This is a genomic window from Curtobacterium sp. ABR8 (genome assembly GCF_057812125.1).
Map to the genome: position 1 here is coordinate 2,951,307 of NZ_CM173818.1, position 111,926 is coordinate 3,063,232.

Annotated in this window: 110 protein-coding genes and 1 pseudogene (2 of these 111 cut by a window edge); 56 read left to right on the top strand and 55 right to left on the bottom strand. The window is 72.1% G+C overall.

The genetic code is table 11. The features are described 5' to 3' along the window. Positions 1-903 carry the 3' portion of a methionine ABC transporter ATP-binding protein gene (locus ACXKZB_RS14000; protein WP_488823512.1) on the top strand. Its footprint begins 162 nt before the window's first position, so only the last 903 of its 1,065 coding nucleotides appear in the window; its start codon lies beyond the left edge, outside the window; it ends in the stop codon at positions 901-903. Between the two features lie 50 nt (positions 904-953). Continuing rightward, positions 954-1,571 (top strand): methionine ABC transporter permease, encoded by a 618-nt coding sequence (locus ACXKZB_RS14005; RefSeq protein WP_123314086.1) that lies wholly within the window; start codon positions 954-956, stop codon positions 1,569-1,571. A gap of 510 nt (positions 1,572-2,081) precedes the next feature. On the opposite strand, the gene ACXKZB_RS14010 is transcribed toward ACXKZB_RS14005, so the two are convergent. Beyond that, positions 2,082-2,858: an endonuclease/exonuclease/phosphatase family protein gene (locus tag ACXKZB_RS14010; protein ID WP_123313909.1), complete on the bottom strand. Its 777-nt coding sequence runs from the start codon at positions 2,856-2,858 to the stop codon at positions 2,082-2,084. Between the two features lie 185 nt (positions 2,859-3,043). Then, positions 3,044-4,453 (bottom strand): MFS transporter, encoded by a 1,410-nt coding sequence (locus ACXKZB_RS14015; protein ID WP_488823513.1) that lies wholly within the window; start codon positions 4,451-4,453, stop codon positions 3,044-3,046. Positions 4,454-4,613: 160 nt separating this feature from the next. On the opposite strand from ACXKZB_RS14015, the gene ACXKZB_RS14020 reads away from it, so the two are divergent. The 5 genes from ACXKZB_RS14020 to ACXKZB_RS14040 are packed head-to-tail and all read left to right on the top strand — an operon-like array spanning position 4,614 to position 10,005. Continuing rightward, on the top strand, positions 4,614-5,855 hold the full coding sequence (locus ACXKZB_RS14020) for an alanine racemase (RefSeq protein WP_488823514.1): 1,242 nt from the start codon (positions 4,614-4,616) through the stop codon (positions 5,853-5,855). Then, on the top strand, positions 5,855-6,700 hold the full coding sequence (locus tag ACXKZB_RS14025) for an IclR family transcriptional regulator (RefSeq protein WP_488825907.1): 846 nt from the start codon (positions 5,855-5,857) through the stop codon (positions 6,698-6,700). Before ACXKZB_RS14020 ends, ACXKZB_RS14025 begins: the two co-directional genes overlap by 1 nt. Next, positions 6,697-7,674 carry a sugar kinase gene (locus ACXKZB_RS14030; protein WP_488823515.1) on the top strand — a complete coding sequence of 326 codons (978 nt, stop codon included), beginning with the start codon at positions 6,697-6,699 and terminating at the stop codon, positions 7,672-7,674. The genes ACXKZB_RS14025 and ACXKZB_RS14030 overlap by 4 nt, the downstream gene beginning before the upstream one ends. Before the next feature lie 40 nt (positions 7,675-7,714). Continuing rightward, on the top strand, positions 7,715-8,374 hold the full coding sequence (locus tag ACXKZB_RS14035) for a bifunctional 4-hydroxy-2-oxoglutarate aldolase/2-dehydro-3-deoxy-phosphogluconate aldolase (RefSeq protein WP_123313914.1): 660 nt from the start codon (positions 7,715-7,717) through the stop codon (positions 8,372-8,374). Then, entirely contained in the window at positions 8,371-10,005 is a 1,635-nt protein-coding gene (locus ACXKZB_RS14040; protein ID WP_488823516.1) for an N-acyl-D-amino-acid deacylase family protein, read from the top strand. Before ACXKZB_RS14035 ends, ACXKZB_RS14040 begins: the two co-directional genes overlap by 4 nt. 24 nt (positions 10,006-10,029) lie before the next feature. On the opposite strand, the gene ACXKZB_RS14045 is transcribed toward ACXKZB_RS14040, so the two are convergent. Continuing rightward, the gene (locus tag ACXKZB_RS14045; protein WP_123313916.1) at positions 10,030-10,431 is read right to left on the bottom strand and encodes a RidA family protein; all 402 of its coding nucleotides are present in this window, start codon (positions 10,429-10,431) and stop codon (positions 10,030-10,032) included. A 206-nt stretch (positions 10,432-10,637) separates the two neighbouring features. On the opposite strand from ACXKZB_RS14045, the gene ACXKZB_RS14050 reads away from it, so the two are divergent. Continuing rightward, positions 10,638-11,879, top strand: coding sequence for a hypothetical protein (locus tag ACXKZB_RS14050; RefSeq protein WP_488823517.1), 1,242 nt, complete (start codon positions 10,638-10,640; stop codon positions 11,877-11,879). 97 nt (positions 11,880-11,976) lie between these two features. On the opposite strand, the gene ACXKZB_RS14055 is transcribed toward ACXKZB_RS14050, so the two are convergent. The 3 genes from ACXKZB_RS14055 to ACXKZB_RS14065 all read right to left on the bottom strand — a co-directional run bounded on the left by ACXKZB_RS14055 (position 11,977) and on the right by ACXKZB_RS14065 (position 14,726). Then, positions 11,977-12,468, bottom strand: a complete 492-nt coding sequence (locus ACXKZB_RS14055; RefSeq protein ID WP_123313918.1) for a pyridoxamine 5'-phosphate oxidase family protein — start codon at positions 12,466-12,468, stop codon at positions 11,977-11,979. Positions 12,469-12,827: 359 nt separating this feature from the next. Next, entirely contained in the window at positions 12,828-13,457 is a 630-nt protein-coding gene (locus ACXKZB_RS14060) for a hypothetical protein (RefSeq protein WP_488823518.1), read from the bottom strand. A 159-nt stretch (positions 13,458-13,616) separates the two neighbouring features. Beyond that, entirely contained in the window at positions 13,617-14,726 is a 1,110-nt protein-coding gene (locus tag ACXKZB_RS14065) for an LLM class flavin-dependent oxidoreductase (protein WP_488823519.1), read from the bottom strand. A gap of 124 nt (positions 14,727-14,850) precedes the next feature. On the opposite strand from ACXKZB_RS14065, the gene ACXKZB_RS14070 reads away from it, so the two are divergent. Continuing rightward, on the top strand, positions 14,851-15,759 hold the full coding sequence (locus tag ACXKZB_RS14070) for an SDR family oxidoreductase (protein WP_123313921.1): 909 nt from the start codon (positions 14,851-14,853) through the stop codon (positions 15,757-15,759). 153 nt (positions 15,760-15,912) lie between these two features. On the opposite strand, the gene ACXKZB_RS14075 is transcribed toward ACXKZB_RS14070, so the two are convergent. After that, on the bottom strand, positions 15,913-16,704 hold the full coding sequence (locus ACXKZB_RS14075) for an NRDE family protein (protein ID WP_488823520.1): 792 nt from the start codon (positions 16,702-16,704) through the stop codon (positions 15,913-15,915). Between the two features lie 64 nt (positions 16,705-16,768). Here ACXKZB_RS14075 and ACXKZB_RS14080 point away from each other — a divergent pair, with 64 nt between their 5' ends. From ACXKZB_RS14080 to ACXKZB_RS14115, 8 genes are all read left to right on the top strand, one after another. After that, positions 16,769-18,037, top strand: a complete 1,269-nt coding sequence (locus tag ACXKZB_RS14080) for a bifunctional phosphopantothenoylcysteine decarboxylase/phosphopantothenate synthase (protein WP_488825908.1) — start codon at positions 16,769-16,771, stop codon at positions 18,035-18,037. A gap of 29 nt (positions 18,038-18,066) precedes the next feature. After that, positions 18,067-18,465: a DoxX family protein gene (locus ACXKZB_RS14085; protein ID WP_488823521.1), complete on the top strand. Its 399-nt coding sequence runs from the start codon at positions 18,067-18,069 to the stop codon at positions 18,463-18,465. Then, positions 18,462-19,253, top strand: coding sequence for a YqjF family protein (locus tag ACXKZB_RS14090; protein WP_222658223.1), 792 nt, complete (start codon positions 18,462-18,464; stop codon positions 19,251-19,253). The genes ACXKZB_RS14085 and ACXKZB_RS14090 overlap by 4 nt, the downstream gene beginning before the upstream one ends. Then, the gene (locus ACXKZB_RS14095) at positions 19,250-19,723 is read left to right on the top strand and encodes a DUF1810 domain-containing protein (RefSeq protein ID WP_488823522.1); all 474 of its coding nucleotides are present in this window, start codon (positions 19,250-19,252) and stop codon (positions 19,721-19,723) included. The genes ACXKZB_RS14090 and ACXKZB_RS14095 overlap by 4 nt, the downstream gene beginning before the upstream one ends. A gap of 80 nt (positions 19,724-19,803) precedes the next feature. Beyond that, a complete protein-coding gene (locus ACXKZB_RS14100; protein ID WP_123313926.1) occupies positions 19,804-20,454 on the top strand; it encodes a GntR family transcriptional regulator in 651 nt (216 codons plus the stop codon). Positions 20,455-20,640: 186 nt separating this feature from the next. Further along, positions 20,641-21,096 (top strand): MarR family winged helix-turn-helix transcriptional regulator, encoded by a 456-nt coding sequence (locus ACXKZB_RS14105; RefSeq protein WP_488823523.1) that lies wholly within the window; start codon positions 20,641-20,643, stop codon positions 21,094-21,096. Positions 21,097-21,387: 291 nt separating this feature from the next. After that, positions 21,388-22,281, top strand: coding sequence for an aggregation-promoting factor C-terminal-like domain-containing protein (locus ACXKZB_RS14110; RefSeq protein ID WP_488823524.1), 894 nt, complete (start codon positions 21,388-21,390; stop codon positions 22,279-22,281). Positions 22,282-22,355: 74 nt separating this feature from the next. Continuing rightward, positions 22,356-23,522, top strand: coding sequence for a low temperature requirement protein A (locus ACXKZB_RS14115; RefSeq protein ID WP_488823525.1), 1,167 nt, complete (start codon positions 22,356-22,358; stop codon positions 23,520-23,522). Here ACXKZB_RS14115 and ACXKZB_RS14120 read toward each other — a convergent pair. Next, positions 23,433-24,371: a helix-turn-helix domain-containing protein gene (locus ACXKZB_RS14120; RefSeq protein WP_488823526.1), complete on the bottom strand. Its 939-nt coding sequence runs from the start codon at positions 24,369-24,371 to the stop codon at positions 23,433-23,435. The genes ACXKZB_RS14115 and ACXKZB_RS14120 overlap by 90 nt on opposite strands. A gap of 310 nt (positions 24,372-24,681) precedes the next feature. On the opposite strand from ACXKZB_RS14120, the gene ACXKZB_RS14125 reads away from it, so the two are divergent. From ACXKZB_RS14125 to ACXKZB_RS14135, 3 genes are all read left to right on the top strand, one after another. After that, on the top strand, positions 24,682-25,833 hold the full coding sequence (locus tag ACXKZB_RS14125) for an FAD binding domain-containing protein (protein ID WP_488823527.1): 1,152 nt from the start codon (positions 24,682-24,684) through the stop codon (positions 25,831-25,833). Positions 25,834-25,848: 15 nt separating this feature from the next. After that, positions 25,849-26,568, top strand: coding sequence for a DUF1275 family protein (locus ACXKZB_RS14130; protein ID WP_488823528.1), 720 nt, complete (start codon positions 25,849-25,851; stop codon positions 26,566-26,568). A gap of 193 nt (positions 26,569-26,761) precedes the next feature. Continuing rightward, on the top strand, positions 26,762-27,148 hold the full coding sequence (locus tag ACXKZB_RS14135; RefSeq protein ID WP_488823529.1) for a nuclear transport factor 2 family protein: 387 nt from the start codon (positions 26,762-26,764) through the stop codon (positions 27,146-27,148). Between the two features lie 4 nt (positions 27,149-27,152). On the opposite strand, the gene ACXKZB_RS14140 is transcribed toward ACXKZB_RS14135, so the two are convergent. From ACXKZB_RS14140 to ACXKZB_RS14150, 3 genes are read right to left on the bottom strand one after another with little or no spacing between them, the layout of a single operon-like run. Further along, positions 27,153-27,959, bottom strand: a complete 807-nt coding sequence (locus ACXKZB_RS14140) for a family 1 encapsulin nanocompartment shell protein (protein WP_488823530.1) — start codon at positions 27,957-27,959, stop codon at positions 27,153-27,155. After that, on the bottom strand, positions 27,956-29,086 hold the full coding sequence (locus ACXKZB_RS14145; protein ID WP_488823531.1) for a Dyp-type peroxidase: 1,131 nt from the start codon (positions 29,084-29,086) through the stop codon (positions 27,956-27,958). Before ACXKZB_RS14145 ends, ACXKZB_RS14140 begins: the two co-directional genes overlap by 4 nt. Beyond that, positions 29,083-29,871, bottom strand: a complete 789-nt coding sequence (locus ACXKZB_RS14150) for an aquaporin (RefSeq protein ID WP_488823532.1) — start codon at positions 29,869-29,871, stop codon at positions 29,083-29,085. Before ACXKZB_RS14150 ends, ACXKZB_RS14145 begins: the two co-directional genes overlap by 4 nt. A gap of 214 nt (positions 29,872-30,085) precedes the next feature. On the opposite strand from ACXKZB_RS14150, the gene ACXKZB_RS14155 reads away from it, so the two are divergent. Beyond that, complete coding sequence (locus ACXKZB_RS14155) at positions 30,086-32,725, top strand: helix-turn-helix transcriptional regulator (protein WP_488823533.1); 2,640 nt, start codon at positions 30,086-30,088, stop codon at positions 32,723-32,725. A gap of 9 nt (positions 32,726-32,734) precedes the next feature. Here the strand turns inward: ACXKZB_RS14155 and ACXKZB_RS14160 are convergent, their stop codons facing one another. Beyond that, positions 32,735-33,958 (bottom strand): MFS transporter, encoded by a 1,224-nt coding sequence (locus tag ACXKZB_RS14160; protein WP_488823534.1) that lies wholly within the window; start codon positions 33,956-33,958, stop codon positions 32,735-32,737. Between the two features lie 256 nt (positions 33,959-34,214). On the opposite strand from ACXKZB_RS14160, the gene ACXKZB_RS14165 reads away from it, so the two are divergent. Then, complete coding sequence (locus ACXKZB_RS14165) at positions 34,215-37,112, top strand: helix-turn-helix transcriptional regulator (protein ID WP_488823535.1); 2,898 nt, start codon at positions 34,215-34,217, stop codon at positions 37,110-37,112. Here ACXKZB_RS14165 and ACXKZB_RS14170 read toward each other — a convergent pair. Next, a complete protein-coding gene (locus tag ACXKZB_RS14170; protein WP_488823536.1) occupies positions 37,090-37,869 on the bottom strand; it encodes an acetolactate decarboxylase in 780 nt (259 codons plus the stop codon). The two genes, ACXKZB_RS14165 and ACXKZB_RS14170, sit on opposite strands and share 23 nt — an antisense overlap. A 159-nt stretch (positions 37,870-38,028) precedes the next feature. Between ACXKZB_RS14170 and ACXKZB_RS14175 the strand changes: the two genes are divergently transcribed. Next, on the top strand, positions 38,029-38,388 hold the full coding sequence (locus ACXKZB_RS14175; protein WP_488823537.1) for a UBP-type zinc finger domain-containing protein: 360 nt from the start codon (positions 38,029-38,031) through the stop codon (positions 38,386-38,388). A gap of 80 nt (positions 38,389-38,468) precedes the next feature. Here the strand turns inward: ACXKZB_RS14175 and ACXKZB_RS14180 are convergent, their stop codons facing one another. Next, positions 38,469-39,161: a hypothetical protein gene (locus tag ACXKZB_RS14180; protein ID WP_488823538.1), complete on the bottom strand. Its 693-nt coding sequence runs from the start codon at positions 39,159-39,161 to the stop codon at positions 38,469-38,471. A gap of 19 nt (positions 39,162-39,180) precedes the next feature. Next, a complete protein-coding gene (locus ACXKZB_RS14185; RefSeq protein WP_488823539.1) occupies positions 39,181-40,458 on the bottom strand; it encodes an NAD(P)/FAD-dependent oxidoreductase in 1,278 nt (425 codons plus the stop codon). A gap of 257 nt (positions 40,459-40,715) precedes the next feature. On the opposite strand from ACXKZB_RS14185, the gene ACXKZB_RS14190 reads away from it, so the two are divergent. Then, the gene (locus tag ACXKZB_RS14190) at positions 40,716-41,258 is read left to right on the top strand and encodes an MmyB family transcriptional regulator (RefSeq protein WP_488823540.1); all 543 of its coding nucleotides are present in this window, start codon (positions 40,716-40,718) and stop codon (positions 41,256-41,258) included. A 20-nt stretch (positions 41,259-41,278) separates the two neighbouring features. On the opposite strand, the gene ACXKZB_RS14195 is transcribed toward ACXKZB_RS14190, so the two are convergent. The 5 genes from ACXKZB_RS14195 to ACXKZB_RS14215 form a co-directional block, all read right to left on the bottom strand. Further along, positions 41,279-42,181, bottom strand: coding sequence for a helix-turn-helix transcriptional regulator (locus tag ACXKZB_RS14195; protein ID WP_488823541.1), 903 nt, complete (start codon positions 42,179-42,181; stop codon positions 41,279-41,281). 23 nt (positions 42,182-42,204) lie between these two features. Then, a complete protein-coding gene (locus ACXKZB_RS14200) occupies positions 42,205-43,185 on the bottom strand; it encodes a helix-turn-helix transcriptional regulator (protein ID WP_488823542.1) in 981 nt (326 codons plus the stop codon). A gap of 122 nt (positions 43,186-43,307) precedes the next feature. Further along, a complete protein-coding gene (locus ACXKZB_RS14205; RefSeq protein WP_488823543.1) occupies positions 43,308-43,616 on the bottom strand; it encodes a hypothetical protein in 309 nt (102 codons plus the stop codon). Beyond that, positions 43,613-44,230 (bottom strand): Asp23/Gls24 family envelope stress response protein, encoded by a 618-nt coding sequence (locus ACXKZB_RS14210; RefSeq protein ID WP_148061799.1) that lies wholly within the window; start codon positions 44,228-44,230, stop codon positions 43,613-43,615. Before ACXKZB_RS14210 ends, ACXKZB_RS14205 begins: the two co-directional genes overlap by 4 nt. After that, positions 44,227-44,781 (bottom strand): RNA polymerase sigma factor, encoded by a 555-nt coding sequence (locus ACXKZB_RS14215; protein ID WP_488823544.1) that lies wholly within the window; start codon positions 44,779-44,781, stop codon positions 44,227-44,229. The genes ACXKZB_RS14210 and ACXKZB_RS14215 overlap by 4 nt, the downstream gene beginning before the upstream one ends. Positions 44,782-44,936: 155 nt before the next feature. Between ACXKZB_RS14215 and ACXKZB_RS14220 the strand changes: the two genes are divergently transcribed. After that, positions 44,937-45,566: an MOSC domain-containing protein gene (locus tag ACXKZB_RS14220; protein ID WP_488823545.1), complete on the top strand. Its 630-nt coding sequence runs from the start codon at positions 44,937-44,939 to the stop codon at positions 45,564-45,566. Between the two features lie 16 nt (positions 45,567-45,582). Here the strand turns inward: ACXKZB_RS14220 and ACXKZB_RS14225 are convergent, their stop codons facing one another. Further along, the gene (locus tag ACXKZB_RS14225; RefSeq protein WP_488823546.1) at positions 45,583-45,957 is read right to left on the bottom strand and encodes an MmcQ/YjbR family DNA-binding protein; all 375 of its coding nucleotides are present in this window, start codon (positions 45,955-45,957) and stop codon (positions 45,583-45,585) included. 155 nt (positions 45,958-46,112) lie between these two features. On the opposite strand from ACXKZB_RS14225, the gene ACXKZB_RS14230 reads away from it, so the two are divergent. Then, positions 46,113-46,412 carry an excalibur calcium-binding domain-containing protein gene (locus ACXKZB_RS14230; RefSeq protein ID WP_488823547.1) on the top strand — a complete coding sequence of 100 codons (300 nt, stop codon included), beginning with the start codon at positions 46,113-46,115 and terminating at the stop codon, positions 46,410-46,412. Positions 46,413-46,468: 56 nt separating this feature from the next. Here the strand turns inward: ACXKZB_RS14230 and epsC are convergent, their stop codons facing one another. The 3 genes from epsC to ACXKZB_RS14245 all read right to left on the bottom strand — a co-directional run bounded on the left by epsC (position 46,469) and on the right by ACXKZB_RS14245 (position 49,258). After that, the gene (gene epsC / locus ACXKZB_RS14235; protein WP_261783916.1) at positions 46,469-47,053 is read right to left on the bottom strand and encodes a serine O-acetyltransferase EpsC; all 585 of its coding nucleotides are present in this window, start codon (positions 47,051-47,053) and stop codon (positions 46,469-46,471) included. After that, on the bottom strand, positions 47,050-47,988 hold the full coding sequence (gene cysK, locus ACXKZB_RS14240; protein ID WP_488823548.1) for a cysteine synthase A: 939 nt from the start codon (positions 47,986-47,988) through the stop codon (positions 47,050-47,052). The genes epsC and cysK overlap by 4 nt, the downstream gene beginning before the upstream one ends. Before the next feature lie 232 nt (positions 47,989-48,220). Continuing rightward, positions 48,221-49,258 carry a dipeptidase gene (locus ACXKZB_RS14245; protein WP_488823549.1) on the bottom strand — a complete coding sequence of 346 codons (1,038 nt, stop codon included), beginning with the start codon at positions 49,256-49,258 and terminating at the stop codon, positions 48,221-48,223. 44 nt (positions 49,259-49,302) lie between these two features. Here ACXKZB_RS14245 and ACXKZB_RS14250 point away from each other — a divergent pair, with 44 nt between their 5' ends. Then, positions 49,303-49,878 (top strand): GNAT family N-acetyltransferase, encoded by a 576-nt coding sequence (locus tag ACXKZB_RS14250; protein WP_488823550.1) that lies wholly within the window; start codon positions 49,303-49,305, stop codon positions 49,876-49,878. Further along, entirely contained in the window at positions 49,875-50,372 is a 498-nt protein-coding gene (locus ACXKZB_RS14255) for an SRPBCC family protein (protein WP_488823551.1), read from the top strand. Before ACXKZB_RS14250 ends, ACXKZB_RS14255 begins: the two co-directional genes overlap by 4 nt. Here ACXKZB_RS14255 and ACXKZB_RS14260 read toward each other — a convergent pair. The 6 genes from ACXKZB_RS14260 to ACXKZB_RS14285 are packed head-to-tail and all read right to left on the bottom strand — an operon-like array spanning position 50,339 to position 57,528. Continuing rightward, positions 50,339-51,172 carry a MurR/RpiR family transcriptional regulator gene (locus ACXKZB_RS14260; protein ID WP_488823552.1) on the bottom strand — a complete coding sequence of 278 codons (834 nt, stop codon included), beginning with the start codon at positions 51,170-51,172 and terminating at the stop codon, positions 50,339-50,341. The genes ACXKZB_RS14255 and ACXKZB_RS14260 overlap by 34 nt on opposite strands. Next, positions 51,169-52,410, bottom strand: a complete 1,242-nt coding sequence (locus ACXKZB_RS14265) for an allantoate amidohydrolase (protein WP_488823553.1) — start codon at positions 52,408-52,410, stop codon at positions 51,169-51,171. Before ACXKZB_RS14265 ends, ACXKZB_RS14260 begins: the two co-directional genes overlap by 4 nt. 14 nt (positions 52,411-52,424) lie before the next feature. Next, positions 52,425-53,672 carry a pyridoxal-phosphate-dependent aminotransferase family protein gene (locus tag ACXKZB_RS14270; RefSeq protein WP_488823554.1) on the bottom strand — a complete coding sequence of 416 codons (1,248 nt, stop codon included), beginning with the start codon at positions 53,670-53,672 and terminating at the stop codon, positions 52,425-52,427. A 43-nt stretch (positions 53,673-53,715) separates the two neighbouring features. Beyond that, the gene (gene allB / locus ACXKZB_RS14275; protein WP_488823555.1) at positions 53,716-55,152 is read right to left on the bottom strand and encodes an allantoinase AllB; all 1,437 of its coding nucleotides are present in this window, start codon (positions 55,150-55,152) and stop codon (positions 53,716-53,718) included. Continuing rightward, positions 55,149-55,913 carry an aspartate/glutamate racemase family protein gene (locus tag ACXKZB_RS14280; RefSeq protein ID WP_488823556.1) on the bottom strand — a complete coding sequence of 255 codons (765 nt, stop codon included), beginning with the start codon at positions 55,911-55,913 and terminating at the stop codon, positions 55,149-55,151. The genes allB and ACXKZB_RS14280 overlap by 4 nt, the downstream gene beginning before the upstream one ends. A gap of 55 nt (positions 55,914-55,968) precedes the next feature. After that, entirely contained in the window at positions 55,969-57,528 is a 1,560-nt protein-coding gene (locus ACXKZB_RS14285) for an NCS1 family nucleobase:cation symporter-1 (RefSeq protein WP_488823557.1), read from the bottom strand. 173 nt (positions 57,529-57,701) lie between these two features. On the opposite strand from ACXKZB_RS14285, the gene ACXKZB_RS14290 reads away from it, so the two are divergent. Next, positions 57,702-58,457, top strand: a complete 756-nt coding sequence (locus ACXKZB_RS14290; RefSeq protein ID WP_488823558.1) for an SGNH/GDSL hydrolase family protein — start codon at positions 57,702-57,704, stop codon at positions 58,455-58,457. A gap of 116 nt (positions 58,458-58,573) precedes the next feature. Then, positions 58,574-59,161, top strand: a complete 588-nt coding sequence (locus ACXKZB_RS14295) for a VOC family protein (RefSeq protein ID WP_123313958.1) — start codon at positions 58,574-58,576, stop codon at positions 59,159-59,161. 3 nt (positions 59,162-59,164) lie between these two features. On the opposite strand, the gene ACXKZB_RS14300 is transcribed toward ACXKZB_RS14295, so the two are convergent. Together ACXKZB_RS14300 and ACXKZB_RS14305 are read right to left on the bottom strand one after the other, a co-directional pair. After that, positions 59,165-59,668, bottom strand: coding sequence for a GNAT family N-acetyltransferase (locus ACXKZB_RS14300; protein ID WP_488823559.1), 504 nt, complete (start codon positions 59,666-59,668; stop codon positions 59,165-59,167). 4 nt (positions 59,669-59,672) lie between these two features. Next, positions 59,673-61,028 (bottom strand): LLM class flavin-dependent oxidoreductase, encoded by a 1,356-nt coding sequence (locus tag ACXKZB_RS14305; RefSeq protein ID WP_488823560.1) that lies wholly within the window; start codon positions 61,026-61,028, stop codon positions 59,673-59,675. On the opposite strand from ACXKZB_RS14305, the gene ACXKZB_RS14310 reads away from it, so the two are divergent. The 3 genes from ACXKZB_RS14310 to ACXKZB_RS14320 are packed head-to-tail and all read left to right on the top strand — an operon-like array spanning position 61,011 to position 62,309. Further along, positions 61,011-61,385, top strand: coding sequence for a MarR family winged helix-turn-helix transcriptional regulator (locus tag ACXKZB_RS14310; protein WP_488823561.1), 375 nt, complete (start codon positions 61,011-61,013; stop codon positions 61,383-61,385). The genes ACXKZB_RS14305 and ACXKZB_RS14310 overlap by 18 nt on opposite strands. Positions 61,386-61,437: 52 nt before the next feature. Next, positions 61,438-61,680 carry a hypothetical protein gene (locus tag ACXKZB_RS14315; RefSeq protein ID WP_488823562.1) on the top strand — a complete coding sequence of 81 codons (243 nt, stop codon included), beginning with the start codon at positions 61,438-61,440 and terminating at the stop codon, positions 61,678-61,680. A 53-nt stretch (positions 61,681-61,733) separates the two neighbouring features. Then, entirely contained in the window at positions 61,734-62,309 is a 576-nt protein-coding gene (locus ACXKZB_RS14320) for an HdeD family acid-resistance protein (protein ID WP_488823563.1), read from the top strand. Positions 62,310-62,332: 23 nt separating this feature from the next. On the opposite strand, the gene ACXKZB_RS14325 is transcribed toward ACXKZB_RS14320, so the two are convergent. Next, on the bottom strand, positions 62,333-62,902 hold the full coding sequence (locus ACXKZB_RS14325; protein ID WP_488823564.1) for a uridine kinase family protein: 570 nt from the start codon (positions 62,900-62,902) through the stop codon (positions 62,333-62,335). Between the two features lie 62 nt (positions 62,903-62,964). Here ACXKZB_RS14325 and ACXKZB_RS14330 point away from each other — a divergent pair, with 62 nt between their 5' ends. Then, positions 62,965-63,420 carry a GNAT family N-acetyltransferase gene (locus tag ACXKZB_RS14330; protein ID WP_404560730.1) on the top strand — a complete coding sequence of 152 codons (456 nt, stop codon included), beginning with the start codon at positions 62,965-62,967 and terminating at the stop codon, positions 63,418-63,420. Here ACXKZB_RS14330 and ACXKZB_RS14335 read toward each other — a convergent pair. Continuing rightward, entirely contained in the window at positions 63,374-63,949 is a 576-nt protein-coding gene (locus ACXKZB_RS14335) for a TetR/AcrR family transcriptional regulator (RefSeq protein WP_488823565.1), read from the bottom strand. The two genes, ACXKZB_RS14330 and ACXKZB_RS14335, sit on opposite strands and share 47 nt — an antisense overlap. 95 nt (positions 63,950-64,044) lie before the next feature. On the opposite strand from ACXKZB_RS14335, the gene ACXKZB_RS14340 reads away from it, so the two are divergent. Then, positions 64,045-65,097, top strand: coding sequence for a zinc-binding alcohol dehydrogenase family protein (locus ACXKZB_RS14340; RefSeq protein WP_488823566.1), 1,053 nt, complete (start codon positions 64,045-64,047; stop codon positions 65,095-65,097). 18 nt (positions 65,098-65,115) lie between these two features. Continuing rightward, positions 65,116-65,934, top strand: coding sequence for a hypothetical protein (locus tag ACXKZB_RS14345; RefSeq protein WP_488823567.1), 819 nt, complete (start codon positions 65,116-65,118; stop codon positions 65,932-65,934). On the opposite strand, the pseudogene ACXKZB_RS14350 reads toward ACXKZB_RS14345, so the two are convergent. The 6 genes and pseudogenes from ACXKZB_RS14350 to ACXKZB_RS14375 all read right to left on the bottom strand — a co-directional run. Then, a pseudogene (locus tag ACXKZB_RS14350) lies at positions 65,927-66,418 on the bottom strand (GNAT family N-acetyltransferase); the annotation flags it as partial. The gene ACXKZB_RS14345 and the pseudogene ACXKZB_RS14350 sit on opposite strands and share 8 nt — an antisense overlap. A gap of 114 nt (positions 66,419-66,532) precedes the next feature. Continuing rightward, a complete protein-coding gene (gene sufU, locus ACXKZB_RS14355; RefSeq protein WP_123313968.1) occupies positions 66,533-66,982 on the bottom strand; it encodes a Fe-S cluster assembly sulfur transfer protein SufU in 450 nt (149 codons plus the stop codon). Then, on the bottom strand, positions 66,979-68,271 hold the full coding sequence (locus tag ACXKZB_RS14360) for an aminotransferase class V-fold PLP-dependent enzyme (RefSeq protein ID WP_488825910.1): 1,293 nt from the start codon (positions 68,269-68,271) through the stop codon (positions 66,979-66,981). Before ACXKZB_RS14360 ends, sufU begins: the two co-directional genes overlap by 4 nt. Positions 68,272-68,406: 135 nt before the next feature. Then, the gene (locus ACXKZB_RS14365) at positions 68,407-68,661 is read right to left on the bottom strand and encodes an antitoxin (protein ID WP_311316890.1); all 255 of its coding nucleotides are present in this window, start codon (positions 68,659-68,661) and stop codon (positions 68,407-68,409) included. A 54-nt stretch (positions 68,662-68,715) separates the two neighbouring features. After that, positions 68,716-69,999 carry a chloride channel protein gene (locus tag ACXKZB_RS14370; protein WP_488823568.1) on the bottom strand — a complete coding sequence of 428 codons (1,284 nt, stop codon included), beginning with the start codon at positions 69,997-69,999 and terminating at the stop codon, positions 68,716-68,718. A gap of 60 nt (positions 70,000-70,059) precedes the next feature. After that, on the bottom strand, positions 70,060-71,043 hold the full coding sequence (locus ACXKZB_RS14375; protein WP_488823569.1) for a magnesium and cobalt transport protein CorA: 984 nt from the start codon (positions 71,041-71,043) through the stop codon (positions 70,060-70,062). A 137-nt stretch (positions 71,044-71,180) separates the two neighbouring features. Here ACXKZB_RS14375 and ACXKZB_RS14380 point away from each other — a divergent pair, with 137 nt between their 5' ends. After that, positions 71,181-71,981 (top strand): tryptophan-rich sensory protein, encoded by an 801-nt coding sequence (locus ACXKZB_RS14380; RefSeq protein ID WP_488823570.1) that lies wholly within the window; start codon positions 71,181-71,183, stop codon positions 71,979-71,981. Positions 71,982-72,114: 133 nt separating this feature from the next. Here ACXKZB_RS14380 and ald read toward each other — a convergent pair whose 3' ends face one another. The 4 genes from ald to ACXKZB_RS14400 form a co-directional block, all read right to left on the bottom strand. Continuing rightward, positions 72,115-73,215 carry an alanine dehydrogenase gene (gene ald / locus ACXKZB_RS14385; RefSeq protein ID WP_488823571.1) on the bottom strand — a complete coding sequence of 367 codons (1,101 nt, stop codon included), beginning with the start codon at positions 73,213-73,215 and terminating at the stop codon, positions 72,115-72,117. 127 nt (positions 73,216-73,342) lie between these two features. After that, a complete protein-coding gene (locus tag ACXKZB_RS14390; protein WP_488823572.1) occupies positions 73,343-74,731 on the bottom strand; it encodes an FAD-binding oxidoreductase in 1,389 nt (462 codons plus the stop codon). A 53-nt stretch (positions 74,732-74,784) separates the two neighbouring features. Continuing rightward, positions 74,785-75,744 carry a helix-turn-helix transcriptional regulator gene (locus ACXKZB_RS14395; RefSeq protein ID WP_488823573.1) on the bottom strand — a complete coding sequence of 320 codons (960 nt, stop codon included), beginning with the start codon at positions 75,742-75,744 and terminating at the stop codon, positions 74,785-74,787. Positions 75,745-75,793: 49 nt separating this feature from the next. Next, complete coding sequence (locus ACXKZB_RS14400; RefSeq protein WP_123291991.1) at positions 75,794-76,735, bottom strand: sugar-binding transcriptional regulator; 942 nt, start codon at positions 76,733-76,735, stop codon at positions 75,794-75,796. A gap of 212 nt (positions 76,736-76,947) precedes the next feature. Here ACXKZB_RS14400 and ACXKZB_RS14405 point away from each other — a divergent pair, with 212 nt between their 5' ends. Beyond that, positions 76,948-78,690, top strand: a complete 1,743-nt coding sequence (locus ACXKZB_RS14405; protein WP_488823574.1) for a glycerol-3-phosphate dehydrogenase/oxidase — start codon at positions 76,948-76,950, stop codon at positions 78,688-78,690. Positions 78,691-78,820: 130 nt separating this feature from the next. On the opposite strand, the gene ACXKZB_RS14410 is transcribed toward ACXKZB_RS14405, so the two are convergent. Both ACXKZB_RS14410 and ykgO read right to left on the bottom strand, forming a co-directional pair. Further along, complete coding sequence (locus ACXKZB_RS14410) at positions 78,821-79,477, bottom strand: histidine phosphatase family protein (protein ID WP_488823575.1); 657 nt, start codon at positions 79,475-79,477, stop codon at positions 78,821-78,823. Positions 79,478-79,505: 28 nt separating this feature from the next. Beyond that, complete coding sequence (ykgO, locus tag ACXKZB_RS14415; protein WP_222658256.1) at positions 79,506-79,628, bottom strand: type B 50S ribosomal protein L36; 123 nt, start codon at positions 79,626-79,628, stop codon at positions 79,506-79,508. Positions 79,629-79,685: 57 nt separating this feature from the next. On the opposite strand from ykgO, the gene ACXKZB_RS14420 reads away from it, so the two are divergent. Then, positions 79,686-80,714: a CobW C-terminal domain-containing protein gene (locus ACXKZB_RS14420; RefSeq protein ID WP_488823576.1), complete on the top strand. Its 1,029-nt coding sequence runs from the start codon at positions 79,686-79,688 to the stop codon at positions 80,712-80,714. Between the two features lie 240 nt (positions 80,715-80,954). Here ACXKZB_RS14420 and ACXKZB_RS14425 read toward each other — a convergent pair whose 3' ends face one another. Then, positions 80,955-82,478 carry an MFS transporter gene (locus ACXKZB_RS14425; RefSeq protein ID WP_488823577.1) on the bottom strand — a complete coding sequence of 508 codons (1,524 nt, stop codon included), beginning with the start codon at positions 82,476-82,478 and terminating at the stop codon, positions 80,955-80,957. Positions 82,479-82,669: 191 nt separating this feature from the next. Between ACXKZB_RS14425 and ACXKZB_RS14430 the strand changes: the two genes are divergently transcribed. Next, positions 82,670-83,194 (top strand): DinB family protein, encoded by a 525-nt coding sequence (locus ACXKZB_RS14430; RefSeq protein ID WP_488823578.1) that lies wholly within the window; start codon positions 82,670-82,672, stop codon positions 83,192-83,194. A gap of 79 nt (positions 83,195-83,273) precedes the next feature. On the opposite strand, the gene ACXKZB_RS14435 is transcribed toward ACXKZB_RS14430, so the two are convergent. Both ACXKZB_RS14435 and ACXKZB_RS14440 read right to left on the bottom strand, forming a co-directional pair. Beyond that, positions 83,274-84,236: a sugar-binding transcriptional regulator gene (locus ACXKZB_RS14435; RefSeq protein WP_488823579.1), complete on the bottom strand. Its 963-nt coding sequence runs from the start codon at positions 84,234-84,236 to the stop codon at positions 83,274-83,276. 25 nt (positions 84,237-84,261) lie between these two features. Then, entirely contained in the window at positions 84,262-85,116 is an 855-nt protein-coding gene (locus ACXKZB_RS14440; protein ID WP_488823580.1) for a GolD/DthD family dehydrogenase, read from the bottom strand. Positions 85,117-85,222: 106 nt separating this feature from the next. On the opposite strand from ACXKZB_RS14440, the gene ACXKZB_RS14445 reads away from it, so the two are divergent. Genes ACXKZB_RS14445 through ACXKZB_RS14460 form a run of 4 tightly spaced genes read left to right on the top strand, consistent with a single transcriptional unit; the run spans position 85,223 to position 89,927 of the window. Further along, positions 85,223-86,353, top strand: coding sequence for a zinc-binding dehydrogenase (locus ACXKZB_RS14445; RefSeq protein ID WP_488823581.1), 1,131 nt, complete (start codon positions 85,223-85,225; stop codon positions 86,351-86,353). A gap of 27 nt (positions 86,354-86,380) precedes the next feature. Then, positions 86,381-87,697, top strand: a complete 1,317-nt coding sequence (locus tag ACXKZB_RS14450) for an MFS transporter (protein ID WP_488823582.1) — start codon at positions 86,381-86,383, stop codon at positions 87,695-87,697. Between the two features lie 11 nt (positions 87,698-87,708). After that, on the top strand, positions 87,709-89,448 hold the full coding sequence (locus tag ACXKZB_RS14455) for a dihydroxyacetone kinase family protein (RefSeq protein ID WP_488823583.1): 1,740 nt from the start codon (positions 87,709-87,711) through the stop codon (positions 89,446-89,448). Further along, a complete protein-coding gene (locus ACXKZB_RS14460) occupies positions 89,445-89,927 on the top strand; it encodes a ribose-5-phosphate isomerase (protein WP_222658265.1) in 483 nt (160 codons plus the stop codon). The genes ACXKZB_RS14455 and ACXKZB_RS14460 overlap by 4 nt, the downstream gene beginning before the upstream one ends. A gap of 81 nt (positions 89,928-90,008) precedes the next feature. Here the strand turns inward: ACXKZB_RS14460 and ACXKZB_RS14465 are convergent, their stop codons facing one another. Next, a complete protein-coding gene (locus tag ACXKZB_RS14465; protein WP_488823584.1) occupies positions 90,009-91,478 on the bottom strand; it encodes an FGGY-family carbohydrate kinase in 1,470 nt (489 codons plus the stop codon). Positions 91,479-91,617: 139 nt separating this feature from the next. Between ACXKZB_RS14465 and ACXKZB_RS14470 the strand changes: the two genes are divergently transcribed. The 3 genes from ACXKZB_RS14470 to ACXKZB_RS14480 are packed head-to-tail and all read left to right on the top strand — an operon-like array spanning position 91,618 to position 94,575. Beyond that, entirely contained in the window at positions 91,618-92,694 is a 1,077-nt protein-coding gene (locus ACXKZB_RS14470) for a LolA family protein (RefSeq protein WP_488823585.1), read from the top strand. Between the two features lie 38 nt (positions 92,695-92,732). Next, the gene (locus ACXKZB_RS14475; RefSeq protein WP_488823586.1) at positions 92,733-93,695 is read left to right on the top strand and encodes an ABC transporter ATP-binding protein; all 963 of its coding nucleotides are present in this window, start codon (positions 92,733-92,735) and stop codon (positions 93,693-93,695) included. Next, positions 93,682-94,575, top strand: coding sequence for an ABC transporter permease (locus tag ACXKZB_RS14480; protein ID WP_488823587.1), 894 nt, complete (start codon positions 93,682-93,684; stop codon positions 94,573-94,575). The genes ACXKZB_RS14475 and ACXKZB_RS14480 overlap by 14 nt, the downstream gene beginning before the upstream one ends. A gap of 37 nt (positions 94,576-94,612) precedes the next feature. Here the strand turns inward: ACXKZB_RS14480 and ACXKZB_RS14485 are convergent, their stop codons facing one another. The 5 genes from ACXKZB_RS14485 to ACXKZB_RS14505 all read right to left on the bottom strand — a co-directional run bounded on the left by ACXKZB_RS14485 (position 94,613) and on the right by ACXKZB_RS14505 (position 98,992). Next, on the bottom strand, positions 94,613-95,674 hold the full coding sequence (locus tag ACXKZB_RS14485; protein WP_456794787.1) for an NADP-dependent oxidoreductase: 1,062 nt from the start codon (positions 95,672-95,674) through the stop codon (positions 94,613-94,615). Positions 95,675-95,861: 187 nt separating this feature from the next. Beyond that, positions 95,862-96,776 (bottom strand): metallophosphoesterase, encoded by a 915-nt coding sequence (locus ACXKZB_RS14490; protein WP_123313993.1) that lies wholly within the window; start codon positions 96,774-96,776, stop codon positions 95,862-95,864. Positions 96,777-96,845: 69 nt separating this feature from the next. Further along, positions 96,846-97,277 (bottom strand): DNA glycosylase family protein, encoded by a 432-nt coding sequence (locus tag ACXKZB_RS14495; protein WP_488823588.1) that lies wholly within the window; start codon positions 97,275-97,277, stop codon positions 96,846-96,848. A 21-nt stretch (positions 97,278-97,298) separates the two neighbouring features. Next, the gene (locus ACXKZB_RS14500; protein ID WP_488823589.1) at positions 97,299-97,640 is read right to left on the bottom strand and encodes an L-rhamnose mutarotase; all 342 of its coding nucleotides are present in this window, start codon (positions 97,638-97,640) and stop codon (positions 97,299-97,301) included. Further along, positions 97,637-98,992, bottom strand: coding sequence for an MFS transporter (locus tag ACXKZB_RS14505; RefSeq protein ID WP_488823590.1), 1,356 nt, complete (start codon positions 98,990-98,992; stop codon positions 97,637-97,639). The genes ACXKZB_RS14500 and ACXKZB_RS14505 overlap by 4 nt, the downstream gene beginning before the upstream one ends. A 390-nt stretch (positions 98,993-99,382) precedes the next feature. On the opposite strand from ACXKZB_RS14505, the gene ACXKZB_RS14510 reads away from it, so the two are divergent. The 9 genes from ACXKZB_RS14510 to ACXKZB_RS14550 all read left to right on the top strand — a co-directional run. Further along, positions 99,383-100,393 carry a LacI family DNA-binding transcriptional regulator gene (locus ACXKZB_RS14510; RefSeq protein ID WP_340197573.1) on the top strand — a complete coding sequence of 337 codons (1,011 nt, stop codon included), beginning with the start codon at positions 99,383-99,385 and terminating at the stop codon, positions 100,391-100,393. A 47-nt stretch (positions 100,394-100,440) separates the two neighbouring features. Then, positions 100,441-101,526, top strand: a complete 1,086-nt coding sequence (locus ACXKZB_RS14515) for a LacI family DNA-binding transcriptional regulator (protein ID WP_488823591.1) — start codon at positions 100,441-100,443, stop codon at positions 101,524-101,526. 295 nt (positions 101,527-101,821) lie between these two features. Further along, a complete protein-coding gene (locus tag ACXKZB_RS14520) occupies positions 101,822-103,171 on the top strand; it encodes an ABC transporter substrate-binding protein (protein ID WP_488823592.1) in 1,350 nt (449 codons plus the stop codon). Between the two features lie 4 nt (positions 103,172-103,175). Next, the gene (locus tag ACXKZB_RS14525) at positions 103,176-104,111 is read left to right on the top strand and encodes a carbohydrate ABC transporter permease (RefSeq protein ID WP_488823593.1); all 936 of its coding nucleotides are present in this window, start codon (positions 103,176-103,178) and stop codon (positions 104,109-104,111) included. Positions 104,112-104,116: 5 nt separating this feature from the next. After that, positions 104,117-104,989, top strand: coding sequence for a carbohydrate ABC transporter permease (locus ACXKZB_RS14530; RefSeq protein ID WP_488825911.1), 873 nt, complete (start codon positions 104,117-104,119; stop codon positions 104,987-104,989). Positions 104,990-105,043: 54 nt separating this feature from the next. Next, positions 105,044-107,350 (top strand): family 78 glycoside hydrolase catalytic domain, encoded by a 2,307-nt coding sequence (locus ACXKZB_RS14535; protein ID WP_488823594.1) that lies wholly within the window; start codon positions 105,044-105,046, stop codon positions 107,348-107,350. Between the two features lie 174 nt (positions 107,351-107,524). Then, positions 107,525-108,697, top strand: a complete 1,173-nt coding sequence (gene rhaI / locus ACXKZB_RS14540; protein WP_488823595.1) for an L-rhamnose isomerase — start codon at positions 107,525-107,527, stop codon at positions 108,695-108,697. Between the two features lie 4 nt (positions 108,698-108,701). After that, a complete protein-coding gene (locus ACXKZB_RS14545) occupies positions 108,702-110,786 on the top strand; it encodes a bifunctional aldolase/short-chain dehydrogenase (protein WP_488823596.1) in 2,085 nt (694 codons plus the stop codon). Positions 110,787-110,790: 4 nt separating this feature from the next. Further along, a protein-coding gene (locus ACXKZB_RS14550) for a rhamnulokinase (protein ID WP_488823597.1) crosses the window boundary here: on the top strand, positions 110,791-111,926 show its 5' portion. The gene runs 340 nt beyond the window's last position; only the first 1,136 of its 1,476 coding nucleotides appear in the window; its start codon is at positions 110,791-110,793; its stop codon lies beyond the right edge, outside the window.

The window sequence follows — 111,926 nt, forward strand, 5'->3', positions numbered from 1 at the left end:
CTGGTGAACGCACTCGAGCTCCCCAGCTCCGGGACCGTCACCGTGGCGGGCAGGGAACTGACGGCGATCCCCGAGCGGGACCGCCGTCTGGCGCGTCGCAACATCGGGATGATCTTCCAGCAGTTCAACCTGTTCCGGTCCCGCACCATCGCCGGCAACGTCGCGTACCCGCTCAAGGTCGCCGGCGTGCCGAAGGACGAACGCGACCGTCGTGTCGCGGAACTGCTCGACTTCGTCGGGCTCCTCGAGCGCGCCCACGCCTACCCGGAGCAGCTGTCCGGTGGGCAGAAGCAGCGCGTCGGGATCGCCCGCGCGCTCGCAGCGTCGCCCGACCTGCTGCTCGCCGACGAGGCCACCAGTGCCCTGGACCCGGAGACCACCTCCGAGGTCCTCGGGCTGCTCCGCCGCGTGAACAAGGAACTCGGCGTCACCATCATCGTCATCACGCACGAGATGGACGCCGTCCGCCAGATCGCCGACCGCGTCGCCGTCATGGAGCAGGGACGTGTCGTCGAGGTCGGGGACGTCTACGACGTGTTCTCCACGCCGAAGACCGGTGCAGCGCAGCGGTTCGTCCGCACCGCGCTGCACGACCGCCCCTCTCCGGACACGCTCGCTCGCCTGCGCGAACGGCACCCCGGACGCCTGGTGACCGTGCAGATCACCGACGAGGCCGGGCTGCAGAACCGGATCGACGCGGTGTTCCGGTCCGCCGGGGTCACCGCCGAGCTCGTCTACGGCGGGGTCGGCGAGATCCGCGAGCGGCGGATCGGGTCGCTCACCTACGAGCTGACGGCCGGCGGGATTGCCGGCGCCGGTGCTGGTGCACCGGACGCCGTCGACCGCGCCGTCGCCGCGCTGCGCGCCGACGGGGTCACGACCGACGAGGAGGCAGCCGCGTGAACAACTCGTTCCAGAGCGTGATCGACACGTTCGACGTCTTCCTGGCCGCCATGCGCGACACCATCGTGATGTCGCTCGTGTCGCTCGTCATCGCCGGGATCATCGGGCTCGCCCTCGGACTGCTGCTCTACGCGACCCGACCGGGCAACCTGCTCGGCAACCGCACCGCGTACACGATCATCAACGTCGTCGTGAACCTGGTCCGGCCGATCCCGTTCGTGATCTTCCTCGCCGCGATCGCCCCGCTGTCCCGCGTCGTGGTGCAGACCACGATCGGCGTCCCCGCGGTGACGTTCGCGATCTCGCTGGCAGCGGCCTTCGCGGTGTCGCGCATCGTCGAGCAGAACCTGCTCGCGGTGGACCCCGGCGTCGTCGAGGCGGCGCGGGCGTCGGGTGCGCACCCGGTCTCGATCCTGCTGACCGTCCTCATCCCGGAGGGCCTCGGGCCGCTCATCCTCGGCTACACCTTCATCTACATCGGCATCGTCGACATGACGGCGCAGGGTGCGTTGATCGGTGGCGGAGGACTCGGCGAGTACGCGATCACCTACGGATCGCAGCGGTACGACTGGTGGATCGTCTACGTGTCGGTGGCCGCGATCGTCGTCATCGTGCAGCTCGGCCAGTTCGTCGGCAACCGGTTGGCGCGCGCGACCCTGCGTCGCTGACGCGGGCGCGCCGCGCGCCGCGTGTGCTGCGTGTGCTGCGAGCCCGGCACGTGCCGTGGACGTGACTGCCTGGAGGCCCGGTGCCGGTTCCTGGAACCGGCACCGGGCCTCCAGTGCGTTGCCGCGTTGCGGGCGCGCCCCGCGTCGTCCGCCGAGCGGTCACGGGCTTCCACGACGCGCCGCTCACGGCCGCCGGGGTTCCACGACGCGCCGCGAGCGATCCGCCGAGGTTCCACGACTCGCCGCACGCGATCCGCCGAGGTTCCACGGACGCGCACTTCAGCGACCGAGGTTCCGAAATCTCGGAAGCTCGGGATTCGAGCTGGCGGACGGGACGCGCCCTCGACGGGACCGGTCCGGGGCGCCGCTCGACGCCGTCCCCGCCCGGTCCCGGTCGCCGAGGTTCCACGACTCGCCGCACGCGATCCGCCGAGGTTCCACGAACACCCGCTGCGAGCGCCGAGATTCCGAGATTTTGGAACCTCGGGGGCGAGCGGAGCGCGGGTCGGGTCAGGCGGCCGGGGACTCGACGGTCTCGACGGTGCCGGTCGCTCCGGGGTGCTCGTAGTGCGCTCGCACCAGGATCGGACGGTGGTCGGAGATGCCCGCCGGCAGCGTCTCGACCCCGGCGATGTGCAGCCCGACGCTCGTCGCGAAGTCGAAGTGCCCCGTGAACTTGCGGTAGCGCAGGTAGGTCGGCTGGTCGGAGAGCGACAGCGCGAAGCCGTGCTGCTCGATCTTGCGACGCAGGTTCGTCTGGAACCAGGGGTAGTTGAAGTCGCCGACCATGACGGCGGGGACGTCCTTCGCCAGCTCGCGCAGGAACTGGTGCGCCGCCTCGATCTGCTTGCGGCGCAGGGAGTTCGTCGCGGTCAGCGGTGAGGCGTGGAACGAGGCGACGACGACCTCGGCGTCGGCCTCGTTGTCGCGCAGGTGCATGGCGATGAGCCGCTCGTGCGCGGGCGCGAGGACCCGGTCGTGCAGGGACTTCTGCAGCGAGTGGATGCTGAAGTCCTGCACCTCGAAGCGGTCGTCGCGCTTGTAGATGGCGAGTCCGAGACGGTTCGTGCGGGTCGACGCGGCGAGCGAGAGCCCACCGATCGACGGCGCGAGGTCGTTGCTGTCGCACTCCTGCACGCAGATGACGTCGGCGTCGGAGGCCTCTGCCAGGGCGGCGAGTTCACCGTTCGCGGTGTGCTCGCGGAGGTTGTAGCTGACGACCCGGAGCGCAGTGGGCGGCACGCCTGCGTCGGTGGCGATCGTGCTCTGCTGTTCTGGCGCGGCCATGCTGCCTTCCTGTCCGGGTGGTCCGGGTCACCCTGCCGCGGCAACCGTACTCGGCGTTCGCAAACGGATGCTGAGACTGTAACGCCTGTCGGGTTTCGCGCGTGTGACCGTGACGGAAACGGACAGCCCCGCGCGGCGTGCGCGCGGCCGCGCGGAACCGGCGGCGCTGCGCGGTGTGGGAAGGATCAGGCGCGGACCCGGCGGGCGGGGCGGACGGTGTCCCCCGCTGTGCGGCTCATCAGGATGCCCTCGACGCACGCGACGGCGAGCAGCGCCGCGATGACCCAGAACGCGACGGTGTACGGGCCGTCGCCACCGAGCCCACCGGCCGCACGGATGACGACCGCGGCGACGGCGACGCCGAAGCCGGCGGCGGTCTGCTGCAGCGTCGACGAGAGGGTGTTCGCGGGGGTCATGTCGGCCTGCTCGACGTCGGCGAAGGCGATGGTGTTGTACGCCGTGAACCCGACGGAACGGGCGGCTCCGCTGACGACGAGCAGCACGGCCAGCAGCCAGAACGGGGTGTCCTCGGTCATGAACGCCATCGCGACGACGGTCAGCGCCGCGATCGCACTCGACACGATGATCACCGGGCGGTACCCGAACCAGCGCAGGAACGGGGTCGTCATCGGCTTGATGCCGAGGTTGCCGACGAAGACCCACAGCACGGCGGACCCGGCGAGCACCGCACTCCAGCCCCAGGCGTCCTGGAACAGCAGCGGGAGCACGAACGGCACCGCGGAGACCGCCAGCCGGAACAGGCTGCCGCCGGCGTGCGACACACGGAAGGTCTCGAGCCGGAACGCCTCGAGCCCCATGATCGGGTGCGGTGCCCGGCGGAAGTGCCGGATCGCGAACCAGCAGCAGACGGCTCCGACGACGCCGGACACGATGACGGCCGGGACCGGGATGACGTCGAGCGCGAGCAGGGACGCCATCACGACGAGCGACCCGAGGCCGAAGCACGCCAGCAACGACCCGAACCAGTCGAACGGCACGCGCTGCGCCGCGCGCTCCTGCGGGACGAGCACGAGCGCGGCGACGAACGCGATGACGCCGAGCGGGATGTTGATCAGGAAGATCCAGTGCCACGTGAGGGTGTCGACGAGCACGCCGCCGATGAACGGGGCGATGATCGGTGCGGCCAGCGCCGGCCAGGTCAGGATCGCGATGGCCGTGACGAGCTGCTCGCGGCCGGCGCTCCGCAGCACCACGAGCCGGCCGACGGGCACCATGAGCGCGCCGCCGAGCCCCTGCAGGATGCGCCAGAGGGTCAGGTCGACGAGGCCGGTCGACATCGCACACAGCGCCGACGCGATCGTGAAGAGGGCGATCGCGCCCGCGAAGACCGTGCGGGACCCGATCCGGTCGGTGAGCCAGCCCGAGACGGGGATGAAGACCGCCAGTGTGACCAGGTAGGCGGTGATCGCGACGCCGACGGCGGCGGAGTCGACGCCGAGGTCGCGTCCCATCGCCGGTGCTGCGGTCGCCAGGATCGTGCCGTCGAGGAGCTCCATGAAGAAGGTGCCCGCCACGAGCACGGCGACCGCCGTGCTGCCCGTCCGTCGTCTGGGTGTCGTCGTCATCGTCGCCATGTCGCGTCAAAGGCTATGCCCACCGCGGCGTCACGCGACGATCCGCGTCGCAGGCTTCCGCCGCCTGGTTGTGCATTGCAGAATGATGCGCACCAGCGCGTTGCTCCGGCGGTCCGCCGAGCGGGAGCGTGGGGGCAGCGCGACGACAGGAGGCCCACCGATGACCGACGCCGACACGACCACCGGGACCGTGACCAGGACCGGGACCGGGACCGGGACCGTGACCACGAAGGGCGCCTGGGATCCGGCAGCGAGCACGCCGCACCACGTCCTCGACCACGCCCACCTGCCCGTGATGACCCTGCGCGAGTCCGCCCTGGCGAACAACACCGCCGTCATGCAGGCCTACGTCGACCGCCACGGTCTGCTGTTCGCGCCGCACATGAAGACCCACATGGCGCCGGACCTCGCCGCGCGGCAGATCGACGCCGGGGCCTGGGGCGTCACGGTCGCGTCCGTCCAGCAGGCGATGGTCGCGTGGGAGCACGGCGTGCACCGCATACTCGTCGCGAACGAGGTCCTCGACCCCGCGGGCCTCGCGTGGCTCGCGTCCCGGCGCACGGTCGACCCGGACGCCGACGTCCTCTGCTACGTCGACTCCGCAGCGGGTGTCGCCGCCGCGGTCGCCGCACAGGGGGCCGTCGCCGGTGAGCTGCACGTCCTGGTCGAACTCGGGTTCCCGGGCGGCCGCACCGGGGTCCGCTCCCCTGACGACGCGCGTGCCCTCGCGCGCCTCGCACACGACGCCGGGCTCGCGCTCCGCGGTGTCTCCGGGTACGAGGGCGGTCTGCCCGGCGTCGACGCTGCACGCGAGTACGTCGACGGCGTGCTCGACGTCGCCGAGGACGTCCGCGGGCTCGTCGACGGTCGCGGGCTCCTCAGCATGGGCGGCAGCGCCTGGTTCGACGCCGTCGTCGACGCCGTGGCACGACGCACGGACGACCTCGACGTGCTGCTGCGTTCGGGTGCGTACCTGACCCACGACGACGGCTTCTACGCCGAGCGCACGCCGTTCGGCCGGCACCCGGCCGAGGGATCGCTCGTCGCCGCGATCGAGGTGTGGGGACGCGTCACGTCCTGCCCCGAGCCCGGGCTCGCCCTCGTCGCGGTCGGGAAGCGCGACATCTCCTTCGACGAAGGGCTGCCGGTCGTGCGGGCGATCCGGCCAGGAGGCACGGCGGGCGCCGCGCAGGTCGTCCCACCGCCCGGGGCGGTCACCGTCACCCGCCTCGACGACCAACACTGCTACCTCGCGCTGGCGGACGGCGACCCCGAGCTCACGCCCGGCGACGTCGTCGTGTTCGGCATCTCGCACCCCTGCACGGTGTTCGACAAGTGGCGGCAGGTGCACGTGCTCGCCGACGACGACACCGTGCTCCGGACGATCGCGACGTGGTTCTGATGCGCGCGACCACGGCTGTCCCGGTGCCGACGGACGGCGACGGACCCGCGCGCAACGCTGCGCTGTCGCTGCGCCGCGGGCTCCGCCTGCTCGACTGCATCGCCGACCGCACCCGCAGCGGCGCGGTGTCCGTGAGCCTGTCCGTGCTGGCCACCGAGCTCGGCACGTCGAAGTCGACGGTGCTCCGGCTGACCGCCCCGATGCTCGAGAACGACCTGCTGCGCCGCACCCCGGACGCCGGGTTCACGCTCGGGCTCGGCGCCCTGCTGCTCGGGCAGAGCTACCTCGAGGGCATCGACCTGCGCTCCGCCGCCGCACCGTTCCTGCGCCGGACCGCGGAGCAGACCGGGCTGACGTGCCACCTCGTGGTGCCGGACGGCACCGACATCGTCTACGTCGACAAGGTCGAGACCCGCGGCACGGTGCGGATGGGGTCGCGCATCGGCAACCGCCTGCCCATGCGGAACACCGCCTCCGGCAAGGCGATCGTCGCGTTCGGCGAACCGGAGCTGCTCGACCGCGTGCTCGCCGAACCGGCCCAGGTCATGACGGAGCACACCATCACCGACGACGACCGCTGGCGGCACGAGGTCGACCGCACGCACGGTCGCGGGTACGGCATCGACGACCGCGAGAACGAACCGGACATCCGGTGCGTCGCTGCCCCGGTGTTCGACCACGCGAACCAGGTGGTCGGCGCGATGAGCATCTCGGGTCTCGCGTCACGGTTCCCCGCAGCCGCGGTCCGCGAACTCGGCGACGGCGTCGTGCGGACCGCGCACGAGATCTCGGTCGCGCTGGGGTCCTCGTCGGCGCAGCTCGCACTCGCGCGGAGTGCCCGGTGACCGGCTCGGTGCTGACGTTCGGCGAGACGATGCTGCTCCTGACCGGGCGCGACGTCGGTGCGGTGCCGGACCTGGAGCACATGCGGGTCGACACCGGCGGAGCCGAGAGCAACGTCGCGATCGGTCTGGTGCGCGCCGGGGTGCCGGCCACGTGGCTCGGTCGGGTCGGCACGGACCCCGCCGGCGACCGGGTCACCGCCGACATCGGGAACGAAGGTGTCGACGTGCTCGCCGTCCCGGACGCCGAACGCTCCACCGGCATCATGATGAAGGAGCGGCTGCTCGACGGCCGCACGCGGGTCACCTACCACCGCCGGGGTTCGGCCGGGTCGGCGTTGACGGCGACCGACCTGCCCGGCAGCATCGTCGAGACGGCGGCGCTCGTGCACGTCACGGGCATCACCCTCGCGCTCTCCGAGTCCGCGCGCGACACCGTGACCGCGGCCCTCGACCGGGCGTCCGCCGCCGGCGTGCCGGTGTCCTTCGACGTCAACCACCGGCCGAAGCTCATCGGCGCCGACGCTGCACGTGACCGGTACCGGGCCGTCGCCGCCCGTTCCGCGGTGGTCTTCGCCGGGGACGACGAGGCACGGCTCGTGCTCGGCCGTGACGAGCAGGACGACGACGAGGAATCGCTCGCGCACGAGCTCGCCGCACTGGGACGGGGCCGCGCGGTCGTCAAGCTCGGCTCCCGCGGCGCGGTGGCGTCGATCGACGGCGTGTTCCTCCGGCGACCCGCGACCCCGGTGCGCGTCGTCGACCCGGTCGGTGCCGGTGACGCCTTCGTCGCGGGGTGGCTCGCAGCGAGCCTGGGCGGAGCGGACCCTGCCGAGGCACTCGACCGAGCCGCCGACGCCGGCGCACTCGCCTGCACCGTCGAGAGCGACTGGCGCCGCCCGGACCCCGAGGCACTGCACCACGCTCCGGACCCGTCGGACACCGACCACGCCGTGCACGACCGCGTCGACCGCTGACGCCGTGCCTGCCGAACACCACAACTCGAGGAAGCGCACCATGACGAACGACACCACGAGCACCGAGCAGCACGCCGGTGCGCGGCACCGCCACCAGGCCGGTCCGGCGATCGCGATCCTCCGCGGCGGCACCGGCGACCACGTCGAGGCCGTCGTCGCCACCCTGGTCGAGTCCGGCGTGACGGCCATCGAGATCACCACGAACACCCCGCGGTGGCGCGAGGGCATCGCCTGGGCGGTCGAGCGGTACGGTTCCGCGGCGTCGATCGGCGTCGGCACCGTGCTCGACGTCCGCCAGCTCGACGAGGCCGCCGCGGCCGGAGCCTCGTTCGCGGTGAGCCCGCACCTCGACGCCGAACTCGGCGAGCGGGCGCACGAGCGCGGCCTCGGGTGGTACCCGGGCGCCGCGACCCCGACCGAGATCGTCCGCGCCTGGCAGCTCGGCGCCCGTGCGGTGAAGGTGTTCCCGGCGGCGCAGCTCGGCGGACCCGCGTTCCTGCGGCAGGTCCTGGCGCCGCTCGACTTCGTCGACGTCATCCCGACCGGCGGCATCGGTGTCGACGACGCCCCGGACTACCTGGCCGCCGGCGCGGTCGCCGTCGGACTCGGCTCCCCGCTCGTCGGCGACGCGTTGACCTCGGGCGACCTCGACGCCCTGCGTGCGCGGGCCGGCCGCCTCGTCGCGGCGCTCGACCGATGACCGTCCCGGGGAGCACGACCGGCGGTCCGGTCCTGCTGCGCGGCGGGTCCGTGCTCGGCGTGGACGGCGCTCCGGTGCGCGCCGAGGTCCTCGTCGCCGACGCCGTGATCCGCGCGCTCGGCCCGGACCTGGACGCCCCCGTCGACGCGCACGTGATCGACTGCGACGGTCGCCTGGTGCTGCCGGGCTTCGTCGACGCGCACTCGCACGCCGGTTCGCTCGTGTTCGACGAGGGGGTGCAGCTCGCGCTCCTGCGGCAGGGCGTGACCACGATCGTGACCGGACAGGACGGCGTCGGGCCGGCCCCTGGCGACGGTTCGTACGCCGACACGTACTTCGCCGCCATCGACGGCCCCCACCCGGCGTACCGGGGTGGCGGGGTCGACGGGCTGCTGGCGACCTACGACGGCACCACCCCGATCAACGTCGCGACGCTCGTCCCCGCCGGCACGGTCCGTCACCAGGTCATGGGCGACGACCCGGGGCCGGCGGACAGCGCACAGCTGGCGGCGATGCGCGAGCTCGTGCGCGACGGCCTCGCGGACGGAGCGGTCGGTCTGGCGACGGGGCTCGACTACGTCCCCGGCCTGTTCGCCGACACCGCCGAGCTCGCGGCGCTCTGCACCGAGGTCGCCGCCGTCGACGGCCTGTACGTCTCGCACATGCGCGGTGGCTACGAGGGCAACGCCCGCGCCGGCCTCGACGAGATCGCCGCCATCGTGCGTGGTTCGGGTGTCCGGGCGCACGTCTCCCACCTGCACGCCCCCGTCGACCTCGCGGTGACCGCACTCGCCGCGCTCGAGGCCGAGGGCGCCCCGATGTCGTTCGACGCCTACCCGTACTCGCGCGGCTGCACGATCCTCTCGATGCTGCTCCTGCCCGCGGCCCTCGCCCGGCCCGGCACCGAGGACCTCGCCCACGCGATCGCCGACGACGGGGGTCGCGCCGCGGTCCGTGCCGCCGTGCTCGACCGCGTGCTGTCCCGCGCCGACCTCGGCACCGGGTGGGCCGAGCAGATCACGCTGTCGCACGTGCCCGCCGCCGAGTTCCACGCGCTGCAGGGACGGACCCTCGCCGACGCCGCCGAGGCGACCGGGACGGATCCGGTGGACCTGGCGCTCGACGTCCTGGTCGACTCGGCGCTGCAGGTCACCGCCGTGATGCGCGTGCCCCGACCCCGGACCGCCGACGACCTCGCGCCGCTCTTCCGGCTGCCCGGGCACACGGCCGGGTCCGACGGCATCTTCGTGGGCACGCACCCGCACCCCCGGGCGTACGGCACGTTCGCGCGCTACCTGCAGGACTTCGCGCGCACCGGGCTCCTGACGTGGTGCGAGGCCTCCCGGCACCTGTCGACGACCGCCGTCGAGCGACTCGGGCTCGGCCGACGCGGCTCGGTGGCGGTCGGGGCGGTCGCGGACCTGGTGGTCGTCGATCCCGATCGGGTGGCGGCGCGGTCGAGCTACGACGAACCGATGCGCCTGGCCGAGGGCATCGACGACGTCCTCGTCGCCGGCGTCCCCGTGCTCGTCGACGGTGCCCTGACGCACGCGACCCCCGGCGCCGGGCTGCGTCGCCGTCCGGGTCGGATCGACCACGAGCAGGGAGCAGCAGGCACCGGGGGCCGGTGAGGCTTCACACAGCGTGCCCGGTCGTCACGAGGCGCTGGGCAGCACCGCGACGACGTCGATCTCGACCAGGATGTTCGCCAGGTGCGACTGCACGGTCGTGCGGACCGGGTACGGCTGCGAGAAGTGCTTCGCGTACTCCTCGTTGAAGGCCGGGAAGTCGCGGTCGGAGTGCTCGAGGTGCACCGTGGACTTCACGACGTCGTCGAGCGTGGCACCGTGCTCGGCGAGGACCGCTGCGACGTTGGCCAGCACCTGGGCGGTCTGTCCGGCAACGTCGTCGGCGATCGCGCCGGTGGCGGGGTCCTGCGGGCCGAACCCGGCTGTGTAGATGAAGCCGTTGGCGACGATGCCCTGGCTGTAGGGTCCGGCGGGCTTCGGGGCGTCGTCGGTCACGATGGCGGTCTTCGGCGCGGTGGGGTTCGGCACGGTTGCTCCTGGGTTCGTCGGTCGTCGGCGGAGACTCCAGGCTAGGCGGAGGCCGTGCGGTGGCGCCGACCACGCGACCGGCGCTTTCCGCACTGCAGAACGCGGGGCGTGCCTCCCGTCCGGGGTGCCGCACCGATCACCCAGGTGGAGGGCGACTACCCTGGCCGGGTGCCGTCCTCCCTGCCCGAACGCCGAGGAGCGCTCTCGTGAGCCGCTTCGACGGCGCGGTCACCGGGACCCTCGCGACCGGACGGCGCCGCGCACTCGACACCGTCACCTCCCTGCCGGCGTGGGCGGCCGTGCTGCTCGTCTGGACCGGCGGCCGGATCGTGTCGACGCTCTGGCTGGCGCTCGCGTACCCGCTCATCGGCAGGGCGATGCCGGACAACGCCATCTGGGGCAACGAGCACGGCTTCACGGCGTTCCTCACCGCCTGGGACGGGCAGTACTACGAGCAGATCTCGTTGCACGGCTACCCCGACGTGCTCCCGGTCGACGCCCTCGGCAACGTGGCCCAGAACGCCTGGGCCTTCCTGCCGGCCTTCCCGTTCACGATCCGGATGCTCACGGCCTCGACCGGGCTGCCGTTCACCGTCGGCGCACCGCTCATCTCCGTCCTCGCCGGCCTGCTGGCGACCTACCTGCTGCACCGCCTCGTCCGTGACCGCGCGGGCAACGCCGCGGCGATGTGGGCGGTCTTCTTCTTCACGTGCGGCCCGCTGTCGTTCCTGCTGCAGGTCGGCTACGCGGAGAGCATGTTCCTCGCGCTCACGTTCGGCGCGTTGCTGGCCCTGGAACGTCGGCGGTACGGGCTGCTCACCGTGCTCGGGGTCGCCGCCGCCTTCACCCGTCCGGGTGCGTTGGCCGTCCCTCTCGTGCTCGGGGTCATCGCCCTGGTGCGGTGGGTCCGGGCGCGCCGTGAGACCGGGCGTGTGCTCGACACGTTCCCGCTCCGTGAACAGGTGCAGGTCGTCGCCGCCGGTGTCGTGATGGTCGCGGCGGGACTCGCGTGGCCCGTCATCGCGTCGCACGTGACCGGGACGCCGAACGCCTACCTCGAGACCGAGATGTCCTGGTGGGTGAACTTCATCGGCCGCGTGGACTTCGTGCCGCTGTCGCCGTGGTTCCTCATCGCGGGGCGCTGGCTCGGCGTCGGCGGGATCCTCATCGTGGTGTTCCTGCTGGTCGGGTTCCCGATCTGGCTGCTCCGCCGGTCGACGAAGCGGCTCGGGTCGACGACCGTGTTGTACTCGGCCGCCTACGCGCTGTACATCTTCGCGGTGTCGCTGCCGATGGCCTCCACCCCGCGGCTGCTGATGCCCCTGGCGCCGTTGTTCGGGTCGCCGGAACTCGTCGCGAAGCCCTGGATGCGGTGGACGTTCGTCACCGCGGCGCTGGCCGGGCAGCCGGTGCTCGTCGCGGTGCTCTGGCTGCTCGGGCCCCCGTAGCGGTCGCCGACGGCGGCTCTCGCGGCGGTTCCGACCCCGAACGACGAATCCGCTGTCGTACGACGACGGGTTCGTCGTCCGGCGTCGGAACCGGACGCTACAGCTCGACGGTCCCGTGGTCGCCGGTGTCCGGCTGGCTCTGCTTGCCGAGCGCGGCCTTGAACATCTGCACCAGGCTGCCGACGGGACCGGTGTCCTGGGTCCAGTACTCGACCGAGACCCCCTCGACGGTGAGGAGCCGGATCGACGGGTCCTGACGCCCCTCGGGGAACCAGGCCTCGGCGAACGGGGACCAGAGCTCGTCGACGACCGAGTCGTCCTGCGTCACGGTCGCGGTCCCGGCGATGGAGAGGTACCCGCCCTGCGACTCGATGGCGACGTTGACGTGCGGGTTCCGAGCGATGTCCTCGACCTTCTCGCTGCCGTCCTGCACCAGGAACCGCAGGGTCCCGTGGAACGTCTTGTCCTGCACGGCGAGGGGCCGTGCGTGCAGGCTCCCGTCCTCGCTCACCGTGGTGAGCAGTGCCGTGTGGGCGCCGTGGACGATGTCCGAGATGGCGGCGCGCTGGTCCGTCTGCGTGTCGGTCATGATGCTCCTTTGCGTCGTGCGCCCCACCCATCCCGACGTTCGACCGCGGGTCCGGCGGGGCCGTACCGTTCCCGCCAGTGTGCCCCTCCACGCTGGGCGCGTCCGGCACGCGACGGCACCACCCCGACCGGGAGGCCCGCACCGGCTCCCGCGGGCACGTCCGGACGGGCGGTGGCCGGCTCGCAGGGCCCGTGCCCCGTCCGGTGCGCTCCATGTGTCCGCAAGCAGCGACACTCCACCGGACGATCACCGCGTGCATCGTCGGAACCTGCACACGCACTGGATGCATGCGCAACGAGCGACACTCCACGAGTCGATCCGGTGGTGGATCGACGGAGGATGCACCCGCACGGAACGGGTCAGGCGGGCTCGCGGATGGTGGTCTCGACGTCGACGACCTGCGGGACCCGCGGCATCGAGGCGAAGCCGAACGCGACGGGCGGGTCGAGCGGCGCGAGGGTTCCGAGGGGCTCCCCCGCCCAGGTCCCGTGCACACCGGTGACGTCGTGCGCCCCGGTCACGCCGTAGTACTCGCGCCGGCCGTTCCCCGCCGAACCGGCGGTGCCGGACCCGGGTGCGACGAGCCGGGCGATCGGGTCGATGGCGGCGAGCCAGCGGGGGTCACGGGCGACGGGCTTCGGCACGATGCGGAGCAGGCGTCCGAGCGGCGAGATCGTGCCGACGTCGACCGAGACCTGCAGGGCGCCGGCGTCGAGCTCCAGCCCGCGGGCCGTCCGTCGCGCCCGGACGTCGACCACGGAGACGGTGTCGAAGCGGTAGGTGCCGGAGACGTACGCGGCGACGATCTCGTCCGGCGCGAGCAGCACGCTGGTGCCGTCGGGGAGTTCCAGGAACACGTCGGTGAACGCGCCGAAGGGCGAGCGGTCCCACATCCCGACGACGATCCGGACGCCGGAGGTGGTCCCGACGCCCATGATCCGACCGCGGAACCGGCGCTCGACGGGAGGGGTGCTGGGACGTGACGGCATGCCGTGGACCGTACCCGGCGCCCCCGTGAGCCGGACCGACGGAGTCGACCCGGGCCTCCCGGCCGACCGATCCGCGAAAGCGACAGATCGCCGCGAACGTTCCGCGGTGATCTGTCGCTTTCGCGGGGGGGGGGGGACCCGGCCGACCGCGTCCAGCGCCTACGGGACGGGGACGGGCTCGGCGAGCAGCTCGCGCACGCGGGGCGCGACCTGGGTGCCGTAGAGCTCGATGGACCGCAGCATGTCCTCGTGCGGCAGACGACCGGTCGCGTACCGCATGTCGAAGCGCGAGGCGCCGAGGATCCGCATGTTCCGGGCGACCTTCCGCGCCACCGTCTCGGGCGACCCGACGTAGAGCGAGCCCCCGGCGGACAGGCCGGCACGGTAGCCCGCGACGTCGAGGGGCGGCCAGCCGCGCTCCCGGCCGAGCTGGTCGGTGACGGCCTTGTGGTACGGCCAGTAGCGCTCGGCGGCTTCCTCGTCGGTCGCGGCGATGAAGCCCGGCGAGTGCATCGCGATGGGCTGCTGCGGCAGGTCGAGCTGCGTGAGCGCCTGCCGGTACAGCCGTGAGAACGGGGCGAACTGCGCCGGCTGCCCGCCGATGATGGCGAGGAACAGCGGCAGGCCGTACGACGCCGCGCGGATGACCGACTGCGGTGAACCGCCGACGCCGATCCAGGTGGGGATGGCGCCGTGCTCGAGCTTCGGGAAGACCTCCTGGTCGACCAGGCCGGCGCGCTTCGTGCCGGACCACGTGACGGCGTCGCCGCCGCGCAGGGCCGCCCAGAGCTGCAGCTTCTCCTCGAACAGGACCTCGTAGTCGCTCAGCTCGTAGCCGAACAGCGGGAACGACTCGGTGAACGAGCCACGGCCGAGGATGACCTCGGCACGACCGTTCGAGATCGCGTCGACGGTGGCGAACCGCTCGTACACGCGGACCGGGTCGTCGGAGGACAGCACGGTCACGGCCGAGCCGATCCGGATGCGCTCGGTGCGTGCGGCGATCGCGGCGAGGACGACCTCGGGCGCGCTCACCACGAAGTCGGCGCGGTGGTGCTCGCCGACGCCGATGAAGTCGATGCCGACCTGGTCGGCGAGGACGGCCTGGTCGACGACGTCGCGGATGCTCTGCGCGTCGGACTGCAGCGTGCCGTCGGCGAGTTCGGTGACGTCGCCGAAGGTGTCGATGCCGAGCTGCACGGGGCCGATCCGCTCGGGTGCGGGCGGCGGCACGTCCGAGGGGCGGTCGGTGCCGAATGCGTTGCTCATGGTTCCTCCTGATCGCATTTCCATGCGTTTGCATCAACCTATCACGGCCGGGGCGGTCCGGCCAGCCGCCACGGCCAGCGCGGCCAGGCTGGCACGGCCAGCGCCCGCGTGTACGGTCGCCCGCATGCCGAAGCTCCCTGACCAGACCGGACGCAGGATCGTCGTCACCGGCTCCAACAGCGGCACCGGGAAGGAAGCCGCGACCCGCCTCGCCGCCGCCGGCGCCAGTGTCGTGGTCGCGGTCCGCAGCACGGAGAAGGGCGACGCCGCCGCGGCCGAGATCCGCGCCGCCCACCCGCAGGCCGACGTCGAGGTGCGCGAACTCGACCTGGCGGACCTGGCGAGCGTGCGCCGCTTCGCCGCGGGCATCGTCGACGAGGACCGACCGATCGACGTCCTGGTCAACAACGCCGGCGTCATGGCGCCACCGCAGCGGTTCGAGACGGTCGACGGCTTCGAGCTCCAGTTCGGCACGAACTTCCTCGGCCCGTTCGCGCTGACGAACCTGCTGCTGCCGTCGCTGCTCCGCGCCGAGGCACCGCGGGTCACGACGATGTCGAGCCTCGCCGCGATCCCCGGTCGGATCCGCTTCGGCGACCTGCAGTGGGAACGCGGCTACAACGGCTGGCGCGCCTACGGCCAGTCGAAGCTCGCCGACCTGCTCCTCGCGCTGCACCTGCACCGACTGACCGTCGAGGCGGACCGCACCCTGGTCAGCACGGCGGCGCACCCCGGCTACACGCGCACCAACCTGCAGTCGGCCGGCCGCTCACTCGGCCGTGCGAAGCCGGTGCGGTCGAGCAACCGTGCGCTCCCCTTCACGCAGGCGGTCGAGCAGGGCACGGAGCCGCTGCTCTACGCCGCGGTCGGCCCCAACGCGGTCGGCGGCGCGTACTACGGCCCGGCCGGCCCCTTCGGCCTGACCGGACCGACGACCGCCGTCTCGATCCCCGGCTCGGCGCGGAGCGCAGACCTCGCCCGCTCGCTCTGGGCCGTCGCCGAGGACCTCACCGGGACGCGTCCGCCGCTCTGAGCGCGGGGCGTGGCTCGCACGGTGCGCGCGCTGCGGTCTGGTGCGCGGTTCCGTACTCGGTGCGACGGACCGCGGCTCACACTGAGTACGGAAGCTCGCACGGTGCGCGGGCGTGGCCGGGAGGCCCGTGGCGCGTCCGGCGCAGCGCCCACGTCAGGCGCGGTGCAGCTCCACGGACCCGTCCAGCCGACCGGGTTCGGTCAGGCGGGCGTGCTGGAGGACCGTGCGCTCCGCGCCGATCGCCGCGGCGACGATCGACAGCGTGGTCATGTGCCCCTCGGCCTCGTGGGCGTCGCGGAGGATCGCGTCGGGGTGGTCGCTCGGCAGCGCAGCGGACTCGGCCAGGACGCCGAACCACCCGCCCCACCCGTCCCCGGCGTCGTCGCCGGCGTCCACCGAGCGGAGTTCGTCGAACGGCCCGAGCACCGGCGGACCGACCGGGGCGTCGACCGCGCGGAAGGCCTCCAGCCAGCGGCCGATGCGCGGCGACGACGGGTCGTCCGGTTCTCCGTGCGTCACCATGTGCACACCGGGGCCGAGCTCGGTCGTGCGGACCCGCGTGCCGTCCCAGGTCAGGACCGCTGCGCCGTCGGCGGTCGCCCGCACCAGGTTGAACGCGCGGGTGGTCGGCAGCGTGCCGTCGTGTCCGGGCAACAGGCCGTCGGCGACGGCGTCGACCGGCACCACGCCCCGGGTCGTCCACGTCCCGTCGGCGGTCGGCACCGGCTCACCGCGGTTCAGCACGACCGCGAGTCCGGCGCGGTCCGAGGCCGCCAGCCACGCACCGCCGGCAGCACGGTCGCGGACACCGCGGACCCCGGGGTCGCGGTCCGGCCACCACGCCGCCGGCGGGTCCCAGGGCCGCTCGGGCGACTCGTCCCGCAGGGCGAGCACGGTGACGGGCCACACGGACCCGGGGTCGACGCGGACGACGACGGTGCACATGCCGTCGATCCTCGCACGTGCCCCCGGTAGCGTGAGCCAGGTGAACGCAGCAGCAGAGCGCGCCCTGACCGTCATCGTGGGGATCACCGGGGGCATCGCCGCCTACAAGGCCGTCGGCGTCGTCCGCGACCTCGTCAAGCGCGGGCACGAGGTGCACGTGGTCCCGACCGAGGGGGCGCTGCGCTTCGTCGGACTGCCGACGCTCGAGGCGCTCAGCCGCAACCCCGTCACCACGAGTGTCTGGGACGACGTCTCCGAGGTCCGCCACGTCGCCCTCGGCCGTCGCGCGGACCTGGTCGTGGTGGCCCCGGCGACCGCGGACTCCCTGGCGCGGATGGCGAACGGCCTGGCGAGCGACCTGCTCGGCACGACGCTGCTCGCCACCGACGCGCCCGTCGTCGTCGCACCGGCGATGCACCCGCAGATGTGGGAGCACCCCGCGACCCGGGCCAACGTCGCCGTCCTGCGGGAGCGCGGCGTGCACCTGGTCGGACCGGTGGTGGGCGCACTGACGGGCGACGACGCGGGCATCGGCCGGATGGCGGAACCCGAGGACATCGTCACGGCAGCGCTCGCCGTGCTGGACGGACCGGACGCGGCGGGTCGACGCACCGGCAGCGACCGGGTGCCGACGTCCGGCGCCCGGGCACGCGGTGAACAGGGCGACCTGTCCGGCGTCCGGGTGGTCGTCAGCGCGGGCGGCACCCGCGAACCGTTCGACCCGGTGCGCTTCGTCGGCAACCGGTCCAGCGGTCGCCAGGGCCTGGCGATCGCCGCCGACGCCGCAGCCCGCGGCGCCGTCGTCACCGTCGTCGCCGCGAACGTCGAGGCCGGCCTGACCGCAGGGATCGACGCGACCGTCGTGCCGGTGGGGTCCGCGCTCGAACTCGCCGAGGCCGTGCACGCTGCGGCGGCCGAGGCAGACGTCGTCGTGATGACCGCAGCCGTCGCCGACTACCGGCCGGCCGAGGTGCTCGCCGAGAAGCTGAAGAAGGACGCACAGGGCGAGCGGATGACGCTCGAACTCGTGCGCAACCCCGACGTCCTCGCCGACCTGGTGGCCGCGCGGCGCACCGGGCAGGTCATCGTCGGGTTCGCCGCCGAGACCGAGCCCGACCGCGCCGCCCGCATCGAGCTCGGACGGGCGAAGATCGCCCGCAAGCCCGCCGACCTGCTCGTCGTCAACCACGTCGGCTGGTCGGCCGGGTTCGAGCGTGAGGAGAACGCCATCGAGGTCCTGGTGCCGGGCGGCGAGGTCGTCCGCGAGACCTCGGGCACGAAGGCCGAGGTGGCGGCGGCGGTCCTCGACCTCGTCGCGACCGCACTGACCTGATTCCGAGGACCGGCGAGCACGATGGGGCGATGCGACGACGTGAGCGGATCAGACGTGCCACCCGGACCGCCGGCCTCCTCGCCGTGCTCCTCGGCGGAGCCGGCGTCACCCACTTCGCACGGCCGCGGCACTACGACCGGATCGTGCCGGACGCCCTGCCGCCCCGGCTGACGACGGTCGTGTCGGGCGTGGCCGAGCTCGGGATCGCGGCGGGGCTCGCGTTCCCGGCGACACGTCGGGCCTCGGGGTGGGCCGCGGCCGCCCTGTTCGCGGCCGTGTTCCCGGCCAACGTGAAGATGGCGAACGACCTGCTCGACAGCCCGCGGTCGACCCGGGTGATGCGGCTCGTCTCGGTGCTGCGGCTCCCGCTGCAGGCCCCGCTCGTCCTGTGGGCCGTGCGCGTCGGCCGGCACGCGCCGAAGCGGTGAGCCAGCCGTCCTGGACGCGTGCGGCCGTGCCGCTGCTGCACCGCCCGGTGACCCAGCACGCGTGGGACGACATCGTCTTCGCACACTGGCGGCACGACCCCGACGCCCTGACGCGACTCGTCCCACGGGGAACGCGTCCCGACGTGGTCGACGGCAGCGCCTGGGTCGGCCTGACGGCGTACGTCTTCCGTGAGACCCGGGTGCCGCCGTTCCCCTCCGCCGGCCGCCTCGGCCGCATGACCGAGGTCACCGTCGAGGTCCTGACCGTGGACGACCAGGGCCGTCGCGGTGTCGCCTACCGCACCGTGGACACCGCGAACGTGCCGGCGATCGTCGCCGCACACGCGCTGCTCGGGGTGCCGTACACCTTCGCGCACGCCCGGTCCCGCCGCCGTGGCGAGGTCGTCGCGCACCGGTCGGTCCGGCACCCGGCACGTGCCCTGCACCCGGTGCGCTGGGCACGGTCGCTGCGGCAGGAACGGCCATCGGGCACGACCAGGCCCCGGCACGCGGCCTCGATCCGGGTCACCGCCGGCGACGTCGTCGACACGCCGCTCGCCGCCGAGCTCACCACCCGGGCCGGGATCCACGCCCGGTACCTGGCGCAGACGCTGTTCTGGCAGCGACAGCACCCACCGCTGACGGTCCGGTCGGCGCGCCTCGACCGACTCGAAGGCGACCTGCCGGACGCCGTCGGCATGCCGGGGCTGTTCGACCGGGCACCGGACTCCCTGCTCGTCGTCGACGGCACCACGGTGCGGTACGCCTGGGGCGGGGTCGTCCGGTGAGCGACCACACGACCGGCGACCCCACCCGGTACGACCTCGACCGCTTCCTGCGAGCGCAGGACGGCGTGCTCGACGACGCCCTCGCCGAACTGCGGCGCGGGCGGAAGACCTCCCACTGGATGTGGTTCGTCTTCCCCCAGCTCGCCGGCCTCGGGCGGAGCGCCACCGCGGAGCACTTCGGCGTGCGTGGACTCGCCGAAGCGCGTGCGTACCTGGCGCACCCGGTGCTCGGCGAACGGCTGCGGACCGCCGCCACCGTCGTCACGGACGCGCCGGCGCCCTCGGCAGCGGCGCTCCTGGGCGGGACGGACGCCCTGAAGCTCCGGTCCTCGATGACGCTGTTCGGCCGGGCGGCCACCGGTGCCGAGCCCTTCGCAGCAGTGCTCGACCGCTGGTTCGACGGCGAGGAGGACCCGGTCACCGTCGGCCTGCTGGACGCCGGCGGCCGACCACCCGGGGACACGCGCTGAACCGAGCGGAACGCCGGTCTCATATCAGGTACGGTGATCGGTGCGCGTGCACCGACCGCGCCCCGATCGAAGGAGAACGCATGCCGGTCCCCCGCAGCGCCCCGACCGAGCACCAGCTGCTCCGCGACACCGTCCGCCACAAGATCCACGACGCGATCATGGACGGCACCCTCGTCCCCGGTGAGCGGCTCAACGACGACGAACTGATCGCCTGGCTCGGTGTCTCCCGCACCCCGATCCGCGAGGCGCTGAGCCAGCTCTCCCGCGCCGGTCTGATCGAGATGGCGCCGAACCGGTACACGCGCGTCACGACGCCGGACCCCGCCGAGGTCATCGAGGCGATGCAGACCCTCGGGGTGCTGTTCGGCGGTGTCGTCCGCCTCGCGGTGCCGCGTCTCGGCGCCGGTGCGCGCAAGAAGATCCTGGCGCAGCTCGACAAGACGATCGCCGAGCTCGAGTCGCACGACGTGCCGGCCGTCAACCACGACGCGCTCGACGTGTTCGCGCTCTACGTCGCCGAGTGCGGGAACGAGAACCTGCAGCGTGTGTGCCGCGACACCATGGACGGCCTGGCCTTCCGCCTGCGCCTGCCGAACCTCGACGAGCTCGTCGACTGGGACCGCATGACCGAGGACTTCCGCCGGCTGCGCGCCGCGACCGAGTCCGGCGACAACGTCGCCGCCGAGCTCGCGACCGAGGCGATCCACCAGCTGCCGGGCGAGAAGCGCTGAGTCCGACTGTACCGACGTACAGGAAGCCGCCCGTCTCGCCGGCGCGAGGCGGGCGGAGGACGTTCCCCGGGCCTCCCGGACACCCTGTCCTGGCCCGTGACCGACGCGCACGACGCTCCCAGACTGGGCGTCCGGCGAGCCGATAACATCGCTGGCGACCACCCGATCGCCCACCCGGAGCAGCACATGAGTCCTCGATCGACGGACCGTACCGAGGTCGCCGCGCGTCTGGCCGCGGCGGTCGGACGGATCAACCGGCGAGCACGGACGGACTCGGCCTCGCTCGGGTACGGGATCGTGTCCGCACTCGCCACCATCCAGCGCGAAGGACCCCTGCGCCCGGGCGACCTGTCGCGGATCGAGGTGGTCACGAAGCCCACGATGACCCGCATCCTGACCGAGCTCGAGCAGCGCGGGTTCATCGAGCGCGAAGCCGATCCCCGAGACGGCCGCGCCTTCATGGTCTCGGCCACCGCCGAGGGCATCGAGGCGGTCGAACGTGCGCGGTCCGACCGCACCGGCATCGTCGCCGAGCTCATCGCGGAGCTCGGCGAGTCCGACGTCGCGGCGATCGCCGGGGCCCTCGACGCCCTCGAACGCGTCGCCCAGGGCGACCGGGTTCAGGAACCTCACACCTCCTAGGCCCGAACGGGCCGTTACCGAACCGTTACCAACGGGTGGACGGACGGTTCTGCCAGCGATCCTGGACGCGTCACCCAGTCGGGCGGGTCATCGTGTCGGCTTCGCCCGACGACGGCCTCCCCAGGGCCGGTCGCGGCGGACGGACGGGCCCCACACCACCGTCCGGTCCTCCCCGGTTCGCCGGACTCCCCCGCCGACGCTCGTCCCGACGAGCGTCACGCCCCCAGACCGCCACCGACGCGTCCGGGTGCCCGGAGTCCCGCACCACGAACCGCCCGACCACCGGAACCGATGCCAGGACGCACCACCGACCTCCCCACCACCACCGCCTCGACCCGACGTGAGGCCTTGAACTCCCCCAGCCGGCGCGTGCGCCGAGCCCTGCACCACCGGGCACTCCGCCACCGTGCGACCCTCGTCGTCGTCGGCGGCGCCGCGGTGCTCGCCGTCGCCGGCGGCGCCCTCACGATCGGCACGCAGCCCGCCATCGGCGAAGCCCTCGGCATGCCGACCGGCACCGCGAGCGCGTCCGCGACGGCCCAGCCGGCCCTGCACGGCACTGCCCTCGACCGTGCCCAGGCGGCGGCGACCATCTCGACCGCGAAGACCGTGCTGGCCACCGCGAACGACAAGACCGACACGGCGTCGCTCGAGCAGCACGTCGATGCACTGAGCGACTACCCGGAGCTGTCCGGCGCCGCGCTCACGACGCGCATCTCGTCGACCGTCGAGTCGACCGCGCACGTCGCCCAGGCCAGCGCGACGCAGGACAAGCGGGACGTGGACGCGAAGGCAGCAGCAGCCGCGAAGGCCGCCGCCGAGCAGCGGCGCGCAGCAGCCGCCGCCGAAGCCGCCCGCGCCCTCGCGGCTGGCAACACCGTCGCCGGCGCCAAGGCGACGGCCACCTCGCTGGCGTCCTCCGAGTACGGCTGGGGTACCGACCAGTTCCAGTGCCTCGACAACCTGTGGACCAAGGAGTCCGGCTGGGACTACCAGGCCGTCAACGCCAACGGCGGGGCGACCGGCATCCCGCAGGCACTGCCCGGTTCGAAGATGGCGACCATCGGCTCGGACTGGCGGACCAACGCCACGACCCAGATCAAGTGGGGCCTGCAGTACATCAGCGCCGCGTACGGCACCCCGTGCTCGGCGTGGGCGCACTCGCAGGCGAACAACTTCTACTGAGCGTCGACTGCACCTGATCGTCGCTGGACGGCCCCGGGTTCCGCCCGGGGCCGTTCGTCCTGTAGGCATACCGGGTGACGACGATCGGACTGCGCCGGATGGCGCCCCGCGACCCCGCCGAGGGCCACCGCGCCGCGAGCCCCCTGGAACTGCTGTTCGACCTGGTGTTCGTCGTCGCGGTCGGGTTCGCCGCCACCAACCTGCACGAGATCGAGGCCGAGGGGCACGTCAGCTCCGCGGTGGTGGCCTACGCGATGGTGTTCTTCGCCATCTGGTGGGCGTGGCTGAACTTCAGCTGGTTCGCGACGTCGTTCGACACCGACGACTGGCTGTACCGCGTCACGACGTTCGTGCAGATGGCCGGCGTGCTCGTGCTCGCCGCCGGGGTGCACGCCGCCATGACCGAGGGCGACTTCACGGTCCCGGTGATCGGCTACGTGGTGATGCGCCTGGCGATGGTGGCGCAGTGGCTCCGCGTCGCCGTGTCGTCCCCGCGGTACCGCCGCACCGCACTCCGGTACGCCGTGGGCATCGTCGTCGTGCAGGTGCTCTGGGTCGGCATGCTCGCGCTGCCGGAGGGATCGACGGCGTGGGCGTTCCCCGTCCTCGTCCTGCTCGAGGTGCTCGTCCCGCCGATCGCCGAGGGCACGGGCGAGACGACGCCGTGGCACACGCACCACATCGCCGAGCGGTACGCGCTGTTCACCCTCATCGTGCTCGGCGAAGGACTCGTCGCCTCGGCGAACGCGGTCATCGACGGCATCGCCGAGGCAGACCACCTCGCGTCGCTGCTCGTGCTGGCGGCCGCCGGGCTCGTCATCGTCGCCGGACTGTGGTGGATCTACTTCTCGCGCGAGCAGCACGACCACATCCGGAACCTGCCGAGCGCCCTCGTGTTCGGCTACGGCCACTACTTCGTGTTCGCCGCCGCCGGGGCGCTGCCGGCCGGGATCGAGGTCGCGGTCAGCGCGGACGCCGGCGAGGCCGAGCTGTCGCACGCCACGGTCGCGGCGACCGTGGCCGTCCCGGTCGCGCTGTTCGTGCTCGCGATCTGGGCGCTCGCACTCCGTCCGTCGCTGTCCGCCGGGTGGAACGCGACCGTCGTCGTGCTGGCCGTCGCGGTCCTCGCGACGATCACGGTGCCGGACGTCTCACTCGTCGCCACCGCGGTGCTCGTCGCTGGGATCGTCGTGGTGCTCGAGGTCGCCGAGCGCCGACCGGGGACGCGCGGCGTTCGGTGACGGGCTGAACAGCGGGTATTCGTCGTGCGGCGGGTGCCCGTCGTGCGCCAGGTGCTCGCGCACGTACGCGATGACCGCGGCCGCACGCGACCCCGGCTCCGCGTAGAGGGTCGTCAGGGTCAGGCCCTGCCGCCCCGGGATGCCGAGGTCCTCGCACTCGAACTCGAGCAGCCCGAACGGCGGGATCACCTCGTACGCCGGACCGGTCGTGAACACCCGGGTCTCGTGCGACGCCCAGGCCGCGGCGAAGTCGGGGTCGCGGACCGAGAGCCGTCCCACGATGTCGACCAGGCGGGGGTCGGCGGGGTCGGCGCGCATCCGGAAGACCGCCACCATCTCGCGGGCCCGTCGGGACCACTCCGGGTAGATCGTCCGGTCCATCGCGGTGAACATCTGGACGAGCCGGTTCGCCCCCGGCCGCATGCTCTCGCTGAGCGCCGCCGCCAGCGGGTTGGCCGCGACGACGCCGATCACCTCGTCCGCGACGAAGGCCGGTGCGTCGTGACGGGCGACGAGCCGTCGGAGCTCCGGGTCGTCCGGGGTCCTGGTGCGCGGGTCCGGCGGTGGTGGAGCCGGTTCGGACAGCCGGAGCAGGTAAATCCGGCCGGTGTCGTCCAGTGCGAGTGCCCGCGCGAGGGCGAGGAGGACCTGGGTGGACGGCTGGTGGTCACGCCCTTGTTCGAGTCGCAGGTAGTACTCGGCGCTGATGCCGGCGGCCGCGGCGACCTCCTCGCGACGCAATCCGGGCACGCGGCGGTTCGGGTCCGGGGCGAGGCCGACGGCCTCCGGCGGGGTGGCGTCGCGCCGAGCCCGGAGGTAGTCGCCGACGAGCGTCGCCCGAGTGACCACGTCCGCCTCCCGTCACCGTGTCGTTCGTCGAGCCTAGCGAGCGGCGCCGCCCGGCCGGCCGGCCGGCCGTGGAGCTGAGCCGAGTCGAGTCGAGTCGAGTCGGATGGCGCTACCGGTGTGCCTGGGCTCGTCCGTACCGTCGACGCAGACCTCGACGGCGCCGTCACGGTGCCGCACCACGCCGAGAGGAACGACCATGACCGACAAGAAGCCCCGCGAAGAAGCGATCGAGAAGCTCGAGGAGGCCCGCGAAGCGGAGAAACGAGAGGCCGAGCAGGCCGAGCAGCGTCGCCTCGAGTAGGCCGGCGCCGTGACGACACCGCACCGGTCCCCGACGCCCCGCCGGGTCGCCGTCGTCGGCGGATCGCTCGGCGGCCTGTTCGCCGCGACCCTGCTCGAGCAGGACGGCCACGACGTCACCGTCTTCGAACGGTCGGCACGTGGCCTCGCCCGCCGCGGCGCCGGGCTCGTCGCCCAGCAGGACCTGTACGACGTGCTCCGACGGCTCGGTCTGGACCGGGCCGCGGAGGTCGGGGTCGTCGCACGGGAACGCATCACCCTCGACCGATCCGGCCGGGTCGTGCAACGCGACCCGACCCCGCAGACGCAGGTGTCGTGGGACCACCTGTGGGTGACGCTGCGCGAACGGCTCGACGACCACCAGTACCTGCTCGACCACCGCGTCGAACGGGTGGACGCCGACGACGACCACGCCGAGCTCGTCTGCTCGGACGGCGTGGTCCGTCGGTTCGACCTGGTCGTCGGCGCGGACGGCGCGAACTCGGTCGTCCGACGGTTCGTCGCGCCCGGGCAGTCCACCGCACGGTACGTCGGGTACAGCACCTGGCGCGGACTCGTGCCGGAGACGGCGATGCTCGACGGCGCCGGGGACGTGCTGCTGGATCGGTTCGCGTTCTCCAACGGGCCCCGTTCGCACATGCTCGGGTACCTGGTGCCGGGGCCGGACGGCGAGACCCGCGTCGGCTCCCGCCGCTACAACTGGGTCTGGTACCGGCCGATCACGCCGCCGCAGCTCGAACACGTGATGCGTGCCTCGGGCCGCCGGGCGGACGACCTGTCCCTCGCGCCCGGCGACCTGCCGGAGTCCCTGCGCGACGAGTTGCGGGCCGACGCCGTCGCGGAGCTCCCGCCGCCCTTCGCCGACGCGGTCCTCGCCGAACCGGAGCCGTTCCTGCAGGGCATCGTCGACTACGTCGCCCCCAGGATGACGGCGCACCGGGTCGTCCTGACCGGCGACGCCGCCGCGGTCGTGCGGCCCCACACCGCGATGGGCGCCGCGAAGGCCGCCGGCGACGCACTGGCGCTGAGCGACGCGCTCCGTCGGTGGCCGCTGGACGCCGCGCTCGCGACGTACGACAGCGACCGGCTGGGGGTCGCCCGGGCGATCGCGCAGTACGGGGTGCGGCTGGGGCGCTCGCTGCCGTTCGCGCACCAGGTCTGAACGGAGCCCGGGGCGATGACCTCCGCACCGCGCACGTCGACCACCGAACGTCACGCACCCCCGTCCGACCACGGCGTGCACGTCGCGCTGGTCCTGCTCGCCGTCGCCTCGGGAGCTGCCGACGCCTTCGCCTTCTTGCAGCTCGGTGGGATCTTCACCGCCAACATGACCGGCAACCTGGTGCTCGCCGGGATGTTCACGCGACCCGGCTGGCCCGTGACCCTGGCCGGTGCGGCAACCGCCGTGGTCGTCTTCGCCGCGGCGACCTGGTGGGGCTTCCGGGCGTCGCCACCACCCCGCACCGGCATCCGGTACCCACGCCGCTCGATCGGCGTGCTGGCCGCCACCGCGATCGCCGCCCAGAGCGCCCTGGTCGGCGTGTGGGCAGCCGTGTCGGGCGTGCGCGGTGGGACCGTCGACCTGGCGTGGAGCTGTCTCCTCGTGGCACTGTCGGCCGGGGCCCTCGGCGTCCAGACCGTCCTCGCCAAGCGCCTGTCCGGCGCCTCCGGCCTCACGACGACGTTCGTCACGGGGACGCTCACCAGCTTGATGGAGGGGATCGCCGAGCACCGGCACGGGTCCCGGCTCGTGCAGGCCGCCGTCGTGGTCGCGTTGGTGGCGGGTGCCGTCGCCGGCACGGCGCTCGCGCACGCGGCGCCGCCGGTGGCGCCGCTCCTGCCGCTGGTGCTCGTGGCGGTCGCCACCGTCGTGCTGCTGCGTCCGCCACGTCGGTGACGCCGCGTCCCGGCGCGTGGCCGGCCCCGCTGCGCCGCACCGCGTCCTGCAGGCGGCCCGGATCGGACGGGAGGCCCGTGGCGGGCCCTGCCACGGGCCTCCCGTCCGATCGCCGAACCGGTCATACGACCGACTCGCGACAGCACGTCGGCGTCGGAAGATCAGATCCTCACCGATCACGGAAGGCAGCACCATGTCGGAACCGCTTGACCAGGCCGTCGCGAAGATGACCGCCGCGATCGAGAACGAACTCGTCGTCCGAGACTTCCTGGAGAACTTCCGGGCGCGCGAGGTCGAGCAGCTCGTGCCGTTCCTGGACGCGGACGTCGTCTACCAGCCGAGCACCTGCGGAAGCGTCCGTGGACGCGCGGAGGTGCTCCGTCTGTGCCAGGCCATCCTCGAGGCGTTCGAGATCTTCGAGATCATCCCGAACCGGGTCGTCGCGAGCGGGTCCGTCGTCCTGCTCGACCAGACGCTCCGGGTCCGGTTCCCCGGCGAGGACGAGCGAGCGTTGATGAGCTTCGCGTGCTTCGAGGTGCACGACTTCCAGATCACCAGCTGGCGACAGCTGCAGGGGTGACGCCTCAGAGCGCCCGACGGAGCACCACGGCAGCCTCCGGCGTGTTCACGCGGAACGTGAAGGACTCCTCCACGTAGAGGGCGACGTCGACACCGTCGTGGTGGCGGTAGCCGAGCGCGAGGTCCTGGCCGACGGTCAGCGCGAAGTCCCCACCGCGCAGGCTGACGAGCAGGGACTCGTCGATGCCGGGCGTGCGCTCGACGTCCGCACCGGTGATGCCCTCGAGCTGGCGCCGGAGCGAGGCGCCGGCGTCGTCGGTCTCCACGATGTCGGCCCAGTCGACCGGGCTGCACGCCAGGGCGTACGGCCCGCCGACGCCGACGTCCCGCAGGGCGGCGACGGCCGCGGTCACCGCGGCACGGAACGACTCCGGTGTGCCGTCGTGCGACTGCGTGTGCTGGGTGGAGGCCGCGCCGGCGCCGGTGATGCCTCCCTCCGGCCACCCGCGCAGGGTCGACCGGTTCTCGTGCGCGGCCAGCCGCAGGACGGCCTGGTCGAGGTCGGAGAGGTCGACGTCGGTCGCACCGCGCGAGAAGTCGACCATCTCCTCGAGCTTCACGGTGAACGGGGCGCGGACCTCGCAGAGCGGCAGGACCTTCCGGCGACGTGCGTCGAGTCCGTCGGGCGTCCCGCCGGTCACCGTCTCGGTCCGGCCGAGGTCGACCGCGGAGCGCTGCCAGCCGTGGGGGCCGTCGAAGTCGACGATGCGACGGGCCGAGAGCGCCGGGACCAACCGGTCGCGGGCCTCGCCGTCGAGCATCGCCCACGCGTCGGCGCCGAACGGTGCGAGTTCTCGGAGGAGGTGGTTCATGGGATGGGTCCTTCCGTGCGTCGGAGTGAACCGATGCCGAGACCGGGGTCCGGTGCATCTGGCGGGGTCGGTGGGCTCGGCTCGGGCGGCGCGCTCGGGTCGGATGGCGCGCTCGGCTCGGGCGGCGCGCTCGGCTCGGGCGGCGCGCTCGGGTCGGATGGGCGCCGCGCCAGGTCGGCGAGGCCCAGCAGCACGTCGCGGGACGGTGCGAAGAACGTCGCGCCGGTGACCGCGCGGGAGAAGTCGAGGAGCCGGTCGTGGGTCCCCGGCGGATCGCCGATGAACATCCGGTCGAGCATCCGCTCGAGGACCCACAGCTGCCCGCTGTACCCGATGAAGTACGTGCCGTACTCGCCGCTGCCGGGCCGACCGAAGGGCATGTTGTCGCGCAGGACGTCGTGCTCGACCCCCGCGTCGTCGACGATCGTGGCGAGCGTCTTGTGCGACGGCCGGGCCTCGGTGGCACTGTCGCGCTCCACGTTGTCCGACTTCGACCGACCGATGATCCGTTCCTGCTCGTCCGTCCCGAGGGCGTTCCATGCGTCGAGGTCGTGCAGGTACTTCTGGACGACGACGTAGCTGCCGCCGGCCCACTGCGGGTCGTCTCCCCCGACCAGCGCGGAGGCCGCGAGGTCCTGGGCCACCGGGTTGGCGGTGCCGTCCACGAAGCCGAGCAGGTCGCGGGTGTCGAAGTAGCGGAACCCGGCGACCTCGTCGACGACCCGCACGTGCTCCCCCAGCGCCGCCAGCAGCAGGCGCTCGAACTCGAAGCAGACGTCCGTGCGCTCTCCACGGATGTGGAAGAGCAGGTCGCCGCCGGTCGACGGGGCGTGGTGGACGGCACCGGACACCGGCCGGAACGGGTGCAGCTCGGCCGGTCGTGCGAACGGCGAGAAGCGGTCCCAGGCCGTCGCACCGAACCCGACGACGCACGACAGGTGCGCGCCGAGGTCGCGGAACCCCACGGTCTTGAGCAGGCCGTCGAGGTCACCGAGGACGTCCCGCACGGCGGCGAGGTCGTCGTCGTCGGGGCCGATCGCCAGGGTCAGGAAGACCGCCGACCGGGACAGCGGAGCATCGACGCTCTGCGCGTCGATCGGCACACGACTGCCGGACGCGCCCGTCATCGGCGCACCGGCTGCGGCGCCGCGACCGGCGCCGCGGTCTCGAACAGGACGCGGTTCGTGGCCCCGGCGACCGTGGCGCCGACCAGCGGGGCGACGACGAACAGCCACAGCTGCGCGATCCACGGCCCACCGGCGAACACCGCGGTCGCCAGGGAACGTGCCGGGTTGAAGCCCGCGTTGTCGACCGGGATCGCGACGAGCAGCAGGAGCGTCAGGGTGATGCCGATCGGGATCGGTGCGACGGACGGGTGGGCCCGCGCGTTGGTGACCCCGAGGACCACGAAGACGAACACCGCGGTACCGACGACCTCGACCAGGACCGCCGACGCCATCGACGCGCCGCTCGGCGAACGGTCGCCGAACCCGTTGGACGCGAACCCCGTCGCCACGAGGTCCCGCACGGTGCCGGGCGGACCCCCGGCTGCGATCCCGAGGACGCACGCCGCCCCCAGCACCCCGCCGACGAGCTGCGCGACGACGTAGCCGGGCACCTCGCGCCAGCGCATCCGCCCCGCGACGGCGAGCCCGACGGAGACGGCGGGGTTGAAGTGCCCGCCGGAGACCGGTCCGAAGGCGTACGCCCCGACGACGACGCTGATGCCGAGCGCAGCGGCGATGCCGAGGATCCCGACCGCCGCGGGGGTCGCGTCACCGGACACGTGGACCGCCGAGAAGGTGGCGGTGCCGATGAGCCCGAACACGAGGACGAACGTGCCAGCGGTCTCCGCGGCCCACCGGCCGGCCCTGGTCGGTTCCGCCGGTCTCGGCGCGTCGGGGAAGGTCATCTGCCCAGGGTCTCCGGTCGATGCGCCGTCCCGCCTGAGTCGGATGACCCGCTCTGCGAGGGCCCCGGCGGGGGGATACCGACAGCGTCGCGGGGTGATGTGCCGTGCCTCGCCGTCCCGTTAGCGTCCGGAGTGCCGACGCGGTCCACTCCGGGCCGGTGCGGTCCACTCCGGACCGTGGGGACGGCCGAACGACGACGAGCGAGGAACGACGATGAGCATCAGCATCTCGAACGCGCGACCGGTGCACGGGACCGTGCACGACGACGACGTCCTGCGACGGGCGGTCCACACGTCGTCGAGCACGAACGACCGCTTCGTGGTCGTCGAGGGACCGCGCGGCTCCGGCAAGTCCCACGCGCTCGCCGGCATCGCCGCCGCAGCACGCGCGGACGGCCACGCCGTCGTCGAGCTGCGGTCGTCCGACGGGGACCCGGTCATCGCGTCGAACTCCCTGGAACCGTGGCTGACGCTCGTCCAGGACGTCGGAGCACCCGCGTCGACGCGGTCGCCGGCGACCCGGCGGAGCTTCGTCCTCGTCGACGACTTCCACACGCTCGTCGACACCGCCAGGTCCGTGCTCCGGACGGTGCTCGCCGGACTCGTGCGCGAGAGCGACACCGTCTGCGTCGTCGCGGTCGACGACCGCCAGTGCGTCCCCGGCTGGGTCGACCTGCAGTACGTCCCCCTGCGCCCGCTCGGGGACGCCGACGCCGAGGAGCTGCTGCGCCGGGACCGGGTCGACCTCCCCGCGTCGCGCGCCGGGCTGCTGCTGCGGCTGGCCGACGGCAACCCCGCCCTGCTGCACGCGGTGGGACGCGCGTGGTCAGCCGGGTCCGCAGCGGAGCGCGCCACACCGTTCCCGACGTCCTACCCGCGGCTCGGTGCGTCCGGCGACGCCGTCCGGGCGTTGGACGGTCTCTCCGAGCGTGCTCGATCGACAGCGCTCGCGATCGCGGTGGCGTCCGTCGAGTTCCCCGAGGACCACCCCACGTGGGACGACCAGGGGGCGCTGCTGCTCGACGAGCGTCTGCGCGGTCTGGTCGTCGAGGGACGGGCAGGCCTCGGGTTCCGCGACCCGTTCGTCCGGCTGCACCTGCTGTCGACCGCCACCGCCGCCGAACTCCGACGAGTCCGATCCCTGGTCGCGGCGTCGGCCGCCGTCCCGGAGCGGCTCCGGGTCTTCGCCGAGGCGTCCGCGTCGCCCGCGCACGACGACGGCCTCGTCCCGCGACTCCTCGCACTGGTCGACGAGTCGCTCCGGTTGCGCCGGCCGGACGACGCGGCCACCGCGCTCGTCCAGGCAGCGCGCCTGACCTCGTCCGACGCGGACCGCGCGCGGTTCGGTGCCCGCGCCGCGACGATCGCCGCCTTCACGGGGGACTTCGCACTGGTCGACGCCGAGGCCGAGCGGGTCGCGGCGGACGACGAGCCGGCCCACCCCGCCCTGGTCGGGGCGCTCGAGTTCGTCCGCGCCGCGCGGACGGGCGACGTCCGAGCCGGGCGGCGCGCGGTGCTCGCCGCCTTGGACCGCTCGACCCGGCCCGACGAGGACGACGTACTCGTCGCGACGCTGCACGTGCTCTGCTACCTGCGCGGGGACGGGTCCTGGTGGGACGAGGCGCTCGCGGTCACCGCCGACCGCGACGTCGACCCGGTGCTGCGGGTCGTCGAGGACTGCCTCGACGACGAGCCCGGCGGCGAGGACCGGGCGGCCCTCTACCGCGACGCTCGGGTGTCGATGGCGGACGCCCAGCCGTGGAAGGCCGTGGCGCTGCACGTCGCGTGGTCGCTCCTCGACGCGACGGACCCGCGCCGCGAGGTCCTCGACGCCGTGCTCTCGCGCAGTACGGACGCCGGCCTCCTCCGGTACTTCGGATCGTGCCGTGCAGCCGTCGCCGCGTACCAGGCCGGCCGGTTCACCACGGCGAGCGCCGCCCTCGACGGCGTCCGTCGGTCGGCCGAGGAGTGGGGCGCCGACACGTTCGTCGCGCTGACCGACGCCCTGCAGGCGCTGATCCACTCGCTGCAGGGCGAGCCGGAGCAGGCGACGACGAAGGCGGACCGCGCCGCCCGGTGGGCCCTGCAGCACGACGCACCACTCGTGGCACGCGCGGCCGACCACGCCCGATCATCCCTCGACGTCGCGATGGGTCGCTTCGAGGAGGCCCACGCGCGGTCCACGACACGGCCGTCACCGGCCGGTCGGTGGTTGGAGAACAGCTACGGACCGATCGGGTTGCTCGACGCGGTCGAGTCCGCGGCCCGGCTCCGGCTGACCGACCACGGGCACTCGCTCGTGTCCGCGGCCGAACGCGCCATCGGCTCCGGGGCGACACCGCGCAGGTCCCTGGTCCTCAAGGCGGCGAGGGCGGTCCTCGACGCCGATGCCGACGCGCGGGTGTTGTTCGAGGACGCCCTGGCCGACGTCGACAGCGAGGTCGCGCCGTTCGAGGTGGCTCGCGTGCGCCTGGCCTACGGCGAGTGGCTCCGGCGCAGCATGCACGCGCTCGAGGCCCGCACGCAGTTCCGCCTCGCCGCGAGCACGTTCGAGGTGCTCGGCGCCGGGCACTGGCAGGCCAGGGCCGAGCGTGAGCTGCGGGTCGCCGGCGGCGCGGGGGCACCGTCCGTGACGCTCGAGTCGACCGACCTCAGCGAGCAGGAACGCCGTGTGGCGTCCCTGGCGGCAGCGGGGCTGACGAACAAGCAGATCGCCAACCAGCTGTTCCTGTCGCCCCGCACCGTCAGCGGACACCTCTACCGGCTGTTCCCGAAGCTGGGCGTGACCACACGAGCCGGTCTCCGGGACGCACTGCTGGGCCTCGAGACGCCTCGTTCGGACGCTCTCCGGTAGTCCACCCGCTCAGCGTCCCTGGTGGAGCATCCGGACCGCGGAGACGAGGACGGCCACCAGGACGAGCGCGGCGAACACGACGAGGACCGTCACCGGCGGGACGACGACGAGCGCGGCACCGACGAGCAGCACCGGAACGCACAACCCTGCGTAGGCGATGAGGAACACCGCGGCGAGGACCTCGCCCCGGGTCGACGGTTCGCTCGTCGAGCCCGCTCGCGCGAGTGCGCACCGGAAGAGCAGTCCGACGCCGCCGCCGGCGACGACTCCCCCGAGCGCGAACAGGGGCAGGGACGCGAGGACCGCACCGACGGCCAGCAGGACGAGCCCCGTCGGCAGGAGCACCAGCACCGTCCGGAGCTGCCGGTCGATCGGCGTCCTGCGGAACAGCACCTGCGCGACGCACGCCGCGGCGAAGACCGAGAACGACACGGCACCGGCGACCAAGCGGTCGGTCTCGTGGAGCGAGACCACCAGGAACGTGGGCGCGAGCGACGTGAACAGTCCGAAGACCGCGAAGGCCGAGAAGGCCGCTGCGCCCGCGGCGACGAAGGTCGCACGGGCCGACGGCGGGACCGAGATCCGCTGTGGTCGGTACGGTCGGTGCTCGGCCGGCCGGGTGGCGGTCTCCGGGACCATGGCGAGCGCGATCGCCGACGCCACGAAGACGACCAGGAACACCAGGTGCGGCAGCAGCAGCGGTGCGGGCAGGAATTCCGCGAACAGTCCACCGATGAGCGGTCCGAGCCCCAACCCGCCCAGGTTCGCGACGCCGGACACGGTCACGGCGTTCGCCGGGTCCTCGTCCGGTCGGGCACGGGACCGCAGCTCGCTGATGTGCGCGGTCGCCGTCGCGGTCAGGAGCCCGACGCCGACACCGTTGACGAACCGGGCGACGACGAGGCCGGGGAGCTCCGGCCACAGTGCGAACACGACCGCGGAACCGGCCTCCATCCCGACGGCGATCAGGATCATCCGCCGACGACCGCGCACGTCGCTGAGGTGCCCGGCGAAGAAGAGGGCCGCGACCACGCCGACGGCGTACGCCGCGAACACGAAGGTCACGACGACGGACGGGAAGCCGTCGGCAGCCTCGTACAGCCCGTAGAGCGGCGTCGGGACGGTCGAGTACGCCATCACCGCGGTGAAGGCGATGGCGACGATCCAGAACCCGACGCCGTGGTGGAGCAGCGGGAGCGGCTTGAACGCGGAACCATCTCGGACGGTCGTCATACGTCGAGGATCCCGAGCGGCGGTCGTCGCCCCAAGCGTCAATCGGCTCGAACCCGACGCCGTGGTCCTGCGAGGGACACCCTGGGCACCGGCGACCGTCGATGCGGTCCGCCCGACCGTCCAGGACCCGCGATCCGTCCCCGGGACGCACTCCCCCCGCGGGCGGCAGGGGTCCGGTGACACCCGCTGGGGTAGTCACAGGGCCAGTCGGCCGGTGTCGATCCGTTCGTAGACTCCTGCCACCCGACGAGAGCTGGTGGCCACCGTGTTGACGAACGAGGAGTACCTCCCGCGGACGGGCACACCCCGCTCCGCGGTGCTCGTCGCACCCGACGTCGACCGGCCGATCCGCGGGAGGGCAGCCGAGCGGGCCGTCGTCGCCGAGGCACTGGCCCGGCTCGACGACGGCGCCGGCGCGGTGCTGATCGTCCGGGGACCCTCCGGCATCGGCAAGACCCGCCTGCTCGAGGACACCGTCGCGCGGGCGACGGCGGCCGGGCTCCGCGTGGCCGAGGCGAGCACCGACCGCGATGCCCGCCTGATCCCGCTCACCCCGGTCATGGACGCGTTCGGCACCGGACCGCAGCCGATCTCCGACCGCTCCCGGTTCGGGTCGATCGCGCGCGACCAGGAGTCCCGGTACTGGCTCCTGCAGCAGTTGCAGGACGACATCGAGCGGGCCGCCGCGTCGAGCGGGGTCGTCGTGGTCATCGACGACCTGCAGTGGTGCGACACCACGACGTTGGCCGTCCTCCGGTCGTTGTCCCGTCGCCTCGCGGACCTGCCCGTCCTCTGGGTCCTCGCGGTGCGTGCCGAGGACCTCGACCCCTCGGTCGTGTCGACCGTGGACGACCTGGCGGCGACCGGTCGGGTCGTCGACCTCGAACCGCTGAGCGACGACGCGACGGCGGCGATGATCGGCGACCTGTTCGGGGTGGCCCCCGACCACACCGTGCTCCGGGCCGCGCGACGGACGGAGAACACGCCGCTGCTCGTGGTCGAGCTGGTCCGCGGGCTCCTCGACGAGGAGCTCGTGGAGTTCACCGACGGCCGGGCGACGATGCCGGGGCCGACGCTGCCCGCGACCTTCGGGGCCTCCGTCCGCGAGACCGTCCGTCGCCTGTCGAAGCCGACGCAGCAGATCGTGCAGGTCGGCGCGGTCCTCGGGCGCTCGTTCGACGTCCGGTCGCTGGCCGCGCTCCTGGACCAGCCCGTGCACCGGCTCCTGCCCGGACTGCAGGAAGCGATCGATGCCGGCGTGCTCGTCGACGGTGGCGAGCAGCTCGCGTTCCGGCACGACGTCCTCCGCGAGGCAGCGGAGTCGATGATCCCGCTGGCCGTCCGCGACGCCCTCATCCGGCAGGGTGCCGAGGAGCTCCTGCGGCAGGGCGTCGAGCCGCTGTCCGTGGCCACGCGGATCGCCGACGTCGCGAGGCCGGGCGACGTCGACGCGGCCGAGCTGCTCCGCACCGTCGCGATCGACCTGGCGGAGACGGACGCAGTGCAGGCGAGCTCGTTCGCCCTCCGCGCCGTCGACATCGCCCGCGACACCGCGATCCTGCCGGGCATCGTCCTCGACGTCCTCCCGCTGCTCTGGCACAGCGGTCGGGTGACCGAGGCGAGGGCGCTGACGGCGCGCCTCGACGGTCGTCTGGGCCCGGAGGACGAGGGACGACTGCGACTCACCACGGCGCGGTTGCAGACGGAGAGCTCGGCGGCGGACGCGCTCCGCTCGGTCGAGACGGCGCTGGAGCTCCCGGGCCTCAGCGACGGCCTGCGGTCACGACTGCTCGCAGTCCGCGCGCTCAACCTCGCGCACGTCGGACGCCACGAGGAGCTCCGGGTCGCGCTCGACGGCAGCCCCGACGGCCCCGACTCCGACCAGACGGCACTCGCGACGTTCGAGGCGAGTGCCTCGGTCCTCGCGTTCAACCAGGGCCGCTTCGCCGACGCCGGTCGACTCATCACCGCCGCGATGAGCCGGATGGCGGGCGCCGAGCAACCGTCGACGACCTGGTTGCCGGAGGGGCTCTGGGCCGCCTTCCTCGCGAACTCGCTCGGGGACACGGACCGTGCCGACCGCATCGCCGAGGCGAACGCCATCGAGACGCGCAGCAACCACCTCGCACGCGCGACGGCGTCCTGGATGATGCTCCGGACACGGGTGCTGTTCGACCAGGGCGATCTGGAGGGCGCGAGGACCCTGGCCGAGGCCGTGCTCGACCTCGCCCAGGACCTGGAGCTCGGCGGGTTCGCGGCGCTCACCGCCGGGTCCGTCCTGTTCCGCATCGCGCTCGTGCAGGCCGACCGCGCCGGGACGGAACGGTACCGGCACTTCGCGGAGTCGCTGTGCGCCGATCCGACCTTCGAACGGGCGGGTTCGTGGCTGCTCGCGCTGGAGGCCGAGTCCGCCGGTGCGGTCGACGACGCGGTGGCGTTCACCGAACCCGCGTGGCGCACGCTGGACGCTCCGGTGTCCTCGATGTCGAGCCCCGCCGACTTCGCCGACGACGTCCACCTGGCGCGCATCGCCCTGCGCAGCGGCCGGCACGACCGCGCCGAGCGGGTCGAACGCACCGCACGGCGCCGATCGGAGGCCAACCCCGAGAACGACCTCTGTGCGGGAACCTGGCTGCACGTGCGCGGGCTCGTCACCGGGTCGGCCGACAGCCTCCGGGCGGCGGTCGCTCGGCTGCGGTGCGTCCCCAGGCGACTCGTGCTCGCGGCCGCGCTCGAGGACCTCGGTCGGCTCGTGCACGATGAAGGTGCCGCCGGGGCCGGGCCGCCGGGCGCGGCGAACGCCGCGGCAAGCGCCGCAGCCGTCGCCGAGGCGAGCGAGGCCTGGCAGGAGTCGGCTCGGTTGTTCCACGACGCTGCGGCGAACCGCGATGCCGAGCGGGTCCGCCGTCGGCTCCGCGAGGTCGGGGTGGTCTACCGCTCGAGCGCGCCGGACCGGACCGTGACCGGACTGACGGCACGCGAGTCGCAGGTCGTCGAACGGGTCGCGGCCGGCTTGACGACGCAGCAGATCGCGTCCGACCTGTTCATCTCGACGCACACCGTGGTCAGCCACGTCCGGCACGTCTACACGAAGTGGGGCGTCTCCTCGCGCCGCGAGCTCGCTGCACGGTTCACGGCGCACCGCGCGGGGTGAGCCCACCGGTCGCGAACCCTGCGCCGAGCCGGGGGAACGACAACCGCACCTCGGTCGAGAGCCCGAGTTCGACCCGCCCGCTGAACCCCTCGAAGTCCACCAGGGCACCGCCGTGCCGGTGCGACGCGTCGAGGAAGGCGAGGTGGTGCACGGCGTCATCCCCGCCGCCGACCGGGCCGGGTGTCCGGAACCCGACCAGGCTGCCGGTGACCGACCGGTGCTCGGAGACGCGCGCTGTCGTCCCCCGCGTACGCACCCGGGCGAACGCGCCCTCGGCCCGGACGCCGACCGCGAAGTCCTCCGACGGCAACGCCGCGTCGACCTGGGCCTGGAGCGCCGCCCGCGAACCGGCCGCACGGACCGGCACCACCAGGTCCGGTGAGAACGTCGAGACCACCGCGAACGGGATCGGGTCCGCCGGGTCCGCCTCGACCGCCGTGCCGTCCGGCCGCAGGGCGAAGCACCGCCGGTCGATGACGACGACCGGCGTCCCCGCGCCGTCGGCAGCGCCGTCGGCAGCGCCGTCGGCCGACCGGTCGGCCGCCCCGAGGCCGAGGGTGCCGTTCCGGAGCACCTCCGCGACCGTGACCGTCGACGGTCCGGTCCGCGACAGGAGCGCCTGCGCCGGCGATGCGTCCCAGCCGACGTGGTGCTCCGCCGTCCGACCGACCGCAGGGATCCCGGCCACCCACGAACGGCCGATCGCCGCACGGGCCCAGACGAGCAGCGTCTCGACCGTCGGCGCCGCCTCATCCATCGTCGTCCACGTCGTGCTCCTCCTCCGGATCCGTCGTCCCGACCGTACGGTGGGGGCGGACGGGCCGACCAGCGCCGTTTGACTCCTCCCCGGCGCGTCAGGGCACGATCGGGTCGAACGACTCTCGCGTTCCGACGCGGATCAGGGCAGGGTGCAGGGATGAGCGACCTCGCGAAGATGATCACGGTGTCCGTGCCACCGTCCGGTACCGGGTGCGTCGAGTGCGACGCGTCGGGCTCCTGGTGGGTGCACCTGCGACGGTGCGCCGCCTGCGGGCACGTCGGGTGCTGCGACGACTCGCTGAACCGGCACGCGACGGCGCACTTCGCCACCACGGGCCACGAGGTCATGCAGTCGTTCGAACCGGGCGAGGACTGGTTCTGGGACTTCGTGTCGCAGGACTTCGTCGACGGTCCGCGTCTGGCCGACCCGCAGGCGCACCCGAGCACCCAGTCGGTCCCCGGACCCGCCGAACGGCTGCCGTCCGACTGGATGCAGCAGCTCGCCGACCGCGGCTGACGCCCGGAGCCGTCGGCGCCGTGGCGCGGCGGTGCCGGTGCGCCGGTGCGCCGGTGCGACGCCGGCGGTACGGCCGTGCCTCAGCTCCGCGCGTCGCGTGCGTCCAGGGCCTCCGACCGGGCGATGAGCTCGTGCACCGTCCCGTACGCGCGCACCTGGTACGCCAGGTGCGCCACGGCCAGCACCACGGACGACCCGATCCCCCAGGTGATCGACGCCGGGTCGTCGGCACCGAGCTGGTCGACGAGGATCGCGATCCCCGCACCCGCCACGATGGAGTTCACGACCGCGACCGCCGAGGACATCGTGAACAGCAACCGGTACCAGGACGGGGCCCGCCCGATGTCGAGGAGCTCGTTCGCCGCGTGGCGTCCCCGGGGCATCGTGAAGTAGGTGTCCGCCTCGGGCAGGAGCCTGCCGTAGTACCGACGGATGCGCTGCATGGCGGCGAGCGCCGCGACGTCCTCCAGCGCCGTCTCCACGAGCCGTTCGTAGGTGAAGACGCCGAGCAGGACGATCACCGGGATGATCGCCCCGAGGAACCCGAGCGCGAACGGCGTGTGGGCGAGGAAGCCGAACGCCACGAGCGAGCTGGAGAGCGTCGTGAGGTACAGCGACGACCGGCTGCTGGACTCGCTCACGGTGATGCTCCGCGCACTCTCCAGCACGAACTGCTCGGTCAGCAGCGCGTTGAAGAACGCGGTCGGCCGGTCCAGGTGGGTGACCGACTCGGACGCGGTCGGCAGCTGCGGGGGTTCGACGTCGTCGGGCATCGGCGGGTCTCCTCGTCGTTCAGTCGGACGCCGCGAGGTGGCGGTGCACGAAGGTGACGGCCATCGCGCCCTCTCCGACCGCCGCCGCGACGCGTTTCACGGACCCCGCGCGCACGTCGCCGGCGGCGAACGAACCGGGGACGTTGGTCTCGAGGTAGTACGGACGCCGGCGCAGCGGCCAGTCGCGGAGCGACTGCGGGACCGCGTCCAGGTCGGGACCGGTGACGAGGTAGCCGAGGCGGTCGCGGACCATCGGGGTGTCCGCCGCCCACGTCGTGTCGGGTTCGCCACCGATGCAGATGAAGAGGCGCGTGGCGGCGAGCTCCGTGGTCGTGCCGTCGCCCGCGGTGACCTCGATCGAGGTCAACCGGCTGTCCCCGATGAGGCCGGTGACCCGGGTGTCGGTCCGGACCGACACGTTCGGGGCGGCTTCGATCCGGGCACTCAGGTACTCGGACATGGTCGCGGACAACGAGGCGCCCCGGACCAGCATGGTGACCTGCGCGGCGGACCGCGAGAGGTTCATGGCGGCCTGCCCCGCCGAGTTCGCGCCGCCGACGACGAAGACCTGTTCGCCCACGCAGCTGTCGGCCTCGCTCGTGCCGGCTCCGTAGTAGACGCCGCAGCCGAGCAGGTCGCTCTCCCTCGGCAGCCCCAGACGTCGCCACTCGACGCCGGTCGCGCAGATGTTCGCACGGGCGACGACGTGGCCGCCGTCGGCGAGGTCGGCGTGGATGCGGCCGTCGTGGAAGACGCCGTGCACGCCCTCGCGCATGACGAGGACCTCTGCGCCGAACCGGACGGCCTGTTCGCGGGCCCGCTCGGCGAGTTCCGCGCCGGCGACGCCCTCCGGGAAGCCGAGGTAGTTCTCGATGAGGCTGCTGGACCCCGCCTGCCCGCCGACGGCGTCCCGCTCCAGCAGGACGACGTCCAGGCCCTCGGACGCCGCGTAGACGGCGGCGGACAGCCCGGCGGGACCGGCACCGTAGATCGACAGGTCGTACTCCGCCCGACGGGGCGCGTGGACCCAGCCGAGTCGGTCGGCGATCTCCCGCACCGTCGGCGCTGCGAGCCGGGTGCCGTCGGGGAACACCACGACCGGCAGCCGGGCGGCGGCGAGCGGAGCACCGGCGACCGACACCGCGTGCTCGTCGTCCCGCAGCGGCACCCAGTCGAAGTGCACGACGGACCGCGACAGGAAGTCCCGCACGGCGTACGCGTCGGCGTCGAACTCGCGGCCGTACACACGGACGCGTCGGGACGGCACCCGGTCGGCGGGTTCGACGTGGTGCTCCATGGATCCTCCCGGTGGGTGGGACGAGGGACGGCCGCCGACCGGGCGCCGACGGGCGTCCCGGTGGCCTGACAGCACGGTACGGACTGCGACGGCGTCGCACCTGGCCCTGTCAGGGTCCGGCCGTGCCGCGGTCCTGCGTCGTCCGGCCGTGACCCGCCCCGGGATCGTGTTCCGGGCCACCCCGGTGTGCCGGCGGCGATCACCAGTGGTCCTCGAAGGGCCACCCTGGGCGGCTGCCGCGCCGCTAGCGTGACGGTATGAGCCGCAACGGTGCTGGAGGCGTCGCTCCCGACGGTGTCCGTGAGCTGGTGGCTGCGATCGGGTGCCTGCCGGCGGTGGTGACCGACCGCCACCTCACCGTCGTGGTGTCGAACCCGCTCGCTCGCGCCCTGAGCGGCGCCTTCCACCCGTCCGTGAACATCGCGCGCTACACGTTCCTCGACTCGGTCACGGACGACGAGTCGCAGGAGTGGCTGGACGCGTCGGGACAGATCGCGGCCATGCTCCGGGACTCGCTGGAACAGCACGAGGAGGACGACGGCTTCCGACGGCTCGTCGGTGAGCTGTCGTCGCAGAGCGTCTCCTTCGCCAGGGCCTGGGCGCACGACCCCCGACGCCCGGCCCGGACCGCAGCCGTGCGGTTCGTGCAGCCGTTCGTCGGTCCGATCACGATGGTGTTCCAGGAGCTGCTGATCCCGGACGACTTCGCACTGCGGATGCTGCTGTGGCGACCCGCCGACGACCCGACGGAACGTGATGCGTTCGCGCGCCTGGTCGAGTACACGGCCGAGCAGCGCTGACGGTCCAGGAGGACACACGTCTACGCGACGCCGACCGCCGGGGTCGCGGGTTCGGTCGACCGCGGTGGCGCCTCGACCATGTACGCGAGCACCGCAGCCCCGCGGGACCCGGCCGGGGCGTAGAGGGTGTTGAGCGTCAGCCCCTCACGACCGGGGATGACGAGTCCCTCCCACTCGAACTCGAGGACGCCGAAGGGCTCGACGTGCTCGAAGCAGGTGCCCGACGTGTAGACGTGCACGTCGTGCCGGGCCCACATCGCGGCGAACTCGGGATCACGGATCGACAGGCGACCGACGATCTCCTGGGTGCGGGGGTCCTCGAGGTCGGCCCGCATCCGGAACACCGCCACCATCTCCGCCGCCCGACGGTGCCACTCCGGGTAGGTGGCGCGGTCGACGACGGTGAACATCCGGAGCAGTCGGTTCGCACCGCTCCGCATGCTCGGGCTGAGGGCGGCGGCGATGGCCGTCCCGGCGACCACGTCCATCCGGTCGTCGACGACGAACGCCGGCACGTCGGCGCGCCGTGCCAGGAGTCGCTGCACCGCGGGGTCGTCCGCGGGTGGTCTGGTGGGACGCGGTGCCCGCACGGCGGGACGCGCGAGTCGGCGGAGGTGGGCGAGGGCGTGCTCGTCGAGGCCCAGGGCCCGACCGAGACAGACGATCACCTGCTCCGAGGGCTGGTGGTCACGGCCCTGCTCGAGCCGGAGGTAGTACTCGGCGCTGATCCCGGCGAGGGCCGCGACCTCTTCCCGCCGTAGGCCGCTGACTCGGCGGTTCGCCTCGCGCGGCAGTCCGACGTCCTCGGGCTGGGTGACGTCGCGACGGGCGCGGAGGTACTCTCCGACGCGCGAGGCACCGGACGTGGTCGCAGCACGCCGAGGGAGCGGGGGCCGCTGCGGGCCGGGCTGTGTGGACGACATCGCACCTCCGGACGCTCGGGCGATCAGGGCCCGGTCACGGCCGATCGCGTGCGTCGATCGTCCCGCGCCCCCGTGGACGACTCGGCGTGGTGTTCGCGTTCTGCACAGACGGCCTGCGCGGATTGCACAGCAGCCGCCCGGAACTCGCGGGGCGTGACGCCGTGGTGAGCGCGGAACGCGCGGCTGAACGACGACGCCGACCCGAAGCCGGCTCGCCGCCCGATGGCGTCGAGGCCGACGTGCTCGGCCAGTTCGCCGTCGCGCAGCATCGCGGCGGCGTTCGCCAGACGGGTCTCGGCGATGAGGCGGCCGGGTCCGGGTGCGTCCTGCTCGAACGCCTTGTGCAGGGTGCGCGGCGAGACCTGCATGGCGTTCGCCAGCGACTCGACGGTGAGGGTCGGGTCGCTGGAGTACAGGTCGATGTGGCGTCGCGCACGGGTCCGGAGCGCCAGCCGGGCCGCGTCGGGCGGCACCTGCCGGACGGTTGCGTCGATGGCGAAGCCGTTCGCGAGTGCGATGAGCGCCTGCGCCGCCGCGGCCTCGCTGGCGGTGTCGTGCCCGTTCCCCAGGTCGGAACGCAGCACGTTCGTGGCGACCGAGGCGATCATCACCGGGACGCCCGAGGTCAGGGGGAAGACGCCGTCGGTCAGGGCGTCGAGCTCGCTGCCGCGCAGGTGCAGCGACGACCGGTCCATCCGCACCGACACCGCCGAGAACCCGGGACTGACGCTGAACTCCTGGATCCGCTGCATGCGGTCCACGCTGAGCGTGCCCGCGTCGTTCACTGTCTCGCTCGACGACCGACGGACGCGGATCCGACCGGACACGATGAAGGCCCACACGACCGCGTCGCCCGGGTCCACGTACCCGAACTCGTCCGGGTCGCCGGGTGCGGGCGCGCGGGTCTTCGTCACGCTGACCGAGCCGAGCGAACGGCGCTCGACGGTCGAGACGCTCCGGCCGGGGAACCGGCCGTCCTCACGACGCGCGAAGGGGAGGTACATGCTCGGCCTCCCCTCCTCACCCGCCATTCTCGTCCACATCGGGGCGAGAGCCGCGACCGCGTGTCGGACGGGAGGCCCGTGACGGCGCCGCCACGGGCCTCCCGTCCGTCAGTGAGCCGGGTTCACCCCACCCGCGCGACCCGCACGTCGACCCGCGTGAGCGCCAGGCCGTGCGTCGACGCCGCCGCGAGGGCGACGTCGTGCACCGCACGCGCCACTTCCGGCGCAGGCCGGTACCCGTCGGTGCCGATGACGACGCGCAGGACGCCGTCGTCCACGACGACGCGTGCGGGTGCCGCGCTGGACGCGATGCCCCGGACGGCGCTGACGGTGCTCGCCACGGTCGGGCGCGCACGGTAGAGGTCGGTGACGCCGGGGACGCCGACCACGGCCTGTTCGACCGCGGCGAGGGTGTCGTCGTCGGAGCTCATCGGGTCTCCTCGGTGTCGGTGTCGGTGTCGGTGTCGGGATCCGGTTCGAGCAGGTCGCGGACCACCACGTCGACGGCCTCGACGAGCAGGTCGGTCTGCTCGGCCAGCGCCTGGGCGACACCGGTCCGGACCAGGTCCGCCGTCGCGACGATCGACGGGCCGGAGACGATCGCGACCTCGACGACCACCCGGATCGGTGCGGCGAGTTCGGTGACGTCGCCGTCGAGCCGGCACCGCGCGACGAGCACACCCGGCACACCGTCGCCGGTCCGGCGGATCAGCGATCGGATCGCGCCCTCGGTCATCACCGGGCGCTCCGACTCGGACTGCGGGCGGAGGGGGACGTCGCGTCCGGAGCGGGACTCCAAGGAGATGTTGGCGAGCACGCCGCCGATCCACGACTCGTCGGCCGGGGCCTCGTCGCGGGCCGCGGCCTCGAGCGATCCGAGCGACGCGTGCCGCACCCGCAGGATCGCCGCGAGGGCGTTCTGGCACGCGGGTGAGCCGTCGATGCTCGGGTCCGGCGGCTGCATCCCGGCGTCCAGGTAGTCGGCGAGCTCGTCGATGGAGTGGCCGTCGAGGTCGTCGGGTTCGAGTGCGTCGAGGTCGCTCATCGCCATCCCTCCATGAGTCGGATCATGTTCTTCCTCGCTCGGGACAGGAGTCCGCGGACCGTCGACGGAGGCAGGTCGAGTTCGGCGGCGATGTCGTCGTAGCTGTACTCGAGCACCTCCTTCATGATCCAGCAGCGTCGTTGGGCTTCGGGCAGTTCGGCGAGCGCCGTCTCCGCCGCCTCCTCGCGTGAGCGGGCCTCTGCGACCCGGTCCGGGGCGTCGGCGGCGGCTGCGGCGACCTCGAGTTCGGTGACGTCGTCGTGGAAGCGTCGGGCCCGGATGCGGTCCAGGCACTTCCGGCTGAGGATCCGCATCAGCCAGGACTTCACCTTGGCGTGGTCGTCGAGACGGTCCAGGCGGTCCCAGGCGGTGATGAAGGTCTCCTGCACGACGTCGTCGAGTTCGTCGGTCGACCCCAGGGTCCGACGGGCGTAGGCGCGCAGGAGCGGTGTGTAGCGGCGGATCAGGACCTCGAAGGCCCGGACGTCGCCATCGGACGACCGGCCGGCGAGGACCGTGTCGTCGAGCTCGGCGAGGGACTGGTGGTGCACGCTTTCCTTCTACTGGTGGTGGGTGGTGTTCCGCTGGACGCGCTTCCGGACCGGGACGACGCGCAACGGCCCGACCGGTCGGGCGCTCACCGGTGGGACGCACCGGACCGGCGGTTCGTCACACCTGTCGACGGACTTGCGCCAGAGTTGGAGGCATGTCGCTCGTCACCGCCGTCTGCCGCGTCGACCGTCTGCTGCCCGACTCCGGCACGATCGGCGTCACCGCCATCGACAAGCGTCCGGTCGCGGGGAAGGTCCGGGTCCGGCCGCTGGGGCTCCACGCCGACGTCCAGGCCGACCGGAAGCACCACGGCGGTGAGGACCAGGCCGTGTACGCCTACGCCGACGAGGACGCCGAGTACTTCGCCGCGTCGCTGGGGCGCGAGATCCCGCAGGGCCTCTTCGGCGAGAACCTGCGGACCACGGGCGTCGACGTCACCGGGGCCGTCACGGGCGAGCGGTGGCGCATCGGCGAGACGCTGGAGCTCGAGGTCACGATCCCGCGGATCCCGTGCGGCACCTTCGCGCGGCGGATGGGCGTCGACAAGTGGGTGCGGCGGTTCACCGAGGAAGGGCGGCCGGGCGCGTACCTGCGGGTCGTGAAGTCCGGTCCGGTGGCAGCGGGCGACCCGCTCGTGGTGACCCACCGGCCAGCGCACGGGGTGACGATCGGCGAGGTCTTCGCGGGTCTCACGCCCGAGCGCGCCCGTGCCGTGCTCGAGTCCGGCGAGCGGCTGGCGCCGAAGGTGGTCCGGGACGTCTCGAAGGCGCTCGCCCGCTCCTGATCAGCCGCCCGCTCGGTCACCCGCTACGTGTCGGGTCGAGGGGCCGCTTCGCTCGGGGCAGCCCGGCGACGACCAGGTCGTAGGCGTTCGCGACGAGGTCCTCGACCAGGGTCTCGTCGATGCCGTCCCCGGGCGCGAGCGTGATCCAGTGCCGCTTGTTCATGTGCCACCCCGGTGTGATCTCGGCGTGGTCGCGGACGAGGGCGGCGCCGTGCGGTGGTGCGCACTTCAGGTTGACGATCGGCACACCCCGGAGCTCGCTCGTCATCACGAACATCTTGTCGACGACCTTGTAGACGACGGCGCCCTCGCCGAAGGGTTCGGTCTCGAACACCGCGGGCAGGCCCATCGCGGTGCGACTCGCGGTCTCGTGCAGCTGCGCGCCGTCCATGCACCCAGCATGCCCGAGACGCCCGACACCAGGGCGGACGGAGCGGACCTGTTCGGGGGCATGTCCTGAGCGTCGTTCACATCGTAGGATCAGCTCGCCGCGTACCCGACGCGGCGGTCGCTCCGGCGATCACCCACTCCTTCCAGGGGGAACCCGTGCGCATCATCCGTACCCTCGGCATCGCCGCCGCCACCGCCGTCCTCGCCACCACCGTCGTCGTCGGTGGGGCCTCCACCGCGCAGGCGGCACCGAAGACCTACGCCAACTGCACCGCGGTGCACAAGGTGTACTCGGGCGGCATCGCGAAGAAGTCCGTCACGAAGAACAAGGTCACTTCGAAGGGCAAGGTGACCTACCGCGCCCTCAAGGGGACGCTGAAGAAGGACGACGCCCTGTACAAGGCGAACAAGAAGATGGACCGCGACGCCGACGGCATCGCCTGCGAGAAGAGCTGACGCGCTGAGACGCCGAAGCACTGGCCCTCGGACGCCCCGTCGACCCGGCGGGGCGTTCAGAGCGTCGGCACGCCCTCGTGCCCGGACCTCGGACGGGCGGTGCCGGCGACCCCGGTGACGACCGAGCCGGCGGGGACGTCCTTCGTCACCACGGTGTTCGCGCCCACGACGGAGTCCTGTCCGATGGTGATCGCCCCGATCAGCGAGGATCCCGCGCCGAGCACGACGCGGTCGCCCACCACCGGGTGCCGTCGGGCCCCCGGGCCGTGGTCCCCGCCGCGCCCGCCGAGGGTCACTCCGTGGAAGAGCACGACGTCGTCCCCGATCACCGCGGTCGCCCCGATCACGACGCCCATGCCGTGGTCGATGAAGAACCGTCGACCGATGCGGGCGCCGGGGTGGATCTCGATGCCGGTCACGGACCGTGCCGCCTGGCCGATGACCCGCGCGACGAACCGTGATCCGGGCAGCCCGGTGGCCGTCCAGAGCCGGTGCGTCAGGCGGTAGGTCCAGATGGCGTGCAGCCCGGAGTAGACGATCGCGTTCTCGAGGTCACCACGGGCGGCGGGGTCGCCGCGGCGTGCTGCGGCCAGGTCCTCCCGGACCGTCCGCAGCACGCCTCGTCGGACGGGACGACTCACGCAGTGAGTCCCTCGAAGAGCACCGTCGACAGGTAGCGCTCCCCGGTGTCGCAGACGATCGCGACGACGCGCTTGCCGGCGTTCTCGGGCCGGGCGGCGATCTCGATCGCGGCGTGGATGATCGCACCGGAGGAGATGCCGGCGAGGATGCCCTCGTCGGTCGCGAGCGCCCGCGCCACACGCAGGGCGTCGTCGAGCTCGACGTCGAACACCTCGTCGATGACGGACTGGTCGAGGACCTCGGGGATGAAGTTCGCGCCGATGCCCGCGATCTTGTGCGGTCCGGCCTTGCCCTCGGTCAGGAGCGGGGAGTCCTTCGGCTCGACCGCGACGATCTGCACGCCGGGCACGCGCTCCTTGAGCACCTGACCGACACCGGTGATCGTGCCACCGGTCCCGACACCCGCGACGAACACGTCGACGTGCTCCTCGGTGTCGCGCAGGATCTCCTCCGCCGTGGTCTTCCGGTGGATCGCGGCGTTCGCGGCGGTCTCGAACTGGTGGGCGAGGATCGCGCCGGGGGTCTCGTCGACGATCGCGGCAGCTCGCTCGACCGCGCCCTTCATGCCCTCGGGACCCGGGGTGAGCACGATCTCCGCACCGTAGGCGCGCATCACCGCGCGACGCTCGACGCTCATCGTCTCCGGCATCGTGATGACCACCTTGTAGCCACGGGCCGCACCGACGAGCGCGAGGGCGATGCCCGTGTTGCCCGACGACCCCTCCACGATGGTGCCGCCCGGCTGGAGGTCGCCGGACTGCTCGGCCGCGTCGATGATCGCGACGCCGAGGCGGTCCTTCACGCTGGCGCCGGGGTTGTAGAACTCGAGCTTCGCGAGCACCTCGGCGCCGCCCGCCTTCGGCAGCCGGTTCAGCTTGACGAGCGGGGTGTTGCCGAACGCCTGCGAGATGTTGTCGTAGATGGTGCCGCTCATCTGGTCCGTCCTCTTCGGGTCAGGTCGCGTCCCACATCCTGGAGGCGCGGTGTGCGCCCGATCCTAGCGACCGGACCCCGGGTGGTCCTGTCCACGGCCGTGCTCTCGCCGGGCGTCCGCCGCAGCTTGCTCCGCCGAAGCGACATCGTGCCGCCGACTGTTCGCGGGGATGAGTCGCTTCCGCGGGACAGACAGGAGTCTGGAGCTCATCACGTCGGCGGCGCGGACGGGGTCAGCGCACGAACGCCGTCCGCGCGAACCGCTCGTCGGTCGCCGCGAGCACCCGCAGCACGTTGCCCCCGGCGAGCGCACGCAGGTCGCTCGCTCCCCAGCCGCGCCGGGCGAGCTCGGCCGCGAGCACCGGGTACCGCGACACGTCACGCAGGTCCGGCGGCAGCACCGGGGTGCCGTCGTAGTCGCCGCCGAGGCCGATGTGCGCCGCACCGGCGACGTCACGGGCGTGCTCGACGTGGTCCGCCACGTCCGACACGGTCACGAGCGGCGGCTCCCCCACCGAGCCGGCGTCCTCCCAGTCCGCCCAGGCGCGCGAGACGAACTTCGGCACGAACGTGATCATCACGAGCCCTCCGTTGCCCGACAGCCGGGCCAGCACGTCGTCCGGCACGTTCCGCGGGTGGTCGTCGACGGCGACGGTGGACGAGTGGCTGAAGACGACGGGCTGCGTGGCGACGTCGAGGGTGTCCCGCATGGTCGCGGGGGCGGTGTGCGACAGGTCGACGAGCATGCCGATGCGCTCCATCTCGGCGACCACCTGGCGGCCGCGGTCGGTCAGCCCGCCGTGCGGACGCGAACCCGTCGCCGAGTCGGCCCACGGGGTGTCGTCGTTGTGCGTGAGGGTCATGTAGCGGACGCCGAGTCGTGCGAAGTCGCGCAGCACCCCCAGGTCGTCCCCGATGGAGTGGCCGCCCTCGGCGCCGAGCAGCGACGCGATCCGTCCCGACTCGACGGCTGCCAGCACCTCGGACGCCGTCCGCGCCAGGGCGAGCGAGTCCGGGTACCGCTCGATGATCCGGTGCGCCAGGTCGATCTGCTGCAGCGTGGTCCGCACCGGGTCCGGCTCGTCGGCGGGGACGAAGACCGACCAGAACTGCCCGACGACCCCACCGGCGCGGAGCTTCGGCAGGTCGGTGTGCAGCGAGTCGACCTCGGTGTCGATGCCCTCGACCCCGGAGTCGTGCGTCTCGCGGCGCTCCCACGGCAGGTCGTTGTGGCCGTCGATGACCGGGAACGGGATCGCGTCGAACGTCATGCCCCCGACGGTACCGCGCACGTCCTCGTGGCTAGGCTCGGCACGTGGACCCCGTCACCCTCCGGACCGATCGCCTGGTGCTCTCCGTGCCGGAACCGTCCGACGCGGAGGACGTCATCGCCTACGCGAACGACCCGGACGTCGTCGCCTACACGCCCGTGCCGGTGCCGTACGGCCACGCTGAGGCGCACCACTGGATCACCGACGTCGTGCGCGCGGGCTGGTCCACGGACTCCCGCTACGAGTTCGGCATCCGGCGGGCCGACGACCTCCGACTGCTCGGGACGATCGGGCTGTTCGGGTTCGTCGACGGCGCGGCGGAGGTCGGCTACGCCGTGCACCCGGACGGTCGTGGCCACGGCTTCGTGACCGAGGCCGCAGCCGCCGTCCTGGAGTGGGCGTTCGCGCCGTCTCCCGACGGACTCGGGCTCGTCCGCGTGCAGTGGCGGGCGATCGCGACGAACGCCCCGTCCGCGGCGACCGCGCAGCGGCTCGGGCTCCGCTACGAGGGGCGACTCCGGTCCGGTGTGTCCCACCGCGGGCGACGCCACGACCAGCTCATCGCGGCCGCTCTGCGCGACGACGACCGCTCGACGCCGACGGTCTGGCCCGCGACGTGACGGTGTCGTTCCGGGTCGTCACCGAACTCGCTGCCCCGCCCGAGCGCGCGTTCGCGCTGTCGCTCGACATCGGCGCGCACGAGCGGTCGATGGCCGCGACCGACGAACGCGCCGTCGCCGGCACGACCTCCGGCACGATCGGCCTGGGCGAGTCCGTCACCTGGCGCGCGCGGCACTTCGGGATCGTCTGGCGGATGACGAGTGAGATCACCGCTCTGGAGGCCGCGCACCGGTTCGTCGACGAACAGGTGCGTGGGCCGTTCGCCCGGTTCCACCACGAGCACCGGTTCGAGCCGTCGGCCGGCGGCACGCGCATGGTCGACACCATCACCTTCCGGGCGCCGTTCGGTCCCCTCGGTCGGCTGGCCGAGGTCGTCGCGCTCGAGCGCTACCTGCCGCGGCTCATCCGGGAGCGGAACGCGTCGCTCGCCGCCGAACTGCAGGCCGACGGCGACGACGGTCAGGGCGCCGCGAGCTCCCCCAGCGCGTCGTAGGCACTCGCCACCGCGTCGACCCGCGCGCGGCCAGCCGGCCCCGAGGCTTCGTACACGTCGTTCGCGATGGCCGCGACGACCGCGAACATGGCCGCCATGGAGTCGAACGCTGCCGGTGAGTCGACCGGGCACAGGATCGCGGTGTTCGCCGGTGCCGCGATGACGGCGGCGGTCGGGTCGCCCAGCACGACGACGTCGGCGCCGGTCGACACGCAGTGCCGCACGATCCGGTCGACCCCGGCGGTGTGGCGGCGCACGGTCACCAGGACGACGAGGTCACGACGGTCGAGGTCGGCGACCTCTTCTCCGAGCCGCTGCCCAGGCGCCGGACCGACCCGGACGTCGGAGCGGACCTGGGCGAGCTGCGCGCGGAGCTGCAGCGCCACCGGGTAGGCGCCACGCTCCCCGAACACGAGCACACGGCGGGCACGGACGATGCGCCGCGCGAGCCGCGGACGATCGGCACGGGCCAGCGAGGCGAACGCGGCGTCGAGGTTGCGCGCCTCGACCGCGCGCTGGTCGACGTGGGCGGCGTCCTCCGCCACCCACGGCAGGCCGGAGCCGCGTGCGGACATCAGGTTCTGCCGGACCTCGGCCGCGTCCTGGAACCCGAGCGACCGGACGAGCCGGGACACCGTGGCCTTCGACGTGCCCGACTCGGCGGCGAGCTCGGCCGAGGTGCCGACGAGCAGGAGTTCCGGGTCGTGCCGGACCATCGCGGCGACGCGTCGTTCGGCGGGCGAGAGCTGCTCCCAGACGGAGTCGATGCGGGCGCGGACGTCGGGTCCGGCGGTGCTCATGCCCGGGCCACCCGGTCCACCGCGACGGCGAGCGCGTCGAGCCCGAGCGCGATGTCGGGCGTCGAGACGAACTCGTCCGGGTGGTGGCTGATGCCGTCCGGGTTGCGGAGGAACAGCATCGCGACGTCGGTGACGAGCCCGAGCGACATGGCGTCGTGTCCGGCTCGCGAGAACAACTCCATCGGGGCGGTCTCGCCGGTGGACTCGATGCCGGCGCGGACGGCGTCCATCAGCCGCGGCGCGCAGAACACCGCCGGCGCCCGGTGCACCTCGGTCGGCGTGACACTGACCCCGCGCCGTTCGCCGATCAGCGAGAACGCCTTCGTGAGCTCGTCCCACACCGCGTCGCGGCCGTCGTCGAACTCGCCGCGCAGGTCCACCGAGAACCGCGCGAGCCCGGGGACCACGTTCACCGCGCCCGGCTCGACGGTCATCGTGCCGACGGTGCCGACGTGGTGCGACTCGCGGCAGATCCGCTCGACGGCGAGGGCCGCCTCGGCCGCGGCGAGCAGGGCGTCGTGTCGACGCTCGTACGGGGTGCCGCCGGCGTGCCGGGCCTCACCGACGGCTTCGACCGAGAAGCGCCGGGCGCTCGCGATGCTCGTGACCACACCGAGCGCCTGACCGGCCTGCTCGAGGTACGGGCCCTGTTCGATGTGCGCCTCGAGGTACCCGGCGAGCGTCGTCGGGTCCGCCGCGGCGTCACCGACGCGGGAGGGGTCGAGCCCGAACCGGGTGAAGGCCTCGCGCAGGGTGACGCCGTCGCCGTCCGCCAGGTCCCACCAGGACTCGTCCCACACCCCGGCGACGGCGGACGACCCGAGCAGGGCCTTGCCGAACCGGGTCCCCTCTTCGTCGGAGAACGCGATCACCTCGAGCGCGACGGGCAGCGGTCCCGCAGCCGTCAACCGAGCGGCGGTGCGGACGGCCATCAGGACCCCGACGATGCCGTCGTACCGGCCGGCGTCCACCACGGTGTCCAGGTGCGAGCCGAGCAGCAGCACGGGGGCGTCGGGCGTCGCGCCGTCGACCCGTCCGTGCAGGTTGCCGGCGGCGTCCTGCCAGGTGCTGAGTCCGGCGTCCTGCATCCACCCGGCGACGATCGCGTTGACGCGCGCGTGCTCGGGTGACAGGTACACGCGCGTGATCCGGCCGGTCTCCTCGGTGACCAGCGCGAGCTCGTCGCACCACCGTGCCACGAGCTCGGCGTCCGCGGTGCCGAGCGCGGTGGCGCTCACGACCGGGGCCGCGTTCACGCCGGCACCCCGACCGGCGCACCGGAGAGGGTGCTGTCACGGTAGAGGTCCAGGGCGGCGTCGACCCCACCGCCGTGCGGGACGGCGTGCCCGGCCCGGCGGAGTGCGTGTTCGAGGGCGGCGAGCGTCGTCACCACGGTGTCCTTGCGGGCGTTGTAGCCCATGGTGCCGATGCGCCAGACCTTGCCGTGCAGCGGTCCGAACGAGGTTCCGATCTCGATGCCGTGGTCGTCGAGCATCGATGCCCGCACCTGGTCGCCGACGACGTCGGAGGGGATCTCCACCGCGACGACGTTGTGCATCTTGTGCGCGACGTCACCGAACACCTCGAGTCCGAGCGCCTGCACGCCCAGCAGCATCGCGCGCCCCGCGAGCTCGTGGCGTGCGATCGCCTGCTCGATCCCTTCGTCGAGCAGGATGCGGGCGCACTCGTTGGCGGCGTAGAGCATCGAGGCGGCCTCGGTGTGGTGGTTCAGCCGCCGCGGACCCCAGTAGTCCAGGATCATCGCGAGGTCCAGGTAGTTCGAGCGGATCGGCTCGTCGGCGACGTCGTCACCGGGTTCGCGGATGCCGGCCTCGACGCTGCGGCGCTCGTCGAGCACCGCGGTCGCCCGCGGCGAGACGGTGACCGGCGCGCTGCCGGAGGGGCCGCCGAGGCACTTCTGCAGCCCGGCGCTGACGGCGTCGATGCCCCAGGCGTCGACCTCGAGCGGGTTGCCGCCGACGGTCGCCGTCGCGTCGGTGTAGAAGAGCACGCCGTGCCGCTCGCAGATCGCGCCCAGTTCGTCGAGCGGCTGGTTCATCGTCGTGGACGTGTCGCCCTGCACGATCGCCAGCACCTTCGGCCGGACGCGGACGATGGCGTCCTCGATCGCAGACGGCGTGAACACCTGACCCCACGCGGTCTCGATGGTGTGGACCTCGGCCCCGGCACGGCCGGCGATCTCGGCGAGCAGGTGCCCGAACCGGCCGAACACCGGCACGAGCACGCGGTCACCCGGCGCGAGGAGCGACACGAGCACCGCCTCGATCCCGGCGCGCGAGGTGCCGTCGACGAGCACGGTGGCCTCGTTCGCGGTGCCGAACACACCGCGGTACAGCTCCTGGGTGTCGTTCATGGCGGAGGTCATCCACGGGTCGTACTGCCCGACGAGCGGGGTCGACAGGGCGCGGAGCACGCGCGGGTCGGCGGTGATCGGGCCGGGGCCCATCAGGAGGCGGGCTGGCGGGTTCACGGGGTGCATGGCGGGTCCTTCCGTTCCGGAATCGAGCGTACCGGAACGATCGTTACAGACGTGTTTCGGTGACGGCAGCGGTCGCGGGGACGCGGCCCGGACGGTCGACGAGCTGCCCGTCGACGGCCGTGACGCCGGACGCGGTGGACGCCACCACGCGCCCGCGCAACCAGGTCTCGGTGACGCGCCCCCGGGCCTCCAGGCCGGCGAACGCGGACACCGGGTTGCGGTGGGCGAGGCCGGCCACGTCGATGACCGCCGTGGCGGACGGTTCGAACACGGCGAAGTGGGCGAGCGCACCGGGGGCGATGACCCCGCGGTCGGCGAAGCCGACGAGCGCTGCCGGACCGGTGGTGAACAGCGGCAGCAGCGCCTCGAGCGGGACGCCGCGACGGAGGGCCTCGGTCCAGACGGCACGGAACCCGACCTGCAGGCCGGCGATCCCGCCCCAGGCGAGGCCCCAGTCGTCGACCTTGAGGTCGGCGGTCGACGGCGAGTGGTCCGACACGACCATGTCGATCGTGCCGTCGAGTACGCCCGCCCACAGGGCGTCGCGGTTCGCGTCGTCGCGGATCGGCGGGCAGCACTTGTACTCCGTCGCGCCGTCCGGGATCGTCCCGGACTCGAACGACAGGTAGTGCGGGCAGGTCTCGACCGTGATCCGGACGCCGTCGTCCTTCGCGGCACGGATCATCGGGATCGCGCCGGCGTCGGACAGGTGCAGGACGTGGACCCGGGCGCCGGTGGCCCGTGCGCCGTCGATGACCCGGGCGATCGCGGACCGCTCCGCGTCGACCGGGCGGGTGGCGAGGAAGTCCTCGTAGTGACCGCCGAGCGCGTCGTGGTCGACCAGGAACTCGGGGTCCTCGGCGTGCACGATGAGCAGCGCGTCGATCCGGGCGACCTCCTCGATCGCGGCGCGCAGCTGGTCGGCGTCGAGGTGCGGGAACTCGTCGACCCCGGACGGCGCGGTGAAGCACTTGAACCCGAAGACGCCGGCGTCGTGCAGCGCGCCGAGCGCGCCGGCGTTGTCCGGCACGGCCCCGCCCCAGAACCCGACGTCGACGGCGACCCGCCCCTCGGCACTCGCGCGCTTCACGGCGAGCGCCTCGACCGTCGTCGTCGCGGGGATCGAGTTGAGCGGCATGTCGATGATCGTCGTGACCCCGCCGAGCGCAGCGGCCCGCGTCGCGGACGCGAACCCCTCCCACTCGGTGCGGCCGGGTTCGTTGACGTGCACGTGCGTGTCGACGAGGCCGGGCAGCAGGACCTGGCCGTCCGGTACGGTGCGGTCGTCGCGCGTGCGGACCACGGCGTCGGCTGGCAGGACGCCGTCGACGCGACCGTCGCGCACGACGACCGCCGCGGGGCGGAACGCTCCGTCGATCCACGCGCGGTCCGCGCGCAGGACGAGGTCCGCGACGGTGTCGGTGTCGACGTCGGTGCGGGTGTCGACGTCGGTCCGGGCGTCGACCGGGAGGCCCGTCATGCGCCCGCCCCGACCATCGCGCCCGCCACCGGCCGGCGTTCGAAGCCTGCCAGCAGACCCGACATCGCCTTCGTCGGCGGGGTGGCGTACTCGCCGTGCTTCCCCGTCGCGAGCCCGAGCCGCACGAGCGACTCGGCGAGCACGGTCGCCGCGGCGACGCCGTCGACGACCGGCGCGCCGATCGCCCGCGAGACCTCGGCACAGAAGTCCGCCATCCCCGCGCAGCCGAGCACGACCGCGTCGGCTCCGCCGGCGATGACGGCCCGGCACTCCTCGATCACCAGGGCGCGCGCACCGGAGGCGGGGTCGTCGAGTTCGAGCACCGCGACCTCGCACGCCCGGATCTCGGTGACGAGCGAGGCGAAGCCGTAGCGCTCGGCGAGCTCGTGGGCCCGTCCCGTCGTCCGGGCCAGGGTCGTCACGACGCCGAACCGGCGCCCGAGCATCGCCGCCGCGTGGAAGCCCGCCTCCGCGATCCCGATGACCGGCCCGGTGGCGAGTTCCCGCGCCGCGTCGAGCCCGGGGTCGCCGAAGCAGGCGACGACGTAGGCGGCCACGCCGTCCTGCTCCCCGAGCGCGATCTGCTCGAGGAGCCCCGGCACCGCGAGCGCCTCTTCGTAGTGGCTCTCGATCGATGCCGGGCCCATCGTGGGGTTCACGGCCTCGACGATCGTGCCCGGGCCGGCGACCGCGGTGGCGGCGACGCCGATCGAGCGGGTCATCGAGGCGGTGGTGTTCGGGTTGACGACGCGGATGCGCATCGGGGTCCTTCCGGTGGTGCGGGTGTCGCTGGTGGGTCGCTGTCGCTGGGGCGTCTCAGGCTCGTCCGACGGCGGCGCCGTCGTCGACCGTCGGGTCGTCCGCAGCGAGTTCCGGCATGCTCGGCCGGACCCGCTCGAGGGCCCAGAAGACCACGAGTCCCAGGCCGCAGCCGATGAACCAGCTGTAGTTGTTCAGCCCGGGCAGGATCCCGAGGGCCGGCGGCAGGACCGCGCTGGCGACCGAGACCACACCGGTGACGACGAGGGTGCCGATGGCGTTGGGGTTGAAGCCGCCGCGGTACCAGTACCGGGCCGAGGTGTCCTTCGTGTACATGTCGTCGACGGCGATCCGCTGCTTCCCGACGATGTAGTACCCGGCGACCAGGATGCCGAACAGCGGTCCGATCAGGGCACCGAGCACCCCGAGCGTGTACAGGATGGCCTGGTCGTTGCCGTACCAGTTCCACGGGGTCAGCAGCACGGAGCCGACCGCCGCGATCATGCCACCGGCTCGCCACGAGATCTTGCGCGGCGCGACGTTCGAGAAGTCGAACGCGGGGCTGATGAAGTTCGCGACGATGTTGATGCCGACCGTCGCGGTGACGAAGGTCAGACCGCCGAGCAGGATCGCGAACGGGGCGCCGATCGCCTGCACCGTCTCGATCGGGTCGGTGATGAGCTTGCCGAACACCGGCACCGTCGCACTCGCACACAGCACGGTGAGCACCGAGAAGAACAGGAAGTTGATCGGCAGGCCCCAGAAGTTGCCGCGCTTGACCGACCGGAACGACCTGCCGTAGCGCGAGAAGTCACCGAAGTTGAGCATCGGGCCGGAGAAGTAGCTGACCACCAGGGCGACCGCGGACAGCATGACCGGGATGGACGCGCCGAAGGACAGCGGCTCCCCCACCGACAGCGTGAACGAGATGTTGCCGATGCCGGCCTGGCTGACGAGGTAGATCGCCAGCGCGATCATCACGACGTACACCGCCGGGCCCGCCCAGTCGATGAACTTCTTGATGGCCTCCATGCCCATCCAGAACAGGGCGCCCTGCGCGACCCACAGGATCGCGTACGAGATCCAGCCGAGCGCCGACAGCCCCAGGAACGAGTGCTCGAGCAGTCCGGCCGAGGCGGGGATGAACTTCAGGAAGATGATGTTGAGCGACTGCGCGGCCAGGAACGTCTGCACGCCGTACCAGGCCATCGCGATGAGGCCACGGATGATCGCCGGGACGTTCGCGCCGAGCACCCCGAACACCGCTCGGTTGATCACCGGGTACGGCACCCCGGTGCGCTGGGAGGGCTTGGCGACGAGGTTGGCGAAGACCTGGACGATCAGGATGCCGACCACCAGGGCGATGAGCACCTGCCAGCTCGCAATGCCCAGCGCGAAGAGCGAGCCGGCGGTGACGTAGCCGCCGACCGAGTGCACGTCGGACATCCAGAACGCGAAGAAGTTGTAGCTCGTCCAGCTCTGCTTGCGCAGCGGGGCGAGGTCCTCGTTCGTGAGCGCCGGGTCGTACCCGGGCTTGACGACGCCGGCACCTGCGGGTGCAGCGGTCGTGGTGGGGGCGTGGGGCGCTGCGACGGGTGTCGCGAGATCGGTAGCCATGGCGTCCTCCGAGGGAGTGGGGTGCGGAGGCGGTGATCGCCTCCACCACAGAAGCTAGGGAGCCTCTTCGCGCCCGCCGTTTCCCTCGTGTAACGGTCGTGTGTCGTGGACACGGTCCTGAAACGCTCGTTCCGGACTAGAACGTGCACAGGTGTGTGCACGATGATGGGCGCATGCCTGACACCATCCGCTACGTCGCGATCGGCGACAGCTTCTCGGAGGGCCTCGGCGACGCCGGTGTCGTACCGTTCCCCGGCTGGACCGGCCGACTCGCGAGCGGCATGGCCCGAGCGCACGACACGGACGTCCGGTACGCCAACCTCGCCGTCCGCGGGCGCCTGCTCGCCGGGGTCCTCGGCGACCAGCTCGACGCCGCGCTGGCGCTCGACCCCACGCCGACGCTCGTCACCTTCTGCGCCGGCGGCAACGACCTGCTGCGGCCGCGGTTCGACGCCCGTGCCCTCGTCGCCCCGCTCGACGAAGCGGTCAGGACGGTCCTCGACCGCGGCGTCCACCTGGCGCTGCTCAGCCCGGCCGACCCGAGCGCCCGGCTCCCCCTGGGACACCTCATCAACGCGCGCGGCGACGCCTGGGCCGATGCCCTCGCCGACCTCGCCCGCCGGTACGACCTGCCCTTCGTCGACGTGTCCCGCGATCCGCACCTGCGCCGCGCGGAGTTCTGGTCCGAGGACCGGCTGCACATGAACGACACCGGCCACCAGCGCGTCGCCGACCTCGCCCTGCACGCGATCGGGGACGGCCCCCTGCCCGCCGAGCCGGTGTCGGAGCCGACCGGCCGGGCCCGGCTCGCCGAGGAACTCCGCTACTACCGCGAGCACGTCCTGCCCTGGGTGCAGCGCCGCGTCACCCGGCGGTCGTCGGGCGACGGTCGGTCGGCAACCTACCCGGAGTGGACCGCGGTCGGCTGATCACGCAGGATCACGGCGGTTCTCCGCACGCTCGCCGCGGTCGGCTTGTCGTCACCCGGCGCACCGGTTCTACTCGGATGGATCACGTCCGAGCCGAACTCAGGGGAGACGGCACCATGACCACTGCGCCACGCCCATCCGGCACCACCGCGACACGTACCCCGACCGTCAGCACCCCGACGGGCACCCCCAGCACCGCGCACGGCATCGACCACATCGGCCTCACCGTGCCCGACATCGACCAGGCGACCGACTTCTTCGTCCTCGGACTCGACGCGGTCCCGCTCTACGACCGGTTCCTCCGGAGCGAACCGCTCCGCGGCGAACCCGACGTGCAGCGCCGGCTCGGCATCCCGAAGACGATGGCCCAGGGTGCGCTGCGGATGCTCGCGCTGCCCAACGGCCCGGGCCTCGAGCTCTTCGAGTACCACGGTCCCGATCAACGCCCGGCTGCCCGGGCGAGCGACATCGGCTGGCAGCACGTCGCGTTCTACGTCGACGACATCGACCACGCGCTGTCGCACCTCGAGACCGCCGGGGGTCAGCGCTACGCCGACCCACGGGACCTGGGCGGCAACGAGGGTGGGTACGGCAACCGGTTCGTCTACGTCGGGACCCCGTGGGGATCGACGATCGAGCTGATCACCTACCCGAGCAGGCAGTCGTACGAGGACCACGCCCCCCGACGCAAGTGGCGTGTCTGAGGGTCAGCGCACCGAGCCCGTCGCGATGTACGTCCGCGTCGGTTCGCCGGTGAGGGCGTGCGGGAACTCGACCCCGTCCGCCCGGAACCCGCCGGCCTCGTAGAGCCGCAACGCCCGCTCGTTGCCGGCGAGCGCGTGCAGGACCACCGCGGGGTGTCCGGCAGCCGACGCCGCGTCGACCGACGCAGCCAGGAGCGCACGGCCGACACCCCGCGCCTGCACGTCCGGACGGACGGCGAGCAGGGAGAGGTACGCGGCGTCGGACGGGTCGGTCGACCGGCCGGTCCCCGGAGCCGTCACGAGCGCGAACCCGTCGATCGCGCCGGCCGCTCCCGCAGCGACGACCAAGGCGACCCGCGGCACGGCGAACTTCGACGCCGCGCGGGCTCGCACGGCACCGGACTCCGGCACGCCGTCCCGCGCCGCGACCGCTGCGACCCACAGGTCGACACAGGCCGACACCTCGTCCGGGGCCGCTGGACGCACGGACACGGACGGTTCGATCACCCGATCAGCCTACGACCGCGCTGCTGCCGATCCTGAACGACGCCCCACGGTGCTCGTCGGGCAGCCGGTCCCCGCGGCCGTGCAGCTTGTGCCGCAGCGACCCGGGCTCGTAGCCGGTCGGGTACGCGCCGCGGGCCCGGAGTTCCGGGATGACGAACTCGATGACGTCCTCCCACGTGCCCGGTGTCACCGCGTACGCCAGGTTGAACCCGTCGACGTCGGTCAGCTCCTGGATCTCCTGCAGCCGGTCGGCGATGGTCGCTCCCCCGCCGACCGCGACCGGACCGAGTCCACCGATCGCCGTGTGCCGGGCGAGGTCGCGGATCGTCCACGAACTGCCGTCCTCACCCGTCGCCGCCGCGATGTTCGCCGCCGCCGACTGGATCGCGTTCGACTCGACGTCACCGAGGGGCTCGTCGAGGTCCCACTGCGACAGGTCGATGCCCATCCACCCGGAGTTGAGCACCAGCGCGCCGAGCTCCGACGCGTACGACAGGTAGTCCTCGTACTTCGCCTGGGCCAGCTCGTCGGTGGCGTCCGTGATCACGGTGAGCAGTGTGTAGACGCGGGCGGCGTACCGGTCGCGACCAGCTGCCTCCAGGGCGTCACGGACCTTCGCGACGGTCGACGCGAGCTGCTCGACGGTCGGGGCGCCCACGAAGACCGCCTCGGCGTTCTCCGCTGCGAAGCGGATGCCGCGCGGCGACGCGCCCGCCTGGTAGATGACGGGCGACCGCTGCACCGACGGCTCGGACAGGTGGATGCCCGGCACGTCGAAGTGCGTGCCGTGGTGTTCGATCGGGTGCACCTTCGCCGGGTCGGTGAAGACGCCGGACTCGCGGTCGGCGACGACCGCGTCGTCCTCCCACGAGCCCTCCCACAGCTTGTAGAGGACCTCGAGGTACTCGTCGGCCACGTCGTACCGGTCGTCGTGCGACAGCTGGTCGGTCTGACCCATGTTCCGCGCGGCACTCGGCAGGTACCCGGTGACGACGTTCCAGCCGACCCGTCCCTTGGTCAGGTGGTCGAGGGTGGAGATGCGCCGGGCGAACGGGTACGGGTGCTCGTACGCCGTCCCCGCCGTGATGCCGAAGCCCAGGTGCTCGGTCACCGAGGCCATCGCCGACACCAGCAGGATCGGGTCGTTCACGGGCACCTGCGACCCGGTGCGGAGCGCGGCCTCGTTCGAGTCGCCGTAGACGTCGTACGTCCCCAGGACGTCGGCGATGAAGATGCCGTCGAACGCGCCGCCCTCGAGCGTCTTCGCGAGGTCGGTCCAGTAGGTCAGGTCGCGGTAGTCCCGCGATCGGTCACGCGGGTGCCGCCACAGTCCGGAGGACTGGTGCGCGACGCAGTTCATGTCGAACGCGTTGAAGCGTGCCTCGAACTCCTGGCGCAGCGGCCCGGACTGTCGAACTCCGAGCTCGCGCGCGGCGCGTTCGTCACCCGGCAGTCGATGAACGTGCTGCTGCAGACGCTGGAACGGGACGGCTTCGTGACGCGGGCCACCGAAGCGCCGTTCGGCAAGGCGCTCCCGACGCGCTTGACGGCGAGCGGCCGCACGAGCCTCGAGCGGGCGAGTGCAGCCGTCCGCGGTGTCGAGGTCCGCATGCTCGGCGGACTGTCCGACGAGCAGCAGGCAGCGGCGAGGGGGGCATTGCGCAGCATGGTGCGCTCCCTCCGTGGAACCGCCGACGACGGGGTCAGCTCGGTCTGACCACGCGGTACCCTGCCACTGACATTGACGTATTTCATGAGGGGGACCGTTCATGCACGAGGACTTCACCGGCCTGTACCTGTCGAGCCTCTGGCTCAGCGTCGCGATGCTCGCCGGCGGATTCGCCCGGACCAGGAACCGATCGGCGTGGACCTGGTTCGTCCTGACGCTGCTGTTCGGTCCGCTCGCGGTGCTGCTCCTCGTCACGTGGCCGGCACGCTCGCCGGGACGCACCGACCCCGAGCGGACCGATGCGTCCGCACGGACACCGGACACGGGCGGTTCCGAGGAGTAGCCCTGACGCAGAAGCGCGCAGGACCAGATCCTCTCAGGGAAGGGCGGACACCCATGGCGCTGCAGGACGGCGACGTCACCGACGTCGGCGGGGACCGACGACTGCGGACCGCGCTGCTGATCGTCGGCATCGTGGCGGTCCTCGTCGGCGTCGCATCGCTCGTGCTCCCACACGCGACACTGTTCGCGGTCGCGTGGGTGTTCGGCGTCTACCTGGTGGTGTCCGGACTGTCGATGATCGTCCGTGCATTCGCACGCGGGATCGGCACCGGCCGCCGAATCGGCTTGGTCGTCCTCGGTGCACTGATCCTGGCCGGCGGCATCGTCGCGATAGTCGTTCCACCGGTCGGGGTGCGGTGGATCGCGTTCGTGATCGGCTTCGCATGGCTGCTCGAGGGCATCACACTGCTCTACGCCCCGACACCGACGAACCGTGCGCTGACCATCGGTGCCGCGGTGCTCAGCATCGTCATCGGCGTGCTCGTGATCAACCTGCCGTCCATCGGAGCAGCGCTCGCCGTCGTCGCGATCGCGGGCTTCCTGATCCTGTTCGGCATCGTGCAGATCGCACTCGGGATCACCCTCGGACGCGCTGACCGGTCCGAGCCGCCCGCCGGTCGTTCGGCCTGAACACTGCTTTCCACAGGGGTTCGTCACCCAGCGGAGAAGACGACGGCACCGCCCCGCGGGGCGAACCGCGCTTCGAAGTCGCGTTCGTTGGGGATCCACACGTCTCGCCACAGGCGATCATGGTCACGTCCGAGCCGGCGATCGCGGGCCATGCCGCGACGAGCGGCGGTGTCGAGGTCCACATCACACCAGACCGCGACATCGATGTGCGGCATGGCGTCCGGGTGGAAGAGGCCGATGAGGTCGACGATCACGACGTCCGTCGTCGGCAGCGGCTCTACGGGGCCGAGCGCCCGGACCGACCAGTCGAACCGCTGGAACGTACTCGCCCGTCCCGCTCGGTGCGGTTCGAGGACGGACGACGTCAGACGCTCCCGATCGACGCCGTCCCAGTCGATCGATCGCCGATGGGACCGCTCCGGATCGAGGAAGTCGTCTCCGCGGATCCGCACTGCGCCCGGCAACGCACCGGCCACACTGCGCGCCAGCGTGGACTTCCCGGAGCCGCAGTACCCCGAGATTCCGACGACGATGGGATGTCCAGCCGAGGTGCGGCGCCCCGCCACGAGGTCGATGACATCGTCCAGATCCATCGGGCCAGCGTACGAGTCCGTGGCCCACAGGGGATCCGTGCAGGGACTCGTAGGCTCGACGGGTGGACGTCGCACTGCGGGACAGCATCTCCGAGGACATCGAGTGGCTCGTCGAGCTCCGGGCCGTGGTGCTGCGCGACGACCTGACGCGGCTCGGGGTGTTCGACGAGACGCGCGTTCGACAGCGCCTCCGCGACGCGTTCCAGCCGCAGCTGACCCGGATCGTCGTGGTCGACGGCCGCGACGTCGGGTCGATCACCGTGCGGGTCGAGGACGACGTCCGCTGGGTCGAGCACTTCTACCTCGCGCCCGACGTCCAAGGGAAAGGGGTCGGGTCGACCGTGCTGCGCGCCGTCGTCGACGAACCCCACGACGGCCCGACGCGGCTCAACGTGCTGGTGGGCAGCCCTGCCCGCCGACTGTACGAACGACACGGCTTCGTGCTCGACACCGACGACGGCGTCGACGTGTTCATGACGCTGTGGGCCGCCGATCGAGCACCCCACGGAGCGCGCTGAGCTGCTCGTCGACCACGTCGGCCATCCGGCGCTCGGCGGGGCCCGTGATCCACGCTTCGAGTGCCAGGTGGAAGAGCATCACGGTCGTCTCCGCGATCACAGCGGACTCGGGCCGGTCGAGGCCCCGGGCGACGAACGCCACACGGACCGCGTCGGTGAGGTCAGCGCGCTTCCGGGCGTCGCGCTCCCGCAGTGAGGGCTCGGACAGCACCAGCCGCCGCACCGCACCGACCTGGTCGTGATGCCCCTCGAACCGCCCGTCGGCGACCTGGCGGAGACCGTGCACGACGATGTCGAGCGGGTCGATCCCAGCCGGCGCGGCCTCGATGGCGGCTCGAGCGAGGTCGGGGATCTCGTCGCCGGCGAAGATCACCTCGCGCTTGTCGGCGAAGTACCGGAAGAAGGTCCGGGTGGTGAGCCCCGCACGTGCCGTGATCTGCCGCACGGTCGTCGCCGAGTAGCCCTGCTCGGCGAAGAGCTCGAAGGCCGCTCGCTCGAGTCGCCCTGGGGCATCCGGAGACCAACGCATGGGTCAACAGTAGTGGTGATGACACGCCGTGTCATGGTTGAATGGTCGATGACACGTCGTGTCATGACCCACTTCGAGCAAGGGATCCGGACACCATGTCGTCAACGGACAACGCAGCACTCTGGACCACGTCGACCGGGCGGTTCACCGTCGGCCCCGCGCCGGCCCCCCAGCCCGGCCCCGGCGAACTCGTCGTCCGGGCCGAAGCCGTCGCCGTGAACCCGGTCGACGCCGTCGGCGGACTCTTCCGACACCTGGTGTTCCCGAAGCTCCGGTTCCCGGCGGTGCTCGGGTCGGACGTCGCCGGGACCGTCGTCGCGACCGGCGCCAGCGTCGAGCGTTTCCGCGTGGGCGACCGGGTCGTCGGGCACGCAGCGGGGCAGGAGCAGCACCGGAACAGCTCCGCCGAAGGAGCCTTCCAGCACCAGGTCCTGCTGCTCGAACGTGTGACGACCCCGGTGCCGGACGACCTGCCCGTCGAGCAGGCAGCGGTCCTGCCGCTCGCCGTCTCGACCGCAGCGGCCGGGCTCTTCGAACCGGACCAGCTCGCGCTGTCGCTCCCGACGGCCGACACATCCGAGCGCTCGGGGGTCGTCCTGGTGTGGGGCGCGTCGACGAGTGTCGGCGCCAACGCCGTCCAGCTCGCCCGAGCCGCCGGGTACGCCGTGATCGGCACCGCCTCGCCGAAGAACCACGGGTTCGTGCAGTCCCTCGGTGCCGAGGCCGTGTTCGACTACCGCGACGACGGTGCCGCACGCCGCGTCCTCGACGCACTCGCCGACCGCGAGCTCGCCGGTACCCTCGCCTTCGGCCAGGGCTCGCTGACCCGCACGCTCCCGATCGTCCGGGCAGCCACCGGGTCCGGCCGACTCGCATCGGCGTACCCGACGCCGGTGACGACGATCCGTGCGCGGCTCGAGCGTCGACACGGCATCCACATCACCGCGATCTGGGGCGGCCGCCCGACCGAATCGGAGGTCGGCCCCGCGATCTACCGCGACTTCCTGCCCGAGGCACTCCGCACCGGTCGGTACCAGGCGACGCCGACCGCATCCGTCGTCGGATCCGGACTCGCCGCGATCCCGGAGGCCCTCGCCGAGCTCCGCGCCGGTGTCTCCGCCCGGAAGCTCGTCGTCACGCTCCCCTGACCCGGTAGCGTCAGCGACGTGACCGATGCCGACGTGCCCGACGACGAGACCTTCCGCTTCACGATGTCGGGCGGCGGCACGCCACGGGGCCACCTGCAGGATCCGAGCTCCGTGACCCTGCACCTCGACCCGCGGCGCATCGGCGACGCGGCCCGGGGCAAGGAGATGTTCACCCGGGCGATGGACCAGCAGCACACGGCGCTGACGGCGTACGCTGCGGCACTCGATGCCGCCGACGGCGACGTGACTGCCCTGGCGGTGCAGGACGCCGCGACCGCACTCCACGAGGCACTCCAGTTCCTCCCGATCGCCCACACCGTGTACACGGGCGTCGGCTTCCCCACGGCACGACACGACGACGCCGCGAAGGCGACAACGTCATCCTCCCCGGCGCGGGGCGAGCGCGGCTTCGGCGTGCACCCCGACATGCACACGGCGATCCGTAGCGACACCGGTCAGCGCTGGGAACTCGCCGGGACCGAAGACCTTCCCCTCGCCGTCGAGATCACTCTGGCGACCGACCCGGACGAGAACGTGCGGTCCGCGTTCCTGTCCGGAACCACCCGGTCGCGAACCGTCGTCCTGCTCATGGAACAGCGAGAGACCGACCCCGATGTGCTCGAACAGCTCGCCCAGCAGAGCTACGCCAGCCCCGAGCGGAAGTTCCCCCTGCCGCTCGCCGACCTCGTTCCCCGAGAACTGGACGGTCTCTACGAGCTCCTCGGTCTCGACGACCGGGCCGTCACGCTCGCGAAGGCCCGCTGGGCACGAGCGCAGGAACGCGACGAGCGCATCTCCGTCGGGGACGCGCTCCGCGAGATCGGCGCGGTCAGCTGAGCGGCTTCGCGTACCAACGGTCCGAGTACGGGTCCGCGTTGAACGGGGCGACCCGGACGAACCCGAGCCGTTCGTAGAGCGCACAGGCCTCGGCGAGCTCGGCGCGGGTGTCCAGGCGCAACGACGTGATCCCGCGCGCCCGGCAGACGTCCTCGACGTGGCGCAGGAGCGCCGAACCGACACCTCGGCCGCGGTGCTCCGGCAGGGTGAAGACCTTCGTCAGCTCGCCGACGTCGCCGACGAAGCGCACGCCGGTGCAGGCGATCGCCGCTCCCCCGTCGACGGCGACGACGAACAGCCCGGAGTCCCCCTGCAGGTCGTCGAACGGCTCGTCGAGCACCGCGCGGTCGACCTCGGCCGACGTCGCCGCCCGCCCGTACCACCGCGACGCGACCTCGGTCAGGTAGGCCCGCACGATCGCGTCGGCCCGGCCTGCGCCGGGTCGCTCCGTCTCGAAGATCACCGCGCCCCTTGGATCGGCACGCCGTTCAAGCCGTCCCGGGCCCGGTCGGCGACCAGCTGCGGACGGGAGGCGCGGGGCGGGCCCGCACCGGGCCTCCCGGTCGGTCGGTGGTCGCGATCGCGAGCCGCACCCGGCTCAGCGGGACGCGGTCGCCTCGCGCGCGGCGGCTTCCGCCGCGACCCAGGCGAGCATGCCGCACTTGACGCGCATGACGAACTTCGAGACGCCGTGGAAGGCGACGAGGTCCTCGAGGACGTCCTCGTCGGGCTCACCGACGCCACGTGAACGCATCATGGTGCGGAACTCCTCGGTCAGTGCGAGGAACTCGGGCACCGTGCGGCCGACGGCCATGTCGGTGAGGACCGATGCCGATGCCATCGAGATCGAGCAGCCGTCACCCTGCCAGGCGAGCCCGGCGATGCGGTCGGTGCCGGGATCGAGCCGCAGGCTGACCGTGATCTCGTCGCCGCACGTGGGGTTCCGCTCGAAGTGCGAGGCGTCCGCGTCCGGCATCGCACCGTCGCCGTGCCGCGCCTTGGCGTGGTCGAGGATGACCTGCTGGTACAGGCTGTCGAGGGCGTTCACGCGGTCGCTCCGAAGTAGTCGCGGATCTCGGCGACGGCTGCGAGGAACCGGTCGACGTCGTGCTCGGTCGTGTACACGTACGTGCTGGCACGGCTGGTGGCGACCAGGCCGAGGCGGCGGTGCAGCGGCTGCGCGCAGTGGTGCCCCGAGCGGACGGCGATGCCCTGCGCGTCGAGGTACTGCGACACGTCGTGGGCGTGCACCCCGTCGACGTCGAACGACACCAGGCCCGATCGCGGGACGCCGATCGGCGGGCCGACCACGCGGACGCCCGGTACCGCGGCCAGACCGTCGAGCATGCGGCGGGCGAGGTGCTCCTCGTGCGCGCGGACCCGCTCCATGCCGATGCCCCGCAGGTAGCGGACCGCCTCGGCCAGGGCGACGGCCTGCGACACGGGCTGCGTACCGGCCTCGAACCGCTCCGGTGCCGGCATGAACTCCGACGCCTGCATGGTCACGGTGGTGATCATGGAACCGCCGGTGCGGAACGGCGGCAGCGCGTTCAGCAGCTCGCTGCGACCCCAGAGCACGCCGATGCCGTTCGGACCGAGCATCTTGTGGCCGGAGAACGCGGCGAAGTCGACGCCGAGCTGTTGCACGTCGAGCGGCCGGTGCGGTGCGGACTGGCAGGCGTCGAGGACGACCAGGGCGCCGCGGGCGTGGGCGAGACCGACGATCTGCTCGACCGGGGCGACCATGCCGGTGACGTTCGAGACGTGCGCGAACGCGACGACCTTCGTGCGGTCGGTGATCAAGGCGGCGGCGTCCTCCGCGGTCCAGGTGCCGTCGTCGGCGACCGGGACCCAGCGGAGCGTCGCACCGGTCAGGGCGGCGAGCTCCTGCCACGGCACGAGGTTCGCGTGGTGCTCGGCCTCGGTCACCAGGATCTCGTCACCGGGTCCGATGCGGAAGCGAGCGGCGTCGACTCCGCCGCGGCCCCGGCTGGCGTTCGCGATGCCGTACGCGACGAGGTTGAGGGCGTCGGTGGCGTTCGCGGTCCACACGACCTCGCTCGGCCCGGCAGCGCCGATGAAGTCGGCGACGGTGGCGCGGGCGTCCTCGTAGGCGTCGGTGCTCAGCGCCGCGAGCGTGTGCGCCCCGCGGTGGACGGCGGCGTTGTCGTGCTCGAGGAACCGGCGTTCGGCGTCGAGGACCTGGGTCGGCCGTTCGGCCGTCGCCCCGGAGTCCAGGTACGCCAGCGGTTGCCCGTTCACGTCCTGCGCGAGGATCGGGAAGTCCGACTTGATCGTCTCGACCTCGGCCTCGGTGAGCGGCTGGTTCGGCGCCACGACTGTCACGTCTCGTCCTCCTGGTGTTGCTGTCCGGAGCAACCCGTCAATGGTGGCCGTTGTTCCCGACGGCGTCCAGTCGCCACGGGAACGGCCCAGGACCACGCCGGGTCCTGGGCCGTCGCACCGTACGGGCTACTCGTTGCCGATCTTCTCGTCCGCAGCGTCGCGGGCTCCGTCGATCTTGTCGTCGTACTTGCCGCCGGTGGCCTTCTTGACCGCGTCGGCGACGCCACCGAGGACCTTGTCGCTGATGTCCTCGGCCTTCTCGCTCTTCAGGGCGTCCTGGACCTTGCCGTCCTTCAGGAAGTCCTGGGCCTTCTTCGTGATGTCGTCGAACCCCGCCATGACCTGCTCCTCAGCTCGGTGCGGAGCCCGTCGCTCCGTCATGCCGCAGATGGTAGGCCGCGGAGCCGCAGTCCGTCCCGGAACGTGACGGACTGTTCAGACCATCTGCGCGCTGCGTCGACGTGCCAGGACGTAGCCGACCGCGACCGCCCCGGACACCGCGAGGAGTGACGGGATGAGGATGTCGGTGCCCTCCTGCGTGAACTCGACCACCAGGACGAGCGCGGTGAACGGGGCCCGCATCGTGGTCGCCAGGAACGCCGCGGCGCCGACGAACGCGAACGCTGCCAGGCCCGGACCGTCGGCCGGCCAGAGCAGGAGCCACGCGCCGCCCAGACCGCCGCCGATCGCCGACCCGATCGCGATCGAGGGCGTCAGGGTGCCACCGACCGCGCCGGCACCGATGGTGGCCGAGGTGGTGATGGTGCGGACGATGCCGAGCAGCAGGAGCAGCACGATGGGCGCCAGTCCGGCGACGGTGCCGTCGTCCAGCGAGGCGTTCATCGCGACGAGGCCCAGTGCCCGTCCGTTGCCGAGGATCTCGGGGAACGGCACGGCGATGAGCCCGACCATCGCGAACACCACCGGCAGCACGACGAGCAGGTGCCACCCCTTGGGGGCGATGCCCTGCAGCCGGTTGGTGAGCTTCACGAACCCGACGCCGGCCAGGCCGAGGACCGGTCCGACGACGATCGCCCAGACGAGCAGCGACGGCGACATGTGCATGGCCGGCACGTGGTAGAGCACCTCGTCCGGGATCACGAGCCGGGCGACGAACGCGGCGACGGCACTCGTGGCCAACGCGGGCAGGGCCGTGGCGAAGCTGATCTCGCCGAGCAGGACCTCCACGGCGAACAGCGCCCCACCGAGCGGGACGTCGTACACCGCCGCGAGACCCGCCGCCGCTCCGCAGGCGACCAGGATCTTCGTCTCGCGCGGGGTCAAGCCCGCACGACGGGTGACGAGCTGGGAGAGCCAGGCGCCGACCTCGCGCGGGGCGACCTCCTTGCCGATCGAGGCGCCGAGACCGACCGCCAGGATCTGGACGCCGGCGTTCGCCAGGGTCGCGAGCGCGGGCATCCGCTTGCCGTCGACCGCGCCGGTGACCGACACGATCGGGCGGCCCCAGCGCCGGAGCGCCCACCAGGCGAAGCCCGTCAGGACACCGGCGGCCACGAGCGCGAGGAACCGGTTCAGCGCCGAGGGCGCGTCCGCCGCCTCGAGGTGCCCGCCGAAACCGTAGCCGAAGGCCACGAACTGGATGAGCTGCAGGGCGAGCCACACGGCGATGCCGGCGATGCCCCCGGAGACGCCCACCAGGGCGGTGACGACTGCGAGCTTGAGCGCCCAGACGGGGGTCGCGTGTCCGGAGCGCGGCATGTCGAAAACCCTAGCGGCTCCGATCACCGGCACCGGGCCTCCCGGTCGTCCTGCCTGCCGTCAGAACCAGCGCTTGAGCTTGAACACCACCCACAGGATCGCGGCGAACAGGATCATCCCGACGATCGACAGCGGGTAGCCCCAGGTCCACGTCAGCTCCGGCATGTGGGTGAAGTTCATGCCGTAGATCGCCGCGATGAGGGTCGGGGCGAACAGGATCGCCGCCCAGCCCGAGATCCGCTTCGTGTCGTCGTTCTGCTTCTGCGCGGCCAGGGTGGAGTCGACCGTCAGTGCGTTCTGCAGCAGCTGGCGGAACGTGTCCAGTCGTTCCACCGTGCGGATGGCGTGGTCGAGGACGTCGCGGAACCGGCGCTGCATCTCGATCGGCAGGTGGTACTTCTCGGCACCGCGGTGCAGGTTCTCGATGATGTGGATGAGCGGGCGGGCCGCTCGCTGGAAGTCGACGACCTCGCCGAACAGCTCGTAGACGCGGCGGGAGACCCCGGCCTCGCCGGCGAACAGCTGGTCCTCGATCTGGTTGATGTCCTCCTCCAGCCCGTCGATCACGGGCACGTAGCCGTCGACGATCGTGTCCATCAGCGCCCACAGCTGCGCCTGCGGTCCGACCGTCACCAGGCCGGGCTTGCCGCTCATCCGCTGCAACGCACGCGGCACGGTCGACCTGCCACGGGGGTCGGCCTTCACCACGACGAGGAAGAAGTCCTCGCCGACGAACGCGTGCACCTCGCCGAACGCCACCTCTTCCTGCCCGTCGTTGTAGAGCGCGGGCTTGAGCACCACGAAGAGCGTCGAACCGTACCGCTCGAGCTTCGGTCGCTGGTGTCCCTCGGCCGAGTCCTCGACCGCGAGCTCGTGCAGGCCGAGGGCCACCGCGACGTCACCGAGCTCCTGGGCGTCCGGTTGGTACAGCACGATGCACGCGCTCGCGCCCTGCTCGTCGAGCATGCGGAAGGTGTCGTCCAGCGACGGACTCGCCATCGGGGCGATCCGGTCGACGTACACGGTGTTCATCTCGACGCTCACGCGACCACCGTACGCAGGTGACGCGGGAGAGGCGGACCGGCCGCGCCCGTCCCCCGCTGGCTGAACGCACGCTGCGCGCCCGGCCCGGCCGCGCGCCTACGGTGCAGTTCATCAGCATGCTGACGAAAGGGACGGTCATGCAGAAGATCTGGAAGCGCATCGCGGTCGCCGTGAGCGCCGTCGTCGCGGTGGTCGGGGCCTTCATCGGGTCCGGCGCTGCCGGTGGGACACCGATCCAGGACGCCGCCGGCGGGGCGCTGTCCGCCTCGTCGACGGCGATCGCGCCCGACGGCCCCGCGTTCTCGATCTGGAGCGTCGTCTACGTCGGCCTCATCGCCTACGCGATCCGCCAGCTCTTCCGCACGTCGGACGACGCCCGGCACGCGACACTGGCGGTGCCGGCGATCCTGTCCCTGCTGCTCAACGCGGCGTGGATCCTGTCGGTGCAGTTCGGGTTCCTGTGGGTGAGCGAGCCGATCATCGTCGCCCTGCTCGCGGTGCTGGTCTGGACCTTCACGATCCTGCGGCGGACGAAGCCCTCGGGGATCGTCGAGGCGATCGTCACCGACGGCACGTTCGGGCTCTACCTCGGCTGGGTGTGTGTCGCGACGGCGGCCAACACGGCTGCGGTGCTGACGGCAGCGGGCTTCCGGGGCTTCGACCTCGGGCAGGACGTCTGGGGCGTGCTGGTCGCCGCAGTGGCCGGACTAGTCGGGCTGCTGCTGGCGGTGTGGGGTCGGGGCCGCCTGGCGCCGATGCTCTCGCTGGCCTGGGGTCTGGCGTGGGTCGCGGTCGCACGGCTCGACGGCCCGCTGGTGTCGACGCCGACCGCCGTCGCCGCGGTGGTCGCAGCCGCCGCGGTCGTGGTGGTGACGGTGGTGGTGCGAGCGCGTGCGGCCTGGTCCGGCGCGCGCGGGCTGGTCCGAGCCTCGGCCTGAGCGGGCCTGTTGGCAGCGGTCTTCCCCCGCAAACCGACACTTCTCGCGGCGCCGAGCCGGTCCGTGCCGCGAAAGCGACAGTCTGCCGCGGATGTTCCGCGGCAGACTGTCGCTTTCGCGTTCGGCGCCCGCCCTACCGCGCGGACGCCACCAACCCGTGCGCAGCCGCCACGGCCTCGTTCGTGACCTGGCCGGCGTGCACGTTCAGGCCGAGGGCGAGCGACGGATCGGCGGCCAGCGCGTCCTCCCACCCGCGGTCGGCGATCGCCACCGCGTACGGCAGCGTCGCGTTCGTCAACGAGATGGTGCTCGTACGCGGGACGGCGCCGGGCATGTTCGCCACGCAGTAGTACACGGTGTCGTGCACCGCGAAGGTCGGGTCGTCGTGGGTGGTCGGGTGGGAGCCCTCGAAGCAGCCGCCCTGGTCGATCGCGATGTCGACGAGCACCGAGCCCGGCCGCATGTCCGCGACCATGGCATCGGTGACGAGCTTCGGCGCGGACGCCCCGGGGATGAGCACGGAGCCGATCACCAGGTCCGCGTCCCGGAGCTCCGAGGCGATGGCGTGCGCGGAGGACCGCAGGGTGGTGATGCGGCCGTCGAACCGGGCGTCGAGTGCGCGCAGTCGGGGCAGGCTGATGTCGAACACGGTGACGTCGGCCCCCATGCCGAGCGCCATCGTCGCGGCGTGCTCACCCGCGACACCGCCGCCGATCACGACGACGCGACCCTTCGGCGTGCCGGGCACCCCACCGAGCAGCAGTCCGCGGCCGCCGTTCGTGCGCATCAGGTGGTACGCGCCGACCTGGGCGGAGAGCCGTCCGGCGACCTCGGACATCGGCGACAGCAGCGGCAGGGAACGGTCCGGCAGCTGCACGGTCTCGTAGGCGATCGCAGTGGCTCCGGAGCCGATGAGCGCATCGGTCAGGGGGCGGTCGGCCGCCAGGTGCAGGTAGGTGAAGAGCACCTGACCCGGCCGGATGAGCGGGTACTCGGACGCCACCGGCTCCTTCACCTTGAGGATCAGGTCCGCGCGTGCCCAGACCTCGTCCGCGGTGTCGACGATCTCGGCGCCGGCGGTCCGGTACTCGTCGTCGGGGAACGCCGATCCGGTGCCGGCCCCCGCCTGCACCAGGACCTGGTGGCCGTGCAGCGCCAGCTCGGCGACACCTGCCGGGGTGGCCGCCACGCGGTACTCGTTGTTCTTGATCTCAGCGGGGACGCCGATGCGCATCGCAGACTCCTTCGTGGGTGGTGCTCTCGTCCCCACCATTCAGCGCCGGATTCGTTGCGCCGAGGTTACAGCCGAACATCCGGCTCATCCACTGCGGATCCGTGCGATGGAATTCGGAGCGTCGTGCTCAGAAGACCTTCCCCGGGTTCAGGATGCCCGCCGGGTCGAACACCCGCCGGATCCCCTGCTGCAGCTCGAGCACGTCGTCGCCGAGCTCGTCACCGATCCACCGACGCTTCAGCACCCCCACCCCGTGCTCGCCGGTCAGGGTCCCGCCCAGCTCGATCGCCGCACGGAACACCGCGTCGGCGGCGTCCCAGACGTGGGCAGGCACCTCGTCGCCGTCGAAGACGAAGTTCGGGTGCAGGTTGCCGTCGCCGGCGTGCGCCACGGTGGGGATCGCGACCCCGTGTTCGCGGCCGATCGCCTCGACGCGTGCGAACATCTCGGCGAGCCGGCTGCGCGGCACGGCGACGTCCTCGATGAGCACCCGACCGCGCGCCTCCATCGCGGCATGGAACGACCGACGGATGGTGAGCAGGCGCTCGCGTTCCGCCGCCGACCCGGCCAGGTGCACGGTCCCGCCGTCGGCCTGGAGGCCCGGCACGGCTCCCAGCGCCGCCTCGGTCGCGCCCGCGCCGTCGAACTCCACGAGCAGGAAGACCCCGCCCGCCGAACTGCTCCCCACCGTCTCGGACAGCACCTCCGGCCCGAGGTACGCCGCGATCCCCTCGAGGGCGAGCGCGTCCAGCAACTCGACCGTCGACGGCCGCTCCGGTCCTGCCACGACGGCCGCCGCCGCGACCGCGGCCCGCTGCACCGTCGGGTAGACGGCCCCGAGCGTCGCCGGCTCCCCCGCCGGGACCGGCACGAGTCGGACGGTCGCGCCGACGATGACACCGAGCGTGCCCTCGGACCCGACGAGCAACGCCGTCAGGTCGAGACCGGTCACCCCCTTCACGGTGCGGTGGCCGGTCGACACGAGCCGACCGTCGGCGAGCACGACGTCGAGTCCGAGCACGGCCTCGCGCGTGACGCCGTACTTGACGCACCGCAGACCGCCGGCGTTCGTGGCGATGTTGCCGCCGATGCTCGCGATCGCCGCACTCGCCGGGTCCGGCGCGAAGCGCAGCCCGTGCTCGACGACAGCGGCGTTCAGCGCTCCGTTGAGCACGCCGGGTTCGACGACGGCGAGCTCGTCCTCCACCGACACCTCGACGATGCGGTCCATCCGCGCGACGCTGAGCACCACCGTGCCCTCGGTGCCGTTCGCGCCGCCGGCCAGTCCGGTGCCGGCGCCGCGCGGGACGACGGGTACGCCCAGTGCCGAGCAGGTGCGGAGCGTCGCCTGCACGTGCTCGACGGTCCGGGCCTCGACGACGGCGACCGGCCCGCCCTGTGCGATCCAGCCGGACTTGTCGGTCCGCGCGGTGTCGAGCACGCCCGGGTCGGTCCGGACGACGGCGCCGTCCGGGTCGTGCAGGGCGGCGCGGAGCGCGGTGACGACGGTGTCCATGTCGTCACGCTACCGCCGCCGGGAGGACTCCCCTGGCTCGCTGCCCACGGCGCTCAGCGCGAACGGAGCGACTCGCTCGGCAGCTCGCCGAAACGCGTGCGGTACGTCGCCGAGAACCGCCCGAGGTGCCCGAAGCCCCATGACCGGGCGATGTCGGCGACCGAGGTCTCGTCGCGCGCGCTGCCGAGCAAGTCCGCCCGGGCACCGTCGAGTCGCACCCCGCGCAGCAGGTCGCCGGGAGTCTGGTCGAGGTGCCGCCGGAGGGACTGCTGCAGCCCGCGTGGGCTGAGCCCCGCGGCGGCAGCGATCTCCGGCGTGCCGATCGGCTCGCGGGCGTGCGAGTGCACGAAGTCGAGCGCCCGGCGGAGCCGGCCGTGCTCCGGACCGCTGCCGGACACGGTCGACCGCCACCGGTCGCGCCGCGGGAACGCTCGGATGGCGGCGGTCGCGACCGCCTCGGCGATGTCGCGCTGCGCGATGGGGTCGAGGTCGTGGTCGACGTCGAGCCACGTCGACGAGTGCGTCCGGACCGCGTCCTGCCAGACGGCCATGCCCGCAGCCGTCGGGCGCTGCATCGACTCGAACGCGAAGTCGTCCTCGCCGACCAGGGCCCGGACGAAGTCGCGGTCCAGGTGCACGAGGTTCAACGCGATGTCGCGGTGGTGCAAGGAGTACGCCTCGGCGAACGGCAACACGACGGGAACGCCCGCTTCGAGTGCCCAGGTCTCGCCACCTCGGGTGATCTGGCTCGAGCCGCTCCGCATCCAGGCCACCAGGAACTCGTCGTCCACCTGGCTCTCACTGCGCAGGTCGACCATGAACCGCGACGAGCGCAGCGACATCCGGTCGTCGCCGACACCTGCGAAGTCCCAGTGCGCGGTGGGGCGGGTGCGCCGGACCGCGGGCGCCCGGAAGTCGTAGTCGCGGCCGAAGAACGCGAGCGCCTGGTCGACGTCGCTGCCGACCACCCGACGGGAGTACCGGCTGCTCGGTCGTTCGATGGAAAGCACCATGTCCGAGAACCTAGGGGCGACCACCGACAAACCTGCGTCACATCCTGACTCAGGGTTGCAGGATCGCCTGCCCGACGCTCTCGTCCAGGATCAGGTCCGTGACCAGCCCGGAGGCCAGTGCGCCCCGCAACGACGCCGCCTTCGACCGGCCCGCGACGACGCACACCCGACGCGGAGCGCGCTTGATGGTGTCGAGGTCCGGGCCGCCCGCGCGCGCGTTCACACCGATGTCCCGCCACGACCCGTCGGCCCGGTAGAACACGGTCGAGACGTCGCCGACGACCTGGGCCTTCGTGAGCTCGTCGCGGTCCGCGGGGTCGAGGTAACCACCGGAGTAGACGTGCGACGGCACCGGGGCCTGCGGGGCGCCGACACCGAACACGACCAGGTCCATCCGTTCGTGCAGGTCGAGCACACGGCGGATCGAGCGCTCGCGGAACAGCGCCTCCTTCGTGGCGGGGTCGTCGAAGAACGCCGGCACGGGGAACTGCTGGACGAACGCGCCGTACGCCTCGCCGAACCGCCGCAGGATCTCCGAGGCGTAGACGATGCCCGTGGTCCGGGTGTTCGCGGCGCCGTTGATCTGCACGATGGTCGACCCGTGCGTGGTCTTCGGCACCAGGTACCGGCTGACCGCGCTCACCGTCGAGCCCCACGAGATCCCGATGACCATGTTCGACTCGACGTACTGCGTCAGGATCCGGGCGGCGGAGAGGGCGACCCGCTCCAGGCGGTCGACGTCGCTCGTGTGGTCCGGCACCGGGACCACGTGCGCGTGCACGCCGAACCGCGAGCGGATGCTGCGGCTCAGGGCAGCGGCCTGGTCCAGGGGCGAGCGGATCTGGATGTCGACGAGTCCGGTGTCCCTGGCGTACTTCAGCAGGCGCGACACCGAGGAGCGCGAGGTCGCGAGCTCGTCGGCGATGGCGTCCATCGTCAGGTCCTGCAGGTAGTACAGGTGTGCGGCGCGCAGCGCCTGCTGCGTGCGCATGGGTTGAGCCGCATCGCTCATGGTGCTCCGATCTGTCGAACGCAACCATGCACGGACGTGCACGGCCTCTGCAACCCCTGTCGCGCCTCCCGGTCCCCCGATCGGGGCGGACGACACGTGTGCTGCACGTTCGTGCACGTGAGTTGCCCGACCTCCCAAACCGGCGCACGATCGATCCTGACCACGAGAACAGACGAAGGAAGCGACGAACCATGTCGAAGAAGACACAGCCCCGGAACACGGTGACCGCCCTCACCGAGCGCCCGAACGCGCAGGTCCTCGTCGTCGGCGGCGGCATCAACGGCATCGCCACGTTCCGCGACCTCGCGCTGCAGGGCGTCGACGTCGCCCTCGTCGAGCGCGGTGACTACGCCTCCGGTGCGTCCGCGGCGTCGAGCCACATGATCCACGGCGGCATCCGCTACCTGGAGAACGGCGAGTTCCGCCTGGTGCGCGAGAGCGTGCAGGAGCGCAACGGCCTGATCCGCATCGCCCCGCACTACGTCAAGCCGCTGCAGACGACGATGCCGATCTTCTCGACGTTCTCGGGGATCATGAACGCCCCGCTGCGCATGCTGACGCACAAGCAGCGCTCCACCAAGGAGCGCGGCGCGATGCTCATCAAGATCGGCATGACGATCTACGACTCCTTCTCGCGCGACGGCGGCTCGGTCCCGAAGCACGTCTTCCGCACCAAGAAGGCCGCGCTCGAGGACATGCCGGCCCTCAACAAGGACCTGAAGTACACGGGTACCTACTACGACGCGAGCGTGCACGAGCCCGAGCGCCTGGCCCTCGACGTCCTCAAGGACGGCATCGCCGCGGGCGCCGGGACCGGCTCCGCCGCCACCGCCCGCGCCACCAACTACGTCGAGGCCGCCGGCACCCGCGACGGCGGCGTGCTGCTGCGCGACCGCGAGACCGGTGCGGAGTTCGTGTTCACCGCCGACGTCGTCATCAACGCGTCCGGCCCCTGGACCGACCTGACGAACGAGGCGTTCGGCGGCGAGACGAAGTTCATGGGCGGCACGAAGGGCTCGCACATCGTCGTCCAGAACGACGAGCTGCTCGAGGCCACCAAGGGCCGCGAGCTGTTCTTCGAGAACGACGACGGACGCATCGTCCTCATCTACCCGCTCAAGGGCCGGGTCCTCATCGGCACGACCGACATCGACGCCGACCCGTCGAAGCCGGTCACGACGACCGACGAGGAGATCGACTACTTCTTCGGGCTCGTGAAGCACGTGTTCCCGCAGATCGACGTCACCCGCGACCAAATCGTCTACAGCTACTCCGGCATCCGCCCGCTCCCCCGCCACGAGGACACCGCCCCCGGCTTCGTGTCGCGTGACTACCGGATCGTGGACACGCAGATCGCCGGACTGCCGAAGTCGACCGTGCTGTCGCTCGTCGGTGGCAAGTGGACGACGTTCCGCGCCCTCGCCGCACACCTGTCGACCGAGGCCACCACGAAGCTCGGCATCACCCGCACGGTCGACACCACCGGCATGCCGATCGGCGGTGGCAAGGAGTTCCCGACCACCGACGCCCAGCGCGCCCTGTGGATCACCTCGCACCGTGACGGCCTGGACGAGTCCCTGGTCGAGGGCCTGCTCGAGCGGTACGGCACCCGTGCCGCCGAGGTCGTGGACGTCCTGACCGACGGCCCCGTCGAAGCGCTCGAGTCCGACCCGTCGCTCACCCGCGCCGAGGTCGCGTACTTCGCCGAGCACGAGCAGGCCGTCCACCTGGTCGACGTCGTCCTGCGCCGCACGAACCTGGCGTTCGTCGGCGGCGTCACGATCGACCTGCTCGACGAGCTGGCCGACGTGCTCGCCGGGGCACTCGACTGGACGGCCGAGGAGCGCGCGGACGAGGTCCAGCGCACGCTCGACGTGCTGCGCGAGGCGCACCGCGTGATCGTGCCGCTGACGTCGGCGTCGCAGCTCGCGTAGTCGACGCGACTGACCACGGACGGGAGGCCCGGTACCAGCTGGTACCGGGCCTCCCGTCCGTTGTTGGTCGCGTCTGCGAGCCACTGGTCGCGTCTTCGACCGCTGGTCGCGTCTGCGACCGCTGGTCGCGTCAGTAGCGCTCGCCAGTGGGGTCGAGCGCGGTGCGGTCGATGAGCTGGTCGCCGCCGACCGGCTCACCCTCCCAGTCGACCAGGTGCCAGCCGTCGGCGAAGGACCCCTCGAGCTCGACGATGCCGGTGTTCTCCAGGTGGCGCTTCGTGCCGAAGTGGTCCGGGGTGTTGTCGGCGGCCGCGCTCGCCCACGTGCGGATCGCGGCACCGTGGCTGACGGCGGCGGCGACCGCGACCCCGGTGGCCTCGATCTGCCGGACGGCGTCGTCGTACCGCTCGAAGAACTCGATCCCGCTCTCCGCGCCGGGCATCCGGGTCGTGCGGTCTCCGCCGGACCAACCGTGCACGGTGGAGATGTAGGTCTGCACGGACACCGTGTCCCTCTTGCCCTGGGTGTCGCCGGCCTCGATCTCACGCAGGCCGGGGAGCACGACGGGCTCGAGCCCGAGCGATGCCGCCAGGGGTGCCGCGGTGATCTGCGTCCGGACCATGGTCGAGGCGAAGAGCCGCTCGATCCCCCGGTCGGCCAGGGCCGCGGGCAGGGCGTCCGCCTGCTGCTGGCCGAGCTCGGTCAGGCCCGGCCCGGGCACCACGGCGTCGAGCACGCCGTTCACGTTCGCGGGGGTCTGGCCGTGACGGATGAGCAGCAGTCGCATGGATCCACCCTACGGACCACCGCCGACGTCAGCCCTGCCGGGTGTTCCACCGCGGGTTCTGCTTGTTGATGACGTAGACGCGACCCCGGCGCCGGACGACCTGCGAGCCGGGGACCTTCTTCAGTGCCTTGAGTGAGTTGCGGACCTGCATGGTTCTCCTCTGTCGGTGCCCTCTTGTTGAGAACGGTTTTCAGGTAGGGTACCCGACATGCGTGTTGCTGCCATCACCCTCGTCACCGCCCTCCACGAGGTCGACGCCGACCGCGTCGCCGCCCGGATCACCGCGGGGCACCGGATGCACGTCGACGGGAGCGCGTTCGCGGCGGCCCGCGCGGTCGCCGAGCGGGCCGACCACCTGGACCGCGTGTGCGGCCCCGACGCCGACCACGGCCTCGTCGTCACCCTGCAGCCCGGCTCCGACGCCCGCGCCGTGGGCATGCTGCTCGCGAACGCCGCACGCTCGGAGACCGGTGACGACCGGGTACTCCGACACGTCGTCGGGGTGCTGCGCGCCGACGACGTCACGCACCTGCTGTGGTCCGAGGTCGACGACGCGTTCGTGGCCGCCGACCGGGTCGCGTCGCTCGTCGAGTACGCGACCGTCATCGCGCTCGACCGCCTCGCGCCACTCCCCCTCCGCCGCCGTCGCGCCCTGGTCGCGCTGCTGCACCGCCTCGCGCCGCAGGCCGTCATCGTGGCGCTGCCCGCACTCCGGACCGCGCGCGACCTGCCCGCCTCGAACGGCGCGGCCGCACGGGTCCTGGCCTCCGGCGCCGGCTGGATGCGGGCACTGTCGAGCGGCGCGGACACCGGACGGGACGCCCGCGACGACCTGGTCGCGATGCGCTACCGGGAGCCGCTGCCGTTCCACCCCGGACGACTTGCGTCCGTCATCGCCGAGGACCTGTCCGCCGGGGTGAACGGCCGCGTGCTGCGGTCGCGCGGGTTCTTCCGCCTGGCGTCCCGGCCGGACCACGTCGGCTCGTGGTCGAGCTTCGGGGCCATGCTCGCGCTCGACCCCACCGCGAACCCGTCGTGGGACGCCGACGCCCCGATCGGGCAGGCGCTGTGGTTCGTCGGCGAGCGGCTCGACGTGCACGCGATCGAACGGGCGCTCGACGGCGCGCTCCTCACGCCGCCGGAGCTGCTCGCCGGGCCGGACCTCTGGCGCGGGTGGGCCGACCCGTTCCCCGTGTGGCCGGCGGTGGACCCGGCATCCGAGCACCGGCACGAGTGAGGGCGGGAGCGGCTGGGCGCGTGCGTGCGTGCGTGCGCATCTTCCGACAGAACACGAGTCGATCGACGCGTGGATCGTCGCACCATGCGCACGCATCCGGTGCGTGCGCATCTTCCGACAGAACACGAGTCGATCGACGCGTGGATCGTCGCAGCATGCGCACGCACAGACGGGAGGCGCGGTGCAGGTCGGACCTGCACCGCGCCTCCCGCCCGTGGTCGCGTCGCGAGCGCCCCGGCGTCAGCGCGCCGGCACGGCCTCGGCGTCGCGCGCGGCCCGGGCTGCGGCGTCCTGCGCGGCGAACGGCAGATCCCCCAGGTCCAGGTGCGGGTTGGTGTCCTGCGTGAGCACCAGCTCCTTCGCCTCGGCCTCGGTCTCGACCGCGGGCATCGAGCCGGGCAGCGGGCGACGCGAGGACTCCTTCATGCAGAAGACACCGATCGCACCGACGACGCTCATCGCCATCAGGAAGTACGCCGGGGCGAGTTCGTCGCCGGACACGGTCAGCAGCGCCTGCACGATCAGGGGCGTCGTCCCGCCGAACACCGCGATGGCGATGTTGTACGCGAAGCCCATGCCGCCGTACCGCGTCGAGGTGGGGAACAGCGCCGGCAGTGAGGCCGCCTGGTTCGACACCCACAGCGCCGTCATCAGCGCGAGCAGCCCGAGCCCGGCGAGCGTCGACCACTGCGCGCCGTGGCCGATCAGCATGAACGCCGGCACGACGAGCACGACGGTGGTGGCGGCACCGATCCACATCACGACGCGTCGGCCGAGCGTGTCGGACAGCTTGCCCGTCAGCGGCAGCATCACCGCGAGCAGCAGGAGGACCGGGATCGTCAGCAGCGTGCCGTCGAGGGCGGAGTACCCGAGCGAGTCGGTCAGGTACGTCGGCATGTACGAGGTCAGGGCGTACCCGACGGTGTTCGAGGCCGCGACGAGCATGATCGCGATGACGATCGGTCGCCAGTGGTCGCGCACCATCACGAGCACGTTCGCCGGACGCTCGCCGTCGAAGGACGCACGGGTCTCGGACGCAGCCTCCTGCGCCGCCTGGGTCGCCTGGAACACCGGCGACTCCTCGATGCGCAGGCGGAACCAGATCGCCACGACGCCGATCACGCCGGCCGCCAGGAACGGGAACCGCCAGCCGTAGGCGACCATCGCGTCCTCGCCGAGGGTGATCTGCAGCACCGAGACGACGGTCGCGCCGAGCGCGAAGCCCAGGTAGCTGCCGAAGTCCAGGATGCTCGCGAAGAACCCGCGGCGCCGGTCCGGTGCGTACTCGGTCACGAACGTCGTCGCGCCGGCGTACTCACCACCGGTCGAGAAGCCCTGCGCCAGCTTCAGCACGACCAGCACGATCGGTGCGAACACGCCGATCGTCGCGTAGGCGGGCAGCGCACCGATGAGGAACGTCGACGCCGCCATCGTGATGAGCGTCGTCGCGAGCACCTTCTGCCGACCGATCCGGTCGCCGAGACGACCGAAGACGATGCCGCCGAGCGGACGGGCGATGTAGGTCGCCGCGAAGACACCGAGGCTGAACAGGATCTGCACGGCGGGCTCGGCCGTCGGCAGGAAGACCTTCCCCATCGTGACCGCCAGGTAGCCGTAGACACCGACGTCGTACCACTCCATCGTGTTGCCGACGACCATGCCGCTGACCGCGCGGCGCATCATGCTCTTGTCGACCACGGTGACGTCGCTCTCGCGCAGACGTCGGTGCGGCCGGGTGTGGGTACTGCTGGGGTCGGAACCCATGCATCGCTCCTCGGGGGGATCAGTGAGCCGACGGGTACCGGCCCAGAACAGCGAGCGACGTTACCGAGCGACCGAAATGTCATTGGCCGGTGATTCCCAGGCAACGGCGTGTCACCCGAACGGGGGTGGGGACCGATCCGCATGTCTCTGCGGATCCGCGAAGCTGAGTACCGAGGACATAACATCGGCGCATGGCGATCGAACCCGAGACGAAGAGCTGGACCTGGGTCATCGAGGGCACCTGCCCCGAGTGCGGCTACGACGGCACCACGGTGTCGATCCGCGACGCGCCGGGGATCATCGACGCGAACACGACCGCGTGGCCGACCGAACTCGGCCGGGACGACGTGCGTGAGCGTCCCGATGACCACACCTGGTCAGCACTCGAGTACGGCGCCCACGTGCGCGACGTGCACCGGAAGATGACCGAGCGGCTCGCGCTGATGCTCGCCGAGGACGCCCCGACGTTCCCGAACTGGGACCAGGACGCCACGGCGGTCGAGGAGCACTACGGCGAGCAGGACCCGGCCGTGGTCGCCCGCGAACTCGGCGAGGCGGCACACCGGGCAGCCCGGGCGTTCGACGAGGTCCGCGACGACCAGCTCGAGCGGACGGGCCTGCGGTCCGACGGCAGTGCCTTCACCGTCGCGACGCTCGCCACCTACTACGCGCACGACCCCGTCCACCACCTGTGGGACGTGCGGCGCACCCACTAGACGCGGGATCCAACGGCCGGGAGGCGCGGTGCGGCCCCGACCCGCGCCTCCCGTCCGCCCCGTGGTCGCGGCAGACCGCTCAGGCGAGCGCGTCGAGCAGGGCGCGCGCCGTCGCCGCGTCCGACACCAGCTCGTTGACGAGTCCCCCGCGCACCGCGCCGACGATGCTGCCGACCTTGGCGCCGCCGACGGCGACGCCGACGGCGTGCGGCACACCGGACAGGACCTCGCGCGATGTCCGCACCATCCGGTCGCTGCCGGGGAACTCGATGGGCGAGCCGTCCGCCGCGTAGAAGTTGAGGCAGACGTCGCCAGCGGCGTGGTCGAACGCGGCGTCCTCGACGGGGACGCCCCGCGCCAGGGCGTCACGCGTCGGCGTCGGCGCACCGATGCCGAGGATCGCGCCCTTCGCCCGCCCCCAGAGCCCGACGACGTGCTGGAACGCCGGATCCTCGTCGAGCGAGGAGCGCATCGCGGGGGACGGCAGGGCCTGCGCGAACAGGAACGCGGGGATCGCCCCGGAGTGCTCGGCGGCGGTCCGGGTGATCTCGTTCGTCTGGAACCACGGCATCGGGTCCGCCTGGCCGCCCACCGTCGGGACGAGTTGCACACCGGGCAGGCTCGGCATGCCCGCGTGTGCGACGTCGTACACGGTGCGGCCCGACGACATCAGGACGGCGTCGCCGGGGACGAGCCCCATGCCCTCGACCGCAGCGGCGAGGGGTGCGGCGAGGTCCGCACCGAGCGTGGCGGTGTGGGTGACGGCGGCCAGGTGCACGGCTCGGATCCCGAGCACCACCTGCAGCCGTTCGGCGAGCGCGACGGTCTCGTCCTGGAACGGGTCGACGACCTCGATGCGGACGAGTCCGGCCTTGCGCGCCTCGGCGACGAGCCGGCTGACCGTGGGCCGCGAGACCCCGAGGCGCGAGGCGATCTCGACCTGGGTGGCGTCCTCGAGGTAGTACATCCGCGCCGCCTGGTAGACGGTGTCGAGCGGGAAACGGGTCCGGGCACCCTCGGCGGCGGGGATCTCGGCGGACATGGGGCGATCGTAGCCCTGGCGCGCGTCAGCGGATCGTGAACCCGCCGTCCACCCGGAGGTCGGCCCCGTTCACCATGGCGCTCGACTCCCCCGCCAGGAACAGCACCGCGGCGGCGATCTCGTCCGGGGTGGCGAACCGGCCGGTGGGGATCTCGTCCTGGTGCCGGATCCCGTTCTCGTTCGCCCACGCGGCCCGGCCGAGGTCGGTGAGGACGACGGTGGGCGACACGGTGTTCACGGTGACGCCCCGGCCGCCCCACTCGAGCGCGAGCACGCGGGTGAGTCCGATGACGCCGGCCTTCGAGGCGCAGTAGGCGGCGTGCCCGTCGATGCCGACGTGCGCCGCCTGCGAGGCGATGTTCACCACGCGCCCGTACCCGGCGGCGAGCATGTGCCGACCGGCGGCCTGGGCGACGCGGAACGTCCCGGTCAGGTTGACGTCGATCGTCCTCGACCAGGTCTCGGCGGACAGTTCGTCCGCCGGAGCGAGTGCGGCGATCCCGGCGCAGTTGACGAGGACGTCGATGCGTCCGAAGCGGGCGACGACCTCGGCGACGGTGCGCGCCACGGAGGTCTCGTCCGTCACGTCGCAGCCGAACCCGGCATGGAGGCCCGTGGCCGCGCCCGGCGCGTCGGCCGAGCCCGGTGCACCGGCCGCACCCGGCAGGTCGGCTGCCGCCGCCGTGGCGCCGTCCGCACGGACGTCGACGATCGCGACCCGCGCACCCCGTGCGGCGAGCGCCCGGGCGATGGCGTTGCCGATGCCGGAGGCGCCGCCCGTCACCACCGCCGTCCGTCCGGCGAAGTCGTTGGTGAAGTCGATCGTGTCCGGCCCCGGTCGGAGGGTTGCGGCGAAGTCGGTCGGGGTGCTGGTGGTCATGGGCGCTCCTTTGCGTTCGGTCGGAACCTACCAGAAATTGTGTTCTGGACAAACGTTCTGTGAGGTGTACAGTCATCGCCGAAGCCGTCCAACGAAGGAGCAGCCCATGTCGACGACGACCGAGCACGCGGCCACGACCGCCACCACGACCATCCCCACGACGATGCGAGCCGTCGTCGTCCACGGCCCCGGCGACTACCGGCTCGAGGAACGCCCCGTGCCGACGCCCGGCCCCGGCGAACTCCTGCTCCGCACCGACGCCGTCGGCATCTGCGCGAGCGACCTGAAGTGCTACCACGGCGCCGCGAAGTTCTGGGGTGACGAGAACCGCGCCGCCTGGGCCGAGACCGATCGCATCCCCGGGCACGAGTTCGTCGGGACGATCGTCTCCGGCGACGACGACACCCTGGCGAAGCGGAAGGTCTCGCTCGGGGACCGAATCGCGTGCGAGCAGATCGTGCCGTGCTGGGAGTGCCGGTACTGCCTCGAGGGTGCGTACTGGATGTGCAACGTCCACGACATGTTCGGGTTCAAGGGCCACGACGGCGCGATGGCCGAGTACGTCCTCGTCCCCGCCAAGGCACTGACCCACCCGGTGTCGAGCGCCCTGCCCGGTCAGGTCGCCGCGTTCGCCGAGCCCCTGTCCTGCGCGTTCCACGCCGTCGAGCGCGGGGACATCAAGTTCGGCGACACCGTCGTGATCGCCGGCGCAGGACCGATCGGCCTCTCCGCCATCGCCGGTGCGCGGCAGAAGAACCCGCTCCGGATCATCGCCCTCGACGTGGTCGACGCGAAGCTCGAACTGGCCCGCAAGGTCGGCGCGGACCTGACGATCAACATCGCCGAGGAGGACGCGGTCGCCCAGGTCAAGGAGCTCACCGACGGCTACGGCGCCGACGTCTACATCGAGGCGACCGGCCACCCGTCCGCGGTCCCGCAGGGGCTCAACCTGCTGCGGAAGCTCGGCACCTTCGTCGAGTACTCGGTGTTCAAGGACGACGTCTCCGTCGACTGGTCGATCATCTCGGACGACAAGGAGCTCGACGTCCGCGGTGCCCACCTCGGTCCGCACACCTGGCCGGCGGCGATCAAGCTGCTCGAGGCCGAGACCCTGCCGATGTCGGAGATCTGCACGCACCAGTTCCCGCTCGAGCGGTTCCAGGAGGCGCTCGACCTGGTCGGCGACTCCGCCGGCGCGAGCGTCAAGGTCTCGATCATCCCGTCCCTGCAGGCCTGAGCCCGCCCACCCCTGGAGTCAGCAAGCATGTCAACGACGACACAGCGCGCCACCGGTGCGCCCACCACCCCTCGCGCAGAGGGTCGCCTCGACCGGATGGGCATCCCTCGTCCCCTCGCCCTCGGGTTCGTCGCCGTCCTGGTCTTCATGACCGGAAACGGCGTCGAGTCGAACTTCATCACCCCGCACATGGTCGCGGTCCTCGGCAGCCCCGAGGCCACCGTCGCGACGATCGTCACCTTCTACAGCCTCGCCGCGTTGATCGGCAGCTACGTCTCCGGCGCCCTGTCCGACCTGATCGGACCGCGCCGGGTGATGATCCTCGGGTTCGCCGTCTGGGTCGTCTTCGAGGTGCTGTTCCTCCTCGCGCTGAACATCGGCAGCGTGCCGTTCGCGGCCGTCGCCTACGCCGTCCGGGGCTTCGGCTACCCGCTCTTCGCGTTCGCGTTCCTGGTCTGGGTGAACATCACCACCCCGGTCGAGCGGAACGGTTCGGCCGTCGGCTGGTTCTACGTCGCGTTCACGGGCGGCCTGCCGACGCTCGGCTCGCTCTTCGCGATCGGTGCCATCCCGGTGTTCGGCGGCGGCACGATCGGCGAGACGGGCGCGATGGTCGCCTCGATCGGCCTCGTCGTGATCGGCTTCCTCGTCATGCTGTTCGGCGTGCGCCTGCCGAACGGGTTCTCCCGCATCGCCCCGGCCGGCGAGAGCGCCTGGCAGGTGCTGACGAGCGGCATCCGCCTGACCGTCACCCGGCCGAAGATCCTGATGGGCTTCCTGGTCCGCCTGATCAACACCGCGCCCGAGTTCGGCATGTTCGTCGTCCTGCCCGCCGTCATCGCGAACGAGCGCGGGTGGGGCCAGAGCCGCTGGCTCCTCATGACGGTCTGCGTCTACGCCACGAACATCCTCGTGAACGCCCTGTTCGGCTGGGTCGGCGACAAGATCGGCTGGCAGCGCACCGTCAAGTGGTTCGGCATCGTCGGATCCGCCCTCGGCCTCATCGCCTGGTGGTACGTCCCGCAGCTCGTCCCCGCCGGGTCCGACTGGGGCTACGTGCTCTCCGTCGTCGCCGGCTGCGTGTTCGGCTGCCTGCTCGCAGGCTTCGTGCCGATGGGCGCGATCATGCCGGCGCTCGCCCCCGAGCACAAGGGCGCCGCGATGGCGATGTACACGACGGCGGCCGGTGGTGCGGCGTTCCTCGGCACCGGTGTGGTCGCGGCGGTGTTCGCGCTCGGCGGTGGCGGTGAGGCCGCGACCTGGACCTTCGTCGGCCTGTACGCCTGCGCGTTCGTGATGATCCACTTCCTCAAGGTGCCCCAGGGCGCCCGTACCTCCCACTGAAGGGCTCCAGCATGACCACGATCCACGACGCCCCCGACGAGTTCGCCGAGGACCAGCTCGCCGGCTGGCTCGCGCTCTACGCCGACCGCGTCCGCGGCGTCCACGGCGGCGTCGTCACCCTGCCCACCGAGGGCGCAGAACCCCAGGTCGCGGTGGTCGTCGGCGGCGGTTCCGGCCACTACCCGGCGTTCTGCGGGATCGTCGGCCCCGGGTTCGCCACCGGCGCCGTCGTCGGCAACGTCTTCACCTCGCCGTCGACCGCGCAGGTCTACTCGGTCGCCAAGGCGGCGGACCAGGGGAAGGGTGTCGTGCTGTCCTTCGGCAACTACGCCGGCGACACCATGAACTTCGGACTCGCGGCCGAGCGCCTGCGTGCCGAGGGCATCGACACCCGCATCGTCGTCGTCACCGACGACATCGCGAGCGCCGACGAGGAGTCGAAGCGCCGCGGCATCGCCGGGGACTTCTCGGTCTTCAAGGCGATGGGCGCGGCCGCCGCCGAAGGTGCGTCCCTCGACGAGGTCGAGCGGCTGGGCAACCGGAGCAACGCGGCGACCCGCACCATCGGCGTCGCGTTCTCCGGGTGCACCATGCCCGGTGCGACCGAACCGCTCTTCACCGTGCCCGACGGCCACCTCGGCCTCGGGCTCGGCATCCACGGGGAGCCCGGCATCGAGGACGTCCCACTCCTGCGTGCGACCGAACTCGCCGACCTGCTCGTGTCACGACTCCTCGCCGACCGACCGGCCGGTGCGCGGACCCGGGTCGCCCCGATCCTCAACGGCCTCGGCGACACGAAGTACGAGGAGCTCTTCCTGCTCTGGGGCCGCGTGCTCCCGCTGCTGCAGGAGGCCGGCCTCGAGGTCGTCGAGCCCGAGGTCGGAGAACTCGTCACGAGCCTCGACATGGGTGGCTGCTCGCTGACCCTGCAGTGGCTCGACGACGAGCTCGAGCCCCTGTGGCGTGCGGACACCTACACGCCCGCGTACCGCAAGGCGGCGGCGCCGATCGCGGCGTTGCTGCCGGCCGACGCAGTGGACGACGCCGAGGACGAGGCGACGGTCGTGCCGGACGCGAGCAGTGCCTCCCGACAGGCCGCGCAGACGGCGCGCGACGCGATCGACGCGGTCGACGCGCTCCTGCGGGAGCACGAGGAAGAACTCGGCCGCATCGACGCGGTCGCCGGCGACGGCGACCACGGACGCGGCATGGTGAAGGGGATCGGTGCGGCCCGCACGGCCGTCGGCAGGGTCGGCCAGGAGGCGGGGGTCGCCTTCGTCCTCGGACGCGCCGGTGACGCGTGGGCCGAGTTCGCGGGCGGCACCTCGGGAGTCCTGTGGGGTGCGGCACTCGAGGCCTTCGGTCGGTCGCTGCGCGACGACCGCTCCGCGTACGAGGCGTCCGACGTCGTCGAGGCCGCGCAGGCCTTCGCCGACTCGATCGTGCACCTGGGTGGGGCGTCCCGCGGGGACAAGACGCTGCTCGACGCACTGCTGCCGTTCGTGGACGAGCTGCGGAGCGGCGTCGACGCTGGCCGTCCACTCACCGTGGCGTGGCAGGCTGCCGCCCAGGTCGCGGTGACGGAAGCCGCTGCGACCACAGACCTCACACCGAAGGTCGGGCGTGCCCGACCGCTGGCGGAGAAGAGCCTGGGGACACCCGACGCGGGTGCCACCTCGATGGGGATGATCCTCACGCGGATCGGCGAGGTCCTCGCCGCCCGTGCTGACAAGGAAGGAACACACGCATGACGTACCGTCTCGTGATCGGGTCCGACGACGCCGGGTTCGACTACAAGGAGATCATCAAGGCCGACCTGCTCGCCGACGACCGGGTGTCGGACGTCACCGACGTCGGCGTCGACGCGGACGGCCACACGGCGTACCCGCACGTCGCCGTCGACGCCGCACGCCTGGTCGCGAACGGCGAGGCCGACCGCGCGATCCTGATCTGCGGCACCGGCCTCGGAGTGGCGATCAGCGCCAACAAGGTGCCGGGCATCCGTGCCGTCACCGCGCACGACTCGTACAGCGTGGAGCGCTCGATCCTGTCGAACGACGCCCAGGTCCTCTGCATGGGCCAGCGCGTCGTCGGCGTCGAGCTCGCCCGCCGGCTGGCGAAGGAGTGGCTCGGCTACGAGTTCGACCGCTCCAGTGCCAGTGCTTCGAAGGTCCAGGCGATCTGCGAGTACGACGGCAGCGCGCCCGCCGGCGTCGACGCGCCGGCGTAGGCCACAGCCCCGCGGAACCAGGTTCCGGACACAGCACCGTGCATCTGCGCGGTGCTGTGTCCCTTGCGCGGTGTGGAGCGTTCAGCTCCGCGCGGCCAAGCGGTGCACGACGGCCTTCGTCGCCTCGTACAGCTCGCGGTAGTCGTGGTAGCCGGGCTCGTACGCAGCCGTCGCGACGGGGTCCGGCTCGATGATCGTCGACGGCGGGTTCCACTGCCGGATGTCGACGTCGGCCACGAGCGCTGCCGCGAGGAACGCCGACCCGTACGACGCCCCCACGGTCACCGACGGCACCGTCTGCCGCAGCCCGGTCACGTCGCTCACGATCGTCGGCCAGAGCCGTCCGAGCAGCCCGCCGCCGGCCCCGACGAGCTCGCGGACCTCGACCCCGGCGGCACGCAGCACCTCGATGTTGTGCCGGACCGCGTAGGCCGTCGCCTCGAGCGTCGCCCGGTAGACGTCGCCACGGGTGTGCCGCACGGTCAGCCCGGCGATCACCCCGCGCGCGTCCGGATCGGCGATGGGCGTCCGCTCCCCCGCGAAGTACGGCAGCATCAACAGCCCGTTCGCGCCGATCCCGGCACACCGCGCCTCCTCGAGCATGGTCGCCCACTCGCCGTCGACCAACCGTCGCAGCCAGTCGGTGATCGCCCCGGAGGTCGCCATCCCTCCCGACACGCTCGGCTGCCCCGGGTGCGTCCCGACCGTCGTCCACATCCCCGGCACCGGCGTCGGCTCGGTGGTCGGCACGATCATGAACATCGTGGTGCCGTACTGCAGGAACATCCGGCCCGGCACGGACTCGCCGACGCTCACGCCCTCCGCCCACGCGTCGATGGTGCCGGCCGTCACGGGGATGCCGACCGGGAGGCCCGTGGCCGCGGCCGCCTCGCGCGTCACCACGCCCGCCTGGTCCCCGGACCACAGCAGCCGCGGCATGGACAGGTCGGGCGCGAGCCGCTCGCACCACTCGGGGATCCACACGTTCTCGTGCACGTCGTAGAGCGGCGTGGTCTGGCTGGCCGAGTGGTGGTCGAGGACGTACTCCCCGGTGAGCAGCTCCACCACGCGTGACGCCGGCATCGTGAAGCGGACGGCACGCGCCCACACCTCGGGCTCTCGCCGGGCGACCCACGCGAGCTTCGCCCCGGCGGCCTGCGTGCTCAGCCCGGAGCCGCAGCGCGCACGGACCGCGTCCTCGCCGCCGAGTTCCGCGGTCAGCTCGTCCAGCAGGTCGGCGGTCCGGGTGTCGACGCCGTACAGGACCGCCGGGCGCAACGGCTCGCCGACCGCGTCGGTGAGCAGCACGCACGGGCCGATGCCGCTCACCCCGACCGCCTGCACATCGGCATCGGGGACGAGCGCGAGGAGCTCGTGCGTCAGCGTCGTGAACTCGTCCCACCACACGGCCGCGTCCATCTCGACCAGCCCCTGGGCAGGGCGGTCGACGTCGTGCTTGCGACCCACCTCGGCGATCACGGTGCCGTCGAACCGGGCCAGCAGCGCCTTCGTGCTCGACGTCCCGATGTCCAGACCGAGCACCGCCCGCATGCCGCCTCCTTCGCCGCCACACGACCGCCGTCGGTCGCGTCCCGAGTCTACGAACCATCACGATCCGTCGACGCCCAGCTGCCTGTCGGGGGCCGGACGTACCGTACTCACGACTCCGATGCACCACGAGGGGAACCCGATGAAGAAGTCAGCCTGGCTGCCAGCAGTCATCGCGCCGGTGGTCGTCGCCGGCGCCGTCGCCGCTCCGATGATCGCGAACGCCGCGAACGACCCGATCGCGGGGACGAACCCGACCGCGGCGGACGTCATCGCCAGCATCGCGAAGTCGTCGGACGCGCAGTACTCCGGCAAGCTGACGCAGTCGAGCGACCTCGGACTCCCCGAGCTGCCGACCGGCTCCGGCGGATCCTCGCTCGAGGGCGACGCCTCGGACGTGCTCGGCCTGCTCACCTCGTCGCACACCGCCCGTGTGTACGTCGACGGTGCCAGCAAGCAGCGCATCCAGCTGACGCAGCAGCTCGCCGAGCAGGACCTGGTCCGCAACGGGTCCGAGGTCTGGACCTGGGACTCGAAGGAGCGCACCGCCACGCACGTGACGATCCCCTCCGACTCGGCGAAGGCCCCGCAGGACGGCACCACGACGCCGACCGACATCGCGGAGCAGGCCGTCGACGCCATCACCCCGACCACCACGGTCTCGAAGCCGACCGAGGTCAGCGTCGCAGGGCACGACGCCTGGCAGATCACCCTGACGCCGAAGTCCTCCGACACCCTGGTCGGCACCGTCCGACTGGCGGTCGACCAGCAGACCGGGCTCCCGCTCCGTGCGACGATCCAGGCCGCCGGGCAGGACGACCCCGCGGTGCAGGTCGGGTTCACCAGCCTCGACTACGGCGCCCCGGCCGCGCGGCTCTTCGACTTCACGCCGCCGTCGAACGCGAAGGTCACCGAGAAGGACCTGTCCGACGCCGAGCACGACGCCCACGCGGAGGGCGACCACGCTCGCGGTGCGCACGACGGCGACGAGCCGACGTTCACCGGTGAGGGCTGGGGCACGATCGCCGAGCTCCCCGCCGGCACCGTGGACCAGTCGTCCCTCGGCGACGAGGCCTCGGGTCTGCTCGGCCAGCTCACGAAGGCGGTCGACGGCGGCCGTGCCGTGCAGACCTCGCTCGTGTCGGTGTACCTGACCGACGACGGCCGGGTCCTCGCCGGCGCCGTGCCGGTGTCGTCGCTGGTCGCCGCCGCGAAGTGAGCGCACCGGAACCCGCGCGCACGACGGACCGCACCGCCGTGGACGCGACCCGCCCGACCCCGGACACCCACCTCGCCATCCGCACCACGGGCCTCCAGAAGGTCTTCCGCAAGCAGCGCGCCGTCGACGGCATCGACCTGTCGGTGCCGCGCGGCGCAGTGTTCGGGTTCCTCGGACCGAACGGCTCCGGCAAGACGACCACGATCCGGATGCTCCTCGGACTGTCGAGCGCGACGGGTGGCACGATCGAGGTGCTCGGCCAGTCGATGCCGAAGGCGCTGCACCAGGTGCTGCCGCGCGTCGGCGCCCTGGTCGAGGGGCCGGCCTTCTACCCGTACCTGTCCGGACGGGCGAACCTGCAGCGCTTCGACGCGGCGGACCCCACGTCGGACCCGCGCACCCGGAAGGACCGCGTCGCACACGCCCTCGACCGCGTCGGCCTGACCCACGCCGCCGACAAGAAGGCGCATGCGTACTCGCTCGGCATGAAGCAGCGGCTGGGCCTGGCGAACGCCCTGCTCTCCCCGCGGGACCTGCTGGTGCTCGACGAGCCGACCAACGGCCTCGACCCGCAGGGCACCCGCGAGGTCCGCAACCTCATCCGTTCCCTGGCGGACGACGGGACCACCGTGTTCGTGTCGAGCCACCTGCTCGCCGAGATCGAACAGGTCTGCACCCACGCAGCGGTGATGCGCACCGGCAAGCTCGTCGCGCAGGGCGAGCTCGACGAACTGCGCTCCGCCGGAGCCCGCACCGTGACCGTCCGCACACCCGACGTCGGGCAGGCGGGCAGCGTGCTGACGCGGCTCGGGCTCGCGCCCCGGCACGACGGCGGCGCCGACGTCCTGGTGGCGGACCTGCCGCACGAGCTCCTGCCGGAGACCATCACCGCCGAGCTCGTCCGCGCCGACGTCCGCGTCCGTGGGCTGACGGTCGGCGGCGGCACGCTCGAGGACCTGTTCGTCGCACTCACCGGAGAGGGCTTCGATGTCGCTGCCTGACACTGCAGGCTCGCTGCCCGAGACCGCACGTCCGCCGGCGGACACCGCCGCGCCGGCTCAGCGCCGGCAGCGCCCCTTCGCCCTGCTCGGCTCCGAACTCGCGCTGGTGTTCCGACGTCGCCGCACCTGGGCGATGCTCGGTGCGCTCGCCCTGGTGCCGATCCTCATCGCGGTCGCCGTGAAGCTGACGACCGACGGTGACGACGGTGGCCCGGCGTTCCTCGGCGACATCACCAACAACGGCCTGTTCGTGGCGTTCACCGCGCTGACCGTGTCGATCCCGCTCTTCCTGCCGCTCACCGTCGGCGTGGTCGCGGGCGACACCGTGGCGGGGGAAGCCAGCCACGGCACCATCCGCTACCTGCTCGTCGCGCCGACCGGTCGGGTGCGGTTCATCCTGGTGAAGTTCGCCGGGGCGGTGGCGTTCTGCCTGGCGGCCACGCTGCTGGTGGTGCTCGTCGGTGCCGCGATCGGTGCCGTGCTGTTCCCGATCGGCCCGGTCACGCTGCTGTCCGGCACCCAGGTCGGCGGCGCGTCCTACGCCGGACGGGCGCTCCTGCTCGCCCTGTACGTGGCGATGTCGATGCTCGGGCTGGTGGCGATCGGCATGTTCGCATCGACGCTGACGAACGTGCCGGTCGGCGCGATGGCCGCGACGGTCGTGCTGGCCGGGGCCTCGCAGGTCCTCGACCAGCTGCCCCAGCTCGACTGGCTGCACCCGTACCTGTTCTCGCACCAGTGGCTGGGATTCGGTGACCTGCTCCGCGACCCGATCTCGTTCGACTCGTTCGGGTCGAACGCGGTGCTGCAGCTCGGCTACGTCGTCGTGTTCGGTGCACTGGCGTACAGCCGGTTCGCCTCGAAGGACATCCTGAGCTGAGCCCGACCGTCGGGCCCGACCGTCGGGCCCGACCGCGTCAGCTCGCCGGAGTCGCCGATCCGCCCGCCATCGTCTCCGTCTCGGAGCCGCGCGCATCCGCGTAGCGGTCCCGCAGGTCGCGGGCCTTCTCGGAGCGGTACCAGTCGAGCCGCGCTCCGGTCTCGACCGTCTGCATGCCGATGACGACCTTGCCGCGCGACTTCATCTCGGCCAGGTCCTCGTACGCCTCGACGATGTACTCGAACGGGTAGAACCCCGAGATGAGCACCTGGAAGCGGCGTTCCTGCAGGGCCTTCGCCAACAGGGTCAGGAGCTCCCGGGTCTCCTCGTCCTCTGCCGGGGCGCGCAGGAACCGGAGCTCGATGTCGCGGCGGTCGTCCGACGACACGAAACGCTCCGCACCGACGCCGAGGCGATCCGCCAGGAGCTCGGCGTTGCTCTCCCCGTGGTTGTCGATGAAGGCGGTGATCGGTCGGCCGTCCGCGATCGCTCGGATGCGCTCCTCCTCACCCTCCCCGTACACGACCGGCAGCGTCCCGATCTGCCGCAGGTAGTCGTGATTGCGCGCGCTGCCGAGGGTGATCACGGTCGCACCGGCGTCGTGCGCCAGCTGACTCTCGATGTGCCCGACACCGCCCGCTGCCGCGGTGATGACGACGGTGTCCTCCGGGCCGAGGCGCAGCGATCGCACCACCGACACCGCCGTGCACCCGGCGAGGTACAGACCACCGGCGACCTCCCACCCGACGTACTCCGGCTTCTTGATGACCGCGCCACGCGGCACCGCGATCCAGTTCGCGTGCGATCCGCCCTGCGGCGCGTGCCCCATGACCTCGTCGCCGACCCGCAGGTCCTTCACACCGTCGCCACGCGCCCGGACGATGCCGGCGAAGTCGACGCCCTGCCGTGCCGGGAACTCGAGCTCGATGTGGTCCCGGAGCTTCCCCTCGCGCAGGAACCGCTCGATGTGGTTCAGCCCGGCGGCGACGATCTCGACGACGATCTCGCCGGGGCCGGCCGTCGGCTTGTCCTGGGGGACGAGCTCGACGACGCTGAAGTCGCCGTACCGGTCGTACTGGACTGCCTTGCCGTTCCGCATGGGTGCTCCTTCGCTGGCGTGTGCGTCCGGCCTACTCGGTTTCCCCGCGTGCAGCCCGAGCAGGCGGGGTACCGGCAGTGGACGGTTCCGACGAGCGGACGGGAGGCCCGTGGCGGCGTCGCCACGGGCCTCCCGTCCGGCAGCCGCGCACGTCCAGTGCGCGTCGCGCGCGCAACGCAGGTGGCGCTCAGTGCTTGCCGGCAGCCGCGATGACGGATGCGACCGTCTCTGCGTCGAGGTGGAAGGCGAGCGGGTCGGCGTCGGGGCGCGGGACGCGCAGCGGCGTCGACCAGACGGAGCCGTCCTCGGCGACGTCGACGACGAGGGCGCCGCTGTCGACGTACGCCGATTCCTCGTCGTACGCGCCGGTGACGTCCGTGTCGTTCGCGACCCCGGGGGCGACCAGGACCGGGACGCCCGCCAGCGAACCGGCGAAGTGGTGGTGGTAGTGCCCGCCCAGGACGACGCGCACGTCGGAGCCACGGACCACGTCGGCGAGCGCCTCGGGGTTCTGCAGGCGCAGCGCCTCGTGCAGCTCGGTCGGGGCCGGCAGGGGCGGGTGGTGTAGGACGACGATCGTGCCGTGCGGGGCGTGGTCGCCGGCGAGCGCGGTGCGGAGCCGTTCCAGGCTCGCTTCGCTGACCTCGCCGTAGCCCGCACCCGGCACGCTCGTGTCGACCGTGACGATCCGGCGGCCCGCGACGAGGGACTGCCCCCACACCGGCACGGTCGGCGGGTGGTACTCCATCGTGTGCATCACCGGGCGGCCGCCCTCACCGAGGACGTGGCCGTTGGACAGGACCTGGCGGAAGCCCTCCCGCAGGTCGTGGTTGCCCGGGACCGCGACGAGGGCGGCTCCGTGCCGCTCCGCCCATCCGCCGACCCGCTCGAGGACGGCGGCGTAGGACTCGGGGCTGCCGTCCTCGGACACGTCGCCCGAGACGACGACGAGACCGATGCCGGGCACCCCGTCGACGCGGGCGAGCACGCTCTCGAGGGCCGCGGTGGTGTCGACGGAGCCCTGGTGCAGGGCGCCGTCGCCGGTCAGGTGGGTGTCGGAGAGGTGGAGGACGCGGAGGGTTCCGGCTGCGGGCGGCTGCATGGCTCCACGCTAGCCACGCGGGCGATGGACGGGCTGGGCGGTTCGTCGGCGCTCCGTGAGCACCTGCGCTCAGTCCGGCAGCACCGCGTCGGGGATGTCCCGCAGGAAGATCTCGATGGTCTTCGGGCCGACCCCCTTGAGCGAACCGAGCCGGTCGCGCAGGTCCTTCCGCGACGCCGCGGTCTTCACCAGGTGCGACACGGAGCCCTCGTCGGCGTCGAGGGTGTGCATCGTCTCGTGCAGGGCGTCGGTCATCTGGTGGTCGAACCGTCCGTAGCCGCCCTCGTCCAGGACCCTCCGCAGTTGCTCGTGTCCGGCGCCCGCGAACTTCCCCGGACTGGTGAAGCCGTGGTCGATCAGGACGCGGTAGGTCTCCGCCGCCTGCTCCTGCCGGATGGGCCGGCCGAAGAGCATGCTCGCGAGGAACCACCGGTAGAGCTGTTGGGGCGTGCCGTCGGACAGGTCGATCCCGAGGTCCGCGGCGTGGGTCACGTCGGCCATGGACCGGACGCTACCCGCTCCTCACTCGGCGGCGGCCGCCAGCTGGTCCTCCAGGTTGAACACCTCGGACAGCACCCGCGCGGTCTGGTCCGCCCGACCCGCGGCACCGTCGAACAGGTCCTGCATGTGCGCCTCCCACGCGGCTGCGACCTCGGACGCCGCGAGCGACGCGTCGGCATCGGTCACCGAGTCGGTCTCGTAGTAGCCGATCAGCAGGCCGTCGTCGTCGAGGAACAGGGAGTAGTTCCGCCGTCCGGCCGCCTCGATCGCCCGGAGCATCGCCGGCCAGACCGCGGCGTGCCGCTCGCGGTAGGCGTCCAGGTGCTCGGCCTGCACCTGGAGTCGGAAGCAGACCCGCGTCACCGGTCGGCCTCGGCGCGGCGACGCTGCTCGGCGTCCCGGACGGCTCGTTCGTCGGCGGCACGCACGGTGCCGGTGACGGTGGTCACGGTGCCGTACCGCTCGGCCTCGATGGCCTCGAGCGTCCTGCCCTGTGTGCGCGGCGCCCAGATCGTGCCGACCAGGAACGACATGGCGAGCAGCCCGAGGATGAGCCCGCCGAGTGCGCGGAGCCCGATGTCCGACAGGAGCAGCGGGAACCAGATGCTCAGCAGGCCCACCATGACCCGCGCGGCGAGGAAGAGCACCCCCTGCGCACTGGCCCGGTACCGGGTGGCGAAGAGCTCGCTCGTCCAGAGGCCGTAGAACGCCTGCGCACCGATGCCCGACGACACACCCCACGTGATCGCGAAGAACAGCAGCGTCCCGAGGTTCGCCGGTGCGTAGATCAGGACGGCCCAGGCGACGATCGCGAGCACCGCGCCGAGGGCGAACAGCAGCCGTCGACTGACCCGGTCGCCGTAGCGCATGAAGCCGAAGTACGTCGCGGCCACGGTGCACCCCCACACCAGGATCTGCAGGCCGTACTGCTCGGTGACGCTCGTGACCCCGGTGGCCGAGTACACCCGCGGCTGGAAGATGCCGGCCTGCCCGGCGACGGTGTTCCAGAGCGCGTAGACGCCGAACAGGAACAGCATCGCGGTCAGGTTCCGACGCCGACTGAACAGCTGGGTGATCCCGTGGAAGAAGTTCGCGGTGCCGGTCGCGGCGCGCTCGTCCTTCCAGATCGCCGACTCCGGCAGCCCGCGGCGGAGCCACCAGACCACGGCGGCGACGACGAACAGGTGCGCGAAGATGAGCCGGCTGCCGAGCAGTCCGAGTGGTGCGGCGGCGATGGCCAGCGCGAACCCGACCATCGGGCCGATCGACCAGGCGAGCTGCGCGGTGCCGACGTGGGCGGCCCGCTTGTCCGCTGGTGCCTGCTCGGCGATGTAGGTCCAGCTCGCGGGGACGCCGGCGCCGACCGCGATCCCGGTCAGGATGAAGCCGACCAGCAGCATGCCGTAGCTGCCGGCGAACACCGCGAGCAGGATGCCGAGCATGTAGAGCAGCAGGTCGTAGGTGTAGATGAACTTCCGGCCGTAGCGGTCGCACAGGGGCCCGCCGATGATGGCGCCGGCGGCGGCGCCGAACGCGTTGGCGGACAGGCTCGCCAGGAGGCCGACCTCGAGGTCGCCGACGTGGAACTGCGCCTGCCACAGGCTGAGGCTCGTGGCGATCGCGATGATCGACCCCGACTCGATGTAGTTCGACATGGCGACCGAGACGGTCGCCTTCCAGCCCGTGGTGCTCCGGGCTCCGATGCGGACCGCCATTGGTCCTCCGTTCGCGTGTTCGTCAGTGAATCGTTTCAACGGGACAGCGAGACGATAGTGCGGTTCGGCCGGCCTTGGCAAGTCCCCGTCTTGCGCGTGCGCACGGTGCGCGGTCGCTCACTCGGTGCGAGGTCGCCCGCTCCGTGCTGCGCTGCAAGCGCGCACCGAGCGGGCAACCTCGCACGTGGCGACGTAGCACGCACCGTGCACGCCGGGGCGGAGCACGCGCGGGGTGCGCCCGCGCCCCGCAACCCAGCACCGTGCGGTGGACGCGACCACCCACCGGACGGGAGGCCCGGGTCCAGCCCGCACCGCGCCTCCCGGCCGCCGTTTTCCACAGATCACGGCGCGGGCCGACCGCGCGGACCGCCCCGATGCGAGGATGGCCACATGGCGGTCAGTGTGCGAGAGGTGGCAGCGCTCGCCGGCGTGTCCTTGGGGACGGTGTCGAACGTCCTGAACCGCCCCGACAAGGTGGCCCCGACCACGGTGGACCGGGTGCAGTCGGCCATCGCCACACTCGGGTTCGTCCGCAACGACTCCGCACGGCAACTCCGGGCCGGCCGTAGCTCCACCGTCGGCCTGATCGTGCTCGACGGCGGCAACCCGTTCTTCACCGACGTCGCCCGCGGTGCCGAAGACGCTGCGATGGACAAGGGGCTGGCGGTCCTCATCGGCAACTCCGACGAGTCCACCGACCGCGAACGCACCTACGTCGACCTGTTCGAGGAACGCCGGGTCGCGGGTCTGCTCATCTCCCCCGCCGGTGACGACCTGTCCCGACTCGCCCGTCTGCGCGACCAGGGCACCGCGGTCGTGCTCGTCGACCGCCGCGCCGACGACGAGCACTTCGCGTCGGTCTCCGTCGACGACGTCGCGGGCGGCCGCATCGCGGTCGAGCACCTCGCGGCCACCGGGCGGACGCGCATCGCGTTCGTCGGCGGCCCGTCCAGCATCCGCCAGGTGGCCGACCGGCACGCCGGGGCGCTGTCGGCGGCTCGGGCAGCGGGCATCGGGCTCGAGGTCCTGCCGACCGCGTCGCTGTCCGTGCTCGAAGGGCGTCGTGTCGGCGAAGCACTCCAGGCACGGCCGCGCGCCGAACGGCCGGACGCGGTCTTCGCGGCGAACGACCTGCTGGCGGTGGGCCTCGAACAGGCGTTCATCATGCGGGGCACGATCGCGGTGCCGGAGGAGATCGCGATCGTGGGCTACGACGACATCGCCTTCGCCGAAGCAGCCGTCGTCCCGCTGACCTCGGTGCGCCAGCCGGCACAGGACCTCGGGCGTCAGGCGATCGAGCTGCTGACGAAGCAGGTCGAGCTCGGGCAGGACATCGACCTCGAGCACGTCGAGTTCACGCCGGAGCTCGTGGTCCGGCAGTCCTCCGTCGCCGACGCGTAGCCGGGCCCCAGCGCGGAGCGACCGCCGCTGCGGCCTACGATCGGAGCATGGTGCATGTCCCCAGGCGTGACGGCCCGCCGAGCGTGCACCACGTCGCCGCTCGCGCGGGCGTCTCGCTCGCGACGGTCTCGAACGTCCTGAACCACCCCGAGCGGGTGGCCGACTCCACCGCCGCTCGCGTGCACGACGCGATCGCCGAACTCGGGTACACGCCGAACCGCAACGCCCGGGTGCTCGCATCCGGCAGCAGCCGTTCGATCGGGCTCGTCGTGATGTCGCTCCGGAACTCGCTGTTCAGCGACATGGTGAACGGGGCGCAGCTCGCGGCGCGGAAGCGGGGGTTCACGCTCCTGATCGCGAGCAGCGAGGACGACCTGCAGGCGCAGGGCGAACACCTCGCGTACCTCGAGAGCGCGCGGGTGTCCGGCATCCTGCTCGCCTCGATGACCGAGTCGCGCGACCAGGTCGAACTCACCCGCCGGCACGGTCGTCCAGTCGTCTACGTCAACTTCGCGCCGACGACGGTCGATGCCTGCTCCGTCGTCGTCGACAACGAACAGGCGGGGTTCCTCGCCGCCGAGCACCTGATCGCCCGCGGGTGCCGACGCATCGGCTTCGTGAGCGCCCGCGCCGAGCTGCAGCCGGTCGCACTCCGCCGCGCCGGCGTACTCCGGGCGATCGCGGGCCACCCCGGGGTGGAACTCGTCGACATCGACGCCGGTGACATCGACCCACCCGGCGGCACGCACGCCGGGTCCCGGATCGCGGCGATGCCCGCGGACGAACGGCCCGACGGCGTCCTGGGCGTCACGGACCTGCTCGCGATGGCGGTCGTCTCGGAGCTCCGAGCTGCCGGCATCCGCGTGCCGGAGGACATCCCCGTGTCGGGGTGCGACCACAACTCGGTGGCGTGGGGCGGCGCCGTGCCGCTGACCTCGGTGACGATGCACGGTGCGGAGATGGGCGCGGCGGCCGTCGAGCTCCTGCTCGAGGAGCTCACCGACCCGATGCACGTCCACCGCGCCGTCGTGCTCGGCAGTGAGCTCGTCCCCCGCGAGAGCACGCTCGGCCGCGCCGGTGCAGCAGCCGCGCGCACGGCGACACCGAGCGACCCCCGCCGCACCGAGGCCTGAGCGCCCGGAAGCGACAGTCCCGCCGCTCGGGACACCGTCTGGCCCGGCAACGCGACAGATCCACGCGAACAGTTCGCGGCACGGTGTCGCTTTCGCGGATGGACGGGGTGGGTTGCGGTGCGTGGCGTGCGCGTTCCCGTAACGAAATCGGCGCAGCGATTGACACGCTTCAATCGACGTGGTTCCATCCTGATTGAAACGTTCTAAACAGCAGCAACCGGAGCCCACGACGACGCGGGATCCGGGTCCGTTTCACCCGGGGTACCCCGCCCCGGGCCTTACGAGGAGGTAAGGAATGTCAGCTCGTTCCCTGACCACGAGGACGCTCGCCAAGCGCGCCGTCGTCAAACGTCTCGTCGCCATCGGCGGCGCGACGGTCCTGATCGGCGGGCTCGCGGCGTGTTCGTCCGGCGGCTCCGCCGACGAAGGCGGCGGCAAGGTCCAGATCACCTACCAGGCCGACAACTCGCCCGCGACGGCCGCCACCGCGAAGCCGCTCATCGAGGCGTTCGAGAAGGCCAACCCCGACATCACCGTCAAGTTCGACACCCGACCGCAGGGCACCGACGGCGACAACCTGGTGAAGACCCAGCTGTCGACCGGCGAGATGGCCGACGTCTTCAACTACAACTCCGGTTCGCTCATGCAGGCCCTCAACCCGGACAACACCCTGGTGGACCTGTCCGACGAGAGCTGGACGAAGGACGTCGACGAGCAGTTCACCAAGGTCGTCAGCACCGACAAGGGCCTCTACGGTGCGCCGTTCGGCACGAGCTTCGGCGGCGGCGTCATGTACAACAAGAAGGTCTACGCCGACCTCGGACTCAGCGTCCCCACGACCTGGGACGAGTTCATCAGCAACAGCGAGAAGATCAAGGACGCCGGCAAGGTCGCCCCGATCATCCAGACGTACGGCGACACCTGGACCAGCCAGCTGTTCGTGCTCGGCGACTTCGCGAACATCACGGCACAGGACGAGGACTGGGCGGACAACTACACCGCCAACAAGGAGTCCTACGCCGACGAGCCCGCTCTCGCCGGCTTCGACCACCTGGCCGAGGGCAAGGACAAGGACCTCTACAACGAGGACTACGCCTCGGCCACGCAGGCGAACGGTCTGAAGATGCTCGCCGACGGCACCGGGGCGCAGTACCCGATGCTGACGAACGCGATCTCGGCCCTGCAGCAGGACAACCCGGACGCGGTCGACGACATCGGTGCGTTCGCGCTGCCGGCCGAGGACGCCGACGACACGAACCTGACCATCTGGGAGCCGAACGGCCTGTACATCCCGAAGACGAGCGAGGGTGACCAGCTCGCCGCCGCGAAGAAGTTCATCGCCTTCGCGAACTCGGCCGACGGCTGCAAGGTGCAGAACGACACCGGCACCCCCGGTGGCCCGTACGTCATCTCGACCTGCTCACTGCCGGACGACGTGCCCCCGATGATCGACGACCTGCAGAAGTACCTCGACGACGGCAAGGCGAGCCCGGCGCTCGAGTTCCTGTCGCCGATCAAGGGCCCGAACCTCGAGAAGATCTGCGTGCAGGTCGGCTCCGGCATCACGAACGCCGCCAAGGGTGCTGACCAGTACGACGACGACGTCGTCCAGCAGGCGCAGCAGCTCGGCATCAAGGGCTGGTGACACGGTGACCGCGACCCTCACGACGGCACTCGAGCCGGCGAAGACCCGAGCGGGCTCCGGCGGGGCCGGACCCGCGCGCAAGCGGATGCGCTCGTTCTACCCCGCGTGGTTCTTCATCCCCGCGATCGCGCTGTACGTCGTGTTCTTCGCGGTCCCCACCTTCGCCGGGTTCTACTTCTCCCTCACCCGCTGGACGCTGTTCGACCAGACCTTCATCGGGTTCGACAACTTCGTCCGCTTCTTCCAGGACCCGCAGCTCGTCTCCGGGTTCGTGCACACGTTCCAGTACGGCTTCGTGACGAGCGCGGCGAAGGTGGTCATCGGACTCGCCCTCGCCCTGCTCCTCACGTCGCCCGTGCTGGGGCGCGGCTACCTGCGGGCGGTCGTGTTCTTCCCGGTGCTCGTGTCGACGATCGGCATCGGCATCACGTTCAAGGCGCTGATGGACCCGTTCCACGGGATCATCAACGGCGTGCTCGGTTCGGTCGGCCTCCCCACTCCGGGGTGGCTGACCGACCCGGCCCTCGCCCTGTGGAGCGTCGCCGCGGTGGACGTCTGGAAGGGCGTCGGCATCGCGACGCTCATCTTCATCGCCGGCATCGTGGCGATCCCGCAGGAGTACTTCGAGGCCGCACGGGTCGACGGCGCGAGCGCGTGGTCGATCTTCCGGAACATCACGCTGCCACTGTCGCGTCCCGCGATGGGCACCGTCATCATCCTGTCGCTGATCGGCGGGCTGCGGTCCTTCGACCTGATCTGGGCGATGACCGGCGGAGGACCAGGGTTCACCAGTGACGTCATCGCGAGCGTCATCTACAAGCAGTACCAGGCCGGTTTCTACGGCCTGTCGACCGCCGGCAACGTGGTCCTGTTCGTGGTCGTCACGGCGATCATGGTGCCGATCTCGTGGCTCCTGAACCGCAAGGAGGCGGACCTGTGACCGCCATCGTCAACCAGCGGCTGACCCCGGCCGCTCCCCGCGGACGCCACCCCGGGCGCGCTCGCCGGTGGATCATCGGCACGATCGCCATCGTCGTGAGCTTCGTGGTCTTCCTGGTGCCGTTCGTCTTCGTCCTGCTGCAGGCCGCGAAGAACCCGGCCGAGGCGAACCAGCTCGGCTTCAGTCTGCCGACCGAGTGGCAGCTCTGGCAGAACCTGCAGGCCGTGTTCGGCTCCGGCGACGGCGTGATCGTCCGCGCGTTCCTGAACAGCGCGGTCCTGACCGTCGGCAGCGTCGCCGTGATGGTCGTGTTCTCCGCGATGGTCGGCTACGTGCTGCAACGCCGTCCGAGCAAGTGGAACGGCGTGATCAACTTCTTCGTCCTGGCGGGCCTGATCGTGCCGCCGGCGATCGTGCCGACGATCTGGGTGCTGCAGGGGCTGAACCTGTTCAAGACCATGGGCGGGATGATCCTCATCGAGGCGACCTTCGGCCTGTCGTTCTGCATCCTGCTGTTCCGGGCGTTCGTCGCGACGATCCCGAAGGAGCTCGACGAGGCAGCCGTCCTCGACGGTGCCGGCCCGGTCCGGCTGTTCTTCGGTGTCGTGCTGCCGCTGCTCAAGCCGGTGATCATCACGGTCGTGCTCGTGCAGTCCGTCACGGTGTTCAACGACTTCACGAACCCGCTGTACTTCCTGCCGGGGTCCGAGAACGCCACGGTGCAGCAGACGCTCTACGCGTTCCAGAGCCAGTCGGTCAGCCAGCTCAACCTGCTGTTCACCGACGTCCTGCTCATCACGATCCCGCCGCTCATCCTGTACGTCTTCTTCAACCGCCAGATCGTCGCCGGCATGACCAGCGGCGCCGTCAAGGGCTGACCACACGACCCCGCACCGGTCGACGACGACCGGTCGCGTGAAAGGACACACCACATGACCGCCTGGACAGCTCCGTTCATCACGAGCGACGCCGACCTCGGGAGCGCACCGATCCTGCGCCGGGAGTTCACCCTCGACGACGGCCACGGCGCCGTCACCGGGGCGACCCTCGACGTCAGCGCCCTCGGCGTCGTCGAGGCGTGGCTCGGTGGCGAACGCGTCTCCGACCACCTGCTCGAACCGGGGTGGACGAGCTACGAGTGGCGCATCCGCGTCGTCTCGCACGACGTCACGGCCCACCTCACCGACACGGCCGCCGGCAGCGCCGCAGTGCTCGCGCTCGTGCTCGGCAAGGGCTGGGCCGCCGGTCGGCTCGCGTGGGGTGGTGGCGGCGGCTGGTACGCCGACGAGCCCGCCGGGTTCGCCGAACTCCGCATCACCTTCGCCGACGGCCACGAACAGCTCGTCGCCACCGACACCGACTGGCAGGCCCTGTCCAGCGCGATCACCGCCGACCAGCTCTACGACGGCGAGGACATCGACGCCCGGCTGCGCGACGGGTCGTTCCTGACGGCCGGCGAGGTCACGACACCGAGCGTCGACGGACACGGAGGACGGACGAGCACCGTGCGCACCGTCGACATCGGCGAGCGCGAACTCGTCGCCGACACCGTGCCGCCGGTCCGGCCGCTCGCCGAGATCGCCCCCGTCGACGTCTGGACGAGCCCGTCCGGCGCGACGCTGATCGACTTCGGCGTGAACCTGGTCGGCTGGCTCCGCGTGGTCGCCTCGGGTCCCGCCGGCACGGTGCTGACCCTCAAGCACGCCGAGGTGCTCGAACACGACGAGCTCGGCACCCGCCCGCTGCGCACCGCGAAGGCGACGGACCACTTCACCCTGAGCGGCGGCGAGGACCGCTTCGAGCCCCGCTTCACCTTCCACGGCTTCCGGTACGCCCAGGTCGACGGGTGGACCGGCACGCTCGACGAACTCCGCACAGCGGTCACCGCGGTGCAGGTCGGCTCCGACCTGACCCGCACGGGCACGTTCGCGTCCAGCCACGAACTACTCAACACGTTCCACGACAACGTCGTCCGCGGCATGCAGGGCAACTTCCTGAGCGTCCCGACCGACTGCCCGCAGCGCGACGAGCGCCTCGGGTGGACGGGCGACATCGCGGCGTTCGCACCGACGGCGTCGTACCTGTTCGACACCCGCGCGTTCCTGGGCGACTGGCTGCGCGACGTGTGGCTCGAGCAGCAGCACGCCGACGGTGTCATCCCGTTCGTGGTGCCGGACGTGCTGAAGTACTCCCCCGCCGAGGACTTCGGCACCCCGGACGCCACCGCCATCTGGTCGGACGCCGGCGTGTGGGTGCCGTGGACCCTGTACCAGGCGTACGGCGACACCGCCGTGCTCGAGGAGCAGCTCGACTCGATGACGGCGCACCTCCGCCGGGTCAAGGGCCACCTGTCACCCGAGGGGCTGTGGGACACCGTCTTCCAGTTCGGCGACTGGCTCGACCCGGACGCCCCGCCGGAGGACGCCGCCAAGGCGAAGGCCGACCCGGGCGTCGTCGCGACGGCGTGCGCGTACCGCAGCGCGACCCTGGTGGCGCAGGCGGCGCGGTTGACGGGGCACGAGGCGGAGGCGCGGGAAGCCGAGGAGCTCGCCACGGGCCTCCAGGCCGCGTTCCGGCAGCACTACGTGACCGACGGCCGCATCCGGAGCGACTGCACCACCGTCTACGCGCTCGCGATCGTGTTCGGCATCCTCGACGAGGACGACGAACGCCGGGCGGGCGACCGCCTGGCGGAGCTGGCCGAGCAGTCCGGGTACCGGATCTCGACGGGCTTCGCGGGCACGCCGTTCATCACCGACGCGCTGACGCAGACCGGGCACCTCGACGACGCGTACCGGCTGCTGCTGCAGACGGAGTGCCCGTCGTGGTTGTACCCGGTGACGATGGGTGCGACGACGGTGTGGGAACGCTGGGACTCGATGCTGCCGGACGGCACCATCAACCCGGGTGAGATGACGTCGTTCAACCACTACGCGCTCGGGGCCGTGGCGGACTGGATGCACCGGGTGGTGGGCGGTCTGTCGGCGCTCGAGCCGGGGTACTCCTCCGTGTTGATCGCGCCGCAGCCGGGCGGTGGGCTGACGTGGGCGTCGACCTCGCTCGACTCGGTGCACGGGCACATCGCGGTGCGGTGGGAGCTCGTCGACGGTGAGCTCCTGGTGCGGGCCGAGGTGCCCGAGGGGGTCACTGCGGTGGTGCGCCTGCCTGGTGCTGCGGAGCAGCGGCTCGGCGGCGGGACGCACGAGCTGCGCGCGCCGGCTGCGGTCCCCGCGGCGTAGGGGGCTGCCGGAACCAGGTTCCGGACACAGCACCGTGGAAGTGCGTGGTGCGGTGTCCGGAACCTGGTTCCTCACACCGCCCCGCCACGCCCGCACACACCCCACACGGTTGCGGCACAACGCAGCAACCCATACTGTATGAAACGATTCAATCGCACACGAGGAAGTGACACGATGACATCGACCCCGACCTTCACCGGCATCGCCGACCAGCTCGCACGACAGCAGATCGAGCTGCCCAGCTGGGCCTTCGGCAACTCCGGCACCCGCTTCAAGGTGTTCAGCACGCCCGGCACTCCGCGCGACCCCTACGAGAAGATCGCCGACGCCGCCAAGGTGCACGAGTACACGGGCCTCGCACCGACCGTTGCACTGCACATCCCCTGGGACCTCGTCGACGACTTCAGCGACCTCAAGCGCCACGCGGAAGAGCACGGCGTCGCGCTCGGGACGATCAACTCGAACACGTTCCAGGACGACGACTACAAGTTCGGTGCACTCACCCACACGGACGCGAGCATCCGGCAGAAGGCGATCGACCACCACCTGCGCTGCATCGACGTGATGGACGCCACCGGCAGCCGCGACCTGAAGATCTGGCTCGCCGAGGGGTCGAACTACCCCGGCCAGGCCGACATGCGTGAACGCCAGGACCGCCTGCACGAGTCGCTCAGCACGATCTACGACCGCCTCGGTGCGGACCAGCGGCTGGTGCTCGAGTACAAGTTCTTCGAGCCGTCGTTCTACCACACCGACGTGCCGGACTGGGGCACGAGCTACGTGCAGACGTCGGCGCTCGGCGACAAGGCGATGGTCTGCCTCGACACCGGCCACCACGCTCCCGGCACGAACATCGAGTTCATCGTGATGCAGCTCCTGCGCCTCGGCAAGCTCGGCAGCTTCGACTTCAACTCGCGCTTCTACGCCGACGACGACCTGATCGTGGGTGCCGCTGATCCGTTCCAGCTGTTCCGCATCCTGGTCGAGGTCATCCGCGGCGGCGGCTACGACAACCCCGACGTCGCGTTCATGCTCGACCAGTGCCACAACATCGAGGACAAGATCCCCGGGCAGATCCGCTCCGTGCTCAACGTGCAGGAGATGACGGCCCGGGCGCTGCTCCTCGACCGCGTCGCCGTGACGGCCGCGCAGGAGGCGCACGACGTCCTCGGCGCGAACGAGGTCTTCATGGACGCGTACCAGACCGACGTCCGGGCAGACCTCGCGGCCTGGCGCGAGTCCCGCGGCCTGCCGGCGAACCCGATGCGCGCGTACCTGGAGTCGGGCTACCAGCAGTCGATCGCCGAGGACCGCGTCGGCGGCGTCCAGGCCGGCTGGGGCGCGTAGACACATGACACACACACTGGAGGCACGGGTGGACCCCGCAACGCAGCGCACCGATGCAGACGAGACGATCAGGGCCCTCATCGCGCGTTCGAACGCGCTCGGCTCGGATCCGCGGATCACGAACTACGCGGGCGGCAACACCTCGGCGAAGGGCACCGCGACCGACCCGGTGACCGGCGAACCGGTCGAGCTGCTCTGGGTGAAGGGCTCCGGGGGCGACCTCGGCACCCTCACCCCGGCCGGCCTCGCAGTCCTGCGCGTCGACCGCGTCCGTGCGCTCCAGGCGGTCTACCCCGGCGTCGAGCGCGAGGACGAGATGGTCGCCGCGTTCGACTACACGCTGCACGGCAAGGGTGGTGCCGCCCCGTCCATCGACACGGCGATGCACGCCCTGGTCGACGCCGCGCACGTCGACCACCTGCACCCGGACGCCGGCATCGCGATCGCCACGGCGGCGGACGGTCCGGCCCTGACGGCGACGATCTTCGGCGACACGGTGGTGTGGGTGCCGTGGCGCCGCCCGGGGTTCCAGCTCGGGCTCGACATCGCCGCGATCAAGCGGGACAACCCCCAGGCGATCGGCACGATCCTCGGCGGCCACGGCATCACGGCGTGGGGCGAGACGAGCGAGGAGGCCGAGGCGAACTCGCGCTGGATCATCGACACCGCCGAGCAGTACATCGCGGAGCACGGGAAGGCCGACCCGTTCGGAGAGCCCCGAGCAGGCTTCGAGGCGCTGCCGACCGACGAACGCCACGCACGCGCCGCCGCCCTCGCCCCGACCATCCGGGGGATCGCCGGCCACGACAAGCCGGTGGTGGGTCACTTCACCGACAGCGACGTCGTCCTCGACTTCCTGGCGGCCTCGCGCGCCGAGGAGCTCGCCGCGCTCGGCACCAGCTGCCCGGACCACTTCCTGCGCACCAAGGTCAAGCCGCTCCTCCTCGACCTGCCGGCCACGGCCACCGTCGAGGAGCAGAGCGCCCGCCTGCACGAACTCCACGAGCAGTACCGCGCGGACTACCAGGCGTACTACGACCGCCACGCCGACGCGACGAGCCCCGCCATCCGCGGTGCCGACCCGCTCATCGTGCTGGTCCCCGGCGTCGGGATGTTCTCGTACGGCAAGGACGCCCAGACCGCCCGCGTCGCCGGTGAGTTCTACGTCAACGCGATCAACGTCATGCGCGGCGCCGAGTCACTCAGCACCTACGCCCCCATCGACGAGGCCGAGAAGTTCCGGATCGAGTACTGGGCCCTCGAAGAGGCGAAGCTGCAGCGCATGCCCGCCCCCAAGAAGCTCGCCACCCGCATCGCCCTGGTCACCGGCGCCGCGAGCGGCATCGGCAAGGCGATCGCGAAGCGCCTGGCCGCCGAGGGCGCCGCGGTCGTCATCGCCGACCTCGACCTGGCGAAGGCGCAGGCATCCGCCGCCGAGATCGGGAACACCGACCAGGCGATCGGCGTCGCGGCGAACGTCACCGACGCCGCCGCGATCGACCAGGCGGTCCAGCAGACACTCCTGCACTTCGGCGGCCTCGACCTCGTCGTCAACAACGCGGGGCTGTCGCTCAGCAAGAGCCTGCTCGACACCACCGAACAGGACTGGGACCTGCAGCACGACGTCATGGCGAAGGGCTCGTTCCTGGTGTCCAAGGCGGCGGCGAAGGTCCTCATCGAGCAGGGCCTCGGCGGCGACATCGTCTACATCTCGTCGAAGAACTCGGTGTTCGCCGGCCCGAACAACATCGCCTACTCGGCGACGAAGGCCGATCAGGCGCACCAGGTCCGGTTGTTGGCAGCGGAGCTCGGTGAGCACGGCGTCCGCGTCAACGGGATCAACCCCGACGGCGTCGTCCGCGGCTCGGGGATCTTCGCGAGCGGCTGGGGTGCGAACCGCGCGAAGACCTACGGCATCGAGGAACAGGACCTCGGCGCGTTCTACGCCCAGCGCACGATCCTCAAGCGCGAGGTCGTTCCCGAGAACGTCGCGAACGCCGTCTACGCCATCTGCACGGACGACTTCTCGCACACGACCGGACTGCACGTGCCCGTCGACGCCGGCGTCGCCGCGGCGTTCCTGAGGTAGTCACATGACGAACAGCGGCACCGTCGCCGCCGTCGACCTCGGCGCGACGAGCGGCCGGGTGATCCTCGGGCACATCGACACCACCGGTGTCCGGATGGAGCACGTCGCCCGGTTCCCGAACGGTCCCGTCACCCTGCACGAGCACGATCGCGAGGCCCTGCACTGGGACGTCGTGGAGCTGTACCGGCAGGTGACCGACGGCCTCCGTCAGGCGTTCGCCGCGCACCCCGAGATCGTCAGCATCGGCATCGACTCGTGGGCAGTCGACTACGGGCTGCTCCGCGACGGTCGGCTGCTCGGACTGCCCTCCCACTACCGCGACGAGCGGCACGAGGGCGGCGTCGAGGCAGTGCACGAGCGGCTCGACGCAGCCGAGCTGTACGCCCGGAGCGGTCTGCAGCACCTGCCCTTCAACACGGTGTTCCAGTTCGCCGCCGACCCGTCCCTGCAGCTCGCGCAGCGCGCGCTGCTCATCCCCGACCTGCTCGGCTACTGGCTCACCGGTGTCGAGGCGGCCGAGCGCACCAACGCGTCGACGACCGGGGCACTGAACGCGACCACCCGCGGGTGGGATCCGGCGCTGCGGGCTGCTGCGGGCCTCCCGGCCGGCCTCCTGCCCACCCTGCGCGACCCAGGGGACCGACTCGGGCCCCTGCTGCCCGTCGTCGCCGACCTGGTCGGCGGCACCGCGCCCGTCACGCTCGTCGGCTCGCACGACACCGCGTCGGCCGTCGTCGCGGTCCCCGCGACCGATCCGGACTTCGCGTACATCTCGTCGGGCACCTGGTCACTCGTCGGCGTCGAGCTCGACGCACCCGTCCTGTCGGACGCGGCGCGCGACGCGAACTGCACCAACGAGGGCGGGGTCGACGGCCGCGTCCGCTTCCTCAAGAACGTGTCCGGACTGTGGTTGCTGTCCGAGAGCGTCCGGACCTGGGAGCGTGGTGGCGCTTCGCTCGACCTGGAGGCCCTGCTCGCCTCCGCCGCGGCCGTCACCGCCCCGGTCCCCGTCTTCGACCCCGCGGACGAGTCGTTCACGGCCCCTGGCGACATGCCCGCGCGCATCGCCGCGTGGTGCGGCGCGCACGGGCTGAGCGCGCCCGCTTCGCGGGCCGAGTTCGTGCGGTCGATCCTCGAGTC

Coding starts and splice junctions, on each gene's coding strand:
- ACXKZB_RS14005 (WP_123314086.1), top strand. CDS start 954: ATGCGCGACACCATCGTGATGTCGCTCGTGTCGCTCGTCATCGCCGGG.
- ACXKZB_RS14010 (WP_123313909.1), bottom strand. CDS start 2,858: ATGGCCGCGCCAGAACAGCAGAGCACGATCGCCACCGACGCAGGCGTG.
- ACXKZB_RS14015 (WP_488823513.1), bottom strand. CDS start 4,453: ATGGCGACGATGACGACGACACCCAGACGACGGACGGGCAGCACGGCG.
- ACXKZB_RS14020 (WP_488823514.1), top strand. CDS start 4,614: ATGACCGACGCCGACACGACCACCGGGACCGTGACCAGGACCGGGACC.
- ACXKZB_RS14025 (WP_488825907.1), top strand. CDS start 5,855: ATGCGCGCGACCACGGCTGTCCCGGTGCCGACGGACGGCGACGGACCC.
- ACXKZB_RS14035 (WP_123313914.1), top strand. CDS start 7,715: ATGACGAACGACACCACGAGCACCGAGCAGCACGCCGGTGCGCGGCAC.
- ACXKZB_RS14040 (WP_488823516.1), top strand. CDS start 8,371: ATGACCGTCCCGGGGAGCACGACCGGCGGTCCGGTCCTGCTGCGCGGC.
- ACXKZB_RS14055 (WP_123313918.1), bottom strand. CDS start 12,468: ATGACCGACACGCAGACGGACCAGCGCGCCGCCATCTCGGACATCGTC.
- ACXKZB_RS14060 (WP_488823518.1), bottom strand. CDS start 13,457: ATGCCGTCACGTCCCAGCACCCCTCCCGTCGAGCGCCGGTTCCGCGGT.
- ACXKZB_RS14065 (WP_488823519.1), bottom strand. CDS start 14,726: ATGAGCAACGCATTCGGCACCGACCGCCCCTCGGACGTGCCGCCGCCC.
- ACXKZB_RS14070 (WP_123313921.1), top strand. CDS start 14,851: ATGCCGAAGCTCCCTGACCAGACCGGACGCAGGATCGTCGTCACCGGC.
- ACXKZB_RS14075 (WP_488823520.1), bottom strand. CDS start 16,704: ATGTGCACCGTCGTCGTCCGCGTCGACCCCGGGTCCGTGTGGCCCGTC.
- ACXKZB_RS14085 (WP_488823521.1), top strand. CDS start 18,067: ATGCGACGACGTGAGCGGATCAGACGTGCCACCCGGACCGCCGGCCTC.
- ACXKZB_RS14100 (WP_123313926.1), top strand. CDS start 19,804: ATGCCGGTCCCCCGCAGCGCCCCGACCGAGCACCAGCTGCTCCGCGAC.
- ACXKZB_RS14105 (WP_488823523.1), top strand. CDS start 20,641: ATGAGTCCTCGATCGACGGACCGTACCGAGGTCGCCGCGCGTCTGGCC.
- ACXKZB_RS14110 (WP_488823524.1), top strand. CDS start 21,388: ATGCCAGGACGCACCACCGACCTCCCCACCACCACCGCCTCGACCCGA.
- ACXKZB_RS14130 (WP_488823528.1), top strand. CDS start 25,849: ATGACCTCCGCACCGCGCACGTCGACCACCGAACGTCACGCACCCCCG.
- ACXKZB_RS14135 (WP_488823529.1), top strand. CDS start 26,762: ATGTCGGAACCGCTTGACCAGGCCGTCGCGAAGATGACCGCCGCGATC.
- ACXKZB_RS14140 (WP_488823530.1), bottom strand. CDS start 27,959: ATGAACCACCTCCTCCGAGAACTCGCACCGTTCGGCGCCGACGCGTGG.
- ACXKZB_RS14145 (WP_488823531.1), bottom strand. CDS start 29,086: ATGACGGGCGCGTCCGGCAGTCGTGTGCCGATCGACGCGCAGAGCGTC.
- ACXKZB_RS14150 (WP_488823532.1), bottom strand. CDS start 29,871: ATGACCTTCCCCGACGCGCCGAGACCGGCGGAACCGACCAGGGCCGGC.
- ACXKZB_RS14155 (WP_488823533.1), top strand. CDS start 30,086: ATGAGCATCAGCATCTCGAACGCGCGACCGGTGCACGGGACCGTGCAC.
- ACXKZB_RS14160 (WP_488823534.1), bottom strand. CDS start 33,958: ATGACGACCGTCCGAGATGGTTCCGCGTTCAAGCCGCTCCCGCTGCTC.
- ACXKZB_RS14170 (WP_488823536.1), bottom strand. CDS start 37,869: ATGGATGAGGCGGCGCCGACGGTCGAGACGCTGCTCGTCTGGGCCCGT.
- ACXKZB_RS14175 (WP_488823537.1), top strand. CDS start 38,029: ATGAGCGACCTCGCGAAGATGATCACGGTGTCCGTGCCACCGTCCGGT.
- ACXKZB_RS14180 (WP_488823538.1), bottom strand. CDS start 39,161: ATGCCCGACGACGTCGAACCCCCGCAGCTGCCGACCGCGTCCGAGTCG.
- ACXKZB_RS14185 (WP_488823539.1), bottom strand. CDS start 40,458: ATGGAGCACCACGTCGAACCCGCCGACCGGGTGCCGTCCCGACGCGTC.
- ACXKZB_RS14190 (WP_488823540.1), top strand. CDS start 40,716: ATGAGCCGCAACGGTGCTGGAGGCGTCGCTCCCGACGGTGTCCGTGAG.
- ACXKZB_RS14195 (WP_488823541.1), bottom strand. CDS start 42,181: ATGTCGTCCACACAGCCCGGCCCGCAGCGGCCCCCGCTCCCTCGGCGT.
- ACXKZB_RS14200 (WP_488823542.1), bottom strand. CDS start 43,185: ATGTACCTCCCCTTCGCGCGTCGTGAGGACGGCCGGTTCCCCGGCCGG.
- ACXKZB_RS14205 (WP_488823543.1), bottom strand. CDS start 43,616: ATGAGCTCCGACGACGACACCCTCGCCGCGGTCGAACAGGCCGTGGTC.
- ACXKZB_RS14210 (WP_148061799.1), bottom strand. CDS start 44,230: ATGAGCGACCTCGACGCACTCGAACCCGACGACCTCGACGGCCACTCC.
- ACXKZB_RS14220 (WP_488823545.1), top strand. CDS start 44,937: ATGTCGCTCGTCACCGCCGTCTGCCGCGTCGACCGTCTGCTGCCCGAC.
- ACXKZB_RS14225 (WP_488823546.1), bottom strand. CDS start 45,957: ATGGACGGCGCGCAGCTGCACGAGACCGCGAGTCGCACCGCGATGGGC.
- cysK (WP_488823548.1), bottom strand. CDS start 47,988: ATGAGCGGCACCATCTACGACAACATCTCGCAGGCGTTCGGCAACACC.
- ACXKZB_RS14245 (WP_488823549.1), bottom strand. CDS start 49,258: ATGACGTTCGACGCGATCCCGTTCCCGGTCATCGACGGCCACAACGAC.
- ACXKZB_RS14260 (WP_488823552.1), bottom strand. CDS start 51,172: ATGAGCACCGCCGGACCCGACGTCCGCGCCCGCATCGACTCCGTCTGG.
- ACXKZB_RS14270 (WP_488823554.1), bottom strand. CDS start 53,672: ATGCACCCCGTGAACCCGCCAGCCCGCCTCCTGATGGGCCCCGGCCCG.
- allB (WP_488823555.1), bottom strand. CDS start 55,152: ATGACGGGCCTCCCGGTCGACGCCCGGACCGACGTCGACACCCGCACC.
- ACXKZB_RS14280 (WP_488823556.1), bottom strand. CDS start 55,913: ATGCGCATCCGCGTCGTCAACCCGAACACCACCGCCTCGATGACCCGC.
- ACXKZB_RS14285 (WP_488823557.1), bottom strand. CDS start 57,528: ATGGCTACCGATCTCGCGACACCCGTCGCAGCGCCCCACGCCCCCACC.
- ACXKZB_RS14290 (WP_488823558.1), top strand. CDS start 57,702: ATGCCTGACACCATCCGCTACGTCGCGATCGGCGACAGCTTCTCGGAG.
- ACXKZB_RS14295 (WP_123313958.1), top strand. CDS start 58,574: ATGACCACTGCGCCACGCCCATCCGGCACCACCGCGACACGTACCCCG.
- ACXKZB_RS14305 (WP_488823560.1), bottom strand. CDS start 61,028: ATGAACTGCGTCGCGCACCAGTCCTCCGGACTGTGGCGGCACCCGCGT.
- ACXKZB_RS14315 (WP_488823562.1), top strand. CDS start 61,438: ATGCACGAGGACTTCACCGGCCTGTACCTGTCGAGCCTCTGGCTCAGC.
- ACXKZB_RS14320 (WP_488823563.1), top strand. CDS start 61,734: ATGGCGCTGCAGGACGGCGACGTCACCGACGTCGGCGGGGACCGACGA.
- ACXKZB_RS14325 (WP_488823564.1), bottom strand. CDS start 62,902: ATGGATCTGGACGATGTCATCGACCTCGTGGCGGGGCGCCGCACCTCG.
- ACXKZB_RS14335 (WP_488823565.1), bottom strand. CDS start 63,949: ATGCGTTGGTCTCCGGATGCCCCAGGGCGACTCGAGCGAGCGGCCTTC.
- ACXKZB_RS14340 (WP_488823566.1), top strand. CDS start 64,045: ATGTCGTCAACGGACAACGCAGCACTCTGGACCACGTCGACCGGGCGG.
- ACXKZB_RS14365 (WP_311316890.1), bottom strand. CDS start 68,661: ATGACGGAGCGACGGGCTCCGCACCGAGCTGAGGAGCAGGTCATGGCG.
- ACXKZB_RS14370 (WP_488823568.1), bottom strand. CDS start 69,999: ATGCCGCGCTCCGGACACGCGACCCCCGTCTGGGCGCTCAAGCTCGCA.
- ACXKZB_RS14380 (WP_488823570.1), top strand. CDS start 71,181: ATGCAGAAGATCTGGAAGCGCATCGCGGTCGCCGTGAGCGCCGTCGTC.
- ald (WP_488823571.1), bottom strand. CDS start 73,215: ATGCGCATCGGCGTCCCCGCTGAGATCAAGAACAACGAGTACCGCGTG.
- ACXKZB_RS14390 (WP_488823572.1), bottom strand. CDS start 74,731: ATGGACACCGTCGTCACCGCGCTCCGCGCCGCCCTGCACGACCCGGAC.
- ACXKZB_RS14395 (WP_488823573.1), bottom strand. CDS start 75,744: ATGGTGCTTTCCATCGAACGACCGAGCAGCCGGTACTCCCGTCGGGTG.
- ACXKZB_RS14400 (WP_123291991.1), bottom strand. CDS start 76,735: ATGCGCACGCAGCAGGCGCTGCGCGCCGCACACCTGTACTACCTGCAG.
- ACXKZB_RS14405 (WP_488823574.1), top strand. CDS start 76,948: ATGTCGAAGAAGACACAGCCCCGGAACACGGTGACCGCCCTCACCGAG.
- ACXKZB_RS14410 (WP_488823575.1), bottom strand. CDS start 79,477: ATGCGACTGCTGCTCATCCGTCACGGCCAGACCCCCGCGAACGTGAAC.
- ykgO (WP_222658256.1), bottom strand. CDS start 79,628: ATGCAGGTCCGCAACTCACTCAAGGCACTGAAGAAGGTCCCCGGCTCG.
- ACXKZB_RS14420 (WP_488823576.1), top strand. CDS start 79,686: ATGCGTGTTGCTGCCATCACCCTCGTCACCGCCCTCCACGAGGTCGAC.
- ACXKZB_RS14425 (WP_488823577.1), bottom strand. CDS start 82,478: ATGGGTTCCGACCCCAGCAGTACCCACACCCGGCCGCACCGACGTCTG.
- ACXKZB_RS14430 (WP_488823578.1), top strand. CDS start 82,670: ATGGCGATCGAACCCGAGACGAAGAGCTGGACCTGGGTCATCGAGGGC.
- ACXKZB_RS14435 (WP_488823579.1), bottom strand. CDS start 84,236: ATGTCCGCCGAGATCCCCGCCGCCGAGGGTGCCCGGACCCGTTTCCCG.
- ACXKZB_RS14440 (WP_488823580.1), bottom strand. CDS start 85,116: ATGACCACCAGCACCCCGACCGACTTCGCCGCAACCCTCCGACCGGGG.
- ACXKZB_RS14445 (WP_488823581.1), top strand. CDS start 85,223: ATGTCGACGACGACCGAGCACGCGGCCACGACCGCCACCACGACCATC.
- ACXKZB_RS14450 (WP_488823582.1), top strand. CDS start 86,381: ATGTCAACGACGACACAGCGCGCCACCGGTGCGCCCACCACCCCTCGC.
- ACXKZB_RS14455 (WP_488823583.1), top strand. CDS start 87,709: ATGACCACGATCCACGACGCCCCCGACGAGTTCGCCGAGGACCAGCTC.
- ACXKZB_RS14460 (WP_222658265.1), top strand. CDS start 89,445: ATGACGTACCGTCTCGTGATCGGGTCCGACGACGCCGGGTTCGACTAC.
- ACXKZB_RS14465 (WP_488823584.1), bottom strand. CDS start 91,478: ATGCGGGCGGTGCTCGGTCTGGACATCGGGACGTCGAGCACGAAGGCG.
- ACXKZB_RS14470 (WP_488823585.1), top strand. CDS start 91,618: ATGAAGAAGTCAGCCTGGCTGCCAGCAGTCATCGCGCCGGTGGTCGTC.
- ACXKZB_RS14480 (WP_488823587.1), top strand. CDS start 93,682: ATGTCGCTGCCTGACACTGCAGGCTCGCTGCCCGAGACCGCACGTCCG.
- ACXKZB_RS14485 (WP_456794787.1), bottom strand. CDS start 95,674: ATGCGGAACGGCAAGGCAGTCCAGTACGACCGGTACGGCGACTTCAGC.
- ACXKZB_RS14490 (WP_123313993.1), bottom strand. CDS start 96,776: ATGCAGCCGCCCGCAGCCGGAACCCTCCGCGTCCTCCACCTCTCCGAC.
- ACXKZB_RS14495 (WP_488823588.1), bottom strand. CDS start 97,277: ATGGCCGACGTGACCCACGCCGCGGACCTCGGGATCGACCTGTCCGAC.
- ACXKZB_RS14505 (WP_488823590.1), bottom strand. CDS start 98,992: ATGGCGGTCCGCATCGGAGCCCGGAGCACCACGGGCTGGAAGGCGACC.
- ACXKZB_RS14510 (WP_340197573.1), top strand. CDS start 99,383: ATGGCGGTCAGTGTGCGAGAGGTGGCAGCGCTCGCCGGCGTGTCCTTG.
- ACXKZB_RS14515 (WP_488823591.1), top strand. CDS start 100,441: ATGGTGCATGTCCCCAGGCGTGACGGCCCGCCGAGCGTGCACCACGTC.
- ACXKZB_RS14520 (WP_488823592.1), top strand. CDS start 101,822: ATGTCAGCTCGTTCCCTGACCACGAGGACGCTCGCCAAGCGCGCCGTC.
- ACXKZB_RS14535 (WP_488823594.1), top strand. CDS start 105,044: ATGACCGCCTGGACAGCTCCGTTCATCACGAGCGACGCCGACCTCGGG.
- rhaI (WP_488823595.1), top strand. CDS start 107,525: ATGACATCGACCCCGACCTTCACCGGCATCGCCGACCAGCTCGCACGA.
- ACXKZB_RS14545 (WP_488823596.1), top strand. CDS start 108,702: ATGACACACACACTGGAGGCACGGGTGGACCCCGCAACGCAGCGCACC.